The 115,343-nt window shown below is 37.9% G+C and carries 113 protein-coding genes and 1 pseudogene (2 of these 114 cut by a window edge); 11 read left to right on the forward strand and 103 right to left on the reverse strand.

Annotation, left to right across the window (positions count from 1 at the left end; genetic code table 11):
- Nucleotides 1-587 carry the 5' portion of a CapA family protein gene (locus H626_RS10410; RefSeq protein WP_051237710.1) on the reverse strand. 697 nt of this gene lie to the left of the window's left edge, so 587 of the gene's 1,284 nt are visible here — the first part of the coding sequence; it begins with the start codon at nt 585-587; the stop codon falls past the left edge of the window.
- A complete protein-coding gene (locus tag H626_RS0101975) occupies nt 571-1,422 on the reverse strand; it encodes a M15 family metallopeptidase (protein ID WP_035618184.1) in 852 nt (283 codons plus the stop codon). The genes H626_RS10410 and H626_RS0101975 overlap by 17 nt, the downstream gene beginning before the upstream one ends.
- 361 nt (nt 1,423-1,783) lie before the next feature.
- Between H626_RS0101975 and H626_RS0101985 the strand changes: the two genes are divergently transcribed.
- Both H626_RS0101985 and heR read left to right on the forward strand, forming a co-directional pair.
- Nucleotides 1,784-3,190 (forward strand): sodium/glutamate symporter, encoded by a 1,407-nt coding sequence (locus tag H626_RS0101985; protein ID WP_027107841.1) that lies wholly within the window; start codon nt 1,784-1,786, stop codon nt 3,188-3,190.
- Between the two features lie 655 nt (nt 3,191-3,845).
- Entirely contained in the window at nt 3,846-4,628 is a 783-nt protein-coding gene (heR, locus tag H626_RS0101990) for a heliorhodopsin HeR (protein WP_027107842.1), read from the forward strand.
- 283 nt (nt 4,629-4,911) lie between these two features.
- Here heR and thpR read toward each other — a convergent pair whose 3' ends face one another.
- The 6 genes from thpR to H626_RS0102020 all read right to left on the reverse strand — a co-directional run bounded on the left by thpR (nt 4,912) and on the right by H626_RS0102020 (nt 11,776).
- Complete coding sequence (thpR, locus tag H626_RS0101995) at nt 4,912-5,454, reverse strand: RNA 2',3'-cyclic phosphodiesterase (RefSeq protein WP_027107843.1); 543 nt, start codon at nt 5,452-5,454, stop codon at nt 4,912-4,914.
- A 542-nt stretch (nt 5,455-5,996) separates the two neighbouring features.
- The gene (locus H626_RS0102000; RefSeq protein ID WP_027107844.1) at nt 5,997-6,752 is read right to left on the reverse strand and encodes a CPBP family intramembrane glutamic endopeptidase; all 756 of its coding nucleotides are present in this window, start codon (nt 6,750-6,752) and stop codon (nt 5,997-5,999) included.
- Between the two features lie 136 nt (nt 6,753-6,888).
- Entirely contained in the window at nt 6,889-8,109 is a 1,221-nt protein-coding gene (locus tag H626_RS0102005) for an NADH:flavin oxidoreductase/NADH oxidase family protein (protein WP_027107845.1), read from the reverse strand.
- Between the two features lie 530 nt (nt 8,110-8,639).
- Entirely contained in the window at nt 8,640-9,995 is a 1,356-nt protein-coding gene (locus tag H626_RS0102010) for a YjiH family protein (RefSeq protein WP_027107846.1), read from the reverse strand.
- A gap of 483 nt (nt 9,996-10,478) precedes the next feature.
- Complete coding sequence (locus H626_RS0102015; protein ID WP_027107847.1) at nt 10,479-11,039, reverse strand: DUF7010 family protein; 561 nt, start codon at nt 11,037-11,039, stop codon at nt 10,479-10,481.
- A gap of 536 nt (nt 11,040-11,575) precedes the next feature.
- Nucleotides 11,576-11,776, reverse strand: coding sequence for a cold-shock protein (locus H626_RS0102020; RefSeq protein WP_027107848.1), 201 nt, complete (start codon nt 11,774-11,776; stop codon nt 11,576-11,578).
- Nucleotides 11,777-12,673: 897 nt separating this feature from the next.
- Between H626_RS0102020 and H626_RS0102025 the strand changes: the two genes are divergently transcribed.
- Nucleotides 12,674-13,399 (forward strand): sugar nucleotide-binding protein, encoded by a 726-nt coding sequence (locus H626_RS0102025; protein ID WP_027107849.1) that lies wholly within the window; start codon nt 12,674-12,676, stop codon nt 13,397-13,399.
- A gap of 417 nt (nt 13,400-13,816) precedes the next feature.
- On the opposite strand, the gene H626_RS0102030 is transcribed toward H626_RS0102025, so the two are convergent.
- The 11 genes from H626_RS0102030 to H626_RS0102090 form a co-directional block, all read right to left on the reverse strand.
- A complete protein-coding gene (locus H626_RS0102030; RefSeq protein WP_027107850.1) occupies nt 13,817-14,830 on the reverse strand; it encodes a tRNA dihydrouridine synthase in 1,014 nt (337 codons plus the stop codon).
- A 398-nt stretch (nt 14,831-15,228) separates the two neighbouring features.
- Complete coding sequence (locus H626_RS0102035) at nt 15,229-16,554, reverse strand: MATE family efflux transporter (RefSeq protein ID WP_027107851.1); 1,326 nt, start codon at nt 16,552-16,554, stop codon at nt 15,229-15,231.
- 479 nt (nt 16,555-17,033) lie between these two features.
- Complete coding sequence (locus H626_RS0102045) at nt 17,034-17,360, reverse strand: hypothetical protein (protein ID WP_027107852.1); 327 nt, start codon at nt 17,358-17,360, stop codon at nt 17,034-17,036.
- Nucleotides 17,361-17,830: 470 nt separating this feature from the next.
- Entirely contained in the window at nt 17,831-19,534 is a 1,704-nt protein-coding gene (locus tag H626_RS0102050) for a SulP family inorganic anion transporter (RefSeq protein WP_027107853.1), read from the reverse strand.
- Between the two features lies 1 nt (nt 19,535).
- The gene (locus H626_RS10415; RefSeq protein WP_051237711.1) at nt 19,536-20,099 is read right to left on the reverse strand and encodes a TetR/AcrR family transcriptional regulator; all 564 of its coding nucleotides are present in this window, start codon (nt 20,097-20,099) and stop codon (nt 19,536-19,538) included.
- 399 nt (nt 20,100-20,498) lie between these two features.
- Nucleotides 20,499-21,296, reverse strand: coding sequence for a TspO/MBR family protein (locus H626_RS0102060; RefSeq protein WP_027107854.1), 798 nt, complete (start codon nt 21,294-21,296; stop codon nt 20,499-20,501).
- A 132-nt stretch (nt 21,297-21,428) separates the two neighbouring features.
- Complete coding sequence (locus H626_RS0102065; RefSeq protein WP_027107855.1) at nt 21,429-21,944, reverse strand: flavodoxin domain-containing protein; 516 nt, start codon at nt 21,942-21,944, stop codon at nt 21,429-21,431.
- Nucleotides 21,941-23,542 (reverse strand): phytoene desaturase family protein, encoded by a 1,602-nt coding sequence (locus H626_RS0102070; RefSeq protein WP_169449762.1) that lies wholly within the window; start codon nt 23,540-23,542, stop codon nt 21,941-21,943. The genes H626_RS0102065 and H626_RS0102070 overlap by 4 nt, the downstream gene beginning before the upstream one ends.
- Nucleotides 23,543-23,546: 4 nt before the next feature.
- Nucleotides 23,547-24,470 carry an SDR family NAD(P)-dependent oxidoreductase gene (locus tag H626_RS10420; protein ID WP_035618189.1) on the reverse strand — a complete coding sequence of 308 codons (924 nt, stop codon included), beginning with the start codon at nt 24,468-24,470 and terminating at the stop codon, nt 23,547-23,549.
- A gap of 17 nt (nt 24,471-24,487) precedes the next feature.
- Nucleotides 24,488-24,943, reverse strand: coding sequence for a nuclear transport factor 2 family protein (locus H626_RS0102080; RefSeq protein ID WP_027107857.1), 456 nt, complete (start codon nt 24,941-24,943; stop codon nt 24,488-24,490).
- Between the two features lie 947 nt (nt 24,944-25,890).
- On the reverse strand, nt 25,891-26,331 hold the full coding sequence (locus H626_RS0102090) for a hypothetical protein (RefSeq protein WP_027107858.1): 441 nt from the start codon (nt 26,329-26,331) through the stop codon (nt 25,891-25,893).
- A 502-nt stretch (nt 26,332-26,833) separates the two neighbouring features.
- Here H626_RS0102090 and H626_RS0102095 point away from each other — a divergent pair.
- A complete protein-coding gene (locus H626_RS0102095; protein ID WP_027107859.1) occupies nt 26,834-28,837 on the forward strand; it encodes an LTA synthase family protein in 2,004 nt (667 codons plus the stop codon).
- A gap of 285 nt (nt 28,838-29,122) precedes the next feature.
- On the opposite strand, the gene H626_RS0102100 is transcribed toward H626_RS0102095, so the two are convergent.
- Nucleotides 29,123-30,469 carry an FAD-binding oxidoreductase gene (locus H626_RS0102100; protein WP_051237712.1) on the reverse strand — a complete coding sequence of 449 codons (1,347 nt, stop codon included), beginning with the start codon at nt 30,467-30,469 and terminating at the stop codon, nt 29,123-29,125.
- 251 nt (nt 30,470-30,720) lie between these two features.
- Here H626_RS0102100 and H626_RS11780 point away from each other — a divergent pair, with 251 nt between their 5' ends.
- Nucleotides 30,721-31,041: a chromate transporter gene (locus H626_RS11780; protein ID WP_084140129.1), complete on the forward strand. Its 321-nt coding sequence runs from the start codon at nt 30,721-30,723 to the stop codon at nt 31,039-31,041.
- Nucleotides 31,038-31,598, forward strand: coding sequence for a chromate transporter (locus tag H626_RS0102105; RefSeq protein WP_027107861.1), 561 nt, complete (start codon nt 31,038-31,040; stop codon nt 31,596-31,598). The genes H626_RS11780 and H626_RS0102105 overlap by 4 nt, the downstream gene beginning before the upstream one ends.
- A 581-nt stretch (nt 31,599-32,179) precedes the next feature.
- Here H626_RS0102105 and H626_RS0102110 read toward each other — a convergent pair.
- The 3 genes from H626_RS0102110 to H626_RS0102125 all read right to left on the reverse strand — a co-directional run bounded on the left by H626_RS0102110 (nt 32,180) and on the right by H626_RS0102125 (nt 35,260).
- Nucleotides 32,180-32,677 carry a DUF7000 family protein gene (locus tag H626_RS0102110; protein WP_027107862.1) on the reverse strand — a complete coding sequence of 166 codons (498 nt, stop codon included), beginning with the start codon at nt 32,675-32,677 and terminating at the stop codon, nt 32,180-32,182.
- A gap of 102 nt (nt 32,678-32,779) precedes the next feature.
- Complete coding sequence (locus tag H626_RS0102115; RefSeq protein WP_027107863.1) at nt 32,780-33,742, reverse strand: HAAS signaling domain-containing protein; 963 nt, start codon at nt 33,740-33,742, stop codon at nt 32,780-32,782.
- Between the two features lie 687 nt (nt 33,743-34,429).
- Nucleotides 34,430-35,260 carry an exodeoxyribonuclease III gene (locus H626_RS0102125; protein WP_027107865.1) on the reverse strand — a complete coding sequence of 277 codons (831 nt, stop codon included), beginning with the start codon at nt 35,258-35,260 and terminating at the stop codon, nt 34,430-34,432.
- 239 nt (nt 35,261-35,499) lie between these two features.
- On the opposite strand from H626_RS0102125, the gene H626_RS10425 reads away from it, so the two are divergent.
- Complete coding sequence (locus H626_RS10425; RefSeq protein WP_211221930.1) at nt 35,500-35,940, forward strand: phosphatase PAP2 family protein; 441 nt, start codon at nt 35,500-35,502, stop codon at nt 35,938-35,940.
- Nucleotides 35,941-36,612: 672 nt separating this feature from the next.
- Here H626_RS10425 and H626_RS0102140 read toward each other — a convergent pair.
- The 62 genes from H626_RS0102140 to H626_RS11530 form a co-directional block, all read right to left on the reverse strand.
- The gene (locus tag H626_RS0102140) at nt 36,613-37,110 is read right to left on the reverse strand and encodes an AAA family ATPase (RefSeq protein ID WP_027107866.1); all 498 of its coding nucleotides are present in this window, start codon (nt 37,108-37,110) and stop codon (nt 36,613-36,615) included.
- 541 nt (nt 37,111-37,651) lie between these two features.
- On the reverse strand, nt 37,652-38,761 hold the full coding sequence (locus H626_RS0102145) for a PQQ-dependent sugar dehydrogenase (protein WP_027107867.1): 1,110 nt from the start codon (nt 38,759-38,761) through the stop codon (nt 37,652-37,654).
- A gap of 535 nt (nt 38,762-39,296) precedes the next feature.
- The gene (locus tag H626_RS0102150) at nt 39,297-39,980 is read right to left on the reverse strand and encodes a CPBP family intramembrane glutamic endopeptidase (protein WP_027107868.1); all 684 of its coding nucleotides are present in this window, start codon (nt 39,978-39,980) and stop codon (nt 39,297-39,299) included.
- Between the two features lie 117 nt (nt 39,981-40,097).
- Complete coding sequence (locus H626_RS0102155; RefSeq protein WP_027107869.1) at nt 40,098-40,292, reverse strand: helix-turn-helix transcriptional regulator; 195 nt, start codon at nt 40,290-40,292, stop codon at nt 40,098-40,100.
- Nucleotides 40,289-40,579 carry a DUF6442 family protein gene (locus H626_RS0102160; protein ID WP_027107870.1) on the reverse strand — a complete coding sequence of 97 codons (291 nt, stop codon included), beginning with the start codon at nt 40,577-40,579 and terminating at the stop codon, nt 40,289-40,291. Before H626_RS0102160 ends, H626_RS0102155 begins: the two co-directional genes overlap by 4 nt.
- Before the next feature lie 490 nt (nt 40,580-41,069).
- Nucleotides 41,070-41,600: an HD domain-containing protein gene (locus H626_RS0102165; RefSeq protein WP_027107871.1), complete on the reverse strand. Its 531-nt coding sequence runs from the start codon at nt 41,598-41,600 to the stop codon at nt 41,070-41,072.
- Nucleotides 41,548-42,267 (reverse strand): putative ABC transporter permease, encoded by a 720-nt coding sequence (locus tag H626_RS0102170; RefSeq protein WP_035618193.1) that lies wholly within the window; start codon nt 42,265-42,267, stop codon nt 41,548-41,550. The genes H626_RS0102165 and H626_RS0102170 overlap by 53 nt, the downstream gene beginning before the upstream one ends.
- A gap of 40 nt (nt 42,268-42,307) precedes the next feature.
- Complete coding sequence (gene ubiB / locus H626_RS0102175) at nt 42,308-43,999, reverse strand: 2-polyprenylphenol 6-hydroxylase (RefSeq protein WP_211221931.1); 1,692 nt, start codon at nt 43,997-43,999, stop codon at nt 42,308-42,310.
- Nucleotides 44,000-44,140: 141 nt separating this feature from the next.
- Nucleotides 44,141-45,007, reverse strand: coding sequence for a DegV family protein (locus H626_RS0102180; protein ID WP_027107874.1), 867 nt, complete (start codon nt 45,005-45,007; stop codon nt 44,141-44,143).
- A gap of 96 nt (nt 45,008-45,103) precedes the next feature.
- The gene (locus H626_RS0102185; RefSeq protein WP_027107875.1) at nt 45,104-45,454 is read right to left on the reverse strand and encodes a phasin family protein; all 351 of its coding nucleotides are present in this window, start codon (nt 45,452-45,454) and stop codon (nt 45,104-45,106) included.
- A gap of 25 nt (nt 45,455-45,479) precedes the next feature.
- Entirely contained in the window at nt 45,480-46,055 is a 576-nt protein-coding gene (locus H626_RS0102190) for a TetR/AcrR family transcriptional regulator (RefSeq protein WP_027107876.1), read from the reverse strand.
- A gap of 140 nt (nt 46,056-46,195) precedes the next feature.
- Complete coding sequence (locus H626_RS0102195) at nt 46,196-47,758, reverse strand: recombinase family protein (protein ID WP_027107877.1); 1,563 nt, start codon at nt 47,756-47,758, stop codon at nt 46,196-46,198.
- Nucleotide 47,759: 1 nt separating this feature from the next.
- Nucleotides 47,760-48,176, reverse strand: a complete 417-nt coding sequence (locus H626_RS0102200; protein WP_027107878.1) for a recombinase — start codon at nt 48,174-48,176, stop codon at nt 47,760-47,762.
- Nucleotides 48,177-49,736, reverse strand: coding sequence for a recombinase family protein (locus H626_RS0102205; protein WP_027107879.1), 1,560 nt, complete (start codon nt 49,734-49,736; stop codon nt 48,177-48,179). It lies immediately after the preceding gene.
- Nucleotides 49,737-49,797: 61 nt separating this feature from the next.
- Nucleotides 49,798-50,013, reverse strand: coding sequence for an SHOCT domain-containing protein (locus tag H626_RS0102210; protein ID WP_027107880.1), 216 nt, complete (start codon nt 50,011-50,013; stop codon nt 49,798-49,800).
- 55 nt (nt 50,014-50,068) lie between these two features.
- Complete coding sequence (locus tag H626_RS0102215) at nt 50,069-52,009, reverse strand: DNA polymerase (protein ID WP_027107881.1); 1,941 nt, start codon at nt 52,007-52,009, stop codon at nt 50,069-50,071.
- Between the two features lie 71 nt (nt 52,010-52,080).
- The gene (locus H626_RS0102220; RefSeq protein ID WP_027107882.1) at nt 52,081-52,632 is read right to left on the reverse strand and encodes a DUF2815 family protein; all 552 of its coding nucleotides are present in this window, start codon (nt 52,630-52,632) and stop codon (nt 52,081-52,083) included.
- A gap of 5 nt (nt 52,633-52,637) precedes the next feature.
- Nucleotides 52,638-53,774: a DUF2800 domain-containing protein gene (locus H626_RS0102225; protein WP_027107883.1), complete on the reverse strand. Its 1,137-nt coding sequence runs from the start codon at nt 53,772-53,774 to the stop codon at nt 52,638-52,640.
- Nucleotides 53,767-54,084 carry a hypothetical protein gene (locus H626_RS0102230; RefSeq protein WP_027107884.1) on the reverse strand — a complete coding sequence of 106 codons (318 nt, stop codon included), beginning with the start codon at nt 54,082-54,084 and terminating at the stop codon, nt 53,767-53,769. The genes H626_RS0102225 and H626_RS0102230 overlap by 8 nt, the downstream gene beginning before the upstream one ends.
- Complete coding sequence (locus tag H626_RS0102235) at nt 54,059-54,304, reverse strand: hypothetical protein (protein ID WP_023386495.1); 246 nt, start codon at nt 54,302-54,304, stop codon at nt 54,059-54,061. The genes H626_RS0102230 and H626_RS0102235 overlap by 26 nt, the downstream gene beginning before the upstream one ends.
- A 116-nt stretch (nt 54,305-54,420) precedes the next feature.
- Nucleotides 54,421-55,110, reverse strand: coding sequence for an N-acetylmuramoyl-L-alanine amidase (locus H626_RS0102240; protein WP_027107886.1), 690 nt, complete (start codon nt 55,108-55,110; stop codon nt 54,421-54,423).
- 540 nt (nt 55,111-55,650) lie between these two features.
- Complete coding sequence (locus H626_RS0102250) at nt 55,651-56,067, reverse strand: phage holin family protein (RefSeq protein ID WP_027107888.1); 417 nt, start codon at nt 56,065-56,067, stop codon at nt 55,651-55,653.
- A gap of 69 nt (nt 56,068-56,136) precedes the next feature.
- Nucleotides 56,137-58,704 (reverse strand): IPT/TIG domain-containing protein, encoded by a 2,568-nt coding sequence (locus H626_RS0102255; RefSeq protein ID WP_027107889.1) that lies wholly within the window; start codon nt 58,702-58,704, stop codon nt 56,137-56,139.
- Nucleotides 58,705-58,717: 13 nt separating this feature from the next.
- Nucleotides 58,718-59,584 (reverse strand): hypothetical protein, encoded by an 867-nt coding sequence (locus tag H626_RS0102260; protein WP_027107890.1) that lies wholly within the window; start codon nt 59,582-59,584, stop codon nt 58,718-58,720.
- The gene (locus H626_RS0102265) at nt 59,559-59,849 is read right to left on the reverse strand and encodes a hypothetical protein (RefSeq protein WP_027107891.1); all 291 of its coding nucleotides are present in this window, start codon (nt 59,847-59,849) and stop codon (nt 59,559-59,561) included. The genes H626_RS0102260 and H626_RS0102265 overlap by 26 nt, the downstream gene beginning before the upstream one ends.
- 10 nt (nt 59,850-59,859) lie before the next feature.
- Entirely contained in the window at nt 59,860-60,636 is a 777-nt protein-coding gene (locus H626_RS0102270) for a phage tail domain-containing protein (protein WP_027107892.1), read from the reverse strand.
- A gap of 11 nt (nt 60,637-60,647) precedes the next feature.
- Nucleotides 60,648-62,609: a phage tail protein gene (locus H626_RS10430; RefSeq protein WP_211221932.1), complete on the reverse strand. Its 1,962-nt coding sequence runs from the start codon at nt 62,607-62,609 to the stop codon at nt 60,648-60,650.
- Between the two features lie 568 nt (nt 62,610-63,177).
- Nucleotides 63,178-63,588: a hypothetical protein gene (locus tag H626_RS0102280; RefSeq protein WP_023387655.1), complete on the reverse strand. Its 411-nt coding sequence runs from the start codon at nt 63,586-63,588 to the stop codon at nt 63,178-63,180.
- Between the two features lie 14 nt (nt 63,589-63,602).
- A complete protein-coding gene (locus tag H626_RS10435) occupies nt 63,603-64,484 on the reverse strand; it encodes a major tail protein (protein WP_084140130.1) in 882 nt (293 codons plus the stop codon).
- A complete protein-coding gene (locus H626_RS0102290; RefSeq protein WP_027107894.1) occupies nt 64,485-64,829 on the reverse strand; it encodes a hypothetical protein in 345 nt (114 codons plus the stop codon). It abuts the gene before it with no gap.
- A complete protein-coding gene (locus H626_RS0102295; RefSeq protein ID WP_027107895.1) occupies nt 64,826-65,257 on the reverse strand; it encodes an HK97-gp10 family putative phage morphogenesis protein in 432 nt (143 codons plus the stop codon). The genes H626_RS0102290 and H626_RS0102295 overlap by 4 nt, the downstream gene beginning before the upstream one ends.
- A complete protein-coding gene (locus H626_RS0102300; protein ID WP_027107896.1) occupies nt 65,250-65,582 on the reverse strand; it encodes a head-tail adaptor protein in 333 nt (110 codons plus the stop codon). Before H626_RS0102300 ends, H626_RS0102295 begins: the two co-directional genes overlap by 8 nt.
- A gap of 2 nt (nt 65,583-65,584) precedes the next feature.
- Complete coding sequence (locus H626_RS0102305; protein WP_027107897.1) at nt 65,585-65,893, reverse strand: head-tail connector protein; 309 nt, start codon at nt 65,891-65,893, stop codon at nt 65,585-65,587.
- Nucleotides 65,894-65,911: 18 nt separating this feature from the next.
- A complete protein-coding gene (locus H626_RS0102310) occupies nt 65,912-66,124 on the reverse strand; it encodes a hypothetical protein (RefSeq protein ID WP_027107898.1) in 213 nt (70 codons plus the stop codon).
- 12 nt (nt 66,125-66,136) lie between these two features.
- Nucleotides 66,137-67,345: a phage major capsid protein gene (locus H626_RS0102315; protein ID WP_027107899.1), complete on the reverse strand. Its 1,209-nt coding sequence runs from the start codon at nt 67,343-67,345 to the stop codon at nt 66,137-66,139.
- 19 nt (nt 67,346-67,364) lie between these two features.
- Nucleotides 67,365-68,063: a head maturation protease, ClpP-related gene (locus tag H626_RS0102320; RefSeq protein WP_027107900.1), complete on the reverse strand. Its 699-nt coding sequence runs from the start codon at nt 68,061-68,063 to the stop codon at nt 67,365-67,367.
- On the reverse strand, nt 68,060-69,316 hold the full coding sequence (locus H626_RS0102325; protein ID WP_027107901.1) for a phage portal protein: 1,257 nt from the start codon (nt 69,314-69,316) through the stop codon (nt 68,060-68,062). The genes H626_RS0102320 and H626_RS0102325 overlap by 4 nt, the downstream gene beginning before the upstream one ends.
- 127 nt (nt 69,317-69,443) lie before the next feature.
- A complete protein-coding gene (locus tag H626_RS0102330) occupies nt 69,444-69,752 on the reverse strand; it encodes a hypothetical protein (protein ID WP_027107902.1) in 309 nt (102 codons plus the stop codon).
- 1 nt (nt 69,753) lies between these two features.
- Nucleotides 69,754-70,056, reverse strand: a complete 303-nt coding sequence (locus tag H626_RS0102335; protein WP_027107903.1) for a DUF2089 family protein — start codon at nt 70,054-70,056, stop codon at nt 69,754-69,756.
- Nucleotides 70,057-70,381: 325 nt separating this feature from the next.
- Complete coding sequence (locus H626_RS0102340) at nt 70,382-71,947, reverse strand: terminase large subunit (RefSeq protein ID WP_051237714.1); 1,566 nt, start codon at nt 71,945-71,947, stop codon at nt 70,382-70,384.
- A 142-nt stretch (nt 71,948-72,089) separates the two neighbouring features.
- On the reverse strand, nt 72,090-72,314 hold the full coding sequence (locus H626_RS0102345; protein WP_027107905.1) for a DUF7678 domain-containing protein: 225 nt from the start codon (nt 72,312-72,314) through the stop codon (nt 72,090-72,092).
- Between the two features lie 14 nt (nt 72,315-72,328).
- Nucleotides 72,329-72,685: a DUF7698 family protein gene (locus tag H626_RS0102350; protein WP_027107906.1), complete on the reverse strand. Its 357-nt coding sequence runs from the start codon at nt 72,683-72,685 to the stop codon at nt 72,329-72,331.
- Nucleotides 72,686-72,796: 111 nt separating this feature from the next.
- Nucleotides 72,797-73,108 (reverse strand): hypothetical protein, encoded by a 312-nt coding sequence (locus tag H626_RS0102355; RefSeq protein ID WP_027107907.1) that lies wholly within the window; start codon nt 73,106-73,108, stop codon nt 72,797-72,799.
- Complete coding sequence (locus H626_RS0102360) at nt 73,105-73,353, reverse strand: DUF4314 domain-containing protein (protein ID WP_027107908.1); 249 nt, start codon at nt 73,351-73,353, stop codon at nt 73,105-73,107. The genes H626_RS0102355 and H626_RS0102360 overlap by 4 nt, the downstream gene beginning before the upstream one ends.
- On the reverse strand, nt 73,337-74,020 hold the full coding sequence (locus H626_RS0102365; RefSeq protein WP_027107909.1) for a virulence protein: 684 nt from the start codon (nt 74,018-74,020) through the stop codon (nt 73,337-73,339). The genes H626_RS0102360 and H626_RS0102365 overlap by 17 nt, the downstream gene beginning before the upstream one ends.
- A gap of 82 nt (nt 74,021-74,102) precedes the next feature.
- Nucleotides 74,103-75,338, reverse strand: coding sequence for a site-specific DNA-methyltransferase (locus H626_RS0102370; RefSeq protein WP_027107910.1), 1,236 nt, complete (start codon nt 75,336-75,338; stop codon nt 74,103-74,105).
- Complete coding sequence (locus H626_RS10440; protein ID WP_035618198.1) at nt 75,335-75,943, reverse strand: HNH endonuclease; 609 nt, start codon at nt 75,941-75,943, stop codon at nt 75,335-75,337. Before H626_RS10440 ends, H626_RS0102370 begins: the two co-directional genes overlap by 4 nt.
- Nucleotides 75,940-77,121 carry a methionine adenosyltransferase gene (metK, locus tag H626_RS0102380; protein ID WP_027107911.1) on the reverse strand — a complete coding sequence of 394 codons (1,182 nt, stop codon included), beginning with the start codon at nt 77,119-77,121 and terminating at the stop codon, nt 75,940-75,942. Before metK ends, H626_RS10440 begins: the two co-directional genes overlap by 4 nt.
- Before the next feature lie 21 nt (nt 77,122-77,142).
- Nucleotides 77,143-77,694 carry a P27 family phage terminase small subunit gene (locus H626_RS0102385; RefSeq protein WP_027107912.1) on the reverse strand — a complete coding sequence of 184 codons (552 nt, stop codon included), beginning with the start codon at nt 77,692-77,694 and terminating at the stop codon, nt 77,143-77,145.
- Nucleotides 77,695-77,798: 104 nt separating this feature from the next.
- A complete protein-coding gene (locus H626_RS0102390; protein ID WP_027107913.1) occupies nt 77,799-78,158 on the reverse strand; it encodes an HNH endonuclease in 360 nt (119 codons plus the stop codon).
- A 132-nt stretch (nt 78,159-78,290) separates the two neighbouring features.
- Nucleotides 78,291-78,929 carry a DUF559 domain-containing protein gene (locus tag H626_RS0102395; protein ID WP_027107914.1) on the reverse strand — a complete coding sequence of 213 codons (639 nt, stop codon included), beginning with the start codon at nt 78,927-78,929 and terminating at the stop codon, nt 78,291-78,293.
- Entirely contained in the window at nt 78,916-79,353 is a 438-nt protein-coding gene (locus tag H626_RS0102400; protein ID WP_012065077.1) for a DUF1492 domain-containing protein, read from the reverse strand. The genes H626_RS0102395 and H626_RS0102400 overlap by 14 nt, the downstream gene beginning before the upstream one ends.
- On the reverse strand, nt 79,350-79,571 hold the full coding sequence (locus H626_RS0102405; protein WP_027107915.1) for a hypothetical protein: 222 nt from the start codon (nt 79,569-79,571) through the stop codon (nt 79,350-79,352). Before H626_RS0102405 ends, H626_RS0102400 begins: the two co-directional genes overlap by 4 nt.
- A complete protein-coding gene (locus tag H626_RS10445) occupies nt 79,568-80,920 on the reverse strand; it encodes a DEAD/DEAH box helicase (protein ID WP_035618205.1) in 1,353 nt (450 codons plus the stop codon). Before H626_RS10445 ends, H626_RS0102405 begins: the two co-directional genes overlap by 4 nt.
- A complete protein-coding gene (locus H626_RS0102420) occupies nt 80,901-81,182 on the reverse strand; it encodes a VRR-NUC domain-containing protein (protein ID WP_027107916.1) in 282 nt (93 codons plus the stop codon). Before H626_RS0102420 ends, H626_RS10445 begins: the two co-directional genes overlap by 20 nt.
- Before the next feature lie 150 nt (nt 81,183-81,332).
- Entirely contained in the window at nt 81,333-83,681 is a 2,349-nt protein-coding gene (locus H626_RS0102425) for a virulence-associated E family protein (RefSeq protein ID WP_027107917.1), read from the reverse strand.
- A gap of 1 nt (nt 83,682) precedes the next feature.
- Nucleotides 83,683-84,279, reverse strand: a complete 597-nt coding sequence (locus H626_RS0102430; protein WP_211221933.1) for a PDDEXK family nuclease — start codon at nt 84,277-84,279, stop codon at nt 83,683-83,685.
- Nucleotides 84,276-84,710 carry a DUF7768 domain-containing protein gene (locus H626_RS0102435; RefSeq protein WP_027107919.1) on the reverse strand — a complete coding sequence of 145 codons (435 nt, stop codon included), beginning with the start codon at nt 84,708-84,710 and terminating at the stop codon, nt 84,276-84,278. Before H626_RS0102435 ends, H626_RS0102430 begins: the two co-directional genes overlap by 4 nt.
- A complete protein-coding gene (locus tag H626_RS0102440) occupies nt 84,697-84,918 on the reverse strand; it encodes a hypothetical protein (protein ID WP_027107920.1) in 222 nt (73 codons plus the stop codon). Before H626_RS0102440 ends, H626_RS0102435 begins: the two co-directional genes overlap by 14 nt.
- Before the next feature lie 14 nt (nt 84,919-84,932).
- Nucleotides 84,933-85,595: a Rha family transcriptional regulator gene (locus tag H626_RS0102445; RefSeq protein ID WP_027107921.1), complete on the reverse strand. Its 663-nt coding sequence runs from the start codon at nt 85,593-85,595 to the stop codon at nt 84,933-84,935.
- 40 nt (nt 85,596-85,635) lie between these two features.
- Nucleotides 85,636-86,232 (reverse strand): hypothetical protein, encoded by a 597-nt coding sequence (locus H626_RS0102450; protein WP_027107922.1) that lies wholly within the window; start codon nt 86,230-86,232, stop codon nt 85,636-85,638.
- A 283-nt stretch (nt 86,233-86,515) separates the two neighbouring features.
- Nucleotides 86,516-86,659 carry a hypothetical protein gene (locus H626_RS11530; RefSeq protein ID WP_169449766.1) on the reverse strand — a complete coding sequence of 48 codons (144 nt, stop codon included), beginning with the start codon at nt 86,657-86,659 and terminating at the stop codon, nt 86,516-86,518.
- A 279-nt stretch (nt 86,660-86,938) separates the two neighbouring features.
- On the opposite strand from H626_RS11530, the gene H626_RS11150 reads away from it, so the two are divergent.
- The 4 genes from H626_RS11150 to H626_RS0102475 are packed head-to-tail and all read left to right on the forward strand — an operon-like array spanning nt 86,939 to nt 90,477.
- Nucleotides 86,939-87,949, forward strand: a complete 1,011-nt coding sequence (locus H626_RS11150) for an ABC-three component system protein (protein WP_051237715.1) — start codon at nt 86,939-86,941, stop codon at nt 87,947-87,949.
- Nucleotides 87,942-88,394: an ABC-three component system middle component 2 gene (locus H626_RS0102465; protein ID WP_027107923.1), complete on the forward strand. Its 453-nt coding sequence runs from the start codon at nt 87,942-87,944 to the stop codon at nt 88,392-88,394. Before H626_RS11150 ends, H626_RS0102465 begins: the two co-directional genes overlap by 8 nt.
- A gap of 5 nt (nt 88,395-88,399) precedes the next feature.
- On the forward strand, nt 88,400-90,229 hold the full coding sequence (locus tag H626_RS0102470) for an AAA family ATPase (RefSeq protein ID WP_027107924.1): 1,830 nt from the start codon (nt 88,400-88,402) through the stop codon (nt 90,227-90,229).
- 29 nt (nt 90,230-90,258) lie between these two features.
- Nucleotides 90,259-90,477 (forward strand): helix-turn-helix domain-containing protein, encoded by a 219-nt coding sequence (locus H626_RS0102475; RefSeq protein ID WP_027107925.1) that lies wholly within the window; start codon nt 90,259-90,261, stop codon nt 90,475-90,477.
- Nucleotides 90,478-90,709: 232 nt separating this feature from the next.
- On the opposite strand, the gene H626_RS0102480 is transcribed toward H626_RS0102475, so the two are convergent.
- The 18 genes and pseudogenes from H626_RS0102480 to pbp4 all read right to left on the reverse strand — a co-directional run.
- Nucleotides 90,710-93,682: a type III restriction-modification system endonuclease gene (locus H626_RS0102480; protein ID WP_027107926.1), complete on the reverse strand. Its 2,973-nt coding sequence runs from the start codon at nt 93,680-93,682 to the stop codon at nt 90,710-90,712.
- Nucleotide 93,683: 1 nt separating this feature from the next.
- Complete coding sequence (locus tag H626_RS0102485) at nt 93,684-95,654, reverse strand: site-specific DNA-methyltransferase (protein ID WP_027107927.1); 1,971 nt, start codon at nt 95,652-95,654, stop codon at nt 93,684-93,686.
- 4 nt (nt 95,655-95,658) lie between these two features.
- Nucleotides 95,659-95,886 (reverse strand): helix-turn-helix domain-containing protein, encoded by a 228-nt coding sequence (locus H626_RS0102490; protein WP_027107928.1) that lies wholly within the window; start codon nt 95,884-95,886, stop codon nt 95,659-95,661.
- A gap of 374 nt (nt 95,887-96,260) precedes the next feature.
- Entirely contained in the window at nt 96,261-97,640 is a 1,380-nt protein-coding gene (rlmD, locus tag H626_RS0102495; RefSeq protein ID WP_027107929.1) for a 23S rRNA (uracil(1939)-C(5))-methyltransferase RlmD, read from the reverse strand.
- A 127-nt stretch (nt 97,641-97,767) separates the two neighbouring features.
- Nucleotides 97,768-99,252: a methyl-accepting chemotaxis protein gene (locus tag H626_RS0102500; RefSeq protein WP_027107930.1), complete on the reverse strand. Its 1,485-nt coding sequence runs from the start codon at nt 99,250-99,252 to the stop codon at nt 97,768-97,770.
- A gap of 96 nt (nt 99,253-99,348) precedes the next feature.
- The gene (locus tag H626_RS0102505; protein WP_027107931.1) at nt 99,349-100,404 is read right to left on the reverse strand and encodes a diacylglycerol kinase; all 1,056 of its coding nucleotides are present in this window, start codon (nt 100,402-100,404) and stop codon (nt 99,349-99,351) included.
- A 21-nt stretch (nt 100,405-100,425) separates the two neighbouring features.
- On the reverse strand, nt 100,426-101,856 hold the full coding sequence (gatB, locus tag H626_RS0102510) for an Asp-tRNA(Asn)/Glu-tRNA(Gln) amidotransferase subunit GatB (protein WP_027107932.1): 1,431 nt from the start codon (nt 101,854-101,856) through the stop codon (nt 100,426-100,428).
- Entirely contained in the window at nt 101,856-103,328 is a 1,473-nt protein-coding gene (gatA, locus tag H626_RS0102515) for an Asp-tRNA(Asn)/Glu-tRNA(Gln) amidotransferase subunit GatA (RefSeq protein WP_156883207.1), read from the reverse strand. Before gatA ends, gatB begins: the two co-directional genes overlap by 1 nt.
- A complete protein-coding gene (gene gatC, locus H626_RS0102520; RefSeq protein WP_027107934.1) occupies nt 103,325-103,630 on the reverse strand; it encodes an Asp-tRNA(Asn)/Glu-tRNA(Gln) amidotransferase subunit GatC in 306 nt (101 codons plus the stop codon). The genes gatA and gatC overlap by 4 nt, the downstream gene beginning before the upstream one ends.
- A 29-nt stretch (nt 103,631-103,659) precedes the next feature.
- A complete protein-coding gene (locus tag H626_RS0102525) occupies nt 103,660-104,817 on the reverse strand; it encodes a CamS family sex pheromone protein (RefSeq protein WP_051237716.1) in 1,158 nt (385 codons plus the stop codon).
- 5 nt (nt 104,818-104,822) lie between these two features.
- Complete coding sequence (ligA, locus tag H626_RS0102530; RefSeq protein WP_027107936.1) at nt 104,823-106,847, reverse strand: NAD-dependent DNA ligase LigA; 2,025 nt, start codon at nt 106,845-106,847, stop codon at nt 104,823-104,825.
- 12 nt (nt 106,848-106,859) lie between these two features.
- Nucleotides 106,860-109,100, reverse strand: coding sequence for a DNA helicase PcrA (pcrA, locus tag H626_RS0102535; protein ID WP_027107937.1), 2,241 nt, complete (start codon nt 109,098-109,100; stop codon nt 106,860-106,862).
- A 69-nt stretch (nt 109,101-109,169) separates the two neighbouring features.
- Nucleotides 109,170-109,811: a GntR family transcriptional regulator gene (locus H626_RS0102540; protein ID WP_027107938.1), complete on the reverse strand. Its 642-nt coding sequence runs from the start codon at nt 109,809-109,811 to the stop codon at nt 109,170-109,172.
- A gap of 75 nt (nt 109,812-109,886) precedes the next feature.
- Nucleotides 109,887-110,801: a DMT family transporter gene (locus H626_RS0102545; RefSeq protein ID WP_027107939.1), complete on the reverse strand. Its 915-nt coding sequence runs from the start codon at nt 110,799-110,801 to the stop codon at nt 109,887-109,889.
- Between the two features lie 26 nt (nt 110,802-110,827).
- On the reverse strand, nt 110,828-111,949 hold the full coding sequence (locus H626_RS0102550; protein ID WP_027107940.1) for an ATP-grasp domain-containing protein: 1,122 nt from the start codon (nt 111,947-111,949) through the stop codon (nt 110,828-110,830).
- 181 nt (nt 111,950-112,130) lie between these two features.
- A pseudogene (locus tag H626_RS10455) lies at nt 112,131-112,658 on the reverse strand (DUF2179 domain-containing protein); the annotation flags it as partial.
- A gap of 158 nt (nt 112,659-112,816) precedes the next feature.
- A complete protein-coding gene (locus tag H626_RS0102560) occupies nt 112,817-114,181 on the reverse strand; it encodes a hemolysin family protein (RefSeq protein ID WP_027107941.1) in 1,365 nt (454 codons plus the stop codon).
- Nucleotides 114,182-114,296: 115 nt separating this feature from the next.
- A protein-coding gene (gene pbp4, locus H626_RS0102565) for a penicillin-binding protein PBP4(5) (protein ID WP_051237718.1) crosses the window boundary here: on the reverse strand, nt 114,297-115,343 show its 3' portion. Its footprint extends 981 nt past the window's final position; only the last 1,047 of its 2,028 coding nucleotides appear in the window; its start codon lies beyond the right edge, outside the window — the gene reads right to left on this strand; its stop codon occupies nt 114,297-114,299.

Raw genomic sequence — 115,343 nt, forward strand, 5'->3', positions numbered from 1 at the left:
TAGGTCCCTACAGGGTCTAATCCTTTTTCTGTGATAACTTTTGCTGTCCTTTTTAATCCATCAGCTCGAGTATCTAAACTGTGATTATTAGCAGTCGCCAACATATCAAAACCTGCGTAAGCTAGTCCATCAACTATAGCGTCTGGTGTATTAAATAATGGATAACCAATATATGCCCTCGTGGGGCCAGCAAGTGTGGTTTCAAGATTCGCAATTGCTAAATCGGATTCACTTATAAACGGTTTTACATCTTCAAAAACTGCTGAAAAATCATAACTATCTTTTCCTGAATCGTATGCGCTTATGAGTTGATTCCCGTGAGCCATTACATCTCCGACTGCTGAAATTTGAATATCAATAAACGTTTCTTCTTCGACTATTTCTGTTTCTTCTTCCTCTTTCGTGTTGCTTGATAATGCTTCTTCATTGGAAATCTCTTCTGTTTCTGGAGAACTATCACTCTCTCCAAACCATGAATTTGAATTTGCAAAGAAGAAGCCCGCACCGATTAAGAGCGCAAGAATCCCAATAATAACAACTAAAATCTTATTGAACTGTGACTTCTTTTTTCTATTCGTTGATCTCAATTTCTACTCTCCCTTCTTTCAAATACTCTTCATACGTCAAGCCACTTTCGTTTATTTCGAGAGCTAATCCTTCACTAACATAACGTAGATGCCAAGGTTCATATAAATAACCAGTAATCTTTTCTTTTCCTTGAGGGTAACGGATAATAAATCCATATTCATGTGCATGTTCCTTCAACCACAGTCCTTCAGCTGTTTCTCCAAATTCCTCTGTGAGTTGATAATTGACACTTTCACTTGTCACATCCATCGCCAAGCCCGTTTGGTGTTCACTTTCTCCAGGCCGTGCACTGTATCGACTGGCCGCTTCCTCCCCATGCTTAGAAACGTAATTATTGAACAATTGCACCTGAGTTTGATAGGAACGATAGCCTGATCGTGCATGTAATAGGATGTTTTCTTGTATGGCTGCATCAAACATTTCTTTCAACGCCATAGCAGCTTCTTTTCTTAGTTGCTTGATTTCTGGATTTTCTAGCACCGTAGGGACTTCGACCGTTACCAAATCTTCCGGAATATAATCTTCTTCTAAACTATACTCTTTATTAACTAAAACAGCCAAACTTGAATGATTTAATAAATCTTCGTCTAAATCTGGAAGGATGCCTTCTGATTCAGAAATATTTTCTGCAATGGAACTATCGGTTGTATCTGCTTGGTTTTCTTCAGTGTTTTTAGTGCTATCCACATTACTTGAATCAACCGAACCTACTTCGCCCATTTCCTGTGCAGAATCTACTTCATTTAAAGGTTCTTCACTAGTTTCTGAACAAGCCGTAAGCAGTCCCATATTAATCACTATAGCTCCAACTGCAATCCATTTCTTAGCAATCATATATTTCTTACTCCTTTTTTAATATCATAAAATCGATTTTATAAACTCGTTCTATTTTAACATGAATTATTTTTTTTAAAACAATTTTGTGCTAATTATAATCAATCTCTTGTTTCACAGACTCTCCTAAAAATAAACTAATTCTCCCCCATAAAATCCTTATAGTAAATACTATTAACCATAGTAGACATTTTCACATCTTCATTCACTTTTTTCATGGTTGCTCTGTATGATCCTCTTCCACACTAAGCTTGTTATAAAAGATTGTATGTATCAACAGAATATTATATAATATAATTTCGAACTATTTTATATTTTTATTTTAATCTCACAATACTACTATATATCAGGAGGAAAAATTATGTCTGCAAACATACTCGGCTTCGGTTTTTTAATGATTGGTTTATTTTTAATTGTAGGGAAACTTATACGTTTTCATACTGGTTGGATGCGCAATTTATTTTTACCCAGTTCAATTATTGCTGGATTTTTAGCCTTGATTTTAGGGCCAGATGTATTAGGTAAATTTACTGCGACACTATTTGATCCTTCCTCAATACTATACAATGGACTGGTTCCAGATGCCATTTTAGATGTTTGGCGCCCTCTTCCAGGATTGTTTATTAATATTGTTTTTGCTACTTTATTCTTAGGAAAAACTGTTCCTAGCGTAAAAAAAATATGGAGTACTGCTGGGCCGCAAATCATTATGGGACAAGTTGTCTCTTGGGGACAATATGTCATTGGATTGACACTCACGATTTTTGTGCTCACACCCTTTTTCGGTATGAATCCATTAGCAGGCGGGTTGATTGAAATTGCATTTGTAGGTGGCCATGGCACAGCTGCTGGACTCACTGACACATTTCAAGATTTAGGGTTCCCCGAAGGGCTAGATTTAGCGTTAGGTTTAGCAACCGTTGGGATACTAGTTGGTGTCATTGTGGGTATTATATTAATTAATATCGGTTTCAAAAAAGGATTTGCCAAGCACGTTGGCGGACGCTCCTATTTCTCAGATGAGGAACGCGAACAAATCGGAGACACTTATGGTTATGATATAGATAGTAAACTGAAAGAAGCTGAAGCGATTGAACCATTAGCCTTCCATTTTTCGTTAATTGCAATAGCTATTGTTCTAGGTTACGTACTACAACAAGGTCTGATTGCCCTAGAGGCAAACACTTGGGGTCCGAGCACTGGCGTATACTTACTGACCTATGTTCCTCTATTTCCTTTAGCAATGATAGGGGGAATGCTTATTCAATTAATTTTCAGTAAATTGGACCTAGAAGATTATATCAATCCAAATCTTATTAATCTGATTGCTGGATTTGCTTTAGATATTCTCTTATTCTCTGCTTTGGCCACTATTTCTTTAGATGTAATCAGCGATAATTTCATTCCTTTCTTACTATTAGCTATTGTTGGTACAATTTGGAATGTATTAGCCTTCTTATATTTGGGTCCACGAATGATTCCTGATCACTGGTTTGAAAGAGGCTTAGGGGATTTCGGTCAAGCGACTGGTATGGCGGCCACAGGTATTCTTTTAATGAAAATCGCTGATCCGAAACAACAAACACCTGCTCTCGAAAGCTTTGGTTACAAACAAATTCTATTTGAACCTTTCGTAGGTGGTGGACTAGTAACAGCAGCCGCTCTTCCTTTTATTTTCCAATTTGGTCCTCTTGCTTTCTTGATACTATCTGTTATTGTTACACTTTCCTTTACAGTATTTGGTTTGATTTATTTTGGTCGAAAATAGGTCGAACAGTTGTTTTTCTATTTGAATTTATTTAAAACGCTTGTACCTTTTGTAGACAAAAGGTACAAGCATTTTTTATTTTTATTACGAGAATCAATTTCTCCTATTGTTTTTAAAATAGAATGCATAAATAGAAATGAAAGCTCTCGAAAGAAAATAGTTACTGCTCATAAGGACAGGAAAGAAAATAGTATTGTCGTCATAAGATTATAGTGTTGTGTATTGCTTGCGTCAAACTGAACAATGAATCCAATAGTTTAAAGAATGGCTGCGAAATATTGAAACCCTCTATTGCTTTGCTGGTTTTTCACTTGACCACTGTTCTTATCCGTATCTTGCATTTAAGGATACTAAGTATATGCGTTAGAGGATGAGTAAAGTGAAGCCGCTCAAAAACAATACTTTGTCAAAGGATTCAAAAAATGAAATCCAGCATTATCCTATTCAAAGAGAATTGTTGCCTAGATACTAGAGACTGTGAAATAACGCAAGTTATGCTAAAATGAATATATACATACTATTACGCTAACTATTATAAAATAATCTATTTATTTTATAATAAATAGAATCGTAAGGGGGGGATAATTTTTCGTATGTATGAACATTTAGTTAGTGTTCTATAGTATTTCATTTATATGATTAAGGGGTGAACAGCATGTCAAAAGAAATTACGTTCCATTCATTAAAGAAATTTAATACCATTATGGGTTTTTTACATCTTATTCAAGGACTCTTAATGCTCGGTTTTGCACTTTTTATTGAACGAATTGCAGATTTCAGGATACCCATTATGTCCTATTTCCTTACTTTCGACCAAACACAAATGCGCTTAGTTACTGAGCCAAACCAATTAGGTGAAGTACCTTTTGGAATAGCAGTCTCTCTCTTCCTATTTATATCTGCTTTAGCTCATTTTATTATTGTCAGCCCTTGGGGAAACAAAATATATAACCGTGATTTGAGTAATGGAATGAATCGATTCCGCTGGTATGAATATGCCCTCAGTTCCTCTTTAATGATCCTATTGGTTGCTCTATTATTTGGTGTTTATGATATTGGTGCCCTCATACTCATTGTCGTAGTGAATGCTTCTATGAATTTATTTGGATTAGATATGGAAGAAATCAATCAGTATACTAAAAGGACAAATTGGAAGCCGTTCATATTTGGATCCATTGCAGGTTTAGCTCCTTGGATAGTCATCTTGCTTTATGCCTTCGGTAATTCAAATCCGGCAGAAGTTCCTTGGTTTGTTTACGCAATTGTAGGCAGTTACTTTGTGTTTTTCAACCTTTTCCCGATCAATATGATTTTACAATATAAAAAAGTTGGGAAATGGGAAAACTATCTTTATGGTGAGAGAGGATACATTATATTAAGTCTGTTTGCAAAGTCAATTCTCGCATGGCTAGCATTTGCTGGAGTAATGCAGCCCTAATGTCAATTAGTTATGAGAAAGTGGGACAAAAAACGTTCAGATCCGAATAGAGCTCCGCATACTCTATCCGTAAGCCACTAAAGTGTCAACGGATACAGCAACTGGAGCGGATACTCGAAAGATAGTCGTAGACTATCGAAGAGTCTTCGTGAAGTGGATGTCGGATCTGTTTTTTGGAGCACGTTTTAGAAAGTAACCTTTGGAAAATGATTAGAGTCTGGGACTTTTGTCCCAGACTCTTTTTTTTACATCTTATTTTGCTATCGCTATTATGGATCTTCATTTAGAATGATTTGATGTAAATAAGTCTATATACTAATTCATTATCTAGTCGTACACTTTCCATCAATGAAATGCTATTAACCACTATTTCAGCATCAGGAACTTTTATTTTGTCAATGAGGCTCTCAACCGGAATGTTTAAGACCGCCTGACGAACCATGGTAATATGCGGTATATATTCTAGTCCTTCCTTATCGAACCCAACTTTATCTAGTTTATCTTCTATACTTATCTTAAGGTCCTTTAAACAATCTAACTGACCCTTTACTCCTACCCAAATAATTTCTTTCTTTTTTCTGGGAAAATGTCCTACAGTATCAAGAGAAATCGTAAAAGACGTTCCATTTGAAGCTGTTCGATCAATTACCTGTTTGAGTCGGCTTATTTCTTCCTTATCTACCTCTCCTATAAAACGCAAGGTTACATGGAAATTATCTCTAGAAGTATAGTTTCCTTTTTCTACATATTTTTTTATGTTATTTTGTATGCCTTTAAGCTGTTTTTTCGTTCGTTCCTCTATCTCTACCGCAATAAAAACTCTCATAGGACCACCTCCCTGTTCTCCTTACTGCTCAAAATCACTGACACTTATTCAGGATAGCAAAATAAGCCAGCTATGATGTATGCACACTGTTTCACTGAAAGATTGCTTTTTTTACTATACTCATCCTGACCATGAAATAGAGCGCTCCGGTTACATTTGCGGAATGTTTACCCAATCCTCTTTTGTAAACATTATAATTCTACTATATTAATCATTTTAGGTCTTTCATTTCCGGTTTTTCTTTATAGCACACTATTTACTACCTCTACGATTCCAAAACAATCAAGCGAATCTAGTCCGGTTATTGTGTAGCTAGTTTTTGATATTTTTCAGCTTTTTGTAATCCAGTCTTCTCCGGTAACCCACAATTTGTAACATATCTGACCATTATTCTGTCCTTTCTAGCATGAATATAGATTAATTGGGATCCTTATCCACTGAACATGTTCCAAAAGTATATAAAACATTTAAACTTCTCAAAAACAAAAAGTCAATTCCTTTTCTTGACGAGGTATATTTGGATGAAATTGATAGTGTTCTCCCTAACTACCTAATAGCATCAATAGGGTCCCACCTAGAGTATTCACAACTAAATGAGCTACTATAATAATTGTGGTGTTCTCAAGTTTTTGTGCGACAAACGAAGCCGCTAGTGCGCCTGGCAAGAGAAATAGTAAGTTCCACCACCAGAACACATGGAACAACGTCCATAGGAGTCCATGAATGATCCATGTGTATCGACCATGGGCTAATTCTTGCCTAGGTAGTATATACCCCCTCCACCAGAATTCTTCTCCGAAAATATTAAAGAACAAAAAGAATAATTGAAAGACGAGCAGTATGACTATAGGTGTCGTTTCAAATTCAGGTGGTATTCCATTTAATGTTATTTGAGGATTTAAAGTGGATGGTAAATAGGGAGGAGGGTCGAAGTTAACGGTATTAAGAATCCATTTTTGTGTAGGGCTCAAAATGAAATTTCCAAAGACCATGAATAAGGATAAAAAAATTGTCCATATCCATTCTCTTTTTTTCAAAGGCTTGAGTCGGAATCTCATCTTAATTGTATTCCAATTTAAAGTGTATCCATCAATTTTAAGTGCTACAAATGACGAAACAAAGAGCAAGAAAACAGGTCCCATTAATGTTAGAGAATAGTTTATAATTGGGGCGATTCCAGCTTCCCCTAAAGATGGCATAATGACATATATACTGAAGAAAAAAATAACCGTTGGAATAGCAAAAAATACTATTGACTGCCATAATGGCATTGGCTTTAGCTTTCTTATTACAATCATGCCCTCAAACCCCCAATTCTCTTTTATTTTTCGTTATTCTTTAAAGATAAGTTCTTTTAAGAAATAAAAGTAAAACGAATCAACGAAATTGATCCATTCATCTGGATAATAAACTTTGATTTAGTAAATCCCCTGTCTATCTTCGTGGAGATAAACCCCTTCGTCCATAGACTTTTAAATTATGCAATAGGGGGCTCCATGCATTACGGTGAATTCTTGGGTTTTTACCTTTTGCAATCCGTTGTATCTGTTGCTCATAATAAGTAAGACCAATCAGAGAACCCAACTTTTTGTCGAGAGCTTTACAGCCTGTCGTCAGTCTTGGTTCAGCAACAGTTACATAGTGCCCTGTTAAAATATCCTCGGGAATATCTGGATTTAAAGCGAGTGGTCGCGCCATGCCTATCATAGATGTTTCATTATTTTCCAAAGCTCTTTCCATAGTCTCAATACTTCTAAATCCTCCAGTAACAACAAGAGGTGTGTCCACTATGTTTTTTAACTTACGGGTATAATCAATGAAAAATGCTTCTTCATTTTCCTTTGCATCTGAAAACATTTTCGGGTTCTCATAGTTGCCACCAGAAATTTCAATTAAATCAATTCCCAGCTCAGCCAGTTTCATCACTACTTTTAAAGAGTCTTGCTTACTGAATCCACCTTCTTTAAAATCTGATGAATTCAATTTAATTCCTATAGGAAAATCATTACCCAGTTCTCTTCTCATTCCTAAATAGATTTCTACTAAAAATCTCATTCTGTTTTCTATTGGTCCTCCGTATTCATCATTTCTTCTATTATCAAATGGAGATAAAAATTGACTAATTAAATAACCATGAGCTCCATGTATTTGTACTCCTGTAAAACCTGCTTTTTTTGCAATTGCTGCTGTATTTACAAACTTATTGATCAATTCTTTTATTTCTTTGTTAGTTAATGTTCTCGGTTTATTAAAGAAGGCAGCCTGTCTATTACATAATGGAATAGCACTAGGTGCCACAGGTTCTTTTGAAAGTGTCTTTGGAGATTGTTTCCCCGGATGATTGATTTGCATCCAAAGATGAGTACCATTTATAGTTCCTGCTTTTGCCCATCTCTTCAGGCTATCTAAATCACGATCATCTTCAATTACCACATTTCCTGGTTCGCCTAGAGCTCCCCTGTCTATCATCACATTTCCTGTTACAACTAACCCCGATCCACCTTCAGCCCATTTTTTATAAAGATTCACATATAATGATTCTGGGCCATTCTGACTGTTGCCCATAGCTTCACTCATAGCCGATTTACAAAATCGGTTTTTTATTTTTGTTCCATTTGGCAATGTTAATTCTTCTGCTATTTTTAAATTTGCCATCTTTCAAACTCCTTATGTGAGTTATTTCGTAATATCTATTGACTGTTTTTTTATTTTTTAGCCGGATTCATTCATCGATTTTAAAATTAGTTTCAGCTATTGCACTTCTCATATTACGAGTATTTGTTTCTGCTTTGTTTTCAATTAGTTCAACACATTCCGAGCAGAAATTAAATCTATCTTTTAAAAATTTATAATTATGAACAGAAAGATTATGCAATGCCCATCAAAATCAGACGACCAATTATATATACTATCGATACCTTCATAAACAGCATCCATTTCCTCAGGAAAAGAAATATTGTTTGTATACATGACCTTTTTTATATTATATCAAAAATGTACAACAGGGTACTAGTTGTCTGCTGCGGTAGTTCGTCTCAACAGGTCTTCAACTTAATGATTCCATTTACAAATCGAAATACTGTCTCTTTTTCCTGATATATATCCAACCTTCTTAAAACTATTTTACAAAAAAAACACTCTATTAGTTTTATGCTAATAGAGTGCTTTATTGTTAATTTTCAATTTTAAAATGAGATAACATTCATTGCTGCTAAAATATTTGTAATTATAAATAGCAATGGGATTGATACTACAGTTCTGAATATAAAGACCTTAATTACATCCCAGAAATTCAATCCAATTTTTGTATTCACTAAAATCATTCCTGTTTCAGACATGAATACCAATTGAGTAAATGCTAACACTCCAATGAAAAATCTAGAGGCTTCTGAAGCAGATCCACTAATAAACAGAGCCGGTAAATACATGTCTGCGAACCCAGCTACCGAAGCAGGAGCCATTAGAGAAGCTACCTCTGTCGAATACCCCAAATAATCATATACATATACTAGAGGAGCACTAATGATATCGAAAAATGGTGTGTATTCCGCAATAATCAATGAGAATGTCCCAATAGCCATAATAATGGGAAGGAAGCCTACATATATTTTTACGATATTTTTTAAAGCCTCAAATATCGCTTCAAGCACTTTTGTGCTTTCTGCTTGTTCAATAGCAGCATCAAATGCCTGTTCTCCTATACTTCCTTCTTCTGTAATTTCACTTGATTTTGAATCCTGTCCTTTATAATACTCAGGAGGAAACTTTTTGAGTGGTAGACGAGAAGTTATAAATGCCAAAATCAAGGTAACTAACACAATAGAACCATAGAAAATAGGAAAAATACTGCCAAAACCTAATTCATCAGCCACTGCTGCAGCAAAGGCAATTCCAACAATTGAAAAACTAGTTGCGATGATATAGGCTTCTCTCTTGTTGTAATACCCTCTTTGATACTGATTATCTGTTACTACAATACCAATCGTTCCATCACCTACAAAGGAAGCAATCGCATCGATCATAGAATATCCCGGTACTTTAAACAATTTTTCAACTAAAGGACCTAATAAAATCCCAACAAACTCTACAACACCAAAGTGAGTAAGCAACGGAAGTGCAAGAATACCTACAAAAAATGTTATATATAACGTAGTTAGTAGACCACCTGCTCCTGCCATTAATCCTCCTGTATCTGGATCTAAAATCATAGAAGCAAGGTTTGTGTTTTCAAACCATCTATATATGACCATCAGATACAAAAATGAGCCTATTATCCTTAAAGCAACATTTATAGGTGAAGCTTTGAATACCGAATTAATAAACTTGAATTTCGATTTATAGAAAATAAAAACTACAGTTCCAATTAATACAATTCCCGAAACAACAGCCGTGAATGTGATGAACGAATCAAGAATATTCATAGTCACAAAATCAACAATATGAGAAATGCTGATTTTACTTTCACCGTTGATGGGAAAAGGAACTAAGAAAAAAATAAAACCAAGTAAAGATAAAAATATGAACTTAAACTTATTTATCATGTATATAACCCTCCATTAATAACGCTTATTACAATAGCATACAATATGGATTATTACAATTAAAACAGTATAATATAGTAGCTCTAATACTCATTTTTTATGTATAATAATCCAAATTTTGACAACTAGTGATTGCCTAAGTATTTTATTCTATCTTATATTAAATCATCTATTTAGCATAACTATTTTGTTAGAACATACAGCACTTCTTTAGAGAGGCTTGATATATTATTACTTTAACCCCGTTTTTAACCATCTCAAAATAAGATAAATCCGAGAATTTTCTCAAATGCAAGCCTTTATGTCCTTTGGAAAAGTAGGACCTATCTTAGAATAAACTGCAGCGGTTGCTTAAATTTATCCTCCTTCAAATAGATGCTGGACCATACGATTATCTATTCACTTTCTTTTAACTTATACCAATTTTTTTACAATTGTTTATCTTATCAAATTAAACCCTATTCATTGATTTTTTCTATTTTTCTATTTTTCTTCTTGAAGGACACTATACTTACCAATAAAAGCAAATATGATCAGCAGAATACCCGTTATCCATCCTCCTAGGCTAAAAATTTGAGGACCATATAAGGCAAGGTATGTTCCCAAACTTATAAGAAGTGTTGCTAGGACACCAAATATTTTCATTCCATATAAGGTCATGAACGGCAAATAATGAGATCCGACTACAATCATGGCTGCCGGAAAAAACCACATCGGTCTATAAATTGAAATTCCTCCAACCAAAAGAAAGTTTATGGGTACGATGAAAGCTATTTGTGCACCCAATGGCCATAATCCGTTATCTTTATTTACTTTGGGTTTTCGACCTATCATAAACAAAATTAATTGAGTCAGTGGAAAAATACTCATGGATCCAAAAAATAAAACTGCCATACCATATTGTGGTTTGGCCAACACACTTATTCCAGAAGCAAGTAACCATATCAGTCCAGAAATAAGCTGTCCAGCAAATCCGCCCAAGAAAGCTCCACGCATTTCTTTTTGACTTTCGGATAATAGCGTACGTCCACCTTTATGGATCACCTTTTTCCCCTCCTTCATTCATTTTCAAAAAATGCATCAAGTACACTATTAAGACTTTACTGGGCAATTGATATGCAGCCCTATATTAAGAATTTTGTTCTATTTATCAAGATAGTCAAATCATCTTCGTAAATCCGATTTGGCTATCTTGAATTTTTTTCATTAACTTCAAATACAGCAAAAAATCGGACACAATTTGAGAGGTCTTTTACTGTGTCTTCATACAGAAGCAAACTCAACGATTCCTTGCACTACTTTTATCTGACAGAGTTATATTGAAATAGTATCCATCTATATGTTATCAATAATCACTCCTGTTAGTTTCAAAAAAACAACAAGAACTATGAAATTAAGATCTCTGACCTTTTGATATGTAAAAATGAGGACTTGCTACTAAATCGGCTTATATCCACCTTATTATTTTATCACGAACAACTGTATATTCTAGATATTCACACTTTTAAAAAATTCTATATAAAAAAAAAGGTAAGCACATGAACTAACATGTACTTACCTTTATCAAATGTTTTAGGTTATTAAGCCTTAGTAACGTTTGTTGCTTGAAGTCCGCGGTTGCCTTCTTCAATTTCAAAGTTAACTGCTTGGCCTTCGTCTAAAGATTTGAATCCTTCTTCTTGAATTGCTGAGAAATGTACGAATACATCATCTGCACCTTCGCGTTCGATAAATCCAAAACCTTTTTCTGCGTTAAACCATTTTACTGTACCTGTTTCCATATTAAAAATTCCTCCTTGTGCCGTTTTAGCACATATTATTTTTACATTATTGCTTAAAGGCCAATTCGGAATGCATTACACAGTTCGTTGTTTGTCTCTTACAATATGTTAAACCTAGTGTAACACAGACTTGCAAAAAAACCTAATACTAATTTAAAAAGATTTTTATTTTCTCTTCCTATTGTCTTCCTATCTTTTGATTTACATCAAATAAGGTTGATAAGTCAATGTTTCCATAAGCTTTCAGCCTGTTTTTTCCATAAATATAAATTTTAACAAATCACCCCACTGTCTTTATTTGTTTTTCAAACATTAAAAACATAATAATATTACCAATATAGAAGCTTCATTTTTACAAATGTTCTCTGAATTTGGAATCTTTCTTCAGTCCTATCATTGAAACAAACCCATACAATCCTAAATTAGTGTTGTGCATCCCCACACTAAATAGCCTGAATCTTTTAAACATGTAACTAACTGGTAAATAGTCGTTGATCAATTTGCACTCATACATGATGGTGCATTAATTGTAGTTAGATCACTTATTGTTCGACTTTTTTAATCATCGCCTGAACAAGTACATCATCGCGACAATAGTATGTAAAACATAAAATAGAAAGCCTGCATTCTCTGAAAGAGACAGCCAGTTACCCTTGTTTTTTCCTTTCAGTGCAACAACTTTCCTGTCACAATAAATAGCATCTTCAATAACAATGTTCTTGCACGTTACCGTGCTCGCATTTCCTATCTGGTTAACGACGTATATTACACCGTCTAGGCAGCGGGCTTACTTTCAGTGGTTAAATCATTGTGTGCACTCTAATGTTAAACGATAAACAGTTTGATATAATGAATAGGTATAAGTCAATAAAATCTATTTATAAGGAGAGTGTGATTATGAAAGCAATGATAACAGGTATGAACGGAACAGTTGCTCCCTATGTTTATAAAGAATTAAAAAAACGAAATATCGACGTCGTGATTTGGAACCGAGAAGAAGTATCCATCGATAGTGAAAAAGTTGTTTTTGATTTTATTAAAGAGACAAACCCTGACTTATTCTTCCATATTGCAACAGGTCCGGTAGAATGGATAAAGTATATTGCAAAAGCCACAAATGAATTAGGCGTAAAACTATTATTCACTAGTTCAGTTTCAGTTTTTTCTGAAAAAGGTACAGGTCCGTATGATATTCAAAGTGTGCCAAATTCAGAAGAAGACTACGGCCGTTACAAGATTGCCGGTGAGAATAGTGTGAAAGAACATAATCCGGATGCATTCATTACTAGGTTGGGATGGCAAATAGGTTCAACAACTGGATCTAATGATATGTTCGACTTTTTAGAAAAAGAACAGGAAGAAAATGGATTTATTGAGGCTAGTTCAAAATGGTATCCTTCCTGTAGTTTCTTGAAAGACACAGCTAAGACAATTGTTGATGTTGCGTTGGAATATAAACCAGATACCTATCTAGTAAACTCTAATAAAAACTATAGTTTTTATGATATCGTTAATCACCTAAAAGAAAAAAATCGAACAAACTGGGAAATTCATGAGATAATTTCTTTTGTCCGTGATGACCGTATGTATGATAATCGTATCAAAATCAAGGATCTATTTTGATTTAAACGCACACAATTTGTGCAATCGCATATCTTGTTGTACCTTCCTAAAATCTATTCGAAGAAACGCACTCGGAATTTTCAATTCTTTTACCAGACTTTTGAAAAGTTTATAGTTCCGTTTCGTCTATTTCTACTAGTTTCGTATTAATTATTCAAAAAACCTATAGAACGGACAGTGAACACTGCCCATTCTATAGGTTTTTTGAATAGAGATAGAGGAACCCTCTCACTTGCTTTTTAGTTCGCTACATCATTTTTTAAACTTTACACTAAAAGCAATTACGATCCTTTGAAAAACTACCACTAGTATGTTCTTTCATTGGTGCAATTTAGAAGAACTATAAATTTTATATATTCATTTTAAAAAAATAGGCTTTGCTCTAAATACAAACAAAGCCTACTTTTGACCTACTAGTCAATATTCTGATGATAAAACACTCTTGTTTTTCTCTTCCTCATACTCATACTCATAATTAGCTTGAAACTCATCTAACAGCACACGTACATCATCTGTTGTAACAGCTTCCATCAATTGATTTCTTAATCCACTCGCTCCTCGAATTCCGCGAACATAGATTTTAAAGAAACGACGAAGCGGTTTAAATGAATCATGTTCTTCAGAGGAATGCTCATCAAAAAGATCCAAGTGCAGCCTTAATAAATCAAGTAATTCGTCGCTGCTGTGCTCTCTAGATTCTTTTTCAAATGCAAATGGGTTTTTGAAGACTCCACGGCCAATCATCACTCCATCAACACCGTATTTTTCAACAAGCTTCATACCTGTTTCACGATCAGGAATATCACCATTAATTGTCAACAAAGTATCAGGTGCTACCTCGTCACGCAGTTTTTTGATTTCCGGAATCAGTTCCCAATGTGCATCGTACTTGCTCATTTCTTTTTTTGTACGTAAGTGGATAGATAGATTTGCTATATCTTGGTTTAATAAATGTGTGATCCAATCACGCCATTCATCAACATTGATGTAGCCAAGTCTCGTTTTCACGCTGACCGGCAATCCACCTGCTTTGGCTGCTTCTATTAAATCTGCCGCAACATTCGGTCGGCGAATAAGGCCGCTCCCTTTACCTTTTCCAGCAACGTTCGGAACTGGACACCCCATATTGATATCGATCCCGCGGAATCCTTCTTTTGCCATTCCAATACTCATTTCGCGGAAATGTTCGGGTTGGTCTCCCCACACATGGGCAACAAGTGGTTGTTCATCTTCTGTAAACGTCAACCGTCCACGAACACTGTTACGTCCTTCGGGGTGGCAATAACTTACTGTATTTGTAAATTCCGTAAAAAAAACATCCGGCCTTCCAGCTTCACTTATAACGTGCCTAAACACAACGTCTGTAACATCTTCCATAGGTGCCAATATAAAAAATGGTTGTGGCAATTCCTGCCAAAAATTTTTTTCCATTTTTAGTAACTAATCCTTCCATTAAGCAATTACCATTTAAGGTTAGTGCCATTATTATATCTGAAAATTTTATGATAGCTCTATAGATATCTATCGTACTCTCTCACTAATTATTTTAACAAAAAAAATCATTTTGATAAGAGGGAGGATTGGAAGTTTATCTAATCAAACCTAACTCTATCTATTTTATCCATTTGAGCATTTTTGTCAACTATCGGATTGAATAGCTAGTTGATACACTCTGAAGTTGCCTTAGAAAATGGGTAGTGTATACTCTGTAGATTTTTAGTCAAAAGGTTAGTGTTGCCTAGATTACTCCTCTCGAATTCACACCTCCTACGGTAGTTGGTTTCTCTAGAAACTCCACCGACTCATTTGTTTTTGAATTTAATGTTCAGTTAAGCAGCTTGTTTCACATATACTATTTCTTTTTTTTTCTCTTTCAAATATATCCCAAGGAGTGTTACCAAGAATTCAGTAACTACAAATGCTAGCCATACACCCATCATTCCCAAAATGTTGCTTAATATCAAAACTAGGGGAACCATGATCACAAGTCCTCTTGCAATTGTAATAAAAAAAGCATCTTTTGGATTTTCAGTCGCACTCAAAAATATAGCTGTAACGATGTTTACACCAGCAAAAAGAAATCCTATAAAGTACACTTTCAATCCTATTTCAGCTATTCGAGCTATCTCCATATTATTCTCACTGTTAAAAATTTGAATGATGCTGTCAGAAAAAAGCAGGATAAAAATATAGATTATCATTGCTATTGCTACTGAAGTTAGTACAGAGAATTGACGAACTTTCCTTGTCTCGGCATGTTCCTTTAGCCCGTAGTGTTTACTAATCAGCGGTTGTATTCCTTGGGATAACCCGGTAAATACAGCTATTCCCACGAGAGCTAAATTAGCGACTATTCCATAAGCAGCAACCCCTAGATTTCCCTCAATTCCTAGAATTACTAAGTTAAAGGTTATCAAAACTACTGCAGACGAAACCTCAATGATAAAGGCAGACGATCCTAAGCTTAAAATATCAGGAATGAGATTCCATTGTAACTTGCTCTTCCAGAAGGCTAAAGCATTTTTCTTATCAATGAAATGGAGCAGCAAAACAAAAATACTAATCAAAGGTGCAAGAGTGGTCGCAAAAGCTGCCCCAAACATTCCCATATCCAGCGGAAAAATGAGTATGTAATCCAGGATGACGTTTGAAAAACTACCTACTAACATTGCAATCATTGACAATTTAGGGTTGTTATCATTACGCACAAACGCTAGTAAAATATTATTCACTATAAATAACATTGCGAAAAACAGAATCGTAGTCAAATAGGTCTGTGTTAGTGCTAACGTTGCTGAATCTGCCCCAAGAGCAAGTGCTAAATGCTCTGTTCCAAAAACACCCAGTATAGCCAAAAGCATCCCTATTATAATACCCGTTTTGATTGCGGTAGAAAAAACAATGCTGGCTTTTCCTATTTCATTCTGGGATTTCAAAATACTAAATCTGGATGCTCCTCCGATTCCTATCATCAATCCAATACCATGGATCACACTGTAGATTGAAATAGAAAGATTCAATGATGCCAATCCTGTAGGCCCCATCGCTTTCGATACGAAATATGTATCGGCCAATATATAGAGAGATAGCCCCATCATACCCAGTATGTTCAGGCTGGCATACTTTATAAAATTTTTGAATAAAGTTTTTTCCAATTAGGTTTTCTCCTCTCAAAACAAAAAGGTGTTCCAGCAACATTCCTTCCAAGACCTAATGGAATGTTGTGGAACACCTTAAAAACTTCACCCGGTGGTAAAGTTTCGGTTTCTATTTCTTTACTATTGTAGGACAAGTGTAGCTTTAAATCAAGTTTTCCTAATAATCAATTACATGACCACAAAAAGACAACATTTGATTCTAAATCTCTTTACTCATTAATTTTATGCACTTGAGTTACTCCTTGTCCATCCTCAAGAAAATATACTGAAGCTCTGTAGTGATCTAACATAAAAAACTCCTCACTCCTGAATCGAACTATTCAGCTAGTTTCTTTGCAAATTTCTGTTTTAGACTATCCTTTTTAACCTCGGCCCTATTAAGGTTAGTAATGTAATTCTATAAAATCTTATCTTATATTCAGTTAGTCTTATGGATATAAACTTGGATTTTGAAACCCCTTGATCTATCTTCATCCTCATTTTTTAGTTCGACTAAGCCAGCCTTCCAGGAACACGCCATACAAAATCCCTGCCACAAAACTGATAGGATCTTGAAATCCCGTAGAACTGTAGAATGCAAAAGACACCAGTAGTCCCAATAAAGCACCACGAACTAGCGCCTTACTTCTCTCTGTCGCAGCCCATGGAGCGCCTACAGCCAATCCAATGATTACCCGATTATACCACAGTGAAAATACAAAAATAGGGGAGGCGGTAAAATCAGAACGTATATATGCCCCCACCACACAAAAAACTCCTAATACAGCTCCACCAATAAGAGCAACCTTCATTCTTTTTTTCATCTCATTACTCCCTTTAGATCAATTCAGATCTATGAATTTTTTAGTATTCCGCTATCTTTGAGTTCTTATTTATTCTGTCAGTTTAATACTCTCAGTAAATCAATTCTAAGTTAGACGGAGTATACCACATAGTTTAGTTCTTATATGCCTAGCAATTCCAACATACGATTTAGTTGGAATGAACCTATTTCCCCTGAATGTTTCAGAACTTATAGAAACGAATAACTTCCTATACATTTCTAGACAATCGGAATCGAACATTCAAATTCAAATTGAAATCACTCACGTAGTACTGAAGTTTCAACAATAAATATATTCCATAACAAACAATAGGATCCTGAGCCTACCTGAACTGTTTTTGTTCACATAAAAACACTCCCAAAGAATGTATACTTATTTGGAAGTGTTTCCTATTGTCTCACTATGTTACTATTGATCTATTTCTATGAATAATTTTTTATTACCGAAGATTAAACCTGAGAATCGTGTTCCGTTTTTACTATTTGACTTGCCACTTTAATTGCCTCCTCAGTTGTATTAAAGAAACAGTCTCTTCCAACTTTTTCAACGAACCCACTTCTTTCTAAAACTTTCATAGGTTGCGTATTAGTTTCTGAATATAAAATGAGTATGTTTTGAGATTTGCATCTTTTATCTAACTGCTTTACAGCGTTCAGAGCAGTTGCATCCATACTATTAACATTTTTCATTCTTAATATCATGACTCCTGTTGTGCTCTTCATCTCATTAAGCATGTCTAAGAATGTATTCACAACACCATAAAAAAGAGGTCCATTTACTTCATATATTGCAATTTTACTGTCTAAATGGGTTTTTAGTGATGCATCTAAAATATCAGCGCCGTCTTCTTCTTCATTTATATAAATCCCAAGCTCATGACTTACATTCTCTATCAGTTTATTTTCAGACATTCTTCTTACAAACAAAAACATAGCCATAATCATTCCAACTTCAATTGCAACAACAAGGTCGAATAACACAGTTAAAACAAAAGTAGCCAATAACACAGCTACATCACTTTTAGTTGAATTGAAAATCCCCTTAAAGGATCTCCATTCGCTCATGTTGTATGCAACGATAACCAATATCGCTGATAGTGTGGCCATTGGAATGAGTTTTGCTAATGGCATAAAAACCAACATGATCAATAGTAATGTTAATGCATGGACAATTCCTGCTACCGGTGTTCGTCCTCCATTTTTTACATTCGCTGCCGTACGTGCTATTGCACCTGTCACGGGGATGCCCCCAAATAATGCAGATGAAATATTAGCTACACCTTGCGCAATGAGTTCCATATTCGAGTTATGCTTCTTTCCAATCATTCCATCAGCTACGACTGCAGATAACAACGATTCGATACTTGCTAGGAATGCAATTGTAATTGCTGGTCTGATCAGTTTTTCAATTATTGGTAATGATATATTTATCGATGAAAAATCTACAAATTTTATAGAACTGGATATATCTCCAAATCTACTTCCTATGGTTTCCACTGGAATATTGAACATCTTGACACAAATAGTAATTAAAATTAATGCGATTAATGATCCCGGAATTTTTTTATTGATTTTAGGCCAAATAATGATGACAAAAATCGAAGCTAAGCCAACTAATGTTGTTGCCAAATCTATCGTATTGAAATGGTGGATATAAACCTTCCATTTTTCTATGAATTCAGATGGGACCTGATCAATTTCAAGTCCAAAAAAATCCTTGATTTGGGTCGATAATAATACGACAGCAATCCCACTGGTAAACCCGGTTGTAGTTGGATAGGGTATATACTTAATTACACTACCCAACTTCACTGCTCCCATAACGATCATGAATATACCCGCTAAAATTGTCGAAATGAGTAATCCATCTAACCCATATTGTGCAATGATTCCATATATAATAACTACAAAAGCTCCGGTTGGTCCGCCAATTTGAACTCGACTTCCTCCTAATAAAGAAACTAAAAGTCCTCCAATGATAGCCGTTATGAGCCCTTTTTCAGGTGTGACTCCTGAAGCAATTGCTAATGCAACTGATAATGGTAGTGCTATGATAGCAACGATAATACCTGCAACTATGTCATCTTTCAACTGATGTACAGACAATTCTTTTTTTCTGTTCTTTATAATTGAGAAAAATTTTGGCTTTAGCATTTCATTCTTCTTTCTGTAACATTTTTTCGATTATCTGCCACTCTCGATCATAGCGACTTTCAATTATAAGTTTTGAATAAATAATCTCACTCGATAGTAGTCCATGAATAATAGACAGGAACATAACCGTTAATACATCATCGTTTTGCTGCTTATTGCTTTTTAGAGGTGAACCGCTACTTATGAGCTCTTTTACTTTTTTATAGCGTTGCTCTGATAAATCTATTATTTTTTGCCTTATTTCGCTATCCATCGTATCAGGGGGAAACAAAAGCATTCTTTTCCAAAATAAAAGTTTTTGACGTGAACTGCTGTAATAGTTTAAGACTCCGAAAAAAAAATCTTTTAGACTATTTGATTGATCTTCCACAACAGTAAAGTATTCATCAATCTCTTTATTAAATAATTGAAATAATAGCTCTTCCTTACTTGTGAAATGTGCATAAATCGAGGCCTTTTTTATCCCAACAATAGTAGCGACTTCATTTAAAGAAAACTCCATACCTTTTTCTGCAAACAATCCATAAGTTGCATCTATAATTTTGTTTTTTGTTTCCAAAACCATTTCTCTCCTCCCCTACCTTCCGTTTGGTAGGTAATTAATATCCTACCTATATTTTAGTGAAATGTCAATTAGATATTTACTTAAACGTACTATCATGAAATTATTATGTATAAATATAAAACGGAGGAATCTTGAGATACTACTCTTTCTTATATATCATATTTTTATATCTAATTAAGTAAAATTTATCGTTCCCCCATGATCTTGTACTCCTTCGTTCTTAAATATCCATGTGCTAGTACTAGAGATCCTTCCATATTACTGAAATTGGTAGCTATAGTCGCAAAAAATACCAAAGCCCATTATCGTATGAGCTTTGGTATGCTTGGTAAACAGTGGATATCATTCAGGAAAGACCCTGCAGGGCTAATTTTTATCAAGCCGATCATCTATCTGATATTAATCTATACTTATTGAAGTATCTGGCATGAGATTGTATTGATTTTTATAAAACTGGATTGCTGAAATACCAATCAAAAGCACTATCCCTATCAATGCAATATTTTGCAAGAAGTTGTACTGTCCTTGAAATCCTTCTGGTGCTAATAAATATGTGTAGATCCCGAAATATGCCCATGCTATAGGAATCGGAAACAATGCATTTTTAGTGCTCCACAAAACTATAAAAGTCAGTCCCACTGCAACTAGAAGAATAATAGAGCTCCAAGTATCTACATCTATTCCAAATCTATCCCATTCAATTTTAACAAGCCAGGCGGCTATATTTACTACAGTTGCTATAAAAAGCCACCCTGAATACAAACCAAAAGTGGTGGGAAGCAACCAGCGTCCTCTTGTCTGGATTTTTCCAACTTTTTTTACAATTAAAATCATCACGATTAAAAAAGCAAAGATGAATAGCGTTGACAGACCAATCAAGTTATAAGAAAAGCTTATTATCCAAACACTATTCAAACCACATGATATCCAAAAGAGATAACTGATTTCATCAATAGCTTGTCCATAGTAGGACTTTTTACTTTTAATGATCATGACAATTATAGATACAATCAAAAACGTGTATATTATACTCCATATACTAAAGGTTGAGGGTGCTGGTGTAATCAAAGTTGGGTACATATCTGATACTTCTTTTTGTGAAAGGCCATTAATTAAGCCAAAAGCACCCAGACCATTTATGATTAATGTACCGACCAATAATATTGCATTTATATATGCTTTTGTTTTACTTTTCATTTTCTGCTCCTTTTATATATTTTTACCTTCGCAATCTTTATTGTAGTTTCTCTAAATTATTATTTTTTGTGAATGAACCCCTTTAGCTTATTTTGAAAATTAAAAATGTTGTAAAAGATCAATGCTGAAATTTTAAAGTTTCTTAGCATAAGCAACAAGCGCTTCAATGTGTTTTTTATCAACATAATTAGTCGGATGATAATAACTCTCGATGATTCCTTCCTCATCTTCAGTTTTATTTTTCTTTCTTTCCACATTTTTTATAAATATGTTCAGAAATATTTTAATAATGCCCCTCACCTTAGAGAAATCAATCCCCCCAGGCAAATAAAAAAATGTATGGAATGCTAACTGGTCTTCATTAAAATTATTATTTTTGATGTCAGCAATATCTTTCTCAACATTATTATTACCGGCACAGGCAAAAATAATGATGGGTTTATCTTTGAACCATTCAAGGACTTTTTTAACTTTGTTCATTTTGCCCATGTAAACGCCACTTCCAAAAATAATAGTATCGTAGTCTTTTATTTCTGTTTTTTTAAATTTGGAAAAATCTCTTATCTCCCAATTCAATTCCTCCGCAATCCAACTTGCATACTGAAAAGTGTGTCCATATTTGCTTTTATATAAGACAATATTTTTCATATTTTTTTTCCTTTCTTCAATGTCTTAACTGCTTTATCAGCTGCAATCTTTCCAGTTAAGATGCTGATCGGTAAGCCTGACGGGCTAAATGTCCACTGACCGGCTTGCAGTATATCCGGAATTGGCGTGTGACAAGTTTTTTTGATCTTGGTCATCTTTGTTATAGACGGTATGACATCATTCGTAAAAGCCCAGCCGGTTATTCCACCTTCGTGATTTCCACTTACTCTTTCGATGGTTAGTGGGGAAGAACTAAATTGATGGATCACTTTTTCCTTTAGATTTTCATAAACGCTAGTGTTAAGTACACTGATGATCTTTTCTTCAGCGAAATGCTTAAACTCTTCATAAAATCCTAAAGATTGAATATTACTAATAAAATCATAATCCATTAGAACGCTGACGACTAATCCTGTCTTTCCTTTTGGAGCAAGTTCTTTATTCCGTAATGAGGGGATGGCAATTTCATAGGTAGTATAGTCCAGGTACTCATTCATCCAATCAAAAATTTCTTTTTTTTCAGTTGCTTTCTTTGCAATTTTTAATTTGTTGAAAACTTTGGATTGTCCGATTTTACTGGGGGTATAAAACAAATGGCCACTCGATCTCGTTTGGAAGTATTCTTTCTCCAAATCAACCGTTAAATACACTGAATAAATTGAATCTCCTGCTCTTTTCCCTTTAAGAAGAGTTCTTTTTCCCTCTATTTCCTCTTTGACTTTTCTATCACGGATCGTTTCCCTATCGATTGCTTTATACAGCTGATTAGTATCAGCTGCCCAAATCAACTGATTATATTCATACTCTTGTTCATTCTGATCATGGATTGATTTGTTGAGGGTATCAATTTTTTTGATTTCTGTACCCCTTTTGATAATGCCGTTTGATTTTATAATATACTCTTTTAAATTTTCAGCCAAATCGAAGGTTCCTTTGACTGGATATTCATAATCTAAGTACAGACTAAAATAACTTAAAGCAAATGAAGCGGGAGTTTTTCGAAAAAAATGTTGACTGATTATATCAATCAATGATTGGTTATCAGTTAGCTGACTTAAATAGTCATAAACGGGTATATTAAATTTATTGATTTTACCTGATTTTGCCAAGAATTTAAATACCCACGGAAACAATGTTTTAAAAAGATAATCTTTATCTTTCTTTAAATCTTTGAATAAAGGGTTCTCAATTCCGTATATAACATCCATGTAATCCATAACTGTTTTTATTTCACGAAGTATAACATCAATATCTTTTTCATCTTCAGGATAAAGTTTTACAAGCATTTCTCGATAATCATTCAAACTGTCCACTGTTTCAACTCTAATCAATTCATTTTCGATACCGATAGTCACGACACTTCTGACGAACTCGATATCAATATCCAGCTGCTTTAACATGGGTCTAACGATTCCAGAATCTATAATACCTCTAGCACCGGTATCAAACAAAAAACCGTCATAATAGAATGAATTTACTAAACCACCGACGTTATCCTCTTTTTCACAAAGCATTATTTTATAGCCATTTTTAGCCAAAAAAGCTGCACTTGTCAATCCGGCGATTCCCCCACCGACAATAACCGCATCATATCTCATTCCATCAACCATCCTTTTTTATTAAACCTGTCATTTCTAGACTCTTGTTCCAGATTTCTTCCTGCTTTTTCGTATTCAAAGCATGTTTTGCCGGTTTTTCTTTGATTGTCAAATTGAAGAACACACCACTGACATTGTTCAATTCACTCGCTGAAGCTAGGTAATAGATAGCTTCCCCGGATATTTTCGGATCTTTTAAAAAATGCCAAGTTATATGATGTAAAAACCAGCGATATAATCTGCCATTATTATTGCCTATATTAGTCCTTACACCGCCAGGATGCATTGCATTGATAGTAACACCGGTACCTTTTAATTCTTGTGCAAATTTCCAAACAGTTAATAATTGTGCTGTCTTAGAGGCACCATAACTTCTTAAGCCAGTATACGTTCGTTTTTCCCAGTTTAAGTCATCCACATTCAGCCCGTTAAATCGATGCCCTTCAGAATTCACCTGAATAATCCTAGAAGGCGAAGATTCAATCAGCTTATTCATTAGTAGTTTCGTAATCAAAAAGGTCGCTAAATGATTGACACAAAATACCATTTCATAACCTTCTTCATTCACTATTCTTTTTGTTGAATAAAGTCCGGCGCTATTGATCAAGACATCCACTCTTGGATATTTTTCCGAAATTTCCAAAACTGCTTTTTTGACTTGCTTTAAATCTGAAAAATCAGCGATAAAATAATCGACAAATACCGAATGTTTTTTCTCTATTTCTTCTTTGACGGCTTTAGCTTTATTTTCGTTTCTGACTAACATCACAATATTCGCTTTTCCGGCAGCTAATTTTTTAATAGTTTCATAGCCAACGCCAGAGGTAGCACCAGAAACAACGCATAATTTCCCATTCATCGATTCATCACTATGTTTTTGTACAGCTTTTCTATTTTTCATGAACAGTAATTGTTCTGGAAATTTCATTATCACTTTCCATCTCCTTATCCGAAAAATACTCTCATTAACCAGCGGTAAATTGATCTAACAACAGGGATACCATCACAAATATCTCCCCACAAATCGTAATAATCTCTCTGTTCAATAATCAAACCATCACTGTCAAAAGTTAATCTAGTGGCCCCGTAAATTGGTTTTGTGGGAAAAACACGAAACGACATCGTCATCTTCCATTCCATCATTACACTATTATCGGCTTTAATAATAGTGTAGATATCCATCCTCAAACTTTTACAGCGTTTAGCCAAGCGATTACACATTGCTTCAAATTCAACTTTCCCTTCAATTCTCTGGATTGAATCCTGAAAGATAATATTTTCATGATAAAACGGAAAAATATGTGACCAGTCTGGCTTTCCATCAGCGCTATAGGTTTTTGACCACAATTCTTTAATTTCTTCAATGGACATTATTTTGTTTTGTAGTGAGTCTCTCCCCATAAAAAACACTCCATCTTGATTTATTATTCCCTACTACTATTGTACCAAATCACAACAGAAAACGCTTACAATATAGGTGCCAGTTAACTATTCCTTCAGAATAAGCGCCTTAGAATTTAGTTTTGCTATTCTTTCATTTAATTGAGTTTATTTTATAGAATTAGATCTTACACGACTCATTCTTGGAATAGCTATCCGTTAGTCCATTGGTTAGTTATCATTCAAGATACGATAACTTTTTTGGCTGATACTTTTGGTAATTGGAGACATGCTTTTTAGAGGGTTTAAACTTTTTTTTGGATTTCTTCTGTTCCCAAATCATAATCAGTACTTCTATCCACGTAACCTAGAAAAGTTGAGTGTTCTAATCGGTGAACGGCGTGTCCAGAAAATACTGATTAAAAGAATGGATCCCTTTTATGAATCACGTTATTAGATCCTGATCAGGACTATTTACTTCTTCAAAACAATAAAGCCAGGCTGCTATTATATTACTCGTTACTAGTGTTCTAGCTTTTGTTTGGTGTATTGATTTGTAAATACAATACTATTCCTGTGCAAACGGACACTCCCCATCTCAATATGCATTTATAATATAGTGCACACAAGATTTCAGTGCTATTACCGTAATGATAATATGAAATTCATGAAAATATTATACTGTGTATTTGATAGTTGATGTCCATCAGATGTTTCTACATCATTTTTTGAATCTTATAATAGATACAATTGAATGTTACAAAAAATAAGGCATTCTGCGTTGATTGATTTAGACACCAGAGTGCCTTAGATTTATCGATTTATAATAAACTATTAAGGCTGTGACTCCAATAAATTTTATATCATTCATGTCATTATCCCTGTTCTAACCGGTTCCCGTTTATGCTTTTCTCTCTTCTATATGAATCTCATAGAACAGATTCAAGATCCCCTTTTATACAGTATTTTCAAGTGATGGGCCATAGATAATATAGGGATGCTATTATGGAAATCGCTATAGCATAGTAATGAAACCATGCTTTCTTCATTTTACGAAGAAGAAACAAGCTGATTACAACAGCCAATACCATGAACAAAGCTACTATAATCGGATATTCGAATAGTTGAACTCCAACTGTGGCCATAAAGGTAGTAAGTGAACCAGTAAGCACACTAGCTTTAAGCCATTCACCTATCCTGCTTCGATATATTATAAAACAGAAAACGATCCATATGATTCCATATCCGACTCGTAAGGGTGCTACAAAGTTATATGAATTATTCTGATTTACCATTTTTTGAATAAGCATGAAGGTAATAAAATATAATAAAAAAGCTACTATCAAAATAACAAAGCCACCTACTGTAACAAGTAGTCCCTCCTTGATTATTTCAGATTTTTTATTCATATACTATTCATCTCCTCTTCTCATGATAAATTCAATAAATTTTAAAATTCATCTCTCAGAAGCAATATTAAAAAGCCTTAGTTTTTGTAATCCAAAATATAATACAATCTATTTAATTATAAGTGTACCGCTCTATGTATATTCTCCCTTTCCAATCCCTCTAGACCGCGTGTAATTGTTGCCTTTTCCTTTACTATCTTATTCTCTCTGAGTCTTTCTCTACAATTCTATTAAAATACTCCCATTTTGAACGTATTTCTGTCTTGTCTGATTTGAGAGTAACACTGCCGAATCTCATTAAACAATCAGTATTGGTTTGAACTTATCATTCATACTGTATTTCATATTGATAATTTCCATTTGAACTATAGTATGTTCATACCATGATATGTATAGATATATAGAGATTTTTCCATTTGCTATTTTAAATACCGGTTCTATTTCTTTAAGTAGTGCAATTTATTACGATGTGTTAAGCTGTCCACAACAAGGAGGCGCTTTCATGATCAAAAAGAAATCATCTCTGCCCTTATTAATCTATTTTGTACTCTCCCTTTTCTTTTTGGAGTTTGTTTTAAGACTGCGCGTAGATGGGGATTCCACATTTATTTCTATGAGTCTTTTCATTTCTTTTATATTCTCACTGATTTTAGCCATTGCTCTATTTTTGCTTTCTAGCTTGTTTCGAAATAGAACTAATTATATTTTATCCTTTGTATTTCTAATTATAGCGGGCTCAATCTTTTCAACGCAATTTGTTTATTTTCAGTTCTTTAGAACCTTCTACAGTTTCTATTCGACTGGAAATGTATCTCAAATATTCGAATTTAGACAGGATATCTGGACCGTCATTTCAAATAATTATTCTTTGATAATACTATTTTACCTTCCAGCTTTATTTCTCTTATTTTTTGGAAAAAAACTTTTCCGCTTTAACAAGATAAGCGAACTTTATAGAAGTTTCTTAATTTGTTTAATTATAATCTTTCATATAACTGGCTTGACCACTATTTGGTTCAATGGAAAAAATCAGAATTCTGCATATGATTTATATTTCCAAACGAGGGATCCCATTCTTTCTGTTGACAGGCTTGGATTGATCACTACCATGCGGTTAGATTTTCAAAGATTGGCGACTGGATGGTCTCCTACCCAGACTATCCCTGATATGCCAGTCTCTAACTCAGAGTCTATATATGAGTCTGACAAAGAGGATGATGAAGATGAGCAACTAAAGGAAATTGATGAATCTGAAATTGTAGAAAAAGAAATAGACTATAATATGTTGGATATCGATTTTGATAAATTGATTTCGACTGAAAATGATGAAACGATTAAACAAATGCATAATTACTTTGCTAATGTTGAACCAACAGCAAAAAATGAATATACAGGGAAATATGAAGGTTATAATCTTATATTTTTAACTGCTGAAGGGTTTTCCCCCTATGCTGTAAACGAGGAACTAACGCCAACTCTATTCAAAATGGTTCACGAAGGATACAATTTTACCGACTTTTATGTTCCTCTATGGGATGTAAGTACTTCTGATGGTGAATATGTATCGTTGACAAGTCTTATTCCCAAAAGTGGGATCTGGAGTTTTTCTGCATCGGCCAAAATTGATCTTCCCTTTGTTATGGGGAATCAATTTAAAGAACTCGGGTATAAAACAGTAGCCTATCATAACCACACTTATTCTTACTATGATAGAGATGCCTCCCATCCCAATATGGGCTATGATTACACGGGTGTCGGGAATGGTCTGGATATGAGCGGAGGGTGGCCTGCATCTGATTTGGAAATGATGCAAGAAACAATTCCTCAGTATATAGCTGATGAACCCTTTCATGCTTATTACATGACAGTCAGCGGTCATATGCAGTATTCTTTTTCTGGAAACAATATCGCTTATAAAAATAAAGAATATGTTAAGGATTTGTCTTATTCAGAGCAAGCTCAAGCTTATTTAGCTACTCAAATAGAACTTGATAAAGCCTTAGAGAATATGCTCAATCAGCTGGAAGAAGCCGATATGGCAGAGGAAACATTAATTGTCTTAGCCACAGATCATTACCCTTACGGTCTTGATAACTCAACCATTGATGAGCTAGCTGGACATCCAGTAGACAGAGATTTTGAGCTCTATAAAAGCCCCTTGATTATTTATACAAAGGGTATGGATCCCGTAACTGTAGATAAACCCAGTTCGAATCTTGATATTATTCCTACACTTTCCAATTTGCTCGGATTAGAATTTGACTCCAGACTAGTTATGGGATCCGATATTTTTTCCGATTCCAGTCCCCTTGTCATGTTTAGAAATAAAAGCTTTATTACTGAAAAGGGTAAGTATAATTCTGCAACCAAGCAGTTTTCACCCACTGAAGATAATAGCAATCAGGATTACACTGAGCATATCGACACCATTTCGCTCAGTGTAGACAATAAATTTTATTATTCCGGCAAGATACTCGAAACAGATTACTATAAAGGATTTAAGTGATTTTCTTTTTCAATAGAGACTATTTCTCAACACCTTTATTCCTATAAAAACCAGTATGTAATCTAATACTGGTTTTTTAACTTTATTGCAGTTAGCTATTCCATTAGCCAAATGCTTTTTTTTCAGTATTCTTTATAAAATCAATCACACCCGCAGTTATTCGTTTTATCAATTCAAAAATGGCGTCGAAATCAGACTTTTTAATTAAATGGTTCACACAAAGACGTTTTTCAATTTTTATCGGTTGTTATCCTATTTTTCCTTTTTTAGAATATGTTTTTTGATTTACCTGCCACTATTTGTTTTAGGTTGCTCCTCATCTAACCCTCTTGCAGCTAAACAGGTTTTATCGTAAAGATCTCTAAAGATATTATCCGGATCTGTTCTTTTTTTAACTATTTCATAGTTCTCTTTGTTCCATACGTTCCAAAATTCATTTTTTGAATAAAGATTTGTAGATATCAGCGTTTTTATCGCATTGATTTCTGTTAGTTTATCTTCAATGATTTTGTAGTAGAATTCAGAGTTTTTTATTCGCATCCCATATATGGCAATATCCAAAAATAGTTCATCTGTTACATTGTCAAAGAAGTCTTCTGAGATCCATTCGTATTTGTGAACAATACGATACGGCACACACCATAACGGAAAATGATCGATTTCCTTTATATACCAATCCATAAACTCTTCGATTTTTGAAAATGGAATAAACGTGTCGACAGTAACAGGTATTAATTTTGAAGGAATAAATCGTCTCAGAATAGTCGCCATCCTTAAAGTAGTATTGGCGTTCATTATCCGACCAAATAAGAACCTTAAAAGGCGCGTTTTAGGATGAACATTGGTAACTCCTTTGTTGTAACGAAAGAAATAATCTGGAGTAGTAAGATAGTCTTCTGATCGTTCTGCAGTACTTGTATAGTAAATTCTTGTCCAGTCATAGTTATGGGTATAAGGAGCCTCGTCTACTAAATATCCTTTACTTAGAATAAAAAGATCAGGAGAATGAATGATCCCGTCCATGAAATCAAGATCTTTATTTTCGAAATGTTCCCATATAGCCTTCTTATAATCATCAAGATTTTCAAACCGTTCATAGACCACTCGTACAAATGGCTTAGCAGGTAAAAGCTTAAAAGTCAGCTTCGTGATGATTCCTAAAGTGCCAAAAGTACCATGAATCATCTGAAACAATAAGCTATTCTCATTATCGGGTGTACAGTTCAATACTTCCCCTTTAGCAGTAACAACTTCATACTCCAGACAGTTATCATGAAATCCTCCAACCTTGTAGGACATGGATTCTATCGAACATCCCGCAACAGCTCCACCAATCGTTATAGTCTTAAGTTCCGACACTACAGCTGGGATCAGATCATGTTTTAGAGTCGCTTCAACTAGTTTTTCGAACGTCACACCGGGCTCCGCAACACAAATCCGATTCCTCTGATCAATAGAAAGTATCTCATCGAAGTCGCTGATATCAAGTTTTTCGTCAGTATAAGTCTTACTCTCTGGCTTAGGTACCATATGAGAAACAGTTTTCTTCTTAAGCTTCAAATAGGCTGTTCCTTCTCGTTGCTTCAACTGTTTTACGATCCTATCTAATTTAACTTCATGTGTAGCCTGCATTTCATTCTCTCCTCTAGACGAACTAGGCTTGATCGATATAGTCCCATTTTGTGTGTGCTTGAATTTTTTTATAAAAAAATCAGGCACACGGAATAATGCATCAGGAATAACTTCACTCTCTTTAAATTGATGTTCATTTTTTTAGTAGATAGACATTGTTCCTAGTTATTTCTATATGTATCACTAGTTTCCTTGCTTACACAAATTTTTATACTCATATTTCATTATAAGCGATACTATAAGGTGCATTTATAAGTTGTATTGGTACGATTTTACCACCGTTGTTTTTATTGTCAATTATATCTTATTACTATGCTTTCTTTCGAAACAATCAGACTCTAACCTCGATACTGCGTGGTATGGAACTAGGTGTCGTAGCAATAATCGTTCATCTAGTAATTGAAATGACAAAAGGGGTTCTCAAAAATCGTAATACAATGATATCCTTCCTGATTCCATTAGCCTTTTTCTTAAGTTTCTTCACACAGATAAATGTAGTATTCATTATTATCGGCGGGGCACTTTTAAGTTTTTTGCAAAAATATCTAGTCAAGAGGAGAGCCACTAAATGATCGGAGAATTAATAAATCTGTTTATGACCTTTTTGAAAATTGGACTCCTAAGCATCGGTGGAGGTTACGCAATAATTCCTCTGATACAAGAAAGTGTAGTAGCATCCACTGGTTGGATCACGGTACAAGAGTTTACAGAAATCATTACTATCTCTCAGATGACTCCTGGATCTTTAGCAATAAATATATCCACGTTTATTGGCATGAAAATAGCGGGCATTATGGGGGCACTTGTTTCCACTATCGGGGCAATATTATTTGGTACTCTATTTTCCATATTATTATTTAACTTCTTTGGAAAACATAAAAATATCGCCAGTATTGCCAATGTTTTAAAAGGTCTCAGAGCGACCTCTATTGGATTAATTGCTTCTTCAGCATTAACCATTGCTTTAACTGCATTTTGGGAATCACCATCAATTAATACTGATGTAGCATCGCTAAATTTATCTGGACTATTTATTTTCAGTCTCTCTTTCATCCTCTTGTATAAGTATAAAGCCAATCCTTTAGCAATAATTGCACTTACCGGAATCATCGGTTTATACATTTATTGATTATCAATAAGCGTACGTTCTCTACTCGGCATCTTTAAAAGCATATGTAGGTTAACCTAATAATCCAGATATATTTTCCCAGTTGATTCTACTACTTCTTAGTACAACTTATAGATTTATACCTACTTAATTTAAAGAAACTTAGGAATATCGCTTTTTAAAAGTTAGATTAAACAATCTGATTTTTAGAAGGCGACACTCAATCACTAGTTTGAATCAGTTTTTTATTCAATCGTATCTTTTGTTATTCATTCTAATCTATATTTAATGATCCTCTTTTATCTACAATAAGCCTTTTTCTTTTTATAGCAAGAAATGGAACTAAGCAATTGTACTACTGATAATAATAGAAACTTAGTTTTGAAATTAATTGTCTAAGATAGAGTTTGTGAATACATAACTCAATAGCTTGGAAGTGTTTACCTATAATTGAAATAAACAAAAAAAGCAGAGTAAAATCACTTACTCTGCTTTTTCGTGGAGTTCTTTATTGATATACAGGTTGAAAAATCAATTTCTCTGGAACACCTCATCCCTTAGCTATACATTCAAGAAGAAATCTATTGTAAAAGCCCCGTGGCCTAATCATTGGTCAAATAATTTTTTTCAATATTTTTTATAAAACTTATCACACCTGCATCGATTTGTTTTGTTAATGCAGGTAGATTGTCAAAATCAGGATTTTCAACCAATACAGTTCCAACAATAGATGCCATTCCTTTTTCATCAGAAGTTAAGAAATAGTTTTTCAATTGATACTTGCTAAATTTTTCGTGATATTCAGACATGACAACTCTATTCTTTCCAGAGAGCCAAACTTCAAATTGCATTTTATCATGCTTGAAAACAACAATATATTTTAGGTCTTTTTCCTTTGCTAACTTTGATGTAAGCGAAAAAAATGTTACGTCCATATATCCTTGATAAAAATTTGCTGAAACTTCATATTCCGGATACTTGTCTTTAAAATGCGTCCGCAACAGTTTAACATAGTGCATTAACCCTTTATATGCTTTTTGTAGGTTCGTCTCCTTCAATAGTTTTCCATATTCCGATAGACTTCTATTAAGAGATTCCATACCTGACCTACCTCCTTTTTATCTTACACTACTGTATTTTCTATTCATAAGTTGATTTTATAGTTTGCTTTCCTAAACTTGCTATCAAGAACTGGTCTCTACTTATTCTTCTCCATACCGAATCCCCTTATATAAGGCAGATACAGACTCCCCAAGAGTAATGATGATGATGACTACTGTTATGAATAATATCATTCTTTCAAAGGATATTGGCATATATTCTTCGAAATCCTGCACAAATTCATCATTCCAAATGGTCATGTTATTAATGATAGTGATGGTCAAAGTTGCAGATACTATATTTAACACTGAAACGATGCTAGCTACTTTCTTTGTCCATCTGCCTCTAATGATCTTGATTAATTCTATTAAGATATTCATTATAAATACAAGGAATATAATGACCTTGAACGAAGCAATTTCTCCTGTATTGAAAAGTGGAATCACATTAAACTGGCCATCGATTTTATAATAAATTCCAATCATCTCAAGAAAGTTGAAAAATAAAAGTAGAAATATCGTACTCATGATTATAGAGAATACAGATTCTCCTCGCGATATGTGAGCTTTTTCCTCTGGTGCTACAGGTAGCTGAGAAGGATCCCATTTTTCATCTTCCATTCCAGTTTCAATGGATAGTCCATAGTACTCTAATAAAGCAAAGACTCCAGTCACCCAAGCTGCTCCTTGTAGAATAGCCGAAAACAAAGTTAATAGATAACCTCCAATTACGTCAGCGATGTTCTCAGTAGAGAATAAGACTCCCAGTCCCGATGCTATTGATACCCCGATGAAAACAAATAAAACAACGATTTTCATAACAAATAAATATTTATAGAAGTATTTCGGGCCAATAAGATACCTTTCTTTTCCTCTGTAACTATTTGCCAGTTCTCTTGGGTCTCCAAGCTCTCGCAATACTTTTTCGCTTTTTTCTTCTTCGGAAAGGTCCGGATCCATATCTGCCATCCTATCATCAATTAATACTTTCAATTCGCTAGCAGTTTCTTTCCTGGATTTTTTTGGCAATTCTCTTGTAACTGCATGAATATATTTGATTATCATCATTACCCTCCTCGTCGTTCCATCAGTATCCCACCGATTTTATAAATTTTTCAGTTTCCGTGAAAAAAGGGCATATAGGGAGCTTGATCCCTTCAAAATTTTTCCGTTCATTTCTGTATGTAAATGAGATCCATATTCCAGTTGCTTTGAGTGACTTAATAGTGTCACTTGGAGCAATCCTTTTCGTGATTTCTGAATATTTGTTCTAAACACTGAACTATTCTAACTGTTTCCGCTCATGTCCTCTCCTCACTCTATTATACTGCGCGAAACATAGCATTACCAAAACAAACCATTTACAGATTCGTGCGAAATAAGAACTTGAAGATCCCCGTTATCAATATATTTTCCTGAAGTATAAGCATACTTACTAGGATGGTTTCGATTGGTCGAATGTATCTCTATTTATATAGGAGATGCTCTTGGGTTACGTATGCAGGTATCTCTCGATGAGAAAGTCATTGGATTCGTTATACTTGGTAGTTTTAGTAAAAACTGTGCTGATGTTCATTGTTTGGATGTAAAAAGAGACGAGCATAGACAAGATATAAGCAAAAAAAAGCAGAGCAGAATCATCTGCCCTACTTTTCTACAGAGTTCTATGCTGAGTTATCTCCGTCTTAAAATCATCCTTTAGAATAGCTTGACCCGTTTATCTCATAGAATGATGCTTTTATAACATTAAATCTATGCTAAATCAATATCAAGTACTAAAGGTGTATGGTCTTGTCGTTCTCCCGAATCTAGCATGTCTGATTTCTGCACCTTATCCGCAAGTCTGTCACTTACCAACCAGTAATCGATCCTCCAACCTGAATTATTGATTTTGCTTGTTTTGGCACGCTGATTCCACCAAGAATATCGTCCTGTAGCATCTCCGTGTATATAGCGGAATGTATCTGTAAACCCTTTATCCAATAGTTTTGTAAATGCTTCACGTTCTTCGTCGGTAAAACCGGCTGACCGTTTATTCCTCCCAGGATGAGCTAGATCGATTTCTTTATGGGCTACGTTGAAGTCTCCAGTGACAATAACTGGCTTTTTCTCATCTAAACCAACTAAGTATTCTGCAAATTTCTCATCCCATTCTTGGCGCTCTTTCAATCGCACTAAATTCGATCCAGCATTAGGTGTGTACACCTGCGTTACAAAAAATGTATCAAATTCTAGCGTTATGATTCTCCCCTCTGAATCAAGGGGATCCGGTGCTCCGATTTTTGGAAATGTTGCGGTAGGATTTAGATGGTTTTTATAGAAAAACATTGTCCCCGCATAACTCTTTCTTGCTGGTTCTTGGGATACATTCCATACACACTTGTAGTTGGGAAACATATCCTTTAATATTGCAATATGCTTTTTTGAAGGTCCGGTTCTCGGCAACTTAGTTTCCTGGACAGCAATAATATCTGGGTCCTCCTCTACTATGCTTACCATTACTTCTCGGGACATCAAAGCCCTATCTGAATCACTTGTCAACATTGCATTCAGAGAATCAATATTCCATGTAATAAGTTTCACTTTATTCTCTCCTTTATGACTGACTTTCTATTCTATCTACTCTCTTCATACTAACATTTTATAAGAAACAGAACGATTATTTTGACTAAATTCCAAACAGAATATTAAGATACATTCTCAAAAAATAGTATTTCTTTAGAAAGACATTTACTGCAATCTTAAAAAGTCAATTCATAGATTAAAAAAGTGTTTAATATGTTAATATGAATATAAATTCAACTTTTAGGGTGTTCAATTATATGTATGTAAAAACAATTAATCAAATAAATAATTTCATTACATTTTTAGTCTATGTAACCTATCCTTCAGTTCTAATACTATTAATTTATTCTGGTGATGCTAGATTTTGGAGAGTTCTACTGACTCCTTCCATATCCTTTGTATTAGTCAGTATCTTTCGAAGTTATGTTAATGCTCCTCGTCCCTATGAAATAACAGGTGATATCCCGATTATTAATAAAGTTGCTAAAGGAAAATCTTTCCCCAGCCGACATGTCTTTTCTGCTTTTGTCATTGCTACGACACTCTATTTCATTTCAAAACCTTTGGGCATATTTTTGATACTAGCTGGTAGCCTATTAGCTATTTTGCGCGTGATTGGCGGCGTTCATTTTCCAAAAGATGTCATTGCTGGAGCAATTATTGGTATCGTTTCAGGTATATTAGGCTTTTACCTCTAAGTAGTCTCGGTCGTATTCCTTCTTTTCGGCATTTTTAGAAAAAATAAGCGAAGTTATGTTGGTCATTACTAGACCCGATACTTTGCTTTTTTATTTTTAAAACTCTTATTGTATTAGCTTGATATCATAACAACTCAGTAAAATGCTGCTTTCCAGAATGCAGTGAATTATAGCATCCTGTTGACATTCACCTACACTCCTGTCTTTTCGGACTTGTTTTCCCTACAATACAAAATAATTTCACTGCTTTTTTTTTACATAGTATGTTCTATTTACCCTTTATTTCCATCCACTAATTTTTTTGCTTTTTCTCTTCCGCCACTTTCCCTAATTCTTTTGAAATGGCAGCAGCTGCTTCTTTTTTTCAACTAGCTCTGTGACATTCCAGCAAAACTAAACGGTTATCATTCTTCGAGTACAACTTCCACACTTTCACTCTTTTTTATTTAATTAGCATCACAGATATGCTCAATAGGAGAATATCTGCGATGCTACAATTGATCTGGCAGATTAATTTTTATCATTTTCAGGATCATTCAGTTATTTTAAATACTAACTTTTTCGACTTCAATACAACTTCCTATATATGGAACGAAGAAACAATATTGATGTCACCAATACAAGTTGGATAAGGCTACTTATTCGCAGTCACTTACTTGGACAAACAAAGCTTTAAATTTGTGTTGCAATAAATTCTGCTATTTCAGCGGGGTCACGATTAGATACATCAACTTTTATGCTGTTTATTTCGTCGTAGAGCGAGATTCTATTTAGGCTACGTTTTAATGCTTCCGCTGAGCGAATTCCAGCTTCAATATCTTTATCGATACGTTTGGCTAATGCATCAGCAGAACAAGTCAGTGAAATCACCTTTACTTCATATTCATCCAAATCTAGATTTGATAGGATTTTATCTATGATGGCCTGCTCATGCATTACCCAGCAAAAAACCACGTTATCATAAGCACTACAATGAATGAAACTGTTGAGGAGATGGCAGATGTTGTCCAACACCATTGCTTTGGTCTCTTTTGTAATCTGAAACGGATCTGCATTCCAACACCAGTCACCATCTAGGAATACAGCATTATCTAATTTTTTATTCAATAACTGGGACACTGTTGTCTTTCCAACACCCATGGTACCACCGATCATATATAATGTTTTCATTTTTATCCCCTTAGTTCCATTTATACTGATTTCTAACAAATCTTTCATTGCTCTGTTTAGTATTTCAGCTATTTTATTGCTAAATCCAGTGTTAAATTCTATTTATGATTTTCAATTCCTTTAATGGTTTGATTGGTTACTCCAAAATAATTACTAGATTGCACTGTTTGAGTCTTTGTCTCTTTTTCTAAACGAAACAGTGCCGATAATAAGAGGTATATAAAGTTTCATTAACTATGACGATGAATTAATTCACTATGGAAGTGAAATACAGACGGACAGTCGGATTTAAAGTTTAGCTAATAAATCAAGAGAGAACTGATAGATCATATGATATCCCTAGGTTATACTTTCACCTCAACTATTGATCCTTCTTTGCACTATCCAAGTTTTTTATAATATGGTTCAACATCACTCTCATCACATATACTTTTTGAATGGGCTAATCTTTATATCCCTCTTCCATTAAGGTTTTACCGATTCCAAAGTGCTAATTGTTTTTATTATTACCGACCGTTCCCTTAAGCACTCTGAAACTTATTTAATCTTGAATGGATAAACGATATAGCTTGTCATCAGTTTCGTTCGGGTCGCCCCGTCCATCTGTGTTATTGCTGATGAAATAAAGTTGATCATCTTCGATCAGTACATCTCTGATCCGGCCGAATCCAGAAATTTCTTCTCTTTGCTCACCGGTTTCAAGGTTAAATTCAAAAACAGCTTCCCCTCTTAAACCTGCAACATAAACTGTATCATCATAATAGTCCATCCCGGACGGTGCCCAAGTTTCTGAATTTCCAGAGGTGAAGACGGGTGACTCCATCCCCTCTTGTTCTTCGACTCCTTCAATGATTGGCCAACCGTAATTTTGACCGGCTTCAATCAAGTTGACTTCATCATTTGCTGAATTGCCATGTTCACTTGAATAGAGTTTGCCATCAGTCGACCAGGTAAGTCCCTGTGGGTTTCGGTGTCCATAACTGTATACATAGGAATTAGAAAAGGGATTGCCATCCGGAACTGATCCATCACGATTCATTCTTAAAATTTTCCCACCTAATGAATCAAGATCCTGCGCAATCTCAGGTACAGATGCATCACCAGTCGTTGCATATAGCTTGTTATCAGGTCCAAGTTCTAGTCTCCCACCATGATGAACCCTTCCGCTTGGTATTTCATTGAGGAGTATGTTCTCCTCCTGCCAAATGTCTTCGTTCAAACGCAAAGTTACAATTCGGTTAAATTTTCCATTCCTGTCCTCATACGTATAATAGGCGTATGCTAAGTTGTTTTGCGAAAATTCAGGATCGAGTACGAATCCTAATAAACCAGCTTCTGAAACGGTAGAAAGTTCCTTCGCCAATTCTACTTCCTGTCTTATATTTTCTCCATTTTTAATTTGCATGATAGTTCCAGATCTCTCTGTCAAAAAGAATGTATCTCCCTCTTTTTGAATCGACCAGGGTATCTCAAGGTTTTCAGCAATTATTTCTGGTTCATCACTGATTCCTTCCTGCTCATCCTGTCCACCATTTTCTTGTTCAGTAGTTGAAGTGATGTCCCGGTCAGTCCTTGTAGGGGTTTCATCAGTATCCGCACATCCAGAAACTACAATCACTAAAAACAAATAGAACATACTGAATTTTTTCATTCTTCTTCACCCCATTCTTTTTATTTCTATTTACTTATTTTTTAAACTGTCCTAGTGATGAATCAGTCAAGTTGAGTATAATTGATTATTCTTCAGGAAAAAGGATTTTACTTGAATGCTCTTTTATCTATTGTAAATTATCCCTGAACAATTAGCTATTCAGAGAAATGACACGTAGAAACATGTAGTAATGAGATGGCACGTAGAAACATGTAGTAATGAGATGGCACAAGAGTCGTATTTTAATAAATGTAGAAATGTAAAAATATAATGCAGATAGTAGTAATTCCTATTAAATACTTGGATAAAAGAGTATTAAAAAAACATAATTGTAAAAAAGAGCAGATCGATCTGCTCTTTGAAAGGTTCAGGTTCTTTATCCAACCGCGTTGGTCAGTATTACTCAAGGATAAAATTTGCTGGTTGTCTACTTTCTATTCAAACTATCTTTATAAACCATTCTTACTATTTATTACTATACACACAAGATGATGTTGTGCTTTTAGGCCCAACTGAACCTAGAAAAGTTTATGAATCAAATTAAGCCAAATAAGATAAATCCAACGGTGTTGATTGCAAAATTGGCAAACATATGTACAAGCCACGAGGGATAGATATTTTCAGACTTTTCATTCAAATAATTAAAGATACAGCCACCAGTAAACAATCCTGCCATAGCTAATAGATGTATGCTCCAGTGAAACCATCCACTTGTCATACCAACATGATATAAAGCAAATAGCAAAGCACTGAATACGTAAGCAAAGAGGCGTCCAGTATTTTCCTTCAAAATCAGAAAGGCGAAACCTCGAAAGAAAAATTCTTCCAGCAAAGAATTGACAAAAGAAATATAAATGGCAACATATACAAAATTATGTTCATTGACACCCATATTTGCGGTTAATGACTCACGAATCGAGGACAAATCAATCTGATCTTTCAAAAAGACATAGGCAAATAGGATAACAGAGTAAACCCCCACACCCAGTAAAAATGCAAATTTGACATCTGACTTTCTAGGAACAAACAGCCTTTTCAACCGACTATATTCATCTTTATACCTAAGAAAGTACCCCAAAGGAACAACTGAGAATAGAAAAATTTTCAAAATAGATTTGAACAGATATGGTAGTTGAACAAATCCATCTATTACACTCATACCTAAAGCTGATAGTGTTAGAGTTAGAATTAAAAATACACTTTTTCTGTTTATTTTCATATCATGAAACTCCCTTTACAATAAATCAATCATTTGTAATTGCTATATTTACTGCTCTTTTATAATAGAAATAAAGTCATAGTTTCCGATTCGCGTACTATGAACAGTGTACTGTTTTTATTTTTCTGAAATAAACAGTGTATCAACTGTTGTATTCAAGTTCCTCGCTAAATCAAAAGCAAGTTGTAATGATGGATCGTATTTTTCATTTTCAATTGCATTAACAGTTTGTCTGGTGACTTTGCAGTAATCGGCCAATTCTTGTTGGGAAATCTTCTTTGCTTTGCGAAGTTCTTTAATTTGATTTTTCATCGGCTTACAAACCATCCTGATCCAAGTAAAATCACTGAAAGAATTAAAGCAGCACTAATCATTTTAATGAATTTTTTGTCTTCATTCAATTTAGATAAGTAATATTGTTCAACTGAAACTAGAAAAGTAGTTGAAAGTATAGCAATCAACAGAAGGATACTGCGTTCTCCACTGTTCAACAGACTTTGAATGCCACCTATGATAAACAAAGCTAGAATGGTAACCACCCATGTTATTTTAACAGCCTTGTCTGCTATCTTTTGTTCCATTTCGTCCTTTTTATGCATGTCGGATCCTCCTTTTTGTCAAACATGTTTTACATTACCAGATTATCAAAGCTGAACAATATTGTCAAATACTCTTTACATTTTTAGATTTGCCTATTCACGCTTATAAAATATATCTTCTTCATGTTGGTCTATTATATTATTTTATTAAATACAAGTTCATAGTTTCATTTATTGTACTTATAAACGATACAAGCCTCCTAAAATGTGCAAAAAAAAAGAGTAGAATGATCTACTCTGAAAAAAATCTATTTTTTTTCACAAAAACGGTTTGTTCCTAAAAGCTTTATCTTATTTTCTTGTTAGCAATACAACTGTCTCAACATGCTTGGAGTTGCATTGATAGCTATCAATTAAAATTGTTCCAAGCTCTTTTTTATCAAGGGTCGTTTACGGGAATATATCCAAGAATGAGTGTCGTATAGGGGAACAAATCAACCTATAATACATTTTCAGTTAATCAAACGAGTAGAAGATTATTTAAATTCTTCTACTTACTGATTCTGCTTTCGTATGTTTTAAGCTGATTGGTATTTGAGCTTAATAAATTCAATGTCTCAGTAAAGGCGCAATATTTATCTACCATCAAGGCAACATATGACTCCTTATATCTTGGTAGCCTTAATGTTAATGGCCACATATGTTTTTCAATAATGTCCTTCTCAATATTATTCAGTGCAAAATACTCATTAGCATTTTGCAATGCTATACCAGGATGAACAAGTCCATGTAGCCCATTGTAAGTTTTTTTATCAGCGTGCCAGTCATACAAGAAAAAATCATGAAGCAACCCACCCCTTGCTGCAGAATGGTAGTCCAGCCCCAGTTTCTTGCATAATCGAAAACTTATATACGACACATGTAGACTGTGGGAGTAACAACTAATATCCCCATGTTGCATATAATCTTTCATTGATTTTACCTTTTCGTGATCAATCAAATCATAAACACAATCCCAATATTCCTTTTCAAGGTTGAAATTTATTTTTAAATTCAGTTTTGATTTTATTAACTCTACCATTCAAAATTCTCCTCACATCGCGATTTAAAATGCCCGCATTTAGGAATAGTAATCTAGGAAAGGCAAGAAATATCCTTTTATATTTTATAACCTTATCTTTATATATACGCACCGATAGTTCAGAATAAAGTAAAATTGCTTTTCTTAAATCCAATACATCAACAATAGATTTTGTAGTGTCAATAATAAAATAAACAATGAGAATGATAGCAGCAGAATTTTTTAACTGAACTGGAATGATATGGACTAAATTTGTAACAATTGGATGGATTATCTGAATTAATGCAAAGGCAAGCACTCCCCACAAAATGGAGTATTTAATACATATATACCCTTTTAGGTTCAAAATATTATCGCTGTAATCCCACCATTTTGAATGGAATATTTTTTCCAATGCAAATCCTGTAACAAACTCCAATATCGTAACTAATAATATTGAAACAATCAAATTCATAATCAACAATAAAGATTTACCATCTATAGAAAATGGACTCCAATTAAAATATGAAACGATTAGAACCCCGCCAAATCCATAGATCGGCGTAAAGGGTCCTATCAGGAATCCTCTATTGATAAATTTTCTTTCTATTATACTTGCAAATACAGTTTCAAGTACCCATCCTAAGAACGAATAAATCGTAAAAAAAAGTATTATATCAACTGCCATATTAATTTTTCTCCTCTATAGTTAATTATCATTGATTAGGTTATATTCGTTTTGATCTGAAAATTGCAATAATCAGTGCAACAAAGGTAATTACTGCTAGGATAAGGCTGCCTCTTAGTATTGTACTTGTGACTGCTATAAAATCAGACCCTCCCACATCAGTTAAACTTAATCCAATGATCGTTCCTGCTATTACAATACTTAAAGATAGTAAAACTAGGCTGATTGATAACCGGCTAAATGCCTTATCAAGCTTTTGCGCATATCGGTCTGCCTCTTTAAGTTTAAGTTGCACAGTAAAGTCATCGTGTTCCATTTTATCTAGAAAATTCAAGAAAATAGACGGGAATTTTCGAACAAGATTACCGTAGTCCATGGCACCACCCAGGATTTCCCTGCCAATTTTTTCTGGGGTAATTAATGTAAAAACCAACTTTCCAGCAATAGGTTCGGCAATTTCCAGGACATTTAGCTCTGGATCCAATTTTTCAACCAACCCTTCCAGAGTAATAAGGGATTTGGCAAGCATAGTAAATTCTCCAGGAATCATAATATTATATGAAAATGCTAAATCAAAAATTCCATTAAAAATTTCACCGATTTTAATTTGACTCAATGGAACTGACAATACTTGATCTCTCAATCGATCAATATCTTTTTCCAGGTTTCTCATATTGATTCTTTCTGACATTGCGTCAAGTTCAACAATTGCTTGAACAATCAGTTTACTATCTTTCAGCGTTATCCCCATCAACATTTTCAGGAATTGGTTTTTCCTATGAGTGTTCAATTGTCCTATCATACCTAAATCTAAAAATGCTATTGTATTATTCTCAAGCACCATTATATTTCCTGGATGAGGATCCCCGTGGAAGAAACCATCCCGTAATATCTGATATAAAAGAGAATTAGCTAAATTTCTTGCAATTATCGTTTTATCTAGCCCTAATTGATCTAATGCTTCAAAATTCTTTAACGAAGTCCCTTTGATTTCTTCCATTGTTAAAACACGATTAGTTGTATGAATCCAACTAATCTCTGGAACAATTACATTAGCATCATCCTTGAAATTCACTTTAAAAGTTTCTGCATTTTCTCCTTCTAATCTAAAGTCTAATTCATTCGATAAAGTGGTTTCAAATTCTTCAACCATTTTGCTAAAGCTATAAAGTTTTCCAAACCTAGTTCGATTATCAATAAAATCTGCCAGATCTTTTAATATACCTAAATCAAGCTCAATATTTTTCTCGATATTTGGTCTTTGAACTTTTACTACCACTTCTTTACCCGCTAATAATTTTGCACGATGGACTTGACCAATAGAAGCTGCAGCTATAGGTTCCTCTTTAAACTCTCTGAATATGTTTTCAAGTTTATCTCCCAACTCAAATTCTATTACTTCTCTTACTTCATTTATGGGAAATGGGGCCACTGCATCTTGAAGTTTTTCCAGTTCGTGTATAATGTCACGGGGCAATAAGTCCGGTCTTGTACTCATGATTTGACCTAATTTTATAAATGTCGGTCCCAATTCTTCGAAAGATAATCTCAACCTCTCCCCAACTGATAATTTTGAAATTTCCCTCTCTGTATATTCTTTGGTTTGCTTCTCTATTTTAAGATATTTAAGGATACCCAATCTGTCTATTAAGGTGCCAAATCCATGATTTATAAAAATCGTAACGATTTGCCTGGATCTCTTAAATTTTCTATATTTACCAACCGCCATCATTTATCACCACTCAGTCTAATCTCATTTTTTGTAAAAAGAAATAGCAGATATAGATTGAAAAGACGCCCTGTCATCTATATCTGCTTAAACATTAGTAAGCTAATATACCTTTTTTTAATCTTATTGGAAACGACAACATAACTATCTTTCTTTCCCTAAAAAAAACACACCTACCATGTCTGGTCCTGTATGGGTCCCTATAACTGGCCCTAAACTATTTATTACTATATCTTTGGGCGTTGTCTCACTTAGAATCAGAGATTTTAGATACTCTGCATCCTCTATACAATCACCATGAACGATGTATATCATCTGTTCTTCTGGTTTAATGGCACGAGTTTTATATTCTTCAAATAAAGTCCTAATTGATTTTTTTCTTCCTCTAACTTTTTTTACAACGTTAAGGCTTCCATCACTAGAGACATGTAAAACCGGTTTAACTTCAAGCAATCCACCTATAGCTGCACTGGTGGCTGAAATTCGTCCCCCCCTCTTTAGATGTTCCAAACTATCTATAGTAAACCAGTGATTTACCTTAAGTTTGTTAGCCTCAATCCAATCTACGATTTCTTGTTTAGATTTTCCTTGTTTTAACATCTCGCACGCATAATACACCAATAAGCCCTGACCAGCAGTAGCGCTTTTTGAATCAATCACTGTTATATCTGCTTCTGGTTCCGCTTCCATTATTTCATTTCTAGCTAGAACGGAACCATTAAACGTTTCACTTAGAGCAGATGAGAAACCTATATAGATAACAGAATCTCTTTTTGAAACTAAACTTCTAAACTCATTTTCAAAAGTATATGCAGTAATCTGAGCAGTTGTTGGCATACTTCCATTTCGAATTCCGTCGTAAAATTCCTTGTAACTTAAAGATTTCCCAAAATCATCTGTGTAATTAATCCCATTTAGTACATAGGTAAACGGAATAACATGTACGTTGTTTTGGGAAATATATTCAACAGGCAAATCACAATTTGAGTCGGTAACAATAACTATTCCCATTTCTAACGCCTCCCAATTAATAAATTGCTCAGCTAAAACTTTACCAACATATAAAAACCAACCATTGTTCTGTCTTTTAGCTGACCAATCATAATTTTATTTTTTTAACTCATTTATATCCTTCTTTGTAGCTATTTCTTTCTCTTTTAATATATCAATTAACTCTTCTCTTATAATCTTTCTGAAGTCCTCTTTTTCCATGAGATCTTCTTTACGGGCAATATCTTTCGCATCTAGCGCTTCTAAAATTTCATCCTTGACCATTTTCTTGAAATCATTACGTTGATCTTCGCCTTTTTTTACTAAATCATTAACCAGATCCTTTGCATCTTTCCTAGTAACTTCACCTTTATTCACTAATTCATCAACTACTTCTTCAATTTTTTCTCTAGAGTAAGAAAACAACCCCAACCCTAAATTGACTGACTTTTCAATTAATCCTGACATAATAAATTACCTCACTTTCATATAATTATTCAAATAAAATTTGCATGGCATTTAATGCTTCCGGTAATTCTTCATCTTGGTCAAGTAAAACCTGAATACCTGTACCAAACATCGACCCCAAAATTAAACGAGACAAATTTTTTGTAGAATAGCCTTTTAATTCTTTTAATTGAAGATCTTTAAAAATATACTTTTCAATCATGTCCGATAAATCTTTAAATAATTCACTAAGCAAACTACTGAATACAGGAGACCAAATTGCTAAACCTGTAAAATCATAGAGCAATCTAAAAAGTTCCGGATTGTGCTGCAACATATTTTTAAAGTAATTAATTAAGCCTTTTGCTCTTTTCTGAGGTGAATTTTCCTGCTTTAATGATGCTTCAATCTCCTTTAAATACTTTAAAATCATCATTCTTACAACTTCTTTAAACAGTCCCTCCTTATTTTTAAAATAATAGTTTATCTGGCTTAACACTACTTCCGCTTCATCAGCAATGTCCCTCATCGATACGTTGGCATAACCTCTAGTCGAAATGCACGCATAAGCTGCTGATAATATTTTTTCAGATTGAGTTTGTTCATTTGTTTCGTTAATCACAACACCATCACCTCACAATTCGGTCGTTCGTCCGATTTATATTTTATGATAATATTTTTTGACCAGTTTGTCAACAACTAAAATGATAACCACTAGTTCCCTTTAGCTAAGTAAAACGGGTCAATTCTATAATCCGTTTTTTATACTTCAATTTCAAAGCCAGATTTGAAGCTGATCACAAAGTGTTCTTCGTACACCGTGACGCTTTGGATCAGCTTCCTTACTAGCGTGTCATCATACAGTAGGGTGCGATATTTGTTCCTGCGGATAAATCCTATCAGTTCGTTGATCCGCTTATTCTCACCACTTAAGGATGCATCTTCCACAAGAAGGCTCTGTCGCTCTTCACGGAGCTTATCAATCTCATCAGCTAGGAATTCGTAATCTTTTCCCTTGTTGGCAAGGCTGATTACTTCTTTCTGCTTTTCCTCTAGTAGTTTGTTAATTTCTGAAATCTTATATTCTGTGGTGTCGCCAATTACCGCATGGATGTTTTCTTCCAGTGTTCTTATCATATTATCTCCACCGGCAAGGAGCTTGTTAATGGCAGTCATAACCGCATCATATAAATCACCTTCTTTTACAGTTCGGTTTCTGCATACTTTGGGACCTTGCTCGATTCTTGTAACGCATCGCCAAACAAACTCTTTTCTTCCACGTATGTTCCAGTAGACACGTCTGTAAATGTCACCGCAATCTCCGCAGAAGGTTATGGTACTCAAAGCGTATTTACTGCTATATAGTCTTTTGTTCTTGTCAGCACCTGTGTAAATATTATTCCTGCGATGAAGTTCTTCCTGAGCCTGTAAAAATAATTCCTTTGGTATGATCGCCTCATGGCTATTTTCAACATAATATTGCGGTACATGGCCTTCATTCTTGACTCTTTTCTTTGTAAGAAAATCCACAGTGAAGGTCTTCTGTAATAGGGCATCCCCGATGTACTTTTCGTTCAAGAGAATCTTCTTTATGGTCTCCGGTCGCCATCTTGGTTTTCCTGCAGCTGTCAAAATACCGTCCTTCTCAAGATCCCTTCCAATGCCCGCTAGACTTTTACCTTCAAGGTACTCTCTGTAAATACGTTTTATGATTTCGGCCTCTTCAGGAACAATGATCAGGTTGCCTTCTTCATCTTTCGTGTACCCCATAAAGCGATTGTGGTTGACCTGAACTTTGCCTTGCTGATACCGATACTGAAGTCCAAGTTTAACATTCTGTGAAAGACTCTGACTCTCTTGCTGCGCGAGGGATGCCATAATGGTCAGAAGCACCTCCCCCTTGGCGTCCATTGTATTGATATTCTCTTTCTCGAAAAACACGGATATGTTCTTATCCTTGAGCTGCCTAATATACTTTAGGCAGTCCAGAGTGTTCCGGGCAAATCGACTGATGGATTTTGTAATAACCAGATCGATGTTCCCCTCCATGCACTCGTCAATCATGCGATTGAACTCTTCTCGTTTTTTCGTGTTCGTGCCTGAAATACCGTCATCTGCAAATATGCCTGCAAACTCCCATTCAGCATTTTTCTTTATGAACTCGGTGTAATGAGCCACCTGCACCTCATAGCTTGAATTCTGCTCTTCAGTTTCTGTTGAAACTCGGCAATAAGCAGCAACACGTAGTTTCTTTACTTTTTCTTTTGCGGCTGTACTTCCCACCCTTTTTCGTGCTGGAATTACAGTTATGTTTTTCTCGGCCACTTTACACCTCGCTTTCTATCAGACTATACAGGTACTCCGCTCGCCCTACTGGATCATCTGGAAGCTTACCTTCTGATTTTCTCATTTTAAATCGCTCTATAGGCGGGGGTGCACTAAAAGCTGCAAGCTCTGCAATCCTCCCTAGGTCCTTCGCACGCTTACTTCTAGCTTCCTCAGCTTTATCGAATGTTTCTTTATCGATGATCGCTGGATACACGTCATTACCGAGATAGTTGATGTTTTTCAAAATAAGTCCCATGGATGAATGTGTCTTCTGAATACCCGCCTGTTCACCGGCCACAGCAAGGGAAAGTCCTGAAATGTACTTTTCAAAGAAATCCCTTACTTGATCCGCAGCCCTTTCTTCAACAGTAACAACTCCGTCCGTAATTGCATATCCGTATGGTACATAGGCCATTTACCTCACCACCCTTTCTTTAAGGGAAAGTCCACATTTTAATTTAAATGTCAGTTCATCCCTTGAATTTACAATGATGTTTTCTACAAACTTTTCAAATATCTCGTCTGTATAGTTTCCATCAAACTTATCTTTTGACACATGCTCAAGAATCGCCTTTACCTCATCAGCCTGTGATGTTCCACTTGTAAATGACATGACCAGGTTTGTCATCTCAGTGGTTAGATTTTTTATTTCGCTATCCAGTGCATTTCGTTCCTTGCTAAAAAGTGCTGGTTCAAGAAACCCTTTTGCCATAAGACCAATAAGGGTATTGCGCTCTTCGGTCAATTGCTCCATCCGCTTATCGATGGCATCAATTCTTTCAAGGTCGCACTCTTCTTGGTTTTTACTTATAGCATCATAAAGTGGCCCAAGGATAATCTTTCTACTGTAGGCAAGCTTATTCATCATGGTGGCAAAGGTTGCCTTTATCTCTCCATCCCGAATAAATAGCATGGAGCAGCTGTTCTTGTCTTCAATATGCCCTATGCAGCTCCAGGCGATATAACTTCTGCCAGCAGAGTAGTTTGTTTTTCTCCTAAACGTGGACCCACACTCCCCACAGATGATTCTGCCGCTTAGCACATACCTGTTTTGATAAGCCTTTTTGTTAACAGCCTTAATCTTTGCTCTTTGTGTGATCAGCTTTTGTGCCTTAGAAAACACTTCTTTGCTGACGATGGGCTCATGATGATTCTTGCAGTAGAATTGGTCTTTCTCACCTTTATTAGGTCGTCGATTGTAGTTGTTATCCGTGTAAGTCTTTTGGAAAAGCGCATCACCTTTGTATTTTTCATTTCGTAGCATATCGATCACTGTTCCTGTGCTCCAATGATTACCTCTTCTTGCAGGAATCTTGTCCCTGTTAAGGCCCTTTGCGATCACACTTCCACCTTTACCTGAAAGGCACTCTGAAAAAATGCGCTTAACAACTTCTGCTTCTTCTGGAACGATGACCATCTCACCATTCACATTGGCATAACCATAAGGTGGACTGCCAATAATGAAACTGCCATTTTGAAATTTTTTGCTGATTGACCATGTCATGTTCTGTGAAATGGATGCGGACTCTTCAGCGGCAAACCCAGATAAAATAGAAAGCATTAATTCACTTTCCATATCACCCGTATTCAGATTTTCTTTTTCAAAATAAATATAAACACCGATATTTAAGAGCTGTCTTACCAGCTCTAAGCAATCCGTGGTATTACGTGCAAAACGGCTTATGGATTTGGTGATAATAAAATCAACCCGATCACTTTCACAATCACGAATCATGCGAAGAAGCTCAGGTCGCTTTTCCTTTTTCGTCCCTGATATCCCTTCGTCATAATAAAGCCCGGCAAACTCCCATTCTGGATTGGATTTGATGTAGTTTTCATAGTGTTCCCGCTGTGCTTTAAGGCTTACCATCTGTTCATCACTATCAGTTGAAACCCTGGCATATGCGGCCACTCGAAGCTTGTTTTTCGACAACTGTGATTTTGTCAGTTCATCGATTTTCGTTATTTTTTTCATTGTCTCACCTCGCTTTCTTTCATTACATATATCACTCTAAAAGCCACTAATAGCAAGTGATTTAAGACATAATCTCGGCCAGCTTTGGGGAGAATTTCTGGCGGTTTAACGCTGATATTTTTTGTCGTTCATCCTCTGTAATTTTGCCTTCTTTCTGAAGCATCCTGATAATACTTTCTGCTATATAAAAGTCATACTCTCTTTGCAACTGTTCCTCTGTCATCGGTTCTGTCTCACCCTTGATCGGGCTGCCATCTTTCACTTCAATAATCTTCATAAAAAAACACCTCCTACCTGGTAGCCACGGCAAGAGGTGAAATCTGATGTTTTAACTAATCTTTCTTATAAAATTCGCATTCATAACCATCGGTATCAAGAAGCAACCCCTTTGCCCAAGGAGGGACTCTACTCATCTGCTGGCACACCCTATCAAGTGACATGCTAGGATCCGCCTCAATAATAACTTCATCATGTACATGAGCCACAATGCGGTAAGTGCTCAGTGTCTTTATGGCATGCATCAATAAATCACGAGAGATTGCTTGGACGATGTTTTCCACAAATTTGGGTCCATAGCTTTCAAGTCGATCCCATTTCTTTGTAGCACCGACACCTTCGTAAGTGACCGATTCTCCACCGAAGATATTCTCACCCATTTGAGGTTTAACATAGGCAAGCTGCCTACCAGAAGGAAGAACAATAAAGAGCATTCCACTCCTGTAATGAAACTTGATATTTTGTATTTCTTGAGACTGCTTATCTTTGATACACTTCTTAGCTGCTCTATCCACATCCCACCAGAATTTTACGATGTACGGATTGGCCTGCCTCCAGGCATTAACCAGGGGTTTTAATTCTTCCTCCTCAAGGCCCATCTCCAGCGCACCCATAGCCTTTAAAGCACCCACTGATCCACCATAACCTAGGGCCAGTTCTGCGATCTTGCCTTTCTGCCTTAAATGCCCATTCACACCATGCTTTTCAACAGGGACACCAAACATCTGTGATGCGGATGCACAATAAATGTCACCGCCGCTTGCAAATACTTCACTTCTCCAATCTTCGCCTGCTAGCCATGACAGCACACGAGCCTCAATGGCAGAAAAGTCGGCAACTATAAATTTACAGCCTTTCTTTGGCACAAAAGCGGTTCTAATAAGCTGTGAAAGTGTATCTGGTATGTCTTCATAGAGCATTTCAAGGGTTTCATGATCACCGCTCTTTACTATGCCTCGTGCCTCTTTTAAATCCGGCATATGGTTTTGCGGCAGGTTCTGCAGCTGGACTATTTTTGAGCTGAAGCGTCCAGTCCGATTGGCACCCAGAAAAGTAAACATACCACGAATCCTGCCATCACTGCAGACTGCATTTTCCATTGCCGTATATTTCTTTACGGATGACTTTGCCAGTTGCTGACGGAGTTTAAGAACTTCAGCCAAATGCTCTGGTGTGTCCTTTAATAACTCTACTACTGCTTTTTTACCAAGCGTATCTGTTTCCACACCATTTTCAGAGAGCCAGACTTTCATCTGCTGTACTGAGTTGGGGTTATCAAGTTCTGTTATTTCCTGCATCTGATCCATTAGCTTGGTGTGTGAAATCTCATCCATAGCGATAGCCTGCTTTACGAAGTCCATGTCTACCTTGATGCCTCGATCATTGATTTCCTGATCAAGATGGTACTCATGCCATATTTCATCCGGGACAGGAAACTTACTAAGCCTCTTTTGTATCTCAATTTCCGTTTCAACATCTCGCTTGTTATAGTCCTTAAAACTCTGCCATTTCTCCTCATCGTCACCTGGCAGATTACGAGTTCTTCCACCGTTTGTTTTCGTAGGCGTACACGGTACACAAAAATATCTAATAAGATCTTTACCTTCTGTCAGCTTCTGCTTTTCAAGACCAAGGACTGCACCCACACCTACTAAGGATAACGGAAGCCCCATATAGGCAGACCATACCATTGAGCATTTCCATGCGGATGGATTTAGATATTCTCCACAAGGGTGTCCAAGATATCTGGACAGACAGACACGCTCAAACTGAGCATTAAAAGCCCACTTAGTTACTTTTTCATCGGTCAAGGCATCCAGTATGATCTGTGGTATCTTTTCATCTTTCGCAAGGTCAACCACCATCACCTCTCCACCGTCAACAGAATAACCAAAGAGCAGTATTTCAAAGTCATCCGCCTCCACATAGCGATAAACGCCACTCTTTTGTAGGTTGATCGATGAGTAGGTTTCGATATCAATTTCAAGACTTCTCATAATATACCTCCATTCCTAAAAAAGCAGGTGGTAGAGGAAATACCCCCACCACCGTCAATTGGCCTTTTCTATTAGGCAAGGAAGTCATCTTCTGCAAGAGTTGTAAAATCATCTTCTGCAGAACTCTTTCCACCAAGAGGCTCGCCATCTTTAATCTTTTGAATGTTGCCAAGTCCACAAGCCACACCTTTATTTCCGTTGGAATTGAAGGAGAAAAAATTTAACGAAACCCTAGCAAAGCATCCGCTGTACACCTCACCACGATCCATGATTGGCTTTACGCTCTTGTCCACAATCTGTGGTGGGGTTTTGCTGTTGGCATTGATAAAATAATGCCCCTTATATGCCTCGTCGTCACGCTCCACATCCCCATCACGCAGAGGAATTTTTATAGCAGCCTTGTTGGGCTTCTTACCACCAAACTTAGCAATCCCTTCTTCAATAGCGGCATCAATAGCGGCATTTACTGCGTTAATGGTTTCTGTGTCGTCCTTTGGAATGAGGACAGATACGCTGTATTTTTCAGCACCTCCGTTGACAGAAACCGGCTCCCAGCCGTGGAAGTAAGATAGTCTTGTGTTTACACCTGTAATAACCTTAGTTCTATTCGTATTGTTTTTCATAATGATCAATCCTCCATAATTTCATTAAATTCGTTTTTTGCGTTCGTTACGTTCATAGCCACTCTTTTATCTGTTTTAGGAACAAGCGTTGGCTTTCCTGGTGGTTTTACTATGAGGCTTCCTAGGATTTCCTCAAATTTGGTTTTTCCCATCAGTTTCTGCATCTCTGTCAAAGGGATAAGACTCTTACGGTAAATATCTTTATATCCACTCTCTACAGCTTTTTGTGCTACAGTATCTTCATCTTTGTACTTACGGACTGAGCGACCTTCCACAACTTTAAAACCACTCCACTCTTTCCCATGGTTAACTGCTGCATCTGTGGCATAAGAAGTTATTTCACCCGCCCACTTCGTGAGATCAGGAATAATGTTTAGAATTTCTTCAATCTCACTATCTGTAAGCAGTGGTGGCATCTTAAACTCCTTCTGGGCCAGTTTGAGTTTTTCATCAGCCCTTGCACGGCATCTTATGGATGCTCTGCAGAAAGTACACCACGGGCCAGGGATATATTCACCTTCTCCTTGATAGGCTTTTGCTGCCTTAGGTTTTAGTTCTTCTTCTGCCCAGGCTTTAAGTTCTTCTACAGGAAGAGTCCAGGTGCTGACGTTTTCTCTTCGCGGCTGAAATATTGTCATTGATACTTCTTTGATGTCGTAGAGACTGTCATAGATTTCAAGAGCCCCTAATGCATAGAGTTTCATCTGCGGATTGTTTTCTGCGTCCACAAGGACTCCAATTCCGTATTTGAAATCCACTATATGAAGCCTGTCATCTGAAATGATTACACAATCTCCCGTACCAAATCCATCTGGCACATAGCAAGAGAAGTCAAGACGTTGTTCAATAAGAACGATAGGGTCAGTACAGGACTTTCTTGCAAGTTCTACCTGCTCCATGATGAAGGCAACATAGTCATCTGTGCATTCTTCCATTTCATCTGAATCATACTCTGACACGGGCCTCTTACTTCTGATGCGGAGTGCCTTTTTCAGTTTGTGTTCTGAGAGCTCATGTGCTGCAGTACCTGCTTTCGCCGCCTCTCCGCTTGTGTTTTCAAACTCAAGTTCAAGCCTTGCAGATGGCAAGCAATGGAGCCATCTGTGGGATGAAGATGCAGATAGTATTGCGTGATTACCCATTGCCAAGAACCTCCGCATCTTTCAAGATGTCAGCGTAATATGCCTTGTCAACAGCACTAAGCTTATCAGCGCCATACTTCCCGATAATCTCTCGCACCTGCGCAGTAAAACCAAGCTGGCTTTTTTCAGCAAGGACCATACGCACTTTTTCAAGTGGGATATCCTGCTCTTTTGCTTTGTCTGACTTTGTGGCAGGCACTTCTTCAGGCGCAGCATCGCTTTCGGTCATTGCATTGCAAACCACTTCTATGCTGTCTGCAAGGCTTCGCATGTCACTTACCACATCAAGCAGTAACTTTACTTTGCTCAAGTTCATTTCCTCCTTTCCTAGTCTCACAGATAGCAAGTTCCTGGACGCTATCTCCTGGAATCAGAATTGTTACACGCTGTTTATCTCCAAGGAGGAAACGTAGAATGCGCTCCCTTACGGTGACATTACGGCAAGTAACGATTCCGCCTGTCTGTGGCATTTTTGAAACACTGATCTTCAGGTTATGTTTCATATCCATCACCTCTTTCTGAAGGGTCATTATTTGTTCCCCTCTATTTGGTAGCCATGGGAGGGATGGAAATCTGACGGTTTTGTAAAATTGCAAAAAAATAATGCCCTCAGGAGTTTTTTAGACCTCCAAGGGCATGTGCTTAACTATTCTATTTTAATAAAGGCATCAGTAAAGCCAGCAGCTTTTACTCTGGCCAGCATAGCATCAGCATTGGACTTTTCAATGTAGGCCCCGACCTGAACGCGGTAAAGCTTCTTAGTTTGTGGTGTGGGAACCGTAAGTAGCTTTTTAACGTCAGCCCTGAAAGTATCCATACTCTTACCATGCCTAGAAAACCAGTGCCGAGGATCTCCATGATTGCTGGCGATTTTCTTTTGATAACCTTCGTAGTGCCCAATGATATCTTTCTCCGTCATGTCATAGAGTTTACAAAGATAAGCACAAAGCTCCGCGGCTTCTTTGTAAACCTCGCTGAAGTATGAGACATCGGACAGATTGTCTTCACAGATCTCAAATCCGATATGACTATCGTTTGCGTCACCACCTGCATGCCAGCCTCGATGATCCCATGGTAGCGTCTGGTAAGTTGCAATGGTACCATTCTTAAGCTTTCCAATAAATGCATGGACACAGACTTGTCTACCACTGGGTCTATGCTGATTCCAGTGATTGTTATACTGGTTCTCTCCTAAGATGCCATCATCTGGACCAACATATCTACGAAGATATGGATTATTAGCCCCAGTACTATGGACCATGATGCCTTCGGGTTTGATTTTCCTACCTGCTTTATAGCATTCATTTTCTGTAAAAATAAGTTTTTTAAGGTTCATAGATATTCCCTCCTACGATTTGTTGCAATCTATAGATAAATAAAAACGCCACAGGCTTAGCCTATGACGCTTCTACTAGAACGGGTATTCTTGCTCGGTTATGTCGCTTTTATTTAAATCTCTCGTCTCATTTTCTTTCCCGCAAACCGGGCATGTTCCTTAATAATCTCTAAATGTTAAACTCCCTTCTAAGTGCATTAAATACTTCACTAAGATTAACGTCGCACCACAACGGCATTTAATTTTGGTCACTTTCATCCCCTCCAAAAGCATTATACGAAGGGGATGACATTTTATACAGCTAATCCAGTTTTCCTTCATCAAAAACCTGATCGCTGTTTTCATGCCAATAGAAGTCTAGAGTTTTGTGGCAGCATGGACATTCCTCTTGATAGTTCCTTATCACCATTTTGTCACTGAAGAGCAAATTGTAATTGATGACGCATAATGGTTCTTCGCAATGGCTACAATGAATAAATACCATTTGAACACCTCCATAACTTAACTATGCTGGACATCGTTCAAACGGCAAAACCCTTTTTACTTTGTTCCGTCTTTATCTCCACCGTCTTTAAGCTGTTCCAAAACATCACGGAGCTTTTCTGGAATAGGCAGTCCAAGTCTTGTTGCATTCTCAATGATGCTGATTCCTTCATTAGATAGGTAGAAAAAGATCACTGCTGTTCTGATAACACCACCATCACCGATGATGTTCTGATCAACAATGTGCGCTACCCCCACCAAAGAGAAAATCACCACTTTTTTAAAGATGCCCCGAGCACCCACGTCACTGGATAAACGCTTCTCAATTATGGCGCACATGACACCAAGCATATAGTCAATCACCACAAAGGCAATCAGGGCATATAAAAATCCATCGTAACCTCCAAGAAACCAGCCAAGCCAACCACCGAGGCCAGCAAATACAAATTGAATCACATTCCAAATGTCTTTCATTATTATCCTCACTTTCCTGAAATCAAAAAGCACATCCAGTTGTTTAAATTCTGGTTGTGCCTATGATGTTCAAATTCTAAATATGGAAACGGAAGAATCCATTCCCGCCATAGATTCTGTTACAGTGCCATTCCAATAAAAATCAAGCTCATCACCGGCAGTGCACGATTCAATAACTGAAACGGAATGATTTAGACTGACTGCATTAACCGATGCTGCTCTTTTTAGTCCCGAACCGTTCTTCCTGATCAACAGACTGGCTTCACCGTAAACAGATGCAACCTGGCTGGCTCTAATGCAATACCTACCTGATTCACCAATAATAAGTGATCGGGTATTCGCATCAAAAGTTATGCCATTCCCTACAAATGTTGTATCATCGATCTCCGCTTTGAAATTGCTCCCAGTTATAGCTTTTAGCTCAGATTGAAAAAACACTTCAGGCTTTTCTCTCTCATCAAGAATCAGCTGATTACCTTCTTCATTCACGATGACAATCTTTCCCGGTTCTAAATTCTCAGGTGTATCAACTAAATCTGTAAAGTGATGCTGATGGATGGTGTTGGCCTTATTCAAAAGGAGTGCATTGATTTCATTTGGGGAATATCCACTACTACTGGATGGAGTAACAGATAAGACGTCACTTCCACCACTGTATTGAGAGATTCTCTCCACCTTTTGCGTCAGTTTGATTTCATGCTCCAGCATGGCATTATGAAGATCCAGTGTGTATTTCAGATTTCCTGTATCATTGTCCTCGCTTACTGTTACACCCTTTACTCGTAGTATCCCTTCAAAGCCAATTTCGTCAGAACCTTCTGGCGGGATATGCCATCCAATCCAGTCTCCGATCAGGTAGGACTCAAAAGGTTTGATCTTTCTACCTTCTGTGTCCGTAAAGGTAGTCACCGTTCCCTGAATGCCCCAGGTAGGGAAAGCAGCTCGGCTGAGATATGCCTGTCCATACTCTGAGAGACCTCCAATGAGATTGCTGGCTGAGAGATATCCTTCTCTACGGCCATAGTTTGTCTGACTCAAACTATGAGATGCAACTGCTATGGATTTCTCGCTTCCTTCGATGAGTACTTCATTGACAAGATTTGTTCCGTCGCTCTGGTTCTGATGACTAAGGATTGCCTGTCCTGGTCGGTAGATGATCTCTTCATGAAGATCTTCTCCCTTATTCTTGTAGATTTTCAGTCTCAGATCTGGAGTCATTTCGATATCGAAATAACCCAGGCCATCAGTAAACTTTGTAACAACTTCCGTCAAAGGAGTCCCGACCCTGAATGAAAGATTGATGCTTTCTGTGAAGGTGTTCCCTAAACTGTCCTTGTCATCCTCCCATCCAATGGATACTCCTTTTAGACCGCCTCTTGTTTGTGCTTCCTGTATCAGTTTTCTCAGAACAGTACTAGCAGTTCCTGTGAATTTCCGATCCAGAACCGGTTCTGCGAGATTTTCCGGATAAACGACTGCCCAGCCCAGCATCGATAAAATGCCTCGTCCATTCACTTCAATAATCTGATGCTCTGAAGGGTCCACATAATTCGGCTTCTTTGCTTCAATGATCCATTTAAAGATAGGATTCCCATCCAGTTTTACCAGCACGAAATTCTGATCTCTGATATATTCGTTGTTTCCGCCAAACCTGTCATACCTGCTTATGGAAAAGCTGCCTGATCCGGCATTGTTCTGAACCATCTGAAAGGCTTTATTGAAGGCCCCGTCCAGCTGGCAGAGCACCGTATTCGGATTTTCTCTCGCACAGATGAACAGCTCAATGCCGATATCGTCAGTTGGAACTCCGGCATACACTTCAAATCCCTTCACATTGCTCTCTCTGACTGTCGGCTGTGACAATACGACTTTTATGGGACCGCTTTCCGCTTCAGCTGGAAGCTGCATTACGATCTCATTCCAGGACCAGGAAAGGATGCTGCACATGAGATCATTGATGTATACAGAACCATCATAGCTTCTCAGGAACCGATCGGGATTTGAGACATCCGATTCAAATGAATATCCAAACCCGTTACCATAAAGTGTAAGAACGGATCCGGAAGGCCCACGAGTTGATGAAATTCTTGAAATGTATGGAAATGGTGGATCATCAGTAATGTTTTCATATTGATAGTAGCTTCTCTGGTTACTCCAAAGGGGTCCAAACTTTGCAATATTCTCATACTGAGATAAGGTTCTCTTATCAGTCCAATCAATAGGCGATTTGCCGATGTTTTCATATTGGTATAAGGTTCTTTTATTGGACCAGGGCATTGCCGCCTTGCCTACATTTTCATACTGGTAGAGTGCTCTTTTCATGGTCTTCGAAACAGTAAGAGTCCTGACTTCTGAAACGGATAATCCAGAACTGTTCTCAGCGGTTACTCTCCAATACCACAAGCCAGGTTCCAGTATTAATGAATATCTTACTGTGGAATCACTTGCGACATCGACATATTCAATTCTCTTACGATCCAAGCCATCAAAAGTTGCAACTTTGTCCGCTTCAAACAGAATACGATCTGCAGCAAATGTATCGATTGGGTCGCTGTAGTTTATGTCAAAAAACAGCATTCGATCAATAAAGTTCAAACCATCTTCTGGACTAACAAGCGTCAGTATTGGCATACCCATCCCATTTCACCTCCTATGTCCAGCTTCCGACGGTGATGATGCATCTTCCCGCCTTTGGTCCCAGTATGAGAGGAGGTGCACCTAAAAGATTTCTGATGTAGATTGTGGCGCTTAAGTTATCTGGAGCAATCGATGCAATATCAAGCGTTGCTGTCCAAGGACCGTCTTCAGAAAAAGAAAGCCCAAAGTCACCATGATTGAGCTGGATGTTTACACCTGAAGCGATTCTGTTTGAACTGGCATTTTTCAGTTTGAAAGACTTAATCATTGTAGTGCCTTCAGGTCTGTCTCCCCAATCCAACAGTGCTGTTTTCTCATTGCCGTCTGCATTGCAGATGAGAATGTCATCAGGGGTTTGTCCATATGCTTTTCTTCCATAGAAATGAGCTTTTCTAAAATAGGAGTCCCCATCGTAGGAGGAATACAGTTCAAATTTGATGCGTATGGTTTTATATGTGGTTGAAAAGGAAACAGGTTTGACATAGATTCTCCACCATGATGGCACCGTGTGAGAACCCATAGGTGTTCCAGAAGGAAATACTGCAGTCTCCCAGGTTCCGTCCATACCGTTGGTTGTATCATTGCTGCCTTGCATTTCAAATCTTAAGAGACTTCTAACCCATGATCCAAGCCAGTTGCTCGCTTCAATTTCTCTCGCTTCAGGAAAGAAAAACCACATGCATCTTTGTACAGAACCACCGTATGAACCTTCATTGGACTTCCATAGCGTACTGGTTCCTTCATCGTTTATTGCTGAAAGCTGACTTTCTGAAAGCCAATCCGTTATGCCTTTGGCATAATCTTGACCGATGTTGTAGCCCACAACTGTTCCGTCAATATCATAAGGGATTCGTCTATGATTCAGTTCCTGGTAGGGCATTCTTGCTCACCTCACTTTCAAACTCATCCTGATATTTATGCTCCATTACAATATTCTGGATGAGATGCTCATCTGCCTCCTTCGGAACCCAAAGAGTAATTTCATGACCACTTGTGAAAAGACGTAGATTGACCGTGAGTTCACCTTCTTCTACAACTGGTTCTAGTTCTGGAATGGCATCATACAGTTCCTGCATAAGTTTTACACCATCAACTATCTTGATAAATTTCAGCTCTTTTCTGTCTTTGCAATCCTCAATATTCATACAGTCCTCCTTAAAAATAGCTTGGATGATACCTGAACTCCACGGTACCACCGGTTGTTTCTGTAGTGAGCTTCATATTATTCGTTCCGCTTTCAAATACCATCCAGTATGCGTCTCCTCCATGCTTCACAGTGGTAATAACATTTTCTCCTTCTTTAATGCAGGAGAAATCTCTGGTGTTTAGCACAACACTCTCCCCGGTATTTATGACGCCTAAATACTGCACCCATATCCCGTTGCTGGTATTTTGAAGCATTGGATTAGTCATCGGTCCAGCAAGTTTGATTTCCATAGATATGAGTGGAGCCGTACCCATATATTCATGGATCCAGTTATGGGTTCTAGAATCGATAGTTTCATTAATGATAACTTCATCAGTGCCATAGAAAAAAGGATCCGGCAGCTCAATTTCCAGAGCAAACTTGGCATATCCCGGAGCCTTTCGGACAAAGTTGATATCTGAACTTAGTTCACCTTGTGCTTCTCTGACTTCTCCATTTTTACCAATCCTTCTTAACGTATGGATTCCAGGCTTTGAAATTCCTCGAATAAACGCATCAATATTCTGATCTAACTCTGACCTGTCTTTTCCTTTGATCCACATGGAAAATACCATCTTGCGCCGATCGTATCTTTTCTTGACCCATCTGCTTCCATGCTGAAATGGGACCTGGAGGTTACTTCCTCGAACTTTTGGGATCCCTATCCCTTCGATGACCTCTTCAACATCCCATTTATTATGTTGCGATAGAGTCATTCCGTTAAATAGCCATAATTCTCTGTCCAAAGGTTCACCTCCTATACCAGTCCATATGAATGTTTCAGTAGTGTTGATCGAATACTATCAGAGGACGGTTCAGAGCTCGGATTATTGATCGTGATATTATAATGATTTGTCACACCACCAAGAACTTCGCTTTCACCCTCTCCTCCTGTCATCACACCGAATCCCATCTTCTCAAGCATGCCTTTAAACAGAGCTTCCAAGCCTTCACTCGGCATTGTTCCTGCTACGGCAATGGAAGAGGTATCCGGGATAATATTCTCCACAGCACTGACATCAACCTGAAGTCCATCAAAATCCGTCGGGATGGAATTTTTCATTTCAGCTGCAACGTTTTTCATGGCATTACTGAACCCAACTCCGATTCCCTGACCCATGTTCGATCCGATTCCGGCAAAGACTGTCGAAGGCGAATGGATTCCAAGCAGATTCTTCACGCCTCCGACAATTCCACTCATAGCGCCACCAACTTTTTCTCTTATCCAGCCCACCATGGAAGAAATTCCAGACCAAAGACCCTTGATGATATCTTTTCCTATATCTGTTATGGATGGAATACCCTCTCCAAACCCTCCAACGATTGCCGAGATGATGGCAGGTATTTTGCTTATAAGTAGAGGTATGGCCTGAATTAATCCAGCTCCCAGTTGCACGATCAGGTTGATGCCCATCTTAATTAGTTTCGGATAGTTTTCAATGAGAAAAGTCACGATGCTAGCTATTATCTGTGGTAGTGCTTCAATTAAAGCTGGTAAAGCATTCAGTAGTCCTTGTGCCAGTCCGGTAATTAATGTAAATGCGGCATCTAAGATCAGATCTATATTTTCAATCAAAGTAGTTGCTATGAGAATTACAGCTTCCACCATTGAAGGAATCAGTTCGGGAAGTGCCAGTCCTAATCCTTCTACCAGGGCTGTTATAAGAAGCAGTGCTGCATCAATAAGTAGTGGAAGACTGTCAACTAAAGCTCCGATTATCGTCATGACCGCATCTACCGCCGCTGGAATCAGCTCTGGAAGAAGATTCAATAAGGTCTCAAGAATCTGAGTGAATAAGTCTGTAACCGTACTTAATAGTAGGGGTAATAAATCACCGACAGCTAGTAAAATGCCATCCATGGCTGTCGGCAGTGCAGCAACCACATTCTCTAAAATCGGCACGATATTCACTACAACAGACTGGAATGCATCTACCAGATTCTGTGTGAGATTTTTCATATCCGCATCGGCATTCCCAAGGCCAGCTGTGAAAGAACCCATTGCTGCTTGAAGCAACCCTAATGACCCAGTCACCGTTTGAGTGGATTCTCTTGCGAAGTTACCGGCATACTGTTCCGTATTTTCAAAGAACATCTGCATAGCGACTTCAGCTTTCTCAGCTTGTGTAGCTGAAGCCCAGGTAAAGTCTAAGCCTTTAGCAAGGGCATAGGCTTCCACATTGGTGGCATTCATCGCAACACCCAGGTTGTCCATCATGGTAAAATTACCTTTGGCAGCTCCTGCGACGGAGTCTAGTGCCATCTGCATGTCGATTCCCATAACGGATGCCATATCAGCAGCTCGCTGCATAGCCTTCTCAGTCAGTTCCAGACTTTTCTGCTGTTCAAGTCCGGATCCCTGAAATAGAGCACCCATCTTATTGGCTGTGGCCAGATAATCACTCTGGGATACGCCAAGATTCTTATAAGCTTCTTCTCCTGTTTTCTGAATGGAAGCTGCATATTCTCCAAAAACTGCCTCTGATCCACCCAGGTTCTGTTCCAGTTCTCCGAACTGCTGAACAACTTCTTTTCCGATCTTGATCGCTGCAGCTCCAGCCGCTACAGCTACTGACCCCATTGCTATACCAATACCTTTAAGGATTCCACCAAACTTATCGAATCTGCCCCCTGCATCATCTGCGGACTTACCCGATTCATCCAGAGAATCAGCTAGATTTTCAGCTTCAACCGATGAGTCTTCCAGTTCCTTTTCCATCTTCATGAGATCCGCATTGGCGTTGTTGAGCTGTATCTGCCACGCTTTCGTTCTTTTATCATTCTCGCCGAAGGATTCAGAAGCGTTATTCAGTGCAGATTCCAGCGTCTTTATCTTATCTTTCTGAGTATCAATTTCCCTATTCAGCACTTCGTTTCTTGCAGTGATAGCTTTAATTGATTTATCCTGTTTATCAAATTGGGAGGTAACCAGATTCATTTCAGAACCAAGCACCTTAAAATTTTGATTGATGTCACGAAGAGCGCTTTTGAACTCCTTTTCACCTTCAACACCGATTTTTAAGCCGAAATCCGACATGGTATCACCTCCTTGGGGCATGAAAAATGACACCGATTAAGGTGCCACTTTACATGGTAGTGTTATGAGTATTCCGGGATAATATCGTCAATATTATGGTCTTTTCTCGGTTTTGAAATCCCGATAAACTGCTTGTGACATTCCCATAGATCCATCAAATAGCCGATGGGCAAAAGCCACACTTCATCTTCAAATCTTCTCAGGTGGGCGGTGCCAAAATAGATTAGTCGGGTAAAGAGTTCCTCACTGCTTACCCGACCACCTCGTTTTTTGAGTCGTCACTCTCCACATTCCTTTTTGTACCTTTCATCATACTGGCCATAATGGCATTCTTGTAATTAGCCAGATCAAAGGGTGTGGTAAGAAGCTCCACTTCATCTTCTGTGAGAAGTTCTTTTCTATCATCCTTATTTCTGATGTTATGAATTAAAATGGACTGGTTTGAGAGAAGTGTAATCAACCACACAATCTCATCAAGTGCCATTTCAAAGTTCTCAGTTTTCATGAGCTTATCGCCCAAATTCTCAAGACCACCATAGCGCTTGGCAATTTCCTTTGTAGCTTTAGTGGTAAGAATCATCTTAAACTCCGTGCCGCCAATATCAATGGTGGTGCTTCTTTCTTCACCGGCTTCGTCAATCTTTAATTTTTCATCTGCCATGATCAACCCTCCCATTAAGAAACAACAACAGTAGCCACTGTGGTCGTAACGTTTTCTGCACCACTAGAGCTTAAGACGCAGTAGTAGTAATAGGTATCTGCCAAAAGGTCTGTTGGAATATCAAAGCTCGCAGAAGTTTCTCCATTAATTGCAGTACCGCCAGTGGTGCTGTTGATTGTATTTTCATACCACTGATAAGTTACAGTGTTTGAGGTGTTGGAGCTTGCCACAACAGAAAGGCTTCCAGTAATGCTTCCTTCAGTGACCTCTGTGAGAGTTGCTGGTTGAGTTGTAATAGTTACGGTCGGCGTAACTGGAGTAAAGTCTGGTTCATAAACGGATGTGAACCAACTTGTAATTGTTGATGCAGAAACACCATTATCTCCTTCAGTGGCTTCCGCCTTCCAAGGATGTTTGCTTTCTCCATCCAGTTTATTTCTTCTAAAGACGGTTCCTTCTATGGTGGGACTGCTAAATGTAATGGAGTCGCCTTTGGTAGCAAGACTTGTTGCGGGAACAGAAAAAATAACCCTGTAGAGCCAAAAGTAGCGATATTTTCCATTGGCCTTCTTGGCACGAAACCCAATAGCCACCGGAGACCCACCATCTTCACTTCTTGAAACAACGACGTTATTGCTGTCGATTTTACATCCTGTCAAATCCTGTGCTACCAATGATCCGATATCATCAATACCCAGTGTCAGGGCACCACTCTTAAATTCTTTTACTACCTCGCTGGCACCGTCATCTGCGTAGAGAATGGCTTCAATGAGCTCAATGCTCAGCTCTGCAGTCATGGCTTTAGCCAGTACTTTAGGTGTTCCATAGGTCTCAATGCCGTTTTGATCTTCGGTGATCTTAGCATAATATAATTGATCCAAACCAATCGTTGCCATTTATTCTTCCTCCGTTTCATATTCTTTCATTACGTCAATGGCGTAATGATGAAATTTAGTATCATGTTCATAACCAACATACTGTCTATCTGTGATGGTGACCCCTCCAGATTGAAGCGCTTTCGTTAGTTCTTTCTTGCGCTTCATATAATTCTTCTTCGTGAAAAGAGAAAGCCGAGCTTCTGAAAGAATCATATAGGCCTCATTATCTGCAAAAAGAACAAGCCTATCAGACATGGGGGTAATAACCAGATATTCATCAGGCGGCATATCGGAAAATACTCCGGTCTCCACAGGAATGTTTAGGGGTCCTAGTATGTGGTTTAAATCCGCAAGTAAGCTCATAGCTTTTCAATCTCCTTATCCAGTTCTGATTTCATAGTTTCAATGCATGCCTTCCGAGATGCCGACTTTGCAGGCTTCAAGAAGGGTTTAGGTGGCTGACCTGATTTACCGTATTCAAGGATATTTGCAATCTTAGCATTGGCATCTCCATCACCACGAGGTTCATTAAAGCCAACCTTGACATTGAAGTTTCCATTTCGGTCTAGCTTAGTGGGAGAAATGCCTAGGGAAGATACCATCTCACCGGTTGAACGGCTTTTTTCTTTTGTTCCAGTACCGATAACGCCTTTGAGGTTGGCTTTTACTTTATCCAGAACAACCTCGCCGCCAGCTTCTAAAACTTTCGAGACAATCTCATCTGTCTTATCACCAAGCTTTGTAAGCTTCATTAGAAACTCATCAGGCATTTTCATAGTTCCTTTAGCCACTTGGAACCACCTCCTTGGCCAGTACTTCAATGTACATTCCCCGGCCTTTCACATCCTCAACAGATGTGATTTCAAATCTCTTATCTCTATGGATGAGCACCATAGACGTAGATATGGTTATACCAGGGATGCGGCGAAAGCGAAAAAGGTCTGTGGCTTCAGAAAAGGATGCCCTATTAGCCCATTTTTCATTGCCATGCCGACCTTCACGGTAAGCTCTTACAGAAGCTATAATGTTATCAACTTCAGTTTTAAAGCCTTCGGGATCTTTTATGGTGACGCTCTCAATGATGTCAATAAAGGTATTCATTTTCCCAAAGCTCATGACTACACCTTCCAATCCCGATCAAGTCGCAGCAGGAGATTGACTGTATTCCATACCTGCTGCCCAGCCTGCACATTATCTGAAAAGAAACCACCGGTGCTGCCGTCCCTGGATTCATAAAAGTGGGACGACAGCATAATGATGGCTTGTTGTGTGGTGGCTGGCATAACGGCTTCCACGTAGTGGTTTTCAGGAAGATGCTGATAGCTTTCTGCATACCGCGTGGCGGCGGTGATGTACATCTCAAGCAGCTCATCATCAGCCGAGTGATTAAGAATAAGATTTACTTTTACTTTTTCCAGCAGTGTCATACCGCCACCATCCTTTCATTAGTCTGAAATCATAAGCCCTGCAGCCTTAAGTTTGGTGAGGAGGGCATTAAAATCCGTTACCAAATCTTCAACTGTGGCAGCAGTACTTGCCGCTTGATTATCGAGAATGGGGAGGCCAGTAACGACTGCCCCATCCTTGATTTCAAGAGTTCCACCAATAACGGTTTTTTCGCCACCCTGTTCGGTAAAGTTCTTTGTGTTATAACTCATAGGACACCTCCATTACGCTTTCTGCTGAAGCACTTTAATGGCTTCAGGCAGAATTAGCTTTCCATCCACACGCTGAGTGGCAACAAAGCCCACCTGACCAGTAGCTGCATAGAGCTCATTAAGTCTCTTGAATACTCTGCCTTGACGATCCGCTACCCAGTAGTAGCCAAAGTCACCGAAGATGATGGACTTTGCAGATGCAGCGATGGTAGGAACGTAGGATGAAGTGTAAACAGGTCTATTCAGAATGGTATCTGGTGTTCCAGCCTGAAGTGAAGGCTGCCAGATATACTGACCCTGACCATCTTTTAGCTTTCTAATGGCCTTAATGGTAGCATCGTTCATTACGAACACGGACTTGTTTCTGTAAGGAGACTTAAGAGAGTAGAAGAGGTCCAAAATCTCATCAATGGAAATAGCTGTAGCACTTGCAGCGGTTACACCGATCTGTGCTCCACCAGTGGCAGCAAGAATACCTGTAGGCTTACCAGAACCATCTCCTGTGAAGAAAGCATCTTCTTCCTTGTTTCCGATACGTCTTGCAAACTCCCTGGCGATGTAGTTTTCAAGATTAAAGACGCTGTCATTTAGAAGCTCTTCAGAAACTTTAATCATGGTACCAAGTTTGTAAGCACCAATGGAAACCTGTCCAAAGCTATCATCGCTTTCAGGAATGGCACCTTCTTCATCAATCCAAGAAGCGGTTCCTTTTGAAGCCACTACTGGAATCTTACGATCACCAGAAGAAGTGGAGATGACGTTGGCCAGCTTTCTGAAGATATTCTCTTCATCCAGGGCTTCAATAAGTGTACGTTCGAACTCATCTGGTACAAGGTAACCACCTTCCGTGTCAGTGCCAATCTGCAGTGCGTTCTTAATCACTGGATCAAGCCCTTCACCAGAACGGGTTTTCATGGCATTCCAGAAGGCCTTCTGGTATTCAGCAGAGGCTCTGCCGCCTTTGGATTCCACACCTTGGAAGATAGGCTTTCCGGTAAGTGGAGTGTTCAAGGGCTTTGAAAGCTCGCGGTCAAGTGCTTCTTGCTTTTCAAGACGGTCAATCTCCTTACCAAGGGCAACCACATCAGCTTCCATTTTTTCATAGGTTGCAGTGTCTTCGGCGGATACAATTCCATCTGTACCTCTTTTGGTATCCAGGAAGGCTTTAGCGGCTTCCCAGGACTTTGCTCTTTTTTCACGCAGTTCAAGAATTTTATTCATAATGTTTTCCTCCTAAAATTTAGTGCCCAATCAAAGAAAGCCGCTTTTCTAGCGACTCAATTGGGGTGCAAGTATTCTCTTTTGGTAGTTTGGGTTTTACCTTATCAAGCAGAGAGTTGGTAACAGCTCTGCGGCTAAAGGCATAGGTAAAGTCTTCGGTCTGATTTCTTTTCTTTTCATCCTCCAAGATACCGTCAGCAAAACCAAGCTCGATGGCCTTCTTTGCATTAAGCCAGGTTTCTGCATCCATAAGATGGGATAGCTTTGTCCTTGACTGACCTGTCTTAATTTCATAGGCATTGATGATGCTCTCTTTAACTTCAGAAAGCATAGCGATGGCTTTTTTCATTTCTTCACTGTCTCCAATGGCCACGGTAAGGGGGTTATGGACCATCATAAGGGCTGTTGGTGCCATGAGCACCGTTGTCCCCGCCATAGCGATGACTGAGGCGGCAGAAGCGGCAATGCCATCGATCTTTACGGTAACAGTACCTTTGTAATCCATCAGCATGGCGTAAATCTGACTAGCAGCAATGCAATCACCTCCTGGAGAATTGAGCCAAATAACAATGTCACCCTCGCCGGCAGTAAGCTCTGCTTTAAATGCCTTAGGGGTGACATCATCGTCAAACCATGAATCTTCAGCAATAACGCCGTCTAGGTAGAGTGTTCGGATACCAGTGTTTTCATCTCGTGCCCAGTTCCAAAACTTCTTCATTTAGGTTCCTCCGTTTCTTTGATATTTGCGAACGCGCCTGCGTCCTGTAATTTTGTCATGGCACCGTTGATGAGATAGAGATCGCCACCTAAGGATTCTGGGATTCTATCCAGATTTTCTAGCTCTCTGATATCATTGGCGCTCATCCAACCGTTCTGCCTTGCAGTGGCATATCCACTCATACGACTTACATAATCACCACGCAAGAGACCATCCACATTAAACTTGATAAACACATTGGGTTTTTCACTTTCCATAAGAAGTGCCCTGCACATGGACTGTTCCCAGCGAACCACCCAAGGGTCGAGGGTGTATTTCACAAACTCCAGTGATTGCTGCTCGATGTTACTAAAAGACGACTTCTCAAGGTCAGCTAACATATGTGGTGGGACTCTAAAAATACGAGCAATCTCATTGATCTGAAACTTCCTAGTTTCCAGAAACTGAGCCTGCTCAGGAGAAATGCCTATAGGCTGATACTTCATGCCTTCTTCAAGGACCGCCACCCGGTGGGCATTACCACTTCCTTGGTATGCTGCGTTCCAGGATTCTTTAATCTTCTGAGGATCCTTGATGGTACCGGGGTGTTCCAGGACGCCACCGGGTGATGCGCCATTAGCAAAAAACTTAGCTCCATATTCTTCCGTGGCAATGGCTAGTCCTACAGCGTTTTTCGCCATGGCAATTGGTGAATAGCCTACCAGCCCATCAAAGCCAAGTCCTGGAATATGAAGGACATCTGATGGTGAAAGATAGACCTGATTGTCTCTACCAAGAGTAGGAGCATCTTCACTACCACGCTGGTACAAATAGAAAAGCCGACCACTTGAATCGCGATCGACCGTCATCTTATTTGGCATTAGGGGGTACAGGGAGATCACTTCACCTCGTGCATTTCGAATAATCTGAGCATAGGCATTTCCCCATAATAAAAGATGACTCATCAGCGTTTCTCTAAACGCAAAGGAAGTCATCTCAGGATTTGGTTCATCATGAAGCAGTTTGTATAATGGGTGTTTCAGGTTTTTCTCCTTGCCCCCTGAATCATTGTATTTGTAGACATGTAGCGGGAGACCAGCTAATGTCTCAGATAGGATTCTCACACAGCTATACACCGCGGTCATTTGCATGGCGGTGTGTTCATTAACAGGTTTCCCAGCGCTGGTGCTTCCGAAAAAGAAACTATATCGGCTGCCTCCAAGAGCATCTTGAGGCTTGTTACGTGCCTTGAATAATCCTTGTAGTATTCCCATGGACATCACTCTCCTTAAAAATGGGTATGAAAAAAGCACCTCTTTTGAGATGCTTACTATAGATGCAACTAATTTCATAATAACTGTAGAAATGATACGTCATATAAAAATATTTTTTAACATGGAACTATTCTAAATCTTGAATATTCATTCTGGAAATCTCATTCATGTTTTGTTTTCGATAGAAAAGATAAATACCGCTAAAGATTACAGTAGGAATATTTGTCAAAACAAAAATAAGCACCATAGTCCATTCTTCATACCTTATCCAATGAGGTGCCGTAATTGTCAGAAAAACTGAAAAGCTAAATGATAACAAAGGAAGAATAAGACCCAACCAACTATTTTTTCTTTTGGATAACAATATCTGCAATACAATTAATGCTATACCTATAAGTATTATTGTTATAATGAGTAACAAACTGGTAATATTCATATTATTCATCATCCTTTCTTATTTTTTTATATTCTGAAATTAATAATTTTGCAGTATCAAAATCTATTTTTTCATTTACTGCTAGTTTCTTAATTAATGCAATGTATGGCTCCTTTGCTGATTCTTCATTGATTTGAATTTTCTGAATTAATCTATCTAACCTTAATCTTACTGTAGGATATGTAACTCCATATTGCGAGGCAATCTGCTTTAATGAACCAGATGATAAAATAAATTTTTTAATAAATGCTAGATCTTCATCCTCTAAATTCATCATCCATTCGGGAACTACTTCGATAGCCATAACACACCCCCTTTAACTTTATTAAGTGTATCATTGAATAATATTAAATTCAATAGTAATTATATGGTTTAACAAAATTTATAATTTCTATCATCTAAATAACAGGAGATAATATTTGAAACCTCAGTTACAAATAATCTTAATTTACACTTTTCAGTGTTTACCATGCAGCATAAAAGAATAATTAAGTTAATATTGAAGAATACTTAATTCTTTTAAATACCTCTACAATTCTTCTATAAGCCTTTTCTTACTACACATAAATTTACTTATCTGGAACAAACTTTTGTTTATATCGATTTATTAAACCGTAGGCAAACTAGCACTAGAAGAATAATAGTCCACGATCATCATAAACAGAATTACCAGTTTCTCCACCACAGCGAATCGCTCGGTCAAGAGCCATGATTGTGGCAACAGCACCGTCAATCTTCTCGGTAGATTTTTCTTTGTCTGCTTTGATGTTGCCAGCAGGATCGGTTCTAATAAAAATGTTATCCATCATCCAGCGGAGAACAGGATGACCACCGTGAGCGATTTTCTTCTCTAGTGTGAGTTTCATTAATTCCTTAGTCGGCGGAGACATATCTTTAAATCCCTGACCAAAAGGGACAACGGTGAATCCTAAATTCTCTAGGTTCTGTGTCATCTGAACTGCACCCCAACGGTCAAAGGCAATCTCACGGATGTTATATTTCATCCCAAGTTCCTCAATGAAAGCCTCAATGAATCCGTAGTGGACTACGTTACCTTCGGTAGTAAGAAGGAAGCCTTGTTTTTCCCAAACATCATAATTCACATGATCCCGTCTAACCCTAAGGTCAATGCTGTCTTCCGGTATCCAAAAGTATGGAAGAACCACATACTTGTCATCTTCATCCTGTGGAGGAAAGACAAGTACGAAGGCTGTAATATCAGTGGATGAAGAAAGGTCCAGCCCGCCATAGCAGACGCGACCTTTAAGAGCTTCTGGATTAACCGGGAAAGCACAGGTATCCCATTTATCCATTGGCATCCATCGAATAGCCTGCTTAACCCATTGATTTAACCTAAGCTGCCTGAAGCTGTTTTCTTCAGCAGGGTTTTGTCTTGCTGACTCATAAGCCATTTTTACTTTATCCATGCTGACAGTGATGCCAAGGGATGGGTTTGCTTTCTTCCAGACCTTTGGATCGGACCAGTCATCTTCAAGATCTGCGCCATAAATGACGGGGTAGAAGGTAGGATCGTTCTTTCTTCCTGCCATGATATCCAGTGCTTTTTGATGAACCTCCCAGCAGATACTGTTTTGATTATCTCCAGCAGTGGTGATTAGAAAGTACAAGGGCTGCATCCTGGCATCACCACTACCTTTAGTCATAACATCATAGAGCTTTCGGTTTGGTTGAGTGTGGAGCTCATCGAAGACAACGCCATGGGTGTTGAAGCCGTGCTTGTTTCCAACATCGGCAGAGAGCACTTGATAGATGCTTCCGGTGGGTTGGTAGATCAGTCTTTTCTGTGAGTCCAGAATCTTAACCCTCTTGGATAAGGCAGGGCACATACGAACCATGTCCGCTGCCACATTAAAAACGATAGAGGCTTGGTTACGATCTGCAGCGCAGCCATAAACCTCAGCACGTTCTTCGTTATCTCCACAGGTTAAGAGCAGGGCAACAGCCGCCGCGAGCTCACTTTTTCCCATCTTCTTTGGTATCTCTACATAAGCAGTATTAAATTGACGATAGCCATTTGGTTTTATGGTTCCAAATAAATCCCGGATGATTTTTTCTTGCCAATCTATCAGTTCAAAAGGCTTTCCCGCCCAGGTTCCTTTGGTGTGGGAGAGGCATTCAATAAAACCAACTGCATAGTCCGCCATCTCCTTGCTGTAATGGGAATCTTTCGCCATGTAAGAGGTTGGTTTATACTTCTTTAGTTTTCGGATATGCGGACACCTCCTTTAAAAAGACATAAAAAATAGACCATAAGGTCTTCTGTAACGAGGAAAAGAGCTATGCAGCCCTATTCCGCTATGCGTTTCTATCTTGTTGTTAATTGTATTTCTTCATCAAAGCTTCAAGCGCAGCTTGTGCATTGGCGTCGATGGGTTCAATGTCCCAGCCTCTATCAAAGTTTGCAATGATCTGGCCATCTCGCTTTAGCATCAGTTTTGAAATCCTACCTTCATCAATGCCGTAAGGGGAGCCTAAGTCAAAGCTTTTGATCCAGTAATAAATGGTTTTATTTTCGACTTCGATTTTACCTTCTCTCCACATGGTCTAAACCCTCCTTAAATCCTAACCAAGATTGCCGGTAGCATTTGCTTTTCGCCAGTCTGCCAGTCGGTATAGCTTGTCTTAACCTTTGTAAGTCCGTCCATCTTGCAGCCGTGCTTTTCAAATTCGGCAAGGGTTGCGATCAGCCCTGAGAAGGTGCTTGAAATGGTGATGTGGTCTATTCCATAGGCTCTGCAGGCTTTAACAATGTTTTCAATGTCGTAATCCCAAATGACCTCAGAAAAGTCGATGGTATCGTTTCCTGCTTCCTTGCTTCTTTCGTAGGCCCAGTACATTGTGCTGTTGATTCCAGACTCCTTAAAGTTTGCGCCGGTTGCTTTGGCTTCTTCAAATGCTTTGATTTCTTTCATGTTCTCATCCTCCATTTAGTGTGGTTTTGTTTTGGTATTACATATATCACTCTAAACGAGAATAATAGCAAGTCATTTCTGTAGTTATAGATCAGGTTTCTGGCCTAGAAGCTAATCTTCAATCGCTGTGTACCTCGAATAATCATAGCCTTCTGTACTGGATAATATCTTTTCGCCAGTGTCTTTGTTAATGACCCTGATACATCGAAGCTCACCTTTTTCGTTAGTCCCACCATCTGACTTCTTGATCCATGGCTGATCCTCTAGAAAATCACTGGTGAACTTCTTAAACTCTGAATCACTAAGCTGCACTTCTCGAATCACGGTGTAATCAGAACCAATGACGCCATCTTCTTTTGCATCTTCAGTTGCTTCTTTTAGTTCCTTAAGGTTGTAGAACTTTCGACCAAATAGTGCCTTCATTGCTGTGACTCCTTCCTGGAATTTTCATCGATTACTTTGCAGGAATCAATGCCGTAAACCACATTCAAGCTGCTGCCGTTATCCCACTGAACCATGATGGAGCCTGTGTCATCCACGCCCCACACGGTGCCTTTTGTGCCTGTTGGAGGTGCTTGCACATCATCCATCCAAAGGAGCTGAACCCTGGCTCCAGCGGGGTATTGTTTGCGTAGGTGGGCCAGTCTTTCTTTACTGATCGGTTTCACTTGGAGCACCTCCTTTGAAAGCGCTGCTGCCTGAAAGGTTTTGAAGGAGAATCTTTCTATGGGTTTTGAATTCTTCTCCAATAAAGCCGAGGCGGAGAAGGAAGCACCTAAATGCGTACTTTTCATTATCGACTTCTTTCTCTTTTACGGTGATTCTCTTTTGGGTTTTCGCCATCTCACAAAGCTTTGTAATGAACTGGGAGTAGGCTTTTATCTCATCTGGATTTGGCAGCTTAGAAAACCAAGGAAAGCTAATGCGTTCTTCGTCGGATTCAATGGGAAGGGTATCTACATTCAGAGCCTTCTTAATAAGGTTGCCTTTTGCATCTAGCATTTTGGCTAGCTTCTCCAGGTCTTCATCGGAGAGGGAGTCTTTTGGGATCTGGATGATGAGTCCCGTTTCCTCGGTATCCGCTTCAGCATGAGCTGGTTCATCCACCTCAGCTTCAAACCCAGCGCTTTGCAGCTTTTTCATCAGCGCATTGGTATCCTCCTGATCCACTTCGCTGTCAAAGGTTAGCTCACCGTCTTTTCCGATGTGGTAAGGTCCCACCTGGTATGCGCAGGATGGTACTCCCAGGTATTTTGAAGGAACCTCTGTGATTTCGCTGATGAGCTTCACCAGCTTTTTACGTTCGTTACCAGTTACGTTATAATTGATTTTCATGGTATTGACCTCCTTGTTTTTTGCTTACTACATATATCACTCTAAGTGATGTTAATAGCAAGTCTATCTTTCGATAGTTGTGTTATTTATTTTCAGGGAGGTCGCTGTACCGGTATTCTTTGCCATCACGCAGTAGATAGACATCATCTGAAGTCTGTGCTCCAGAAATGAACCTTTCGACTATGACGTCACAGAACTTCTCATCAAGCTCAATGGTGTGACAGATTCGCTGGGTCTGATCGCAGGCAATAAGCGTACTACCAGAACCGCCAAATGGATCGAGGACGATGCAGTTGCTAAGACTTGAGTTGAGAATAGGATGGGCCACAAGAGCCACAGGCTTCATGGTTGGATGAGAGCCATTCTTCTTCGGCTTTTCAAATTCCCAAATGGTCGTTTGCTTTCTATCCGCGTACCAGTTATGCTTGCCTTTCTTCTTCCAGCCAAAGAGCACCGGTTCATGCTGCCACTGGTAAGGAGACCTACCAAGGACCAGTGATTGCTTTTTCCAGATACAGGTGCCGGAGAGGTAGAAGCCTGCTTCAGCAAATGCCTTTCTAAAGTTCAATCCTTCCGTATCTGCATGGAAAACATAGATAGAGGAGTCCTGGGTCATGACAGCTTCCGTATTGGTAAAGGCAGCAAGGAGAAATTCATAGAAGGCAGAATCACCCATATTGTCGTTTTTGATTTTACCGGCAGACCCTTCATAGTTTACATTGTAAGGGGGATCTGTCACCACTAGGTTTGCCAGCTTTCCATCCATAAGCAGCGTGAAGGTTTCTGCCTTTGTAGAATCACCACAGACCAATCTATGGGGACCAAGCTTCCAGACGTCACCCAGTTTTGTCATGGCGGGTTTTTCCAGCTCTGCATCCACATCAAACTCATCATCGTGAATGCCTTCTTTCAGGGAATCTTTAAACAGGTCATCCAGCTCAGAAGGTTCAAAACCAGTAAGGGAGACATCAAAGTCAACACCTTGCAGATCAGCAATGAGTAGGGCTAGCTTATCCTTGTCCCAGTCGCCAGAAACCTTGTTCATTGCGACGTTTAATGCTTTTTCCTGTTCGGTGTTCAGATCTACCACAACGCAGTCCGCTTCCTTTTGGCCTAGATGCTGAAGCACACTAAGCCTCTGATGACCTGAAATCACAGTGTTATCATTATTTGCATTAACGACGATAAGCTCCACATATCCAAAGTTCTCAATGGAGGCTTTTAGCTTTTCAAACTCTGGATCTCCAGGCTTTAGTTCTTTTCTAGGATTGTAGGCTGCCGGATTCAGATCTGATAGTTTTATTTTTTGTATATTCATATCAAACACATCAACCTTTCTTTTATCAATAAGCGAGCTATTTGCCAGTCTCCGATAATTTCATTCACTTTCTTACCCTCATGTTCAACAGTTCTATGACATGAGGAGCATAAGGTCACAAGATTATCGAGGTCTCTCGATCCATTAGCACTAACAGGAATAATATGATGAACATTAAGATTCTTTTTAGTACCACATCGACGACAAACTTGGCCTTGTTTGATTGCGGCACTCAATTTATTCCACTCATAATCATATGGACCATAGGTGCGCTTTTTTATTGCATTATTACGCAGAACATGAATCATTCGTTCACGCTGTTCATCACTATATTCATTCCATCTCAGAGAGGTGGCTTCTCCAATCTTCTTCTTAGTTTCTTTTGAGTGATAGTCAGAGCCTAATCTTTTCTTTCGAGCTTTCAACCCTTCACTCACTTTTTTTCTGAAATGAGGGTCTTTATTTTTCTCAACTATATCTTTACGTGTTTTTTGCCAGATATTCTGACGAGCAACTGAACAAAAGAAGTGTGATGGAATTTTATGTGCAGCATATCTTCTTGAATTTTCCTGCCCACATGTTTCGCAAACATAATGAATCTTCATATCTCTTCACGCTCTACATTGAATTTCTCCGCCACCTTTCTTAAATTTAAATTGAAATCCACGTTCTCCCAAGGGAAGAGTGAGGAGTTGAAATGTCCGTAGGTTGCTGTATCAGAGTAGATTGCATTTCGAAGGCGCAGCTTTTCAATGATGGCCGCTGGTTTCAAGTTAAAGATTTCTTTTACCAGTTCACTTAAATCTTCGTCACTGATTTTCCCTGTACCAAAGGCTGTTACATTTACTGACACTGGATTTGCTTTTCCGATGGCATAAGAAATAGCGACCTCACATTTTTCAGCAAGCCCGCTCCAAACAATATTCTTAGAAATGTACCTGGCCATATAAGCGCCGCTTCTATCAACCTTAGTTGGGTCCTTTCCGCAAAGAGCTCCACCACCGTGAGAAGCTAGACCACCATAGGTGTCCACCATGATCTTTCTTCCAGTAAGTCCCGTATCAGCAGCAGGACCACCTTCAACAAACCTGCCTGAAGGATTGATGAGAATTTCGGTTTCATCATCTAAGGGGAAATCCTCAAAGCACTGCCAGAGTACATTATTTAAGATATCTGATTCTAATCTCTTTTGAGTTTTGTCCTTATGGTGCTGAACAGAAACTACCACGGTCTTTACGCGGATTGGTTTATCCCCATCGTATTCAACGGTCACTTGTGCTTTGCCATCGGGCAGGATGTCCTTGATGATTTTTCCTTTTCTACATTCATCAATACGCTTGACGATTCTATGAGAGAGAAGTAAAGGTAGAGGAAGCAGTTCACGGGTTTCGTTGGTAGCATATCCATAAACAGTGCCTTGATCGCCAGCACCGATGGAACCGTACGGATCAATGATTCCATTTCTTGCTTCAAGTGCTGTATCTACGCCAGCAGCAATATCTACACTTTGATGATGTACAAACACAAAAACTGTAAATTTCCAAGGACTATATCCCACCTCACGAAGTACATTTTTAACGATAAGTCGGATGTTAATTTTTTCGCTGCAGGTGATCTCGCCCGCCACGATGATTATTCCTTTAGTAGCCATGACCTCACAGGCCACACGTGAAGCTTTGTCTTTTCGAAGGCAAGCATCCAAAATGCTGTCAGCGATTAAATCAGAAAGCTTATCAGGATGTCCCTTGCAGACACTTTCTGCAGTTCTATAGTTTTTACTCATATCATTATCTCCCATCTGTTTTTATTTGCCCCTACGAGCAGAAAGAAGTCTTTCCATCACATCATCCTGCGGATTTGCTCCTTTGTAATCGCCGGTACAGTTTTCTTTTACGATCTGGAATATTTCAAACCATAGACGATTGGTTTGGTTCATGTAGTTCTGGCCCATGGATACATAAGGACTTTGAATGGCATTTCCTGTGGTGGGGTGCTTAGCAAGAAAACCATATTCAGTAATGGCTTCTTCACACTGAATCCACCTGGCAACACTCATGGCGTACCTTTCAAGGAGCTGGGGAGAAACCAGAGTAGCGCATCCACGCTGATCCAGCCATTGCCATGTGGCTTTGTAGATTTCACCTGCCACCAGAGCCTTGCCATCTTTTTGTATGGCTTCAAGCATCTTATTGGGTTCAGGCATTTCTTGTCCCTCAAGGTCTGCAGTGTCGGAAAACTCCATCACCGTCAGTTTCCTGCCACTGAGATTGCCTTCGGCTATTTTGTCAGCCAGAGGTTTCTTTTTTGCCCCTGCACCAACACGAGCGCCGCCTCTGTTCGTACCGTCTTTTGCCAATGATCACACCTCCTTTACAAAATGGGGCCTATACCCCCGTTTGAATCTGCGTTTTTTAACACGACACCCCAGCCCGCTGTCCGGATTGTAAGCCTGTAGGGATTTTACCTCCCCCAACGGTCACCACTCTCGGCAGTTATCTTAGAGTGACATGACTTACAAAGGGCCATCAGGTTACTCGTTTCATTGCCACCGCCTTTGGAGAGAGGGAGGAGGTGGTGTACTTCTTCAGCAGCTTTAATCTTTCCGTTCCTATCACACTCCTGGCAAAGAGGGTGGGTTTTGATGTAGCGATCTCTGATGCGCTTCCAGGACCTACCGTAGCGCTTATTGGACTCTGGGTTACGCTGGTACTGGTTGTAGCGTTTGGCGACCACCTTCTTATGCTCAGCGCAGTATTGATCGCTATCAGCAAGAAGACCGCAGCCTGAATAAGCACAAGGACGCTTGGGTTTGTATGGCATCGGTTCACCTCCTTTTGGGCATAAGAAAAGCCCTCGTGGGGTGTTCCCATGAAGGCTTGTTTACATTATTATCTCTCAATTATAGCGTACTAAAAAAAACAACTGCACTCAAGTGGACTTATGTGGACTTTACTATCCTCTTTTAAGTTTTCTGCTTTTAAGCACCGCGTTGATACCAGGGATTAGCTTGGGCACATTCTTATTGATGTTATCTGTTGTAATTCTGATCATCTCCCAACCTTCACCGAGTTTGTTGATGATGACCTCATCTCGGATGCTCTCATATTTTTGTCTGTCTTTCCCATGATAAATCTTGCCATCAATCTCAAGGGCAACTTTCATCTCAGGCAAAATGAAGTCAACAGAGTAGTCGAAGATTTTCACCTGGTGGAACGCTTTAACGTTACGTCGGATAAGTTCAAGTGCCACCATTATTTCTTCAGTACTCTGATACCACCCAGTCCTGCTCAAGCTCTCTTCTACAAGACGGATGGCATCCTTGTAGTGTTCAATGCCAGTGATTTTTGAGATCCTTTTTATGGCGTTTTGTAGCTTCATCTGTTTCTTATCCGTACTGATCACTTCCCCTTCTTCTCGCGCCTGCCGAACCAGTTCAGCCCTGCAGTCCTTGCAGGTATATTTAGTACCACGAGTGTATGTCCAACTATAAACAGGTGTATCGCAGATATGGCAAGGTGGATAATAACAATTGGAATCTCTACCATCCTTACCAATGGTTATTCCGTCTTCTATTGCTTCATGCCATCCCATTCTTATTCTCCCTCCCAGCTAATACAGCATCTACAGCCCTAAGCGCTTTACGATGAAGCTTCAGCACCCAGCTTACAGAATAATCAAGGTCGTAAGCAATATCTTCCCAAGGCTGATATGACAGGTAGCGTTTCTCTAGAATCAGCCTGTATTCAATGTTGTTGACACCTTGGATGATCTCAATAATGTTAATCTTGCACTTCAGAAGTTTGGCAAGATCATCGTTCAAATTGTTTTTAATATCTATAATCTTACAGACAGCATCTGCCATATGAGATACTGATTTGCTGGGGTTATTAGGCATTCCATTTATGGCCGAAGTGCAGTTCATAGCCATATTCTCCAGGGATGCCACTTGCTCAAGCTTACTGTTTATTCTTTGATCCAATCGATAGGCTTTACTGAGATATTCTTTAGCATTCATTGTTTGACCTCCTCTCTCAGTTTTCGGAGAAGTATCTCCGGTTCTACCGCTGTAAGTTCTCTAAACCAATCAGAGCGTAAAAACCTCTCTACTTCAGCTTTTGTGAGTTTTGCAAATTCATGGCGAGGATGCTTCATCAGCTTCTTTAGTGCATCCCTATAGTCCTTGACGGCTAGTAAAACTATGGCATTGGCTAAATCTTCATAAGGATCACTCATCGCTTCACCTCCAATTTAGCTTTTACAGAATCGATTAAAGATGCTTGTGTTTTTTCTTTTTTTGTAAGTGCTGTCATCACATCTTCATCTATGGTGTCCTTGGTAATGATGTGGTGAATGACAACCGTATCCTTTTGCCCTTGTCTGTAGAGGCGAGCATTGGTTTGCTGATAGAGTTCCAATGACCAGGTGAGTCCAAACCAAATAAGTGTGGAACCACCACTTTGAAGGTTAAGTCCATGTCCAGCACTTGCAGGGTGGATCACCGCTACAGGAATTTCACCTTCATTCCACTCTTCAATATCCTTTGATGACTTTAGCTGCCTTACTGGAAATCTCTTCTGAATACGTTCCAGATCATGTTTGTACCAATAGGCTACAAGGACCGGTTTTCCGTTGGCCCCTTCAATTAAATCTTCAAGGGCATCAAGTTTTCTATCGTGAATAACATGCGCTTTATTTTCATCATCATAGACAGCACCGTTTGCCATCTGAAGGAGTTTTCCTGAAAGTACTGCAGCATTTACTGCATCGATTTCTTCTGCTCCCAAACTTGCTACCATATCATCTCTAAATCCAGAATAAATGGCCCGCTCTTTTTCATTTAAATACACAGGCACTGTGTTTATTACGCATTCAGGCATTTTTAGATAATCAATGGACTTCATAGAAATGGTGATATCGGATATCTGACTATAGATCTTTTCTTCAGCTCCTGACTGCAATTTATATGAAAAGATGATCTGACCATTGCGTTTATCCGGTGTGAAGTAGGTATTACGGTAGTGGGTTATGTACCTACCAAGCCTCTGACCCAGATCCAGAATACGAAACTCGGCCCAGAGGTCCATAAGCCCATTACTTGAAGGTGTACCAGTCAGACCAACAACTCTTTTCACTGTTGGCCTAACTTTTAGAAGGCTTTTAAAGCGCTTTGCGCTGTATGATTTGAATGATGACAATTCATCAATAACCACCATATCAAAGTCAAAGGGGATGCCACTTCTATTTACAAGCCAGTCGACATTTTCACGATTGATGATATAAAGTGTGGCTCTTTTCATGAGGGCATCTTTTCTCTCTTTGTCAGTTCCAACGGCTAACGAATAGGATAAGCCTTGTAGATGATCCCATTTATTAATTTCAGAAGGCCACGTATCCCTTGCCACTCTTAATGGAGCAATGATTAATACTTTTCTGATCTCAAACCGATCAAGGCATAAATCAAATATCGCTGATAAGCTTATTACACTCTTCCCAAGACCCATTTCAAGTAAAACTGCAGATACTGGATTGGATATTATAAAATCCGTTGCATAGCTTTGATACTCATGAGGATTGTATTTCATCAAGCACCTCTCCAATCTGTTCTACCCTATCAATGCAGTAGACCAAAAAACCTAACGCTTCCAGTTGCCTTTTTCGTCTTACCTGCAGAGGCCGCATCTTTTTACCTGGTGCTTTTAATTCAACAAAGGCCATTCTTGCCATGGGAAGAAGTACAATCCTATCTGGCACACCATCAAACCCTGGACTTACAAACTTTGGTGCGATGCCTCCCCTCTCTTTCACTGCTCTTACCAGTTTTTGCTCTATATATTTTTCAGTCACTTGTTTACCTCCCATCTGACACAAGAACACAAAATCACAAGCGTTTCCCTATATTTACTAACGCCCGTATACGTGCACAGGTATTCACTATCTACTTATAAGAAAAAGCATTTTTAATATAAGGGAAAAACTTGTGTTGTGTTGTGTTCCCTATTCACCGTAATTGTAAAGTCGCTGCCTACCATAAATCGGCAAACGCTTAATACTGCTGGTACGTTCCCAACCAGGAATCTGAGCCATAAGTGCTGCAATCTGATAACTATCAGTGGTCTTTAATTCTGGGAGATTATGATTAAAGCACTCGCACCAAATTTCAGCATTGCTTACAGAGGTTCGTGTAACAGTTCCTGTATGCTTTGCCCCACCAAATTCACTACCGCTTAGGTAATTTCTACGGGCAAACAAATCCATGCTATCCCAATCATCTGGAAGCAAGGTATTCAGGTACTCTTCAACCATGCCAACACGCTCATCAGCCTCCATGGCACCCTTCTGGGCCTTTTCAGCTTCTTCTAAAATGTCACCCTCCAGATATAGCTTTTCGCCTGAGTTCCATATTTCTTTTGCTTCAGCCCAGAACTGCTGCCTGTATTCTTCCGTAAAGCTCCATGTCTTTTTTTGCTTTTTCTGATGCACCTTGATGATCCAAAAACGACGATTTCCTGTGATATCACGTAAATATCCACGCTCTCCATTTACCGTTGCAATAACAATGCACTGTCTAGGATGGCTTTCAACAACTCTGCCATAAGACGGTCGATACTTATCATCAGAGGTAGAGAGGAATGCTTTCACTTTTTCAATATCGGCTTTCTTCATACCTGCAAGTTCACCGATCTCAACTACCCAGAATCCCTGAAGTTTTTCAGCACCTGACTTGTCGTCCATATCGGTAAGAGATAGAGTTTCAGAATAGAAGTCCGCTGTTACCAGGTCTTTTAAAATTGTGCTTTTGCCAATACCCTGATCGCCATCAAGCACAGGAACGCAGTCAAACTTAATTCCTGGAACATATATCCGCGCAACTGCCGCTGCAAAGGTCTTTCTAGTCACTGTGCGTATATACTCAGTGTCATCAGCCTGAAGATATTTGATGAAAACATCTTCCACACGTTTTACTCCATCCCACGCAGGAAGGGAATCAAGATAATCCCTTATAGGGTGGAATCTCCGATCATCAGCAACCTTGGTAAAAGCAACATCGTGGTTTCTACTTGAGAACGGAAGGTAGCGAATATCCATAATGGACTTAAGCTGGGCTGTGTCGGCGTCTCTCCAAAACACGTTACCTTCCGGTCTTTCCCACGGAAGTGGTCCAGTGACCTGGATACGGTTTGATAACTCGTTGAATGCAAAATTCTTAAAATCAGGATCATGATTCAGGATAAGGTTTAAGTTGTACACGCTGTTTTCGAGCACTTGACTTCGAGGCTGATACTTTAGTTTTTCTTTCCAGTTGTCACCAAAATCTGTAAAGTCCACTTCTGCTTCTGCGAGTTTTTCATTGGTAGCAAAGACTTTCACCTCATCGATCTTCATTACGAAATCACACATACTCTTAAAGGACTTCTTAACATCGTCATCTCCAAACTTATGGATACGGACGATGTCAAAGGCGTTACATAATTTAAGGTAGGCCGGGTCCTTGGCATGATGGCTGTATACGAACTTGCCACCTTCCTTAATTTCAACACCCGCCATACTGCTTGACTCTATAAAATGGTAGCGTTCTTCATTATCTGTTGGCTCGTAGATATCTGATAAAAATACATCGATTGCTTTTGTGACAGGGAAGTAGACTCTATTGAAAAGCCCGACAACACCCTCCTTTTCAAGAGGGTCCTGTACCTTCTGATGCGATACTGTATTTGCCTTGCTCTCCCTCGATGAAGTTGGAAGTCTTGTAGGATCAGTCCATTCAGGATGAGCTGTTAGAATATCATCTGGATTAAGCCAGTCCTTGTCCACTTCCTTATAGATGAAGTTTCCGTTGGATGGCGTACTTGGCCAGTACATCAGCTGGTTTGGGAGATAGGAGCATTCATCGAAATAATCCATACCGAGCATCTGTGCAAGATATCTTGATACTGCCACAAACTCCTCAGAGGTCACATCCCTTGTAAGAGGCAAGATAATGCGAACTCTAGGATTTTCGTCAGTACTACTATGGGTTGAGTAAAGAACTGAGATATACTGGACATTCGATTCATAGTTTTCAAGAAACTCTTTATCAATGCGGTCACCATCTAAGGCAATCATTGAGCGGAGCTCCACAGTGTCGATTTTCCTTCGACCGCCTTTTAATACCCCTGCAACAAAACCACCATGATCTTTTGCATCATCCTTTTGAGCCTTGCTGAATTTGGAGTATTCTTCTGCTGATTCTGTCGTACGGATTGGAGTCTTCAACCTATCTTTTAGCTCATCAAATGTGATTTGTTTGTTGACCCACTTCTTTGCCTGTCGGCTGTTCCCGTAGGCAATGGCTAGTTTTCTCAACTTAATGACCCCCTTTCACCCCATGTTCAAACCTGGCCTGTCTAGCAGCACGATATGCTTTCTCTGTTGCTCTAGAATTCATATCACAAAGATAGTTGCTGTCATCGCCGAAGAGTTCAAATTTCCCTTTGTGGTTTATCCCAGGATATGCCGCAAAGTAATCCCCATCGATAGTTTCAAAGTTGTACTTATTGGGCCACTTGCCGTTGTCATTGTAAGCTTCATTTTCTATGGACCATAGGATGTCATCAATATCTGCACCACTAGGAATATTCACAACCACAAGGATGGCTGTCTGGGACTTTCCGTAAAAATCAGGATCATCTTTTCCTAGCTCGTAGAAACGGTTAATTTTCTCTGCATCAGCATCGGTCATCTGGCCCTTGACCTCAACGTAAAGATCACCACTGGATCTACCGTCTACGCCGTGAAGAAGAAAGTCTGGAAGATAGGTTAACCCATTTCCAAGGTCATATCCTTCAGGTTCATACTCGTAATCAATACCACAGAAATCGGAGAATACAGCCCAACGAGCCTCAAGCCTAGACCTGAAGAGGTAACCTTTATATTCGGTCTCTATTGCTTTTATTTTTTTCATAATGTGTCCACCTCCTCAAAATCTTTGTTGAAGTATCTGATCGGCTGTCTACGTTTCTTGGCCTTTTCAATTTCAATGCTCATACCTTTTGAAATAACATCACCGAGTACCCACACTTCCTGGCATTTGCCCATGAGGATGATGTCCATGAAAATTGCCAGGTCGCGTTCTTTTTCATTGTTATCATCCATAAACTGTGGAAACATAAGATGCGGAGCCAGTGGAATGTTCCCTTTCTCTAGTGCAAACCGGCAGAAGTCCTGCGCTCGTTTAACATTTCCTTCGATGTCCCCACTAAAAGGAGAACAAATATAGACAAGAGGCCTAAAGGCAGCTTTTGATGCTGCCTTTTCCTCGCGAGTGACGTTACTTAGTGCTTCATATGGAGTAGGGTCATAGTATCCTTCAGCATTGAACTTATTTACGCTCATAATACTGCCCTCCGCTCTTGACCTTCTTACTGCATTCATCGCAGAATACTGCTGTACCATAAAGGTCGCTCTCACCATCACTTAAAATTTCACCGATATCTACTGACACCTCAGACCCACACATGGGGCAATGGCAAAACACATTCTCATCTGTTATTTCAATGGATATTTCCATGGAATCATTCACTCTTTCTTTCACATAAAACATTGTTGTAGCCCTCCTTAATTATTTTCTATTTTGGTTTTGTACCATTCCAAGTAACGCTTGCGCTGCTGATAATCTGGGACAGCCACTAACAAGCCAACATCTACTTTTTGTAATGTGTCAATCATCGTAATCTGCTCATCAGACAAATAAGGCCTGATGCTTTTTCCTTTTTCAATTCCGTTTGCTAATCTAAACTGCTTTGCTGTCATTCCAACAACGATGCGATTTAACATATCGCATTCATTACTGAAGTGATATGGCTTAGGGTTTTCATGCAGCAGCTTTATGTTGGCTGTTAACAATGGAAATTCTTGTCTTGCAGAAACAAGCGTTTTAATGAAGCACTCCATCTCGTTGAACCTACGGATGTAAAGCTCTTTGAATTTCATTGCTTTTTGTCCCGAGTATCCCATCACCAGCATCGTGAATCCATCCCGAGTCATGAAATAACAAGGTAGCTTTCTGCCAGTACTGTCCTTATAAGAATCAGATTTAAAGTTAGAATTAATGAAATTTTCACTCAGCCCAGATTTGGGCTCTGTGATTCTTGCAATATCTCGCAGAACGTGTTTGTGTTGTTTTTCAAAGAACTCTGCCACAAACAAACTATCCACTCTTGCCGTATCATTGGTGTCGGCAAATACACCATATTGGTCCTTAGGTATTAATTCTCTCATCAGAATTACCTCCTTAATTTTTTTGAAGGTCTTGACCCTTCTAAGTGGTAGCCTTGGGAAAGGGGCAAATCTGACGATTCTGATATTCTTCTTGTAATTTTTTTGTTGCTCTCTTTAATTTCTGGGTGATGTTATTCTCATCTGCACCTATGGAGTTGGCATATTCACGTATTGGGATTCCGTCGATACGGACTGCAATAAAGGCCTCTGCCCATTCTGGTTTCTTGGAAAGAGTTTTGCGGATCCAATCGCAAATGACCTCGCATTCATAATCTCTACTGCGTGTTTCATCATCAGAGGTGGTACAGAGATAATCCATGATGTTAAAAGACTCATCATCTGGTTCACCCTGAACATATCCCCTCTTGCCATTTGATTTTTTCATCTTGGGATTAGGGTCAATCCGCCTTGTTTCCCTCCGCCAACCGTTATATTCTTTGGAGTTCAACAGGTCAAACATCTCTTGTACAGTTTGACAACGCTTGATTTCTTCTTTCTTCTCAGGCTTAGCCTCCGCAAGACGCTGCTCATAATCGATGTCCAGCATTACGCTGTAATCTCCATCTGGAATTTCAATTGTGGTGTAGTTTTTGTTACCGTTCTTGATGTTGTCCTCATACAATACTTTAATTTTCATTTTGTACTCCTTTCCGTCCTGGCATTGACGGCGGAATACAAAAAGAGCCTGTGGAGAAGATGACCACAGACTCCGCATGTCCTAAAAATGGGCACACGAAATCACGGTGGGTGCATCCTCATTCCAAATACAGTCTTTATCACTGTATTCTGAACTCTTATGCATCCCGCCGTCCGTATGCGCACTAGGACATTGAGATTAATTTTGTTGATTAATACCTTTGAGGAAGATAGGCAGGCTGATTAATCAAATCTTTCTCTGCCTATCGATCAAAGTAAAAAATCTACTTCTTTTTGCTTTGTTTCGTTTGACTTAAAGCACTGCCAGCAACTGATTTAGATTGCTTGCTATAACGTCCATCACTAAGAATTTTGCTTGCTTTTGATGCAACTCTTTTAGATGTTTGCTTTGTATTACGCTTGGCCATTTGCGCTACCTCCTTCCATAATTCTGAATTTGTTCAGAATTTATATTTTCTTTTGAAGATAAATTCAACAATAAACAACAAAATATTTGCTTTTGTGAATTTCTCCTCTGGAAATGTGTGATTTTTCGTGATATAATTCAAGAAATGTTTGTATACTTACAACTCTTTCTTCAACATCACTCAATCACTAATAAAATTGTATAAAAAAAAGCCCTTCCATTAAGGAAGGACTCGGAGAGGTTCGGAAGGATTCGGAAATATAGTTGGAGGTGCTAGATAATGCTCTTTAGTGAATTTGCGAATATACTTTATAAACACAGTGACACGTCATATAAGCCACATGAATTTTTTCTGTCGCTTTTTGATAACATTATGAGAGATCCTCAAACGGTGGAGGAGATAAAACAATCAAAGGAAAGTAAATACAACCCCTTTGACTCTCTTGCTCCGGATTCTTTGGATCGGTATTTTAAAGGTACTCTCCCACTAAGTAAGAGAAATGTACATAAAGTTATTAGCAGAAAAGATACAGATAAATTTGCAGATTACATAAATACAATAAATGAGCATAATCAAATGGCTATTGAAGATGAAATCAAAGCAATGATTCCAAACTTCAATCCTGATGAGGTTTTAGGGTATGCTTGTGCTGATTTATTTCTTCAAATCCTAGATGATATTTATGAAGGTAGAGAATCTAAAGAATCATCTAGCATTAATGTTTCGAATAATCCACCCTCCGCTTCGAAATTAACTTCCTTACCTTCCCAAACTATTTATTATGATGAATCAGATGGAAAATTACATATTGGGGATGTTAAAATATCTATTCCTAAAGAAATTGAACCCCCGCAAGATATTGCTCCAGAAGAAGAAAGATATGTCTGTGAGCTACTTGCAGCTTATGCAGAAGCTATAAAATCTGGTGACTTATCAAAATCTGATTTAGAGTCTTTACCCAGAAAATATAAAAGGAACTTCTCTGATCAACGAATTAATTATTATAGTGCATTACGTATTGACCGTTTTATTAGAGAATCCCTTGATAAAGGTGAGGAGCACTCAAAGAAATGGAAATCTGAAACGCATGATTATATTAAAGATACCTTATGGGATGATTATGACGATGGATACAAGCGGCTGTTAACAGTAATGAAAAAGGTAGTAGATTGCTCTACCACATCTGCTGTCGACAGTATTCAAAATCTTATTGGCCCAAAAGAAAAGAAAGGAACCTGTCACTTATTGGTCAACGACGGTTACGTTCGTTGGGTGGATGAAGATGAATGACAAAGTTTTTAATACTGAATTTGAAATATCTATGAGGTTGTTGCTTGTCTTATCTCAATCTGAAAAGAAAAGGCTCACATTCGATAGCCTAGTAACAGCAGATTTTATTTCAAATTACTCAAAAGAGTTCGGACTATCTCATAGCAATCTTCACGGTGAAAATGAATTTAGTTTTTCTGAATTCTCTGCAAGAAGAGCATTAGCACAAAAAGCTATAAAACAGCTTGTGCTTGAAAACTTAGTAAAGGTTTCTTATTCAAATGATGGCTTTAAATACTCTATCACGGAACGTGGACAGGCCTTAAGTAATTCTTTGGCTTCTGATTATGCCACTGAATATAGATTATATGCTCAAAAAGCTATTGTTTATATGAGTTCAAAAAATGAAAAAGAGCTTCTAAATTTAATTACTCGAGAAGCCTCTAAGTCATTAAGGAAGGGGTAACTTATATGGCATTTTATATTACTAAAGTAACAGCAGCTGGCACAAGTAAGCCTCCCGCTACAATAACTTTTAATAAGGGATTGAACATAATTTGTGGTGTTTCCGATTCTGGAAAGACCTGCGTATTAAAATGCATACAATTTGCTATGGGTGTAATTAAGAAACCTTTTGAAAAAGAACAAACGGGATATGAAAGTGTCAACCTAGATATACTGACTTCAGAAGGCTCTCTCCATATTTCACGAACAGTTGGGAAAAATGCAGTAAATGTAGTTTCCGAAATATCTACAATTGATGGTGGCGACTATGATATTGAATATAAAAGCAACGGGAATAAAAACCCTGTCTTAAATGAACTTTGGCTTAAACTAATTGGCATCGAAAAACTGCCAATGATAATAAAAAATCAAGATTTTGCTAGACAACGTCTCTCCTGGAAAACTCTTTTGAGACTGTTTTGGTTAAAAGAACAAGAAATTGAAAATCCAAAATCGGTGCTTTTACCTTCAACGCCTACTCAAAATCCTTATTTTTTTGCCTCCCTTCTATACCTTCTCACAGGAAATGAATTTCCAGACATGGAGGAACATGATAAGGATGAAATCAGCAAAGCCAAAAAGGATGCTGTTCGTCAATTTGTAAACGGTAGAATTTCTCATATGTCTAAAAAGAGAGAAGAACTACAAAAAGCATTATCGGCCTATGGCGATTTAGATGTTGAAGAGGAAATGCAAAAATTAATTGATAACCTTTCTGCAACAGAATCTGCTATCGCTGCAGCCACAGAAGAAAGTAAAGATTTACTAGGTACTTTACTAAACTTAAAGGAGATAGAAGCAGAAAACCAAGTTACTCATTCTCACTTTCAGTCACTGAAAAGTCAATATACAGCTGATATTAAAAGACTTTCATTTATTGTGGATGGAGAGGTACACTTACACTCTGTTGGTGAGAATAAAAAATGTCCTTTTTGTGAGGGTAATATACGTCCAACAGAGAGAAAGTCTTATATTGAGGCATCAAAAGCTGAACTTAATCGTATTATTACACAATTGCAAGGCTTGTCAGAGAGCGAAAAAGATGTCATTACATCTTTAAATGAAGTTCGTGGAAAAATTAATCATCTTGAAAGCCAAAGATCTGACATTGAAAAATTAATCGAAACCGAGCTTACTCCACAATCCAATAAACTAAGAGAAGGAATACAACAATATCGCTCTTATGTACAATTGCAACAAGAATCGGCTGTACTGCAAAGTGTTTCTCAAGACTGGATTGTGGAGTTACAAAAACAAGAAAGTGATAGTTCAGACAAACTAAAATTCAAACCAAAAGAACATTATCCTGTTGATTTCAATACACGCATAGATGAAATAGCTTATTCAATTTTAGTTGACTGTAAATATGAGAATTTGAATACAGCCCATTTCAATATGGGTACATTTGATTTAGAAATAAACGGCTATGCAAAAGAAGATAGTCACGGTAAAGGTTATTGGGCTTTTATAAATACCATTGTAGGATTAACTTTCAGGCAGTATTTACAAGAAGATGCTGTTTATAAGCCAGGGCTTTTTGTAGTAGATACACCTTTATTAGGTTTAGATCAAGGTGTTGATGATAATGCTCCTAATAGTATGAGAACCGCGTTATTCCAATACTTTATTGACAATCAATCCGAAGGACAGATGATAGTTGTAGAAAACACAAAGGATCTTCCAGAATTGGATTATGAAGCAAGTGGGGCGAAGGTCATAGAATTTACTCAAGACAAGTATAAAAGCAAGTATAAAGAAAGCCGTTATGGTTTTTTACATGATGTATATAGTAATTAGGATGAGAATCCGATAAGGGAGATGGCACAATGCTCAAGATTAGCTACAACAAACTCTGGAAAATGTTAATTGATAAAAATATGAACAAACAAGATTTAAAGAATGCCACCGGGATAAGCTCTGCATCCATAGCAAAGCTTGGTAAAGGAGATAATATCACTACTGATGTCCTGCTTAAGATATGCGAGGCTATGGATTGTAAGTTGGAAGATATCATGGAGACAGTCCGTCAAAAAGAAAAGCCATAATGCCTCTCAAAAGTTATTATTTACATTGCGATTCACCACTACTCAGATAATAATACAACTAACTGATTTAATCGTATTATGACATAATAGGATCTATCATCTTAGAAAAAATGCTCTTCAATTCAGATGATAGATCCTATAGTTATAAAGTAATTAATTCAATCAAAAGTGACAGGTGTTATTCTAGAAGCTTGTTTCCCCACGATATTATACAATGTTCTCTCCTCACAAACTATTTCACTAATTTTCTTATCATGGTTACGATGTCATCTTTTTTCATTTGCTTCTCAAATGATACGTTTAATCCATCTTCCTTTAAAGTTTCGAAGAATTTCTTTGCAGATTGAATCCTCATTTTTTCGTCATTTCTCAATCCACTGTCTTTTTTAACATCTTTTGTTTCTACGATAAAATTAATAATATGTTCTCCTGACGGCTTCTTTAATACATACATAAAGTCGGGGCTTGTAGTTCCTCCATAATATAAAGGCACTCTAATACTGCTTCTTGGTATTTTCCCAAAGACTACGACTTCATCAATCCCGCTATTTTCAATAGTTTCACGTTCCTTGGGTGAGTCATATACAAAGCTTTCATAGAGAAATTTCGCAGGAACTGATAAGCTATCCGAGCGCATAATACCAACAGATCCTTGTGGAATAGCCTTCTTAACATTTCCGTCAATATCCGTTAACGAAGTTTCTGTAGTGCTTACTTCCAGCTTTTTATAGCTAAATCTTTTCATAAAACTAGATTCTAGCCATTCTTGGAATTTCGAGATAAAATTGTGCAGGCTAGTTTTATTGAACAACTTTGCATTAATAGGGTGCTTCAAGTTATACTCGATAATATTACTGTGCATTATTTCCATAGGAATACCCGTATTTGACTGTAGCCGTCTTAAAAACTCTCCATAAGGCATAGAAGAATCAATTACATGGTACCCAGCAGTTGATTCCTTTATTTCAACTAAACCATCTTCACCTTTTGTCGTCCGCTTTTCTTTCGCATGTATAAGCTGTTCTTCAAAGATGTCATTTTCAAGAATTGACTTCACCGCATTTCCCAACTCTTCATCATTGATATCATCTAATGTTAGATAATATTTCTGATTGATTTTGCTCCACAGTTCCTTTATCTCAGAGAATCTCTCTTCTCTAATTTTAACCTCTCCTAGTTTTTTCTTGGTTGCATCAATAACTTTTCCTTGTTGTAGTCCAGTATTAAACTCAGGGTATTTGTCCATCATTTCAAGACGTTTGTCTTCAATAATGTTCTGATCCTTGTCTACATAACCACCAATAAGCAATTCAGCGAAAAGAACATTCTCATCGACCCCTCGGTCTTTCGCAACTTTAGATAAAACTCCACGAATCGAAGTTATGGTTCTTACATCTGCATTTATTTCATTAATAAGATTTTCCGCAAACTTTTTCTCAGTAAAGTCGATAATATAATTTAAATAAAACTGTTCTCCGGATATTCGATTACCAAATTCGTCAACTGGTAACCTTAGACCTCTACCGACTTCTTGTAATTTACTAATCTCACTCCCACTTGAACGCAGCTTAGCAATTGTAAATACATTCGGATTATCCCAACCTTCTCTAAGTGTCCATTTAGAGAAAATAAACCTCATCGTATTCCATTGTTCCTCTTCATTCTTAAAGGATATCAACGACTCTTTGTCACGAAGAATTTTATCAACTTCTTCCTGAATATCTTCGTCAGCTTTTGAGTTATCTTCGGAGAAATAGCCTCCGTTTGTCTTTTTAATATCTTTTAATGAAGCTTCCAGATATTCTTTGTACTCGAGCATTCTTGATGATTTCTTATCTAACTGATCAATCTTTGCACATTCTTCCTGGAGTTTTTGAGTTAGTAGTTTTTCAAATGATATCCTTAATTTACCATCATTATCAGAACCTCGATATGAATAAATGCTATCGATAAAGAACAAACTCAGAGTCTTAATTTTATTTCCCCTAAGAAAATTCTCTTTTTCTTTTACAAAATGGGCATCTATAGCTTGTTTCATCATTAGTTCTTGATAGGTTGTTCCATATATTGAAGAATAGATAATGTCTCCAACTGCAATAACATGACCATTGGAAAGAGTTATACCATTACTTATATCACAATCGTCACTTTTACCAATACTTTCAACACTAATTCCTGTAAAAGACTCGTCTATAATGCCTAAGCTATCTCCAGGTACTAAATCAAATGTTTTTTTAGTCTTCTCATTTCTAAAAACGCATGATTTAGGCCTATGAGACACTTGCATCAATTTAATATTCACATCATCAGCATCAGCATCTTCTAATGTTTGAACGGCTACTCCTTTTACTAGCTGATCATTGAAAGCTTCACATGCACCTAAATTGTAAACCAAATTGTTATAATCTTTTTCCTCACTTTTTCCTACATAAGGAAAAGTAGCACCAAATCTAATGACACACTGTGGTTTAATCTTATCTATTAAGCATTGATAAGCTTTATTCTCCCTTTTAAATCTATGCGGTTCATCAATAATAACGATAGGACGAGTTTCTTCTAGTGCTTTATATGGCTGCGTAAATTCACCCAATAAAGTTTGATCATAATCATCTTTTTCCATCGTTGCCTTTGATAGTAGCATTTTATCGGTTGTAAGTAATACATGTACCCGGTTTTTCTCTAATCTAGTACCTCTTGCATATTCAGCGATTGCACTTGGAAACATCTTTCTTCCTGATGATTTATTCTTTTGAGCATTTAACACTTGAAGTTTTAATGACACATTTGGATAAATGTCAGCAAAATGGATTTTCGAGTAGTTTGCTTCAATAAAATTCTTTGTTCCTTCTTTGATCGGTGTCGATGGTACAAGTAGGATAAACTTATTAAACCCATACTGCCTATTTAATTCATACATTAACCTTGTGTATACATAAGTTTTACCGGTACCAGTTTCTAATTTAGCATCAATACCAAGAATGCCATCCTCTACTGTTCTTTGCATACTTTTAGGGATAGGATTAAGGTCCTCTACGTCACCATTCCAAATTTCTGAAATATTTCTTGAAATAGCCTCATCCTGAATATCAATAATAGGATTTTGATGTATGGCATTAGTGCTAGAAATTCGAACATCTTCCAGCACTTTGCATATTGCATTGATAGCATCAGTTTGATGAGGCAGATGTTTTAATTGTATTTGCATATCAATACCTCTCAATCACTGTAATATTTTTGTTTTGTCTTAAATTTGCTATGTTCTTTTTTAGCTCATGAGACTGATTGAATGGCAAAGAGTAAGGATAAACAACTACTCTTGAAATCATCAGTTCATTGTTCTCAATTTTTTTGATTAACTCCATAATATCTTCAGAAGTGATTCCTTCTTCAATAATGTACAATGAACCATCATGCAAATCAGCTTCATATGTCTTTAGCTTTATCTTCTCAGCTTTTGAACATAGCCCATATCCATCTTCGTTTAACCATGTAGATAGAATGGTTTCTTTTCCTGGAATGTTATCAAATGAAAAAATATCTATCATATCTCCTAAAACTAACTCCTCAACAGGATTAAAATCCACTATCTTATCAAGTGTTTTTTGTTCTGGAGTGTTTAATTTATAAAGCTTATATCCATAATCAATCCCCGCGTTGGTATTGGTTTTGATTTTTTCTGCTGCCTTCTCAATTCTATCCCTGCCAATTTCATCTATTGTACGGTAACCTGCTTGGTATGCTGGTTTATTTTCTTCTATGGCTTCAGGTAACTGAACCATAATAAATTTTCTTTTCCCATTGTCTTCGGCATTCATTTGCATAACAGCATGTGCTGTTGATGCAGATCCAGAGAAAAAATCTATAATAAGTGAGTTTTTATCTAACCCAATAGCTTTAAATAGTAAACATAACAGGTCAACGTCTTTAGGATTAGTAAAATACTTTCCGCCTAATAAATCATTTAATTGGTTAGAGGCTACCCTACCATCCTTGTACTTGATACTTGTTAGACTTTGAAACTGTGTATCTACAAGATACGTTTTATTATTAGGAATAGTTGTCTCATCTTTCCCAAAATGAATTAAATTGTCTTTTACTCTTTGTTTCATCGTTTCTTCTGGATATCTCCACCCACTCGCAGGCTCCTTACAAATTCCTCCAGTATTAGGATGAGTTACGTCATACCTGTATTGCCCATAGTTAGGGCCAGAAATATCTGCTGGAAAATATACACCTCTTTCATCCATCCATGAATAATGTTTACTCGAATAAATAGGATTTGATTCAGGAAACTGCTTATACCACTCAAGAGCCTCCTTATGTATTGCTTCCCAGTCGTCTCCATGTTTCTGTCTAAACCCTTCAAAGGCTTTAAAAATTTCTTCCAATCCTTCTTTTTTTTCTGTCCATTCACCACTGTTCATCGATTTATTTTTCACAAAAGCTATTATATACTCGTGTTGCATAGAGATGTAAGATTGATCATTCTTACTGCTATTCTTCCAAATGATCTCACCCGCAAAGTTTTCTTCACCAAACACTTCGTCACAAATCAACTTCAAATTGCAATGCTCATTTTCATCTATTGAAATGAAAATAACGCCCTCATCCTTTAACAAGTCACGGGCTAGAAGAAGTCTAGGATACATAAATGTAAGCCAAGCAGAATGGGTACTTTTTCCCGCCATATTCAAAATTCTTTCTGCTTCATCTTCTTCGATTCCAGCAGATTTAGCTAAACTCTCTTTGGTAAACTCAAAAGTATCAGGGTAAACGAAATCTTTCTTGCCGGTATTATAAGGTGGATCAATGTATATACAATCCACTTCATTGGAATAAGACTTCAACAAATGTTTTATAGCATCAATGTTATCTCCGACCATATAAACATTCTTACTTTCGGCATTAATTCCCTTTGTGTTATGCTCGATAATAGGTGTAAGCACTGTCTTTGTCTCAGTAGAAGTCAATAATTTAGCATAGCTCTTTCCTAGAAATTTAAGTTCATATCCCTCTTTCCTCATTTCAACATCTGTACTAGATAATAGTTCCTTCAATCGATCAATCATAAAATCCCCATTTTTATCGAAATAATGAGGAAATACTTTTCTTAATTTTTCAATCTCTCTTGTGTTAGGTCCAACTGTATTGTTTTTGGTTAATTGATCTTTAATCATCCCTCTACCTCTTTTCCGCTTTACTATTTTCGTTATGAACATATTCAACTATATCGCCAATATCACAGTGAAACTCTTCACAAATTTTTCCTAAAACTTCCATAGTTACATTTTGATTCTTGCTTAGGCGAGCTAACGTTGATGGAGTAATTTCAACCGCATCTCGCAGTGCAGTTTTGTTCATATTCTTATCGATGAGTATTTTCCAAAGTTTATTATAAGAAAAAGCCATTTTTATCCCTCCCGGAACTAAAAGTATCTTTTAGAGTATATTATATACACTCTATTGTATCATATATTCTCTTTATAATTAAGCTGATTTATAATACTTCTTATAAAATCAAAGTTTACTCTGCTAAACCGTTGAATCGCTATTGATCATGCTGTTACTTTGAACTGTAGTTTTAACAGCAATCTTGTCAACTCACCACGTTTTTGCCAGCAATCGTATCAACTCACCACGTCAATATCCATATCATCTTCTTAATTATCTAACATGCCTATCTTGGATAAGTTCCCACAAAACAAAAAACCGTGATTATCCTTCTGGTATAAAGCCAGATCTCAAATCACGGAAAGTGCTTATTTACTCACATTTCTACACTCTTACTTCTCTACCCTTGACATCAATACTACCGTCTCAACGTGTGTTGTTTGTGGGAACATATCTACTGGTTGTACTTTTTCAACTGTATAGCCGCCTTCGACTAAATATTTCAAGTCGCGTGCTAATGTAGCTGGGTTACAACTTACATAAATGAATTTTTCAGGTTTCAAAGCCAATGTAGATTCAATGAACTGTGGATCCAACCCTTTACGCGGAGGATCGACAACGACTAAATCTGCTGATTTTCCTTCTTTACTCCACTCGAGCATCACTTCTTCTGCGGAACCCTTTTGATAGGTTACATTTTCTACTTCATTTAATTCTGCATTCTTTTTAGCATCTTCTATAGCTTCTGCAACAATTTCAATTCCATAAACATGCTTTGCTTTTTTAGCTAATGATAGGGAAATTGTACCAATACCACAATAAGCATCAATAACTGTTTCTCCACCAGTCAATCCTGCATAGTCTAATACTTTTTGGTACAAGACTTCTGCTTGAGCCGGGTTAACTTGATAAAATGAACGATGCGATATCTTAAACTTGAATCCCATTAAATGGTCAGTATAAGAATCTTCTCCATGGAGAATGATTGCTTGTTCACCCAGAATTTTGTTTGTCCGTTTTGGATTCACATTTTGAATAATACTGACGACTTCAGGAAGTGCTTCTAGAATAGCAGGAAGTATTTTACTTAGTGGGAATAATTTGGCTGTCCGTGTTACCAAGACGATCATCATTTCTCCAGTATGGTATCCTCGTCTGACCATGATGTTTTTAATATTACCGATATTTCGTTTTTCATCATATGGTTTTACGCCATGTTGTCTTAAAATATCTCGGATGATGATGATTGCTTCATCAATTTTCGGATCCTGGATTTTAAAATCTTCCATTGGAATGAGTTCGTGACTATTTCTGCGATAAAATCCTGTTTCTAGTTTATCTTTCATCTTACGTACAGGGACTTGTGCTTTATTCCGATAACCTAGTGGATTTTTCATTCCGAGGGTTTCTTCAACAAGTTCTCCAGGTAATTCAGCTGTTTTTTCTAAGATGTTTTGAACTTGTTTTTGTTTGAACTTTAATTGTTCTGAATATTCCAGATGTTGCAGCGGCATTGTTCCAGTTTGAAAATAAATCGGATCTGCTGATTCAACTCTATGTGGACTTTTTTTATGCGTCGTGATCAGTTTCCCAAAAGCAAATGATTTGCCTACTTTTACAACTTTAAAAGTGACTACTTCTTCTGGTAAGGCTCCTTGAATAAAAATAGGATAGTTATCTATTTTTACAACGCCTAATCCTTCATGGGTCAAGTCTATAACGTTACCTTTATAGTCCTCATTTTTTTCTACTGGTAAAATCGTGTTATTCATTAATCAATTTCCTCTCTTTAACCTAATTTATGGTTACCTCTATCATACAGTATTCACAAAGAAAAAGAAATCCAACCTTCAAAAAAGAGGTGATTGGATTTCTTTCTCTGCGATGCAGTGTATTATCTTATCCATTGGAAGGAAGACTATTCTCCAATTTTTGACTACTTATGCGTATTTTTTCCATTAATTCATCCACCTGAATGATGTTGTCATTTTGCTCATCCATCGTTGCTTGAATCTCCTCAATGGAAGCTGCATGCTCTTCAGAAATATTTGCGATATTTTCAGTTTGATATTCGATGGTTTCAAACTTTCCTGCTAATTGTTTGCTGTTTTCCTCTTGAGTATAGATCAATTTAGCTACAGTCGAAAACGAATGGGATGTCCCTTCTAGACTGTCGTCTACATTGCTCATAAGCTGCATACTCTCCGAGACCGAATCGTATCCCTTTGTAACTTTTTCAATAGCTACTTGCGATTGTTTACCTATCTCTTCCACTATCGTATGCGCTGAAGAAACATTTTCTTTACTCATTTCGGCTAATTTCCTGACTTCTTCAGCAACAACAGCGAATCCTCTTCCGGCATCGCCAGCACGCGCTGCCTCAATTGCCGCATTTAATGCCAATAAATTGGTTTGATCTGAGATGCTGGTGATAGTCGAAAGTAATTGATTTACATTTTCCATACTGCTATCTAAACTTTCAACAGTTCTCTTCGTGAGCTGCATCGATTGTTGTACTTCATTCATCTTTTGACTCAATTCTTTAAATTTCACCAAATTTTTCTGTACTTCCTGATGCGTCAACTCTGTTTCCTTACCCATATTTTGAGAATTTTCCTGAGAATTTTCTGCAATTTCTCCGGCATCCTTAATGAGTATATGAATGTCTTGGATACTGATTGCTTCCTCATTGATCCCTGAAGAAATTTCTGAAACCGCCGTAGTCATTTGCTGGCTGATTTCCTTGGTGTTTTTTAGATGACCAGCTGTATCCGTAATCGAAAAATTTAAATCTTTTGTGTTTTTTTGTATAAGATTGAATACATGTTCTAACTGGGCCGTAGTCTCATTCGCTTGGTTTTCTTTCTCAATAGCTTTGTCGATATATTCGTTCCCCCATTTTGTAATAAAATAAAGGACAAAAGCACTAATGTTAAACAAAAATAAATATGAAATGTATTCTTGTGCTGAACCTGACTCCAAAAGACTAGTAGGCGAGAAAATAAATAGGAGAGCAAACAGACTGTTTGTCGACAATAGATACCATTTGAGTAAGTTCTTATTGAAATAGAGCCCGGTCATCAATAAAGAAATAAAATGAACGAGAAATAATCGTGGCTCTCCATTCATTGAATGGGATACAACTAATCCAATAAAGGTAGCAACTGATCCAATATAATAACTTTTTACTGATCGAGGAAACGGTAGGAAATACAATACTACCGCCACAAGTATAAAGGCTAGACTTGTCCCACCGATAAAAAGAGCGTAACCAAGAGAATAATTAATTGCCGATTGTGCAAAAAGAATAACCAAAATACCAAAAGCTAAAGATAAATTAAACCGATCCACTCGTTTCATTTGTTCAACATCTTGATTATGCATAATAAACCCCTATTCTTTTTTGGAATACCGATAAGATGTAGCTCACGTTATTCTTATCGGCAACTATTCCAAAAAATTAATAGGGGAAAGTGATCTTTATTCGTTTAAAGTAGAATCTATCTCCACATCATCAGGCGACATTGGTTCGGACTCTTCTAATTGTTTTAACTGCTCGATGAAAGCTTCTTCTTTTAGCTCAGCATCCAAGTCCCTTGGGTCGATATCGATCTCCATGCTGTCTGTGTCGGCTACCATCTCGACATGCTGACGCAAGGCTATAAATTCAACTGGCGCATCGCCTCCATATTCACCGTCAACATTGATCATCAAACGATTAGGACCTAAAGTAGTTGCTCGGATATAATCCGTTTTGACATACAGAATTTTAGAACTATTGACATGTTTGCCCCCATTCATTAAGTGGGTGACTAAGCGTAATATTTCTAATAGATTACTGGTTTTTACAATAATCAGTGTGAATTTTCCATCACCGAAGACTTTGTCGGGAGCAATTTCTTCAAATCCTCCCACTGAATTCGTCAAAGCCGCAAAAAACATCGAAGCTTTCCCCTGGTAGACTCCACCTTCATATTCTAAATTTAAATAGACTGGGCGGATACGCGGGAGCATTTCAGCACCTTTTACAAAGTAAGCTAAATTTCCAAAAATGGCTTTCATATTGGCCGGCACTTCATACGTTACCTCCGTTAAATAACCAGCCGCTCCGATATTGACCATATGTCTTTCTTGCTGTTTTGTTTTGACTTTCCCAATGTCCATTTTCACCGTTTGATCTTTATAAATCACTTCAGCAGCTTTTACAAAATCATGGCGAGGAATATGAAGAGCCCGCGCATAATCATTTGTAGTCCCCGCGGGGATAATAGCCATTTTGGGTCTTCTTTCTAATTCAGATATTCCATCTACTACTTCATTGATGGTTCCATCTCCCCCAGCAGCCACTACTAAATCAAATCCAGCTAAGGCGGCACGTCTGGCTTCTTTTTTTGCTGAAAAAGGTTCCGGTTCAGTACAAAATGCACTTGTTTCATACCCGGCTTTCTCATATACACGGAGAATATCTGGCAAAGCTTTTTTGATCAACTCTCTACCTGATACTGGATTATAAATTACACGAGCTCGTTTAGTCATGTTTTGTCCTCTTTTCGTTCTTTACCGTTTGATTAATTCCTGATTCAATAACTTATTGACTACCCCTGGGTTTGCTTGACCATGGGTTTGTTTCATTACTTGGCCAACTAAGAAGCCGATCGCACGATCACGTCCATTTTTAAAATCTTCAATCGACTGCGGATTGTTATCTAATATCGTTGAAATAATAGGCAACAATTTTGCGGGATCACTTAATTGGACCCAACCTTTTTCATGAATCAATTCTTTAGCATTTCCACCATTGATAATTAATTCTCTGAATACTTTTTTTGCTATTTTAGAACTGATCGTTCCATCTTCTATTAACAGAATCATATCTGCTAAATTTGTCGGTGTTAAATTCGTATCATGTAATTCCACATGTTCACTATTCAAATATCCAGATACTTCTCCCATTAACCAGTTTGAAGCTTGTTTAGGATCTGCCCCTTTTTCAACTGTTTCTTCAAAGAAATCTGAAAATTCTTTCGTAGCTGTCAATACTTCAGCATCGTACACTGGAATACCAAATTCTTGACTATACCGAATCTGTCTTTCTTTAGGCATTTCCGGGATGGAAGTACGAACTTTTTCCACCCACTCATCAGAGATACTCAGTGGTGGAATATCTGGTTCAGGGAAATAACGATAGTCGCTCGATCCTTCTTTAACACGCATCAAGACAGTCTGACCTGTAGTATCATCATAACGTCTTGTTTCTTGTTGGATTTCTCCACCAGCTAACAGAATTTTTTCTTGTCTTTGCATTTCATATGCAATCCCTTTACGGACATTGTTAAAGGAATTCAGATTCTTCAACTCTGTTTTTGTTCCAAATTCTTCTTGACCTATCGGACGAATGGAAATATTTGCATCGCAACGCATCGATCCTTCTTCCATTTTCACATCAGACACACCAGTATATTGAATGATTTGTTTTACTGTTTCTAAATAGGCATAAGCTTCTTCTGGAGAACGCATATCCGCTTCGGAAACGATCTCGATCAAAGGAGTCCCTTGCCTATTTAGGTCTACATAAGAAAATCCCGTTTCACCATGCATGTTTTTTCCTGCATCTTCTTCCAAATGGACACGCTCTACACGTATATTTTTTAATTGTCCCTCTACTTCTATTTCAATAAATCCACTCGTACCCAACGGACGATCAAATTGAGAAATTTGATATGCTTTTGGATTATCTGGATAAAAGTAATTTTTGCGATCAAATTTTGTCTCTTGCGTGATTTCGCAGTTCAGGGCTAATGCCGCTCCCATTCCGAATTCAATTGCACGTTTATTTACAACAGGTAGAACTCCTGGATATCCCCAGTCGATCACATTAGTATTTGTGTTCGGTTCAGCCCCAAAATGTGCTGGAGAAGGAGAAAACATTTTTGATTCGGTTTTTAATTCTACGTGAACTTCTAAGCCGATAACTGTCTCAAAATTCATTATTTTACTCCTCCTTCAAAAGTTGGTTGTTTCTTATGGAAATCAGTTGCTTGCTCAAAGGCATAAGCAGCTTGATAAATCGTTTTTTCATCAAAATGTTTCCCGATTAATTGCATCCCGACTGGCAACTCATTTGAAAATCCACATGGTATTGAGATGGACGGTACCCCTGCTAAATTCACTGGCACAGTTAAAATATCAGATAAGTACATTGCGAGCGGATCCTCGATTTTGCCTCCAATGTCAAACGCAGTAGTCGTCGTTGTAGGGCCTAAAATCAAATCGTACTCTTGGAACACTTTATCAAAATCTCTACGGATCAATGTGCGGGCTTGTGCAGCCTTTTTAAAGTGTGCATCATAAAAGCCAGCACTTAAGGAAAATGTACCGAGCATGATTCTCCGCTTTACCTCCATACCGAAACCTTCCGAGCGGGTATTTACGTACAACTCTTCAAGTGTGCGTGCGTTCTCAGTTCGAAAACCATAACGTACACCATCAAATCGTTGTAGGTTACTTGAAGCTTCTGAAGAAGCGATAATGTAATAAGCTGGAATACCATATTTTGAATGAGGTAAGCTGACTTCTTCAACGATCGCTCCCATTTTTTTGAAAGTGTCGATCGCCTCTTTCACAGCTTTTAGAACACCCTCTTCGGTCCCTTCTTCTACCATATATTCCTTTGGTACCCCAATGCGCATACCTTTGACACCTTTTTCGAGCATCTCAGTGAAGTCAACATTCTCTTCTGCATAACTTGTAGAATCTTTTTTATCTTGTCCACTGATTGCATTCAATACTAATGCATTATCTTTTACCGTTTTTGTAAAGGGTCCAATTTGATCAAAGCTTGATCCGAAAGCAATCAGACCATAACGTGATACCCGACCATATGTCGGTTTCATTCCTACTAAACCGGTAAATGCAGCTGGTTCTCGAATGGAACCACCAGTATCGGAACCTAAAGAAACAGGAACCTGACCTGCAGCAACAGTTGCAGCAGATCCGCCAGAAGAACCGCCTGGGACTTTATTTAAATTCCACGGATTCCGTGTGATTTGGAAGGCCGAGTTTTCTGTACTTCCGCCCATAGCAAATTCATCCATGTTCATTTTACCAACGGGAATCATTCCAGCTGCTTCAACCTTTTCCATAACTGTAGCATTATACACAGGAATAAAGTCTTCAAGCATTTTGCTTGCTGCAGTGGTTCGGACTCCTTCAGTAATGATGTTGTCTTTGATACCAATGGGGATTCCTGACAAGACATTTGTTGGATCGATGCCTTGTTTATCTATGGCTCTAGCTTTTTCTAAAGCTTTGTCTTTAGTTAACGTCAAAAACGCACCGATTTGTTCTTCTGTTTCTTCAATACGTAAAAATGTTTTTTCCATTAATGTTTCAGCTGTGATTTCCTTATTCACTAACATTCGATGCAATTCTTCTAAAGTATAATCAAATAGGTTCATCAGGCACCCTCCCCTCCATTATCTAACATTTCTGGAACTTCGATCATTCCATCTTTGGCAGTTTTAACATTTTTAAATAACAATTCTCTGTCTGTTCCTTGTTGAGCTACATCATCTCTCATCACACTGTCAATGGTGATCCCATGATACGTACCCGGTACATCCGTCGTATCCAATTCATTTAATTCTTCTACCATTTCAATGATGCTACCCATTTTTTCCGTAAACTGGCGGACTTCATTTTCTTTAAAACTCAATTTCGCTAATTTCGCTACATGTTTGATCGATTGTTCATCAATATTCATAGTTTACCCCTTCTCTCCAATTCGATTACTTAATATAAAATGTGACCTTCAAATGAATTTCCTCCTGCTTCACGGTACAAAACAGCTTCGGTACCTAACATTGAATCGATGGTTATTTCAATTGGAATATTAGGTGGTAAATACGTGTCTGCCATTTCATTGACAAATTGGGTGAACGCAATCATTTCACCTTGACTATAAAATTGAGTAGTGATTCCTATTTTCAAATGCATCATCACATCATCAGTATAAGAAGCTATGCCGGTTACCCCACTAAGATTCGGGAAAAATGTTTCGACTTCTGATTTGAAATTAGCAAAACTATTCCCTTCATTGCTTTCTGAACCTTCTAATGGAAATACCTTACGATCGTGATTTAAATTCTTCCAATTCGAAATAGTTTTTTCGCCGTTTTGACTCATTCCTTGCTGGAAGTAGACTCCACCTGCAATATCATCTCTGGTCGATTGTTCATAAAACCCGATGACAATGGGAATTGTTGAAAGCCCGTCCATTTCTCGAAGCTGCCTGACAATTTCATTACCCATTGCTTGTCCTTGGGAGATAAGTGTCTCTCTGTCTATTTTCGTTTCAAGAACAGGTCCTCCAATTTCCGTCCGATAGTAATCCACACTATTGAGTGCTAATCCAATAGTCATCCCGCTCAATTGATACCCTTCTGTAGTTTGCTGGTAAAAATTGTGTTCCAAAATACTTTGCAAATAAATTGGATTTCGCTCATCTGGTTTTTCACTTTCATCCGCAATTGGATTTAGTCCCTGAATTTCTCCTTCTTCTAACTCAGGATTTTCTCTACTCAACCAAGCTGTGACAACATTAGAATCAATATATTGCCCTTCTTGGAAGTAATGAGTTTCTGTATCAAATTCTTCCCGGGCTAAATCAAATAATCCTGATTCAAAATACTTTAAATTAACAGTAGAATGAAGATTTTGTGTAATGCCTCTTGACTGGCTGGGTTGATAAGTCCCATCTGTTAGCAGAGGTCTATAGTAATCATTCCTTAATTGCGTTTGAATGGCTTCGGTTTGCTGACTAACTGTTCCTTCTTCTGTTGGAGATTGGGACCCATCTGCAGTTTGATCGTCCTCCACAACTTCTGGACTACATCCCGCTACTAAAAGTGCCATTCCTCCAAGCAACAAAACTTGTTTGATTATTTTCACGTAGACTAACCCTTTCTGTCTAATTCATCCAGTAATTCTTCCTCATTCATAATATGAATAGCCAATTCTTGTGCTTTTTTCATTTTGCTTCCCGCATCTTCTCCTGCGATGAGTATATCTGTTTTTGTTGATACACTGCCAGTTACTTTTGCTCCAAGTAAAATCAGTCTTTCTTTTAATTCCGGTCGGCTGAAGTGTTCCAGTTTTCCTGTTAATACAATTGTTTTTCCATTAAAAAATGTATCTTCAGCTTTTTCTTCTGAAAACTTGGGTCCTGTGTATGCCATATTCAAATTGTATGCTTGCAGTTTACGTATCAATTGTTGAGCCTCTTCTAATTCAAAAAAGGCAAGGATGCTTTCAGCAATCGTATCTCCTAGTCCTTCAATTGCAATGAGTTCTTCTTTGGATGCCGTTTGTAGATTTTCCATAGTTTCAAATCGTTCTGCAAGTATACGAGCAGCTTTTGAACCAACATGTCGAATTCCTAAACCAAATAACAGTCGCTCTAATGATTGCTTCTTGCTATCTTCCACTGCTTCTACCAATTTAGCAGCTGATTTTTCTGCTATTTTATCTAATTGCATTAATTGTTCTTTCGTCAAGCCGTATATATCTGCGACATCTTGTACTAATTCTTTTTCATATACTTGAAGAGCTAATTTCTCTCCAAACCCATCAATGTTCATTGCATTTCGCGAAACAAAATGAACTAATTTTTCAGCTGCTTGAGCCGGACATTTTGGATTCATACATCTCAACGCTACTTCGTCTTCTAAATGGACAAGTTCACTATTGCACGCCGGACAATGTGTAGGAATAGGATACGGGCTACTTTCAGCTGGTCTTTCTGAAAAATCTACTCGAATAACTTCTGGTATGATATCTCCAGCTTTATGAATAAAGACTTTATCGTTTAAGCGGATATCTTTTTCTTTAATCAAATCTACATTGTGTAAGCTAGCACGCTGTACCGTCGTTCCTGCTAAATGAACGGGGTCCATGACCGCTGTCGGTGTGACAGTCCCCGTTCGCCCTACAGACCATTCAATCCCACGTATGGTCGTTTTTGCCTCTTCTGCGGGGAATTTATATGCAATTGCCCATCTAGGCGCTTTTACTGTGTAACCTATTTCATCTTGTACGGATAGCTCGTCTACTTTTATGACAACTCCGTCGATTTCATAGGCTAAATCATTTCTTTTTTCTTGAATCTCTTTAATAAAATCCCAGACTTCTTCAATCGATTGGAATATTTTCTTCTCAGGATTAGTTTTCAATCCTAACTGTTCCATTCGATTCAACGCCTCGCTCTGTGCATCAATGGTTTCTCCTTCGATTACAGGTAATGAATACAGAAAAATATTTAAATTTCTTTGAGCTGTTATCTTAGGATCCAGGTTCCTAAGTGTTCCAGCAGCAGCATTTCGTGGATTGGCAAAGACTGCCTCCCCACTTTCATCTCGTTCTTCATTTAGTTTCTTGAATGATGCTTTAGGCATATATATTTCTCCTCGAGCTTCCAAGTTTACTGGTTCTTGAAGCTTAAGAGGCACAGCTTTGATCGCACGCACATTTGGAGTCACATTTTCACCAGTTGTACCGTCCCCTCGAGTAGCTGCTTGAATATATTTCCCGTTTTCATAACGTAAAGATATAGCTAATCCATCAATTTTCAATTCACATATATAATGAAAAGAATGATTCGTCAGTCGCTTGATTCGCTCATCAAATGCTTTTAACTCATCCAAACTAAAGGCGTTATCTAAACTCAACATCTGTTGATCATGAGTCACTTTCTCAAAACCAGCTAATGCCGGCCCTCCTACCCGTTGAGTAGGAGAATCAGATTGCACTAATCTCGGGTAGGTTTCTTCTAATCCAACTAATTCTTGGTATAGAGTATCGTATTCCGAGTCTGAAATTGTCGGGTTATCTAGCACATAATACTGATAACTGTATTCATTCAACTGATCAGTTAATTCTTCTACCCGTTGTTTTGCTTCTTCAAAACTAATTGATTCGGCCATAACTTTACTCCTTTACTTCGCTTCTTTTTCAATGGGTGCAAAGGCGGCTAGCAACCTCTTGATACCGATATCTGGGAAGGCTACATCTACTTGTAAGTCTTCTTTATCGCCTGTCACTTTTACGACGGTCCCTTTTCCCCATTTTTTATGAATTGCTTTATCTCCGACGTTCCATCCAACTTTTTCAGCTCCAATGGCTCCCGTCGGTGTATAGGTTGTGCTAACAGCACGATCAGCTGCATACTTGTTGTTTTTGGAAAACGGCATTCCCCGATCTAAAGTCCCGACCGGTTGCCCTTTGTCCATCTCAATATTTTCTCCTTTGATTTCTTCAACAAAGCGAGAAGGACGATTGGCTTGCATTTTTCCATATAATACTCTAGAAAATGCATTTGTCAAATATAATTTCCTTTCAGCTCGTGTAATTCCTACATATGCAAGCCGTCTTTCTTCCTCAAGTTCATTTTCATCCATTGCTGCGCGGGAAAGAGGAAAGATCCCCTCTTCCATTCCCACTAAAAATACTATTGGGAATTCTAATCCTTTTGCAGCATGCAACGTCATCATGGTTACTTCACTTTTCTCTTCTTCAACAGTACCAATATCAGATAATAATGCTAAATCGGTTAAGAAATTGATCAGTGTGTTTTCTTCTTCACTCTGTTCTCTCTCATCGTCGAACTGTTTCGTTACTGTTAAGAGTTCTTCAATATTTTCCAATCTCGAATCTGCTTCTAGTGTTTTTTCCGCTTTCAAAGCATCTATATATCCTGAACGCTTAAGCACTTCTTCTGTCAATTCTGTCACAGATAGATATTCCGTCATCTCACGAAAATCTCTCAGCATAAATGCAAAACTTTCTAAAGAGCGGGCTGCTTTTCCTCCAATAGGTGTGACAGCCACATTAATGGCTGCTTCATATAGAGAACCGCCCATGAGTTCAGCTGAATCTGTTAATTTAATCAACGTTCCTGGACCGATCCCTCTTTTTGGAACATTTACAACACGATTGAAGCTTAAATTGTCAGCAGGGTTAACAATCAGCGATAAATAAGCTAATATGTCTTTTATTTCTTTCCGGTCGTAGAATTTATGCCCCCCTATCATACGGTAAGGGATCGAGGATTTGACAAACGTTTCTTCAACAATTCGTGATTGTGCATTTGTGCGATATAATACAGCAAAATCATTGAAGCTTAAGGAAGGATCGTTTCCCATCTCTTCCTTAATTTTCGAGACCACAAACCGACTTTCATCATTCTCAGATTGTGCACGATAATAAGTGATTTTTTCGCCTTCTGTATTCTCAGTCCATAAGGCTTTCTTTTTCCGATTGGTATTTCGTTGGATCACATCATTGGCAGCACTTAGTATTTTTTGAGTTGAACGATAATTTTGTTCTAAGAAAACGACTTTCGCTTCTGCATAATCTTTCTCAAAATTCAAGATATTTTCCATATCGGCTCCGCGCCAACCATAAATACTTTGATCTGCGTCACCAACGACACACAGATTTTTAAACCGCGCAGCTAAATATTGAACTAGCTGATATTGGGCGTGATTTGTATCTTGGTATTCATCCACATGAATATATTGAAATTTATGCTGATAGTACTGTAAGGTTTCTGGACTCTCTTTGAATAACCGTACTGTTAGCATGATCAAATCGTCGAAATCAACGGCCTCACTTCTCCGCAACTCCTTTTGGTACTCGTCGTAACAATCCGCAACAATTCGTTGAAAAAACGAGCTCGCTTCTTTACGATAATCTTCTTCCGTCTTCAACTCATTTTTTGCCTGACTGATTTCTCCCAAAATTGCTTTCGGATTGTATTTTTTTGGATCGATATTTAGTTTTTTTAGAATTCTTTTCATTAACGTCCGTTGTTCACCAGGGTCACTAATAGTAAATGCACGATTATACCCTATTTGATCTGCATCTCTTCGTAAAATGCGAACACACATAGAGTGAAAAGTAGATACCCAAACATCTCGACCCCCATTTTCTACTAGCTGAGCGACGCGTTCTTTCATTTCATTTGCAGCTTTATTTGTAAATGTGATGGCCAAGATATTCCACGGATTTACTGCTTTTTCTTTTATTAAATAAGCAATCCGATGAGTCAACACACGGGTTTTCCCACTTCCTGCACCAGCCATTATTAAGAGCGGTCCTTCTGTATGCAAGACCGCCTCTTTTTGTTTTGGATTCATTCCCTTGACGATCGTGTTCTGTTGTCCCACTTCTTTCATCCTTTCTCGATTTCTCACATCTTTTAATTATACCGAAAAGAAGCGCGGCTTTCCACATTTCTCTTTGTCTTAACCTTGAATCACATTCAAATTTAATTGATTGAGAAGGATTCGGATTTCTCTCCGTGCGTAAGGATAGTTTTGTTCTTGTATATACAAGACTAACTGTTTTAGGTGTTTGGTTTTTTGAGAGCGACTCTGTTGCATATCTTCAAAAACGCCACTCTTTTCTGATGTGATTTCCCGAAGCGTTTTGAGTATGAGTAGTTTATTGTATTCATTATCTGCTAACGAAAGAAACGTATACCAAAAGTGAAACTCTTCTTCCTCAAAGAAGGCATTCTCTCCTTTTTCTAAAGCTTCCAAATCCTGCACTTGTTTTTTCAAAATTGACCATTCCATCGTTGATTCATTGACTTGTAATTTATGCAAGTAATGGGTCAACATTAATTCAAGAAAACCGAGTCGCTCTTGAAATTCATGCACGCTCAAACTTTTTTCTAATACGACTGCTCCTTTATAAGGAATCATTTCCACCATATTTTCTGCAGCTAATTTATGCAAGGCTTTTCGCACAGGTGTACGGCTCATATTCAAATAAGAGGCAATTTCTTCCTCTCGTAAGTGGGTATCTTGGGCCCAACGCTGCCCTTCGATCTTTTCACGAATAAACTGATAAGCTTTTGACTCTAATCTCCTACTCTTCGACAAACTGTTCTTCCCCCAATTTCCATAAAAAAAACAGCAAAAGAGTGCCATCCCTCTTACCGCTTATTTTTAATATATCTATACTTCATTCTTTTTTTGATTATGCAAAATTTTTTTCTGAATGAATATGTTCTCACTTATCATCGTACTTGCTAAAATACAAGCTCCTCCAAACATTTGAAGAAGGGATAAGTGCTCACCCAAAACGAGAAACGCTAAGCCTACCGCAGCCAATGGGTCGATATAGCTTAACACAGCCACTGTTTGTGCTTTTAATTCTTTCAAAGCCGAGAAATATAAAGCATAGGCTACTCCTGTATGAATGACTCCTACACTTACTAGCAGAAGGACTTCCACCATGGTTAGTCCACTTAGATTTACGAACCATTCGTTCCCACTACCCAATACGAAAGGAAGTAACACGATGGCTGATAATCCTAATTGACTAACTGTTCGGCTAGTATTGTCAATATCTTTCAAAAATTTATTTGCCAACATCACCATTGTATAAAATAAAGCCGCCAACAAGCCATAACCAATTCCCAGTGTGTCTTCTGAAAAACCACCCCACTGAATGTTCCCATTGGATAACAGGAATACGCCGAATAATGCGAGTGCGGTAGCTATTCTATTGTACTTTGATACGGATTCTTTTAAAAACACTGGGGCCAAAAGCGCTACCCAAATTGGTGCTGTATAGTAACTAAGTGTAGCGGCAGCAATGGTCGTGGTTTGAAACGCCTTGAAGAGGAATACCCAATTCAATCCTAAAGCTGTCCCAGAAACGAGCAAAGGCATTCTATTAGCCTTTATCTGTTGAAAGGAAAAACTTTGTTTTCTTACGAGTGAATAGATCCCAATAAAAAGTGCGCCTATAAAGGCACGGTAAAAAGCAATGTCTAAAGAAGACAACGGAATGTAACGGACAAACAAACCGATCGATCCAAAAATGAGCATAGTACTGATCGCTTTCATTTTGGCTTGTTTCTCCATTTGTTCCACTCCCATTTTTCTCGTTTCTATTCTTTCCATAAATCCATGTCAGCTATAATTTTCAGCGTTTCTTCCACTTTAGAAGTTTGAATTGCAAAATGTCCTGTCCATGCACCTGTATTTTCTTTGTCTGGATAAAATTGAATAAACCAATTTGGATTCTTTTGGAGGCGGATGAGTACTTTTCCTTGTTGCTTCTTCGTAAACGGTACAAGAAGCGTCTGACCCTTCAACTCTATCTTGGGAAGGGGCCAGCCACATAAAGCGCGCACTTGCATTTCATATTGAGAAATATTTGTTGTGTGCAGAGAATATGCAGCTGCCATATGAGGAAATGCCAGCACTTCATTGACGTAAATGGTTCCTGTCGAAGCTACAAATACTTCTACTCCAAAAACTCCTCTAAAGGTCAACCCTTCGCCGACTCGTTTAATAACTGCCTGCATTTCTCTTTCCATTTCTTCTTCGATTCTTGCCGGAGTAATTGTTTGGGAAAGTTTCCCATCTCTATGAAAGGTCTCTGTAACAGGATAAAAGTGAATTGTCCCTCCAGAATCTTTGACTGCTGTGAGTGTACATTCTCTTTCAGCAGGTATCCAGGCCTCTAAAACACAGGTCCCCTTATTAAGTAATTTCCGAGCTTTTCCAATATCCTCTTCTCCATATAAAACTTGCGAGTCAAAATCAAATGGTGCTTGCTGGTTTCTTTTTAAAATACAAGGATAACCGATACCTTCGATAGCTTCAGCTATATCTTCAATAGTTACTATTGTAGCAAAAGGTGCTATATTGATACTCTGATTTTCGAGATAAGATTTTTGAAGCATACGGTCTTGGGCTACAGAAAGAAGCTCATCTCCTTGAGGTACAGATACTGTTCGCATCATCTGTACTAAAATATCGGTACTCATTTGTTCGTCTTCGTAAAAGACAACGTCACTTTTATACGCTAATTCAATCAATTTTGCCTCATCGTCCAAATCACTTTCTATCATCCAATCACTTATAGAAGCTATTGGACAATTTGGATCAGGATCGATCGATCCAATGCGGTAGCCTAATCGTTTTGCTGCGAGTGCAGTCAAATAGGCTTGATTCCCGCCTCCGATCATACCAATCGTTCTTCCTGGTTCAATCCAATTTGTCATGATTCTCCCTCGTTTCTTTAACTGGACCTTCCTTTTCTGATGATTGCGCTCCGTACTGACTTGCTTCCTCTTGGTATTTTTTGGTATCGTCCGCCTCTTGTTGAACTCTATTTTTTTCACTTTCTTTCAAAGATTGCTCTACTTCGGATGAAAGTTTCTTTTTCTTTTCACCTAAATTCAGATGGTTTTTACGCACACGCTTTGTCCAGAAACCGCCACTGATATATTTCGGTTCATATGAAATGACAAATGCTTTGGGTTCAATTACACTTATCTCTTTGTATAGTTTTCGTTCATTCGATCGCGGAGTGAGGATCTCTAAGACATAACGATTCCCTTCTTTTCCATATGCATGACTAGTGGTGACTCCATATCCTCTATTTCTCAACTCTTCAGATACATTCACATTCTCTTCTGGCACGATAGCCGTCACCATGATGTGACCCAAAGCCAGTCGGTCTTCTATTTTCATTCCTGTATAAATTCCGACTCCGTAACCTAAAGCGTAGGCTACTATATTCCATACATTATCCAATCTGTCTAATACTAATCCCAGTCCGATTACATATATAGTCACTTCAATCATAGCAATAATGGGGGCAACCGATTGATACCCTTTCATCGTTAACATCATCCGGATAGTACTGAGGGTAACGTACACAACATTGATCATAAAAATCAATAACAATAATGGCCAATCCAAAGACAAACTTATTCCTCCTAATATAATATGATTTGAGTGAAATTGAGAATAAAAGGAAACACACAAAATTGAGCAAGGCCCAAAATTGTGTGTTTCAATTATTCAGGCACTACTTCTTTCACTCAATTTCTTTCAATTTAAACTGAATGCCATTTTATTATTCTTCAAGACTTCTTCTTTTCTTCTCCATTAGCACTTTCTTGTTCAGTTTGATTCTCTTCATCTGATTTTTCAACGAATATATTGAGGATCCGTGTTCCTTCTATTGCGTTTACCTGCAATAAATAGTTGTCTATTTTGATAAACACATCTTCGTTTTCTTGAGGAATATTTCCATATTCGGTTATAAAGAATCCTGCAATCGTATCGACATCTTCAGAATAGATTTTTGTACCAAAGAAATCATTGAATTTATCTATCGGAGTCGACCCTTCCACCAAATAACGGTTCTCTTCCAATTGTTCGATCAAGTTACTTGTTTCATCGTATTCATCATCAATTTCTCCAACGATTTCTTCTAATAGATCCTCGAGAGTGACGATTCCAACAACTCCACCATATTCATCATTTAATATAGCCATTTGATTTCTGGTTCGTTTCAGTTCGTACAGTAAATCATCGATATAAATCGTTTCAGGAACAAACAAAGCTTCATTCATGACATCTTTCAAGTCGATGTCGTGCAAGAATTTTTCTTTGGATGCTTTCAAAAGGTTTTTAACATGCACGATCCCTAAGATATTATCTTTATCTTCGAAATAAACGGGTACTCTTGAATATTGGATATCCAATAATTTATCAATATTTTCTTCATTTCCATCATCATAGTCGAGCATATAGGTGTCAGTCCTCGGTACCATGACCTCGCGGGCAATTTTATTATCCAAGGAAAGAACTCCTTTTAACATAGAAAATTCTTCAATATCGATCACTTCATGCTGTCTGCTTTGCTCTATATAAGCACGAAATTCATCTCGTGTCATCGTTTCCTCTTTTGCTTCAAAATCGATTGGTGTTATTTTTTTAAGAATGTCCACAGAACCGGACAATAACCAAATAAAGGGTTTAGCTATCCTTTGGACAAATAAAATCATCCCACCAGTAGCTAGAGCGACTTTTTCCGGCATTTGTAAGGCAATGGCTTTAGGGAAGAGTTCCCCAAACACTAAAGTAACATAAGAAATAATGATCGTAATCGACACAACAGATAATGTATATGCCCCGGTAATTCCGCCAAATAATGGCTCGATCCGCGAAGCTACACTAGTAGCTGCGGCAGCACTGTTTAAGAACCCAGCTAATGTGATCGCTACTTGGATAGTAGATAAGAAGTCATCAGCTTCATCCAATAAATGCATGACTCTGCGTGCTTTCTTATTTCCTTCCGTTGCCATCTGTTCAACTTTTCTTTGGTTCAATGCAACAAAAGCCATTTCAGCTGCTGCAAACAATGCGTTGATAAGTGTCAATATGATGATGAGAATAATTTGCCCAGTCAAGGGCGACGTACTCCCAGGGTCTGCGTTCATTTATTTACCTACTCCTTTTTCTATTTCCATTCAAATTTTATTTTATTTTCTTTTACATTTTATCACAAACAACCAAAAATAGCAGTTTTTCTTGTTTTCTACAAAGCTGTTTATTTTAATTCTTATTATCTAGTTCGACCAATGAATCTTTAAACAATTCGGCCACTTCACCGCCAGAATAACCTTCTACAAATCCAACAAACATAAAGTCTGCTTCCTCGGCATCAAATACGGTGACGAATCCATTAATGGCATTCTCATCCATTTCAGCATCAAAGTATTCTCCCGTACCCGTTTTGGCCGCAAAGTTTCTATTTAATCCATCGAGAGTTTTCGCCGTTCCATTGTCGGAGGTAATGACTTTTTTCAAGGCTTCTTTCACCCATTCAGCAGCTTCACTAGAAACAACTTGTTTGGATTCAGATTCCTCTGATCCTTGCAACAATTTCGGGTACACTAGTTTGCCCTTATTCCCAATAGAACTATAAAAGACAGCTTGGTGAATCGGACTCATTAATAGCTCTCCCTGGCCATATGCTGTATTGACCAATAACAATTCGGTATCCAAACTGCCTGAATTTGACAGCTGAGCTGCTTCCATGGATAGAGGCAAATCAACTGTTTCTTTGAATGGGTAACGTTGTAGTCCTTCTGACAGTGTTTCTGCTCCCATTTCGATCGCTTGTTTGGCAAAATAGATGTTATCCGAATAAATTAAAGCATCTTCTAAATTTACTTGAGTAGGTGTTGCATTGACCCGCGCAACTGCATAATCTCCCCAAGTTTCATCTTTTGTCCACTGGCTTCCTTCAATGGTCAGCGCCTCTTTTGGGTCGATCGTCTGACTGTCCAGTCCGATTGCAGCTGTTACCATTTTAAATGTTGAAGCTGGTGCATAGAGTGAGGTAAATCGATTGAGGAAAGGTTGTCCTTCATCTTCTAGATATTCAGTGTATTCATCTTGTGTCAGTCCACGCATCATTTTTGTCGGATCGTAAGCCGGTGAACTGGTCAGAACCATTAATTCTCCCGTCTGGGGATGGCTGACAACAGCTGCTCCTCTTTCCCCTTCTAATTGTTGATACGCTAATCTCTGTTTCTCTGCATCGATTGTGAGTGCAATTGTTTCTCCATTTTCAACTTCGCGAGAAATCAAAGTATT

Origin of the sequence: Lacticigenium naphthae DSM 19658 (genome assembly GCF_000425865.1) — a bacterium.
GTDB classification, from domain to species: domain Bacteria; phylum Bacillota; class Bacilli; order Lactobacillales; family Carnobacteriaceae_A; genus Lacticigenium; species Lacticigenium naphthae.

Excerpts from the sequence above, each read along its gene's own strand:
- H626_RS0101975 (WP_035618184.1), bottom strand. The coding sequence starts at position 1,422 with ATGATTGCTAAGAAATGGATTGCAGTTGGAGCTATAGTGATTAATATG.
- H626_RS0101985 (WP_027107841.1), top strand. The coding sequence starts at position 1,784 with ATGTCTGCAAACATACTCGGCTTCGGTTTTTTAATGATTGGTTTATTT.
- heR (WP_027107842.1), top strand. The coding sequence starts at position 3,846 with ATGTCAAAAGAAATTACGTTCCATTCATTAAAGAAATTTAATACCATT.
- thpR (WP_027107843.1), bottom strand. The coding sequence starts at position 5,454 with ATGAGAGTTTTTATTGCGGTAGAGATAGAGGAACGAACGAAAAAACAG.
- H626_RS0102000 (WP_027107844.1), bottom strand. The coding sequence starts at position 6,752 with ATGATTGTAATAAGAAAGCTAAAGCCAATGCCATTATGGCAGTCAATA.
- H626_RS0102005 (WP_027107845.1), bottom strand. The coding sequence starts at position 8,109 with ATGGCAAATTTAAAAATAGCAGAAGAATTAACATTGCCAAATGGAACA.
- H626_RS0102010 (WP_027107846.1), bottom strand. The coding sequence starts at position 9,995 with ATGATAAATAAGTTTAAGTTCATATTTTTATCTTTACTTGGTTTTATT.
- H626_RS0102020 (WP_027107848.1), bottom strand. The coding sequence starts at position 11,776 with ATGGAAACAGGTACAGTAAAATGGTTTAACGCAGAAAAAGGTTTTGGA.
- H626_RS0102025 (WP_027107849.1), top strand. The coding sequence starts at position 12,674 with ATGAAAGCAATGATAACAGGTATGAACGGAACAGTTGCTCCCTATGTT.
- H626_RS0102030 (WP_027107850.1), bottom strand. The coding sequence starts at position 14,830 with ATGGAAAAAAATTTTTGGCAGGAATTGCCACAACCATTTTTTATATTG.
- H626_RS0102045 (WP_027107852.1), bottom strand. The coding sequence starts at position 17,360 with ATGAAAAAAAGAATGAAGGTTGCTCTTATTGGTGGAGCTGTATTAGGA.
- H626_RS0102050 (WP_027107853.1), bottom strand. The coding sequence starts at position 19,534 with ATGCTAAAGCCAAAATTTTTCTCAATTATAAAGAACAGAAAAAAAGAA.
- H626_RS10415 (WP_051237711.1), bottom strand. The coding sequence starts at position 20,099 with ATGGTTTTGGAAACAAAAAACAAAATTATAGATGCAACTTATGGATTG.
- H626_RS0102060 (WP_027107854.1), bottom strand. The coding sequence starts at position 21,296 with ATGAAAAGTAAAACAAAAGCATATATAAATGCAATATTATTGGTCGGT.
- H626_RS0102065 (WP_027107855.1), bottom strand. The coding sequence starts at position 21,944 with ATGAAAAATATTGTCTTATATAAAAGCAAATATGGACACACTTTTCAG.
- H626_RS0102070 (WP_169449762.1), bottom strand. The coding sequence starts at position 23,542 with ATGAGATATGATGCGGTTATTGTCGGTGGGGGAATCGCCGGATTGACA.
- H626_RS10420 (WP_035618189.1), bottom strand. The coding sequence starts at position 24,470 with ATGAAATTTCCAGAACAATTACTGTTCATGAAAAATAGAAAAGCTGTA.
- H626_RS0102080 (WP_027107857.1), bottom strand. The coding sequence starts at position 24,943 with ATGGGGAGAGACTCACTACAAAACAAAATAATGTCCATTGAAGAAATT.
- H626_RS0102090 (WP_027107858.1), bottom strand. The coding sequence starts at position 26,331 with ATGAATAAAAAATCTGAAATAATCAAGGAGGGACTACTTGTTACAGTA.
- H626_RS0102095 (WP_027107859.1), top strand. The coding sequence starts at position 26,834 with ATGATCAAAAAGAAATCATCTCTGCCCTTATTAATCTATTTTGTACTC.
- H626_RS0102100 (WP_051237712.1), bottom strand. The coding sequence starts at position 30,469 with ATGCAGGCTACACATGAAGTTAAATTAGATAGGATCGTAAAACAGTTG.
- H626_RS0102105 (WP_027107861.1), top strand. The coding sequence starts at position 31,038 with ATGATCGGAGAATTAATAAATCTGTTTATGACCTTTTTGAAAATTGGA.
- H626_RS0102110 (WP_027107862.1), bottom strand. The coding sequence starts at position 32,677 with ATGGAATCTCTTAATAGAAGTCTATCGGAATATGGAAAACTATTGAAG.
- H626_RS0102115 (WP_027107863.1), bottom strand. The coding sequence starts at position 33,742 with ATGATAATCAAATATATTCATGCAGTTACAAGAGAATTGCCAAAAAAA.
- H626_RS10425 (WP_211221930.1), top strand. The coding sequence starts at position 35,500 with ATGTATGTAAAAACAATTAATCAAATAAATAATTTCATTACATTTTTA.
- H626_RS0102140 (WP_027107866.1), bottom strand. The coding sequence starts at position 37,110 with ATGAAAACATTATATATGATCGGTGGTACCATGGGTGTTGGAAAGACA.
- H626_RS0102145 (WP_027107867.1), bottom strand. The coding sequence starts at position 38,761 with ATGAAAAAATTCAGTATGTTCTATTTGTTTTTAGTGATTGTAGTTTCT.
- H626_RS0102150 (WP_027107868.1), bottom strand. The coding sequence starts at position 39,980 with ATGAAAATAAACAGAAAAAGTGTATTTTTAATTCTAACTCTAACACTA.
- H626_RS0102155 (WP_027107869.1), bottom strand. The coding sequence starts at position 40,292 with ATGAAAAATCAAATTAAAGAACTTCGCAAAGCAAAGAAGATTTCCCAA.
- H626_RS0102160 (WP_027107870.1), bottom strand. The coding sequence starts at position 40,579 with ATGCATAAAAAGGACGAAATGGAACAAAAGATAGCAGACAAGGCTGTT.
- H626_RS0102165 (WP_027107871.1), bottom strand. The coding sequence starts at position 41,600 with ATGGTAGAGTTAATAAAATCAAAACTGAATTTAAAAATAAATTTCAAC.
- H626_RS0102170 (WP_035618193.1), bottom strand. The coding sequence starts at position 42,267 with ATGGCAGTTGATATAATACTTTTTTTTACGATTTATTCGTTCTTAGGA.
- ubiB (WP_211221931.1), bottom strand. The coding sequence starts at position 43,999 with ATGATGGCGGTTGGTAAATATAGAAAATTTAAGAGATCCAGGCAAATC.
- H626_RS0102180 (WP_027107874.1), bottom strand. The coding sequence starts at position 45,007 with ATGGGAATAGTTATTGTTACCGACTCAAATTGTGATTTGCCTGTTGAA.
- H626_RS0102185 (WP_027107875.1), bottom strand. The coding sequence starts at position 45,454 with ATGTCAGGATTAATTGAAAAGTCAGTCAATTTAGGGTTGGGGTTGTTT.
- H626_RS0102200 (WP_027107878.1), bottom strand. The coding sequence starts at position 48,176 with ATGGCCTATGTACCATACGGATATGCAATTACGGACGGAGTTGTTACT.
- H626_RS0102205 (WP_027107879.1), bottom strand. The coding sequence starts at position 49,736 with ATGAAAAAAATAACGAAAATCGATGAACTGACAAAATCACAGTTGTCG.
- H626_RS0102210 (WP_027107880.1), bottom strand. The coding sequence starts at position 50,013 with ATGAAGATTATTGAAGTGAAAGATGGCAGCCCGATCAAGGGTGAGACA.
- H626_RS0102215 (WP_027107881.1), bottom strand. The coding sequence starts at position 52,009 with ATGAGAAGTCTTGAAATTGATATCGAAACCTACTCATCGATCAACCTA.
- H626_RS0102220 (WP_027107882.1), bottom strand. The coding sequence starts at position 52,632 with ATGAAAAACAATACGAATAGAACTAAGGTTATTACAGGTGTAAACACA.
- H626_RS0102225 (WP_027107883.1), bottom strand. The coding sequence starts at position 53,774 with ATGGGTAATCACGCAATACTATCTGCATCTTCATCCCACAGATGGCTC.
- H626_RS0102235 (WP_023386495.1), bottom strand. The coding sequence starts at position 54,304 with ATGACCCTTCAGAAAGAGGTGATGGATATGAAACATAACCTGAAGATC.
- H626_RS0102240 (WP_027107886.1), bottom strand. The coding sequence starts at position 55,110 with ATGAACCTTAAAAAACTTATTTTTACAGAAAATGAATGCTATAAAGCA.
- H626_RS0102250 (WP_027107888.1), bottom strand. The coding sequence starts at position 56,067 with ATGAAAGACATTTGGAATGTGATTCAATTTGTATTTGCTGGCCTCGGT.
- H626_RS0102255 (WP_027107889.1), bottom strand. The coding sequence starts at position 58,704 with ATGGGTATGCCAATACTGACGCTTGTTAGTCCAGAAGATGGTTTGAAC.
- H626_RS0102260 (WP_027107890.1), bottom strand. The coding sequence starts at position 59,584 with ATGCCCTACCAGGAACTGAATCATAGACGAATCCCTTATGATATTGAC.
- H626_RS0102265 (WP_027107891.1), bottom strand. The coding sequence starts at position 59,849 with ATGAATATTGAGGATTGCAAAGACAGAAAAGAGCTGAAATTTATCAAG.
- H626_RS10430 (WP_211221932.1), bottom strand. The coding sequence starts at position 62,609 with ATGGAAAAGGAACTGGAAGACTCATCGGTTGAAGCTGAAAATCTAGCT.
- H626_RS0102280 (WP_023387655.1), bottom strand. The coding sequence starts at position 63,588 with ATGGCAGATGAAAAATTAAAGATTGACGAAGCCGGTGAAGAAAGAAGC.
- H626_RS10435 (WP_084140130.1), bottom strand. The coding sequence starts at position 64,484 with ATGGCAACGATTGGTTTGGATCAATTATATTATGCTAAGATCACCGAA.
- H626_RS0102290 (WP_027107894.1), bottom strand. The coding sequence starts at position 64,829 with ATGAGCTTACTTGCGGATTTAAACCACATACTAGGACCCCTAAACATT.
- H626_RS0102300 (WP_027107896.1), bottom strand. The coding sequence starts at position 65,582 with ATGAGCTTTGGGAAAATGAATACCTTTATTGACATCATTGAGAGCGTC.
- H626_RS0102305 (WP_027107897.1), bottom strand. The coding sequence starts at position 65,893 with ATGACACTGCTGGAAAAAGTAAAAGTAAATCTTATTCTTAATCACTCG.
- H626_RS0102310 (WP_027107898.1), bottom strand. The coding sequence starts at position 66,124 with ATGAGTTATAACACAAAGAACTTTACCGAACAGGGTGGCGAAAAAACC.
- H626_RS0102315 (WP_027107899.1), bottom strand. The coding sequence starts at position 67,345 with ATGAATAAAATTCTTGAACTGCGTGAAAAAAGAGCAAAGTCCTGGGAA.
- H626_RS0102320 (WP_027107900.1), bottom strand. The coding sequence starts at position 68,063 with ATGAAGAAGTTTTGGAACTGGGCACGAGATGAAAACACTGGTATCCGA.
- H626_RS0102325 (WP_027107901.1), bottom strand. The coding sequence starts at position 69,316 with ATGGGAATACTACAAGGATTATTCAAGGCACGTAACAAGCCTCAAGAT.
- H626_RS0102330 (WP_027107902.1), bottom strand. The coding sequence starts at position 69,752 with ATGAATATTACCAGTTTGTTACTCATTATAACAATAATACTTATAGGT.
- H626_RS0102335 (WP_027107903.1), bottom strand. The coding sequence starts at position 70,056 with ATGGCTATCGAAGTAGTTCCCGAATGGATGATGAATTTAGAGGATGAA.
- H626_RS0102340 (WP_051237714.1), bottom strand. The coding sequence starts at position 71,947 with ATGGCGAAAGATTCCCATTACAGCAAGGAGATGGCGGACTATGCAGTT.
- H626_RS0102345 (WP_027107905.1), bottom strand. The coding sequence starts at position 72,314 with ATGTGGAGAGAAGGTAAAATCGAAGTCGAAAATAAAACCATTTATTAC.
- H626_RS0102350 (WP_027107906.1), bottom strand. The coding sequence starts at position 72,685 with ATGAAAGAAATCAAAGCATTTGAAGAAGCCAAAGCAACCGGCGCAAAC.
- H626_RS0102355 (WP_027107907.1), bottom strand. The coding sequence starts at position 73,108 with ATGAAGGCACTATTTGGTCGAAAGTTCTACAACCTTAAGGAACTAAAA.
- H626_RS0102365 (WP_027107909.1), bottom strand. The coding sequence starts at position 74,020 with ATGAAAATCAATTATAACGTAACTGGTAACGAACGTAAAAAGCTGGTG.
- H626_RS0102370 (WP_027107910.1), bottom strand. The coding sequence starts at position 75,338 with ATGAATATACAAAAAATAAAACTATCAGATCTGAATCCGGCAGCCTAC.
- H626_RS10440 (WP_035618198.1), bottom strand. The coding sequence starts at position 75,943 with ATGAAGATTCATTATGTTTGCGAAACATGTGGGCAGGAAAATTCAAGA.
- metK (WP_027107911.1), bottom strand. The coding sequence starts at position 77,121 with ATGAGTAAAAACTATAGAACTGCAGAAAGTGTCTGCAAGGGACATCCT.
- H626_RS0102390 (WP_027107913.1), bottom strand. The coding sequence starts at position 78,158 with ATGCCATACAAACCCAAGCGTCCTTGTGCTTATTCAGGCTGCGGTCTT.
- H626_RS0102395 (WP_027107914.1), bottom strand. The coding sequence starts at position 78,929 with ATGGGATGGCATGAAGCAATAGAAGACGGAATAACCATTGGTAAGGAT.
- H626_RS0102400 (WP_012065077.1), bottom strand. The coding sequence starts at position 79,353 with ATGAATGCTAAAGAATATCTCAGTAAAGCCTATCGATTGGATCAAAGA.
- H626_RS0102405 (WP_027107915.1), bottom strand. The coding sequence starts at position 79,571 with ATGAGTGATCCTTATGAAGATTTAGCCAATGCCATAGTTTTACTAGCC.
- H626_RS10445 (WP_035618205.1), bottom strand. The coding sequence starts at position 80,920 with ATGAAATACAATCCTCATGAGTATCAAAGCTATGCAACGGATTTTATA.
- H626_RS0102430 (WP_211221933.1), bottom strand. The coding sequence starts at position 84,279 with ATGAAAAAAATAAAAGCAATAGAGACCGAATATAAAGGTTACCTCTTC.
- H626_RS0102435 (WP_027107919.1), bottom strand. The coding sequence starts at position 84,710 with ATGAGCGTAAATAAGTTCAATGCTGAAGGATACTATGACCCTACTCCA.
- H626_RS0102440 (WP_027107920.1), bottom strand. The coding sequence starts at position 84,918 with ATGTTTTATGTGAAAGAAAGAGTGAATGATTCCATGGAAATATCCATT.
- H626_RS0102445 (WP_027107921.1), bottom strand. The coding sequence starts at position 85,595 with ATGAGAGAATTAATACCTAAGGACCAATATGGTGTATTTGCCGACACC.
- H626_RS0102450 (WP_027107922.1), bottom strand. The coding sequence starts at position 86,232 with ATGAAAATTAAAGTATTGTATGAGGACAACATCAAGAACGGTAACAAA.
- H626_RS11530 (WP_169449766.1), bottom strand. The coding sequence starts at position 86,659 with ATGGCCAAGCGTAATACAAAGCAAACATCTAAAAGAGTTGCATCAAAA.
- H626_RS11150 (WP_051237715.1), top strand. The coding sequence starts at position 86,939 with ATGCTCTTTAGTGAATTTGCGAATATACTTTATAAACACAGTGACACG.
- H626_RS0102465 (WP_027107923.1), top strand. The coding sequence starts at position 87,942 with ATGAATGACAAAGTTTTTAATACTGAATTTGAAATATCTATGAGGTTG.
- H626_RS0102470 (WP_027107924.1), top strand. The coding sequence starts at position 88,400 with ATGGCATTTTATATTACTAAAGTAACAGCAGCTGGCACAAGTAAGCCT.
- H626_RS0102475 (WP_027107925.1), top strand. The coding sequence starts at position 90,259 with ATGCTCAAGATTAGCTACAACAAACTCTGGAAAATGTTAATTGATAAA.
- H626_RS0102480 (WP_027107926.1), bottom strand. The coding sequence starts at position 93,682 with ATGCAAATACAATTAAAACATCTGCCTCATCAAACTGATGCTATCAAT.
- H626_RS0102485 (WP_027107927.1), bottom strand. The coding sequence starts at position 95,654 with ATGATTAAAGATCAATTAACCAAAAACAATACAGTTGGACCTAACACA.
- H626_RS0102490 (WP_027107928.1), bottom strand. The coding sequence starts at position 95,886 with ATGGCTTTTTCTTATAATAAACTTTGGAAAATACTCATCGATAAGAAT.
- rlmD (WP_027107929.1), bottom strand. The coding sequence starts at position 97,640 with ATGAATAACACGATTTTACCAGTAGAAAAAAATGAGGACTATAAAGGT.
- H626_RS0102500 (WP_027107930.1), bottom strand. The coding sequence starts at position 99,252 with ATGCATAATCAAGATGTTGAACAAATGAAACGAGTGGATCGGTTTAAT.
- H626_RS0102505 (WP_027107931.1), bottom strand. The coding sequence starts at position 100,404 with ATGACTAAACGAGCTCGTGTAATTTATAATCCAGTATCAGGTAGAGAG.
- gatB (WP_027107932.1), bottom strand. The coding sequence starts at position 101,856 with ATGAATTTTGAGACAGTTATCGGCTTAGAAGTTCACGTAGAATTAAAA.
- gatC (WP_027107934.1), bottom strand. The coding sequence starts at position 103,630 with ATGAATATTGATGAACAATCGATCAAACATGTAGCGAAATTAGCGAAA.
- ligA (WP_027107936.1), bottom strand. The coding sequence starts at position 106,847 with ATGGCCGAATCAATTAGTTTTGAAGAAGCAAAACAACGGGTAGAAGAA.
- pcrA (WP_027107937.1), bottom strand. The coding sequence starts at position 109,100 with ATGAAAGAAGTGGGACAACAGAACACGATCGTCAAGGGAATGAATCCA.
- H626_RS0102545 (WP_027107939.1), bottom strand. The coding sequence starts at position 110,801 with ATGGAGAAACAAGCCAAAATGAAAGCGATCAGTACTATGCTCATTTTT.
- H626_RS0102550 (WP_027107940.1), bottom strand. The coding sequence starts at position 111,949 with ATGACAAATTGGATTGAACCAGGAAGAACGATTGGTATGATCGGAGGC.
- H626_RS0102560 (WP_027107941.1), bottom strand. The coding sequence starts at position 114,181 with ATGAACGCAGACCCTGGGAGTACGTCGCCCTTGACTGGGCAAATTATT.